94 protein-coding genes, 4 tRNA genes and 3 pseudogenes (1 of these 101 running past the window's edge) are annotated in these 114,668 nt (G+C 73.2%); 49 read left to right on the top strand and 52 right to left on the bottom strand.

What is annotated here, in order from left to right; all coding sequences use genetic code 11:
* From ABZ883_RS09805 to ABZ883_RS09790, 4 genes are all read right to left on the bottom strand, one after another.
* Window positions 1-304, bottom strand: partial view of a hypothetical protein gene (locus tag ABZ883_RS09805; RefSeq protein WP_360904387.1) — the 5' portion only. 767 nt of this gene lie to the left of the window's left edge; only the first 304 of its 1,071 coding nucleotides appear in the window; the start codon lies at window positions 302-304; its stop codon lies beyond the left edge, outside the window.
* Between the two features lie 162 nt (window positions 305-466).
* Window positions 467-1,318: a hypothetical protein gene (locus ABZ883_RS09800; RefSeq protein WP_360904384.1), complete on the bottom strand. Its 852-nt coding sequence runs from the start codon at window positions 1,316-1,318 to the stop codon at window positions 467-469.
* Window positions 1,319-1,482: 164 nt separating this feature from the next.
* The gene (locus ABZ883_RS09795; RefSeq protein WP_360904381.1) at window positions 1,483-2,520 is read right to left on the bottom strand and encodes a metallophosphoesterase; all 1,038 of its coding nucleotides are present in this window, start codon (window positions 2,518-2,520) and stop codon (window positions 1,483-1,485) included.
* Window positions 2,521-2,721: 201 nt separating this feature from the next.
* A complete protein-coding gene (locus tag ABZ883_RS09790) occupies window positions 2,722-3,822 on the bottom strand; it encodes a LacI family DNA-binding transcriptional regulator (protein WP_360904378.1) in 1,101 nt (366 codons plus the stop codon).
* 336 nt (window positions 3,823-4,158) lie between these two features.
* Here ABZ883_RS09790 and hisC point away from each other — a divergent pair, with 336 nt between their 5' ends.
* The 5 genes and pseudogenes from hisC to ABZ883_RS09765 all read left to right on the top strand — a co-directional run.
* Window positions 4,159-5,232, top strand: a complete 1,074-nt coding sequence (gene hisC / locus ABZ883_RS09785) for a histidinol-phosphate transaminase (protein WP_360904375.1) — start codon at window positions 4,159-4,161, stop codon at window positions 5,230-5,232.
* A gap of 171 nt (window positions 5,233-5,403) precedes the next feature.
* Window positions 5,404-6,909, top strand: coding sequence for a cytochrome ubiquinol oxidase subunit I (locus ABZ883_RS09780; protein WP_360904372.1), 1,506 nt, complete (start codon window positions 5,404-5,406; stop codon window positions 6,907-6,909).
* An 11-nt stretch (window positions 6,910-6,920) separates the two neighbouring features.
* Entirely contained in the window at window positions 6,921-7,922 is a 1,002-nt protein-coding gene (gene cydB / locus ABZ883_RS09775; protein WP_360904369.1) for a cytochrome d ubiquinol oxidase subunit II, read from the top strand.
* Window positions 7,923-7,944: 22 nt separating this feature from the next.
* The gene (cydD, locus tag ABZ883_RS09770; protein ID WP_360904366.1) at window positions 7,945-11,418 is read left to right on the top strand and encodes a thiol reductant ABC exporter subunit CydD; all 3,474 of its coding nucleotides are present in this window, start codon (window positions 7,945-7,947) and stop codon (window positions 11,416-11,418) included.
* Between the two features lie 66 nt (window positions 11,419-11,484).
* Window positions 11,485-12,570: pseudogene (locus ABZ883_RS09765) on the top strand (histidine kinase); the annotation flags it as partial.
* An 18-nt stretch (window positions 12,571-12,588) separates the two neighbouring features.
* Here the strand turns inward: ABZ883_RS09765 and ABZ883_RS09760 are convergent.
* Window positions 12,589-13,446, bottom strand: a complete 858-nt coding sequence (locus tag ABZ883_RS09760; RefSeq protein WP_360904363.1) for a Cof-type HAD-IIB family hydrolase — start codon at window positions 13,444-13,446, stop codon at window positions 12,589-12,591.
* Between the two features lie 110 nt (window positions 13,447-13,556).
* Between ABZ883_RS09760 and ABZ883_RS09755 the strand changes: the two are divergent.
* Window positions 13,557-13,874, top strand: a pseudogene (locus ABZ883_RS09755) (DUF6083 domain-containing protein); the annotation flags it as partial.
* Window positions 13,875-14,000: 126 nt separating this feature from the next.
* On the opposite strand, the gene ABZ883_RS09750 reads toward ABZ883_RS09755, so the two are convergent.
* Together ABZ883_RS09750 and ABZ883_RS09745 are read right to left on the bottom strand one after the other, a co-directional pair.
* Complete coding sequence (locus ABZ883_RS09750) at window positions 14,001-14,891, bottom strand: LLM class flavin-dependent oxidoreductase (protein WP_360904360.1); 891 nt, start codon at window positions 14,889-14,891, stop codon at window positions 14,001-14,003.
* Between the two features lie 23 nt (window positions 14,892-14,914).
* Entirely contained in the window at window positions 14,915-15,409 is a 495-nt protein-coding gene (locus ABZ883_RS09745; RefSeq protein WP_360904356.1) for a hypothetical protein, read from the bottom strand.
* A gap of 345 nt (window positions 15,410-15,754) precedes the next feature.
* Between ABZ883_RS09745 and ABZ883_RS09740 the strand changes: the two genes are divergently transcribed.
* On the top strand, window positions 15,755-16,411 hold the full coding sequence (locus tag ABZ883_RS09740) for a DUF6344 domain-containing protein (RefSeq protein ID WP_360904353.1): 657 nt from the start codon (window positions 15,755-15,757) through the stop codon (window positions 16,409-16,411).
* Between the two features lie 104 nt (window positions 16,412-16,515).
* Here the strand turns inward: ABZ883_RS09740 and ABZ883_RS09735 are convergent, their stop codons facing one another.
* A complete protein-coding gene (locus ABZ883_RS09735; RefSeq protein ID WP_360904350.1) occupies window positions 16,516-17,253 on the bottom strand; it encodes a DUF6159 family protein in 738 nt (245 codons plus the stop codon).
* Between the two features lie 266 nt (window positions 17,254-17,519).
* Here ABZ883_RS09735 and ABZ883_RS09730 point away from each other — a divergent pair, with 266 nt between their 5' ends.
* The 6 genes from ABZ883_RS09730 (at window position 17,520) to ABZ883_RS09705 (ending at window position 22,728) form a co-directional block, all read left to right on the top strand.
* A complete protein-coding gene (locus tag ABZ883_RS09730; protein WP_360904347.1) occupies window positions 17,520-18,434 on the top strand; it encodes an ABC transporter ATP-binding protein in 915 nt (304 codons plus the stop codon).
* Window positions 18,421-19,338: an ABC transporter permease gene (locus ABZ883_RS09725; protein ID WP_360904344.1), complete on the top strand. Its 918-nt coding sequence runs from the start codon at window positions 18,421-18,423 to the stop codon at window positions 19,336-19,338. The genes ABZ883_RS09730 and ABZ883_RS09725 overlap by 14 nt, the downstream gene beginning before the upstream one ends.
* Window positions 19,335-20,252 (top strand): ABC transporter ATP-binding protein, encoded by a 918-nt coding sequence (locus ABZ883_RS09720; protein WP_360904341.1) that lies wholly within the window; start codon window positions 19,335-19,337, stop codon window positions 20,250-20,252. The genes ABZ883_RS09725 and ABZ883_RS09720 overlap by 4 nt, the downstream gene beginning before the upstream one ends.
* Window positions 20,253-20,276: 24 nt before the next feature.
* The gene (locus ABZ883_RS09715; RefSeq protein ID WP_360905114.1) at window positions 20,277-20,996 is read left to right on the top strand and encodes an ABC transporter permease subunit; all 720 of its coding nucleotides are present in this window, start codon (window positions 20,277-20,279) and stop codon (window positions 20,994-20,996) included.
* Between the two features lie 357 nt (window positions 20,997-21,353).
* Window positions 21,354-21,962: a YceI family protein gene (locus tag ABZ883_RS09710; RefSeq protein ID WP_360904338.1), complete on the top strand. Its 609-nt coding sequence runs from the start codon at window positions 21,354-21,356 to the stop codon at window positions 21,960-21,962.
* Window positions 21,963-22,005: 43 nt separating this feature from the next.
* Entirely contained in the window at window positions 22,006-22,728 is a 723-nt protein-coding gene (locus ABZ883_RS09705; RefSeq protein ID WP_360904335.1) for a rhomboid-like protein, read from the top strand.
* Here the strand turns inward: ABZ883_RS09705 and ABZ883_RS09700 are convergent.
* From ABZ883_RS09700 to ABZ883_RS09665, 8 genes are all read right to left on the bottom strand, one after another.
* A complete protein-coding gene (locus tag ABZ883_RS09700) occupies window positions 22,664-23,476 on the bottom strand; it encodes a Cof-type HAD-IIB family hydrolase (RefSeq protein ID WP_360904332.1) in 813 nt (270 codons plus the stop codon). The two genes, ABZ883_RS09705 and ABZ883_RS09700, sit on opposite strands and share 65 nt — an antisense overlap.
* Entirely contained in the window at window positions 23,473-24,750 is a 1,278-nt protein-coding gene (gene serS, locus ABZ883_RS09695) for a serine--tRNA ligase (RefSeq protein WP_360904329.1), read from the bottom strand. The genes ABZ883_RS09700 and serS overlap by 4 nt, the downstream gene beginning before the upstream one ends.
* 586 nt (window positions 24,751-25,336) lie before the next feature.
* The gene (efeB, locus tag ABZ883_RS09690) at window positions 25,337-26,575 is read right to left on the bottom strand and encodes an iron uptake transporter deferrochelatase/peroxidase subunit (RefSeq protein WP_360904326.1); all 1,239 of its coding nucleotides are present in this window, start codon (window positions 26,573-26,575) and stop codon (window positions 25,337-25,339) included.
* On the bottom strand, window positions 26,572-28,479 hold the full coding sequence (locus ABZ883_RS09685) for a copper resistance protein CopC (RefSeq protein ID WP_360904322.1): 1,908 nt from the start codon (window positions 28,477-28,479) through the stop codon (window positions 26,572-26,574). The genes efeB and ABZ883_RS09685 overlap by 4 nt, the downstream gene beginning before the upstream one ends.
* Before the next feature lie 10 nt (window positions 28,480-28,489).
* Window positions 28,490-28,939 (bottom strand): copper chaperone PCu(A)C, encoded by a 450-nt coding sequence (locus tag ABZ883_RS09680; protein WP_360904319.1) that lies wholly within the window; start codon window positions 28,937-28,939, stop codon window positions 28,490-28,492.
* On the bottom strand, window positions 28,936-29,595 hold the full coding sequence (locus tag ABZ883_RS09675; RefSeq protein ID WP_360904316.1) for an SCO family protein: 660 nt from the start codon (window positions 29,593-29,595) through the stop codon (window positions 28,936-28,938). Before ABZ883_RS09675 ends, ABZ883_RS09680 begins: the two co-directional genes overlap by 4 nt.
* Window positions 29,596-29,678: 83 nt before the next feature.
* Window positions 29,679-30,470: a YcnI family protein gene (locus ABZ883_RS09670; RefSeq protein WP_360904311.1), complete on the bottom strand. Its 792-nt coding sequence runs from the start codon at window positions 30,468-30,470 to the stop codon at window positions 29,679-29,681.
* A gap of 96 nt (window positions 30,471-30,566) precedes the next feature.
* Window positions 30,567-31,340, bottom strand: a complete 774-nt coding sequence (locus ABZ883_RS09665) for a hypothetical protein (RefSeq protein ID WP_360904308.1) — start codon at window positions 31,338-31,340, stop codon at window positions 30,567-30,569.
* A gap of 212 nt (window positions 31,341-31,552) precedes the next feature.
* On the opposite strand from ABZ883_RS09665, the gene ABZ883_RS09660 reads away from it, so the two are divergent.
* The gene (locus ABZ883_RS09660) at window positions 31,553-31,999 is read left to right on the top strand and encodes an ATP-binding protein (RefSeq protein ID WP_319663428.1); all 447 of its coding nucleotides are present in this window, start codon (window positions 31,553-31,555) and stop codon (window positions 31,997-31,999) included.
* Between the two features lie 114 nt (window positions 32,000-32,113).
* On the opposite strand, the gene ABZ883_RS09655 is transcribed toward ABZ883_RS09660, so the two are convergent.
* Complete coding sequence (locus ABZ883_RS09655) at window positions 32,114-33,601, bottom strand: aminopeptidase P family protein (RefSeq protein ID WP_360904304.1); 1,488 nt, start codon at window positions 33,599-33,601, stop codon at window positions 32,114-32,116.
* 10 nt (window positions 33,602-33,611) lie between these two features.
* Window positions 33,612-34,985, bottom strand: a complete 1,374-nt coding sequence (locus tag ABZ883_RS09650) for a PP2C family protein-serine/threonine phosphatase (RefSeq protein ID WP_360904301.1) — start codon at window positions 34,983-34,985, stop codon at window positions 33,612-33,614.
* 589 nt (window positions 34,986-35,574) lie between these two features.
* Between ABZ883_RS09650 and ABZ883_RS09645 the strand changes: the two genes are divergently transcribed.
* Both ABZ883_RS09645 and ABZ883_RS09640 read left to right on the top strand, forming a co-directional pair.
* A complete protein-coding gene (locus ABZ883_RS09645; RefSeq protein ID WP_360904298.1) occupies window positions 35,575-36,219 on the top strand; it encodes a bifunctional DNA primase/polymerase in 645 nt (214 codons plus the stop codon).
* A gap of 102 nt (window positions 36,220-36,321) precedes the next feature.
* A complete protein-coding gene (locus tag ABZ883_RS09640) occupies window positions 36,322-36,849 on the top strand; it encodes a hypothetical protein (protein WP_360904295.1) in 528 nt (175 codons plus the stop codon).
* 182 nt (window positions 36,850-37,031) lie between these two features.
* On the opposite strand, the gene ABZ883_RS09635 is transcribed toward ABZ883_RS09640, so the two are convergent.
* The 3 genes from ABZ883_RS09635 to ABZ883_RS09625 all read right to left on the bottom strand — a co-directional run bounded on the left by ABZ883_RS09635 (window position 37,032) and on the right by ABZ883_RS09625 (window position 39,657).
* Window positions 37,032-38,006, bottom strand: coding sequence for a DUF5926 family protein (locus ABZ883_RS09635; protein WP_360904292.1), 975 nt, complete (start codon window positions 38,004-38,006; stop codon window positions 37,032-37,034).
* A 134-nt stretch (window positions 38,007-38,140) separates the two neighbouring features.
* Complete coding sequence (locus tag ABZ883_RS09630) at window positions 38,141-38,665, bottom strand: ATP-binding protein (RefSeq protein WP_360904289.1); 525 nt, start codon at window positions 38,663-38,665, stop codon at window positions 38,141-38,143.
* A gap of 182 nt (window positions 38,666-38,847) precedes the next feature.
* Window positions 38,848-39,657 (bottom strand): glycerophosphodiester phosphodiesterase, encoded by an 810-nt coding sequence (locus ABZ883_RS09625; protein WP_360904286.1) that lies wholly within the window; start codon window positions 39,655-39,657, stop codon window positions 38,848-38,850.
* Window positions 39,658-39,826: 169 nt separating this feature from the next.
* On the opposite strand from ABZ883_RS09625, the gene ABZ883_RS09620 reads away from it, so the two are divergent.
* The 3 genes from ABZ883_RS09620 (at window position 39,827) to ABZ883_RS09610 (ending at window position 43,043) form a co-directional block, all read left to right on the top strand.
* Entirely contained in the window at window positions 39,827-41,488 is a 1,662-nt protein-coding gene (locus ABZ883_RS09620; protein ID WP_360904283.1) for a trypsin-like peptidase domain-containing protein, read from the top strand.
* Between the two features lie 57 nt (window positions 41,489-41,545).
* Window positions 41,546-41,632 (top strand) — tRNA-Ser (locus ABZ883_RS09615).
* Between the two features lie 190 nt (window positions 41,633-41,822).
* Complete coding sequence (locus tag ABZ883_RS09610) at window positions 41,823-43,043, top strand: GNAT family N-acetyltransferase (RefSeq protein ID WP_360904280.1); 1,221 nt, start codon at window positions 41,823-41,825, stop codon at window positions 43,041-43,043.
* Between the two features lie 84 nt (window positions 43,044-43,127).
* Here the strand turns inward: ABZ883_RS09610 and ABZ883_RS09605 are convergent, their stop codons facing one another.
* The 3 genes from ABZ883_RS09605 to ABZ883_RS09595 form a co-directional block, all read right to left on the bottom strand.
* The gene (locus tag ABZ883_RS09605) at window positions 43,128-43,454 is read right to left on the bottom strand and encodes a hypothetical protein (RefSeq protein WP_360904277.1); all 327 of its coding nucleotides are present in this window, start codon (window positions 43,452-43,454) and stop codon (window positions 43,128-43,130) included.
* A 76-nt stretch (window positions 43,455-43,530) separates the two neighbouring features.
* The gene (locus ABZ883_RS09600; protein ID WP_360904274.1) at window positions 43,531-45,645 is read right to left on the bottom strand and encodes a SpoIIE family protein phosphatase; all 2,115 of its coding nucleotides are present in this window, start codon (window positions 45,643-45,645) and stop codon (window positions 43,531-43,533) included.
* A 35-nt stretch (window positions 45,646-45,680) separates the two neighbouring features.
* Entirely contained in the window at window positions 45,681-47,150 is a 1,470-nt protein-coding gene (locus ABZ883_RS09595) for a multicopper oxidase family protein (protein WP_360904271.1), read from the bottom strand.
* A 425-nt stretch (window positions 47,151-47,575) separates the two neighbouring features.
* Here ABZ883_RS09595 and ABZ883_RS09590 point away from each other — a divergent pair, with 425 nt between their 5' ends.
* The 4 genes from ABZ883_RS09590 to ABZ883_RS09575 all read left to right on the top strand — a co-directional run bounded on the left by ABZ883_RS09590 (window position 47,576) and on the right by ABZ883_RS09575 (window position 51,778).
* Window positions 47,576-47,881 carry a hypothetical protein gene (locus ABZ883_RS09590; protein WP_319663772.1) on the top strand — a complete coding sequence of 102 codons (306 nt, stop codon included), beginning with the start codon at window positions 47,576-47,578 and terminating at the stop codon, window positions 47,879-47,881.
* A gap of 473 nt (window positions 47,882-48,354) precedes the next feature.
* On the top strand, window positions 48,355-49,350 hold the full coding sequence (locus ABZ883_RS09585; RefSeq protein WP_360904267.1) for a DUF1906 domain-containing protein: 996 nt from the start codon (window positions 48,355-48,357) through the stop codon (window positions 49,348-49,350).
* Window positions 49,351-49,522: 172 nt separating this feature from the next.
* Window positions 49,523-50,050, top strand: coding sequence for a SigE family RNA polymerase sigma factor (locus ABZ883_RS09580; RefSeq protein WP_360904264.1), 528 nt, complete (start codon window positions 49,523-49,525; stop codon window positions 50,048-50,050).
* A gap of 78 nt (window positions 50,051-50,128) precedes the next feature.
* Window positions 50,129-51,778 carry a long-chain fatty acid--CoA ligase gene (locus ABZ883_RS09575; protein WP_360904261.1) on the top strand — a complete coding sequence of 550 codons (1,650 nt, stop codon included), beginning with the start codon at window positions 50,129-50,131 and terminating at the stop codon, window positions 51,776-51,778.
* 64 nt (window positions 51,779-51,842) lie between these two features.
* On the opposite strand, the gene ABZ883_RS09570 is transcribed toward ABZ883_RS09575, so the two are convergent.
* A complete protein-coding gene (locus ABZ883_RS09570) occupies window positions 51,843-55,277 on the bottom strand; it encodes a PAS domain-containing protein (RefSeq protein WP_360904258.1) in 3,435 nt (1,144 codons plus the stop codon).
* A 175-nt stretch (window positions 55,278-55,452) separates the two neighbouring features.
* Window positions 55,453-55,941 carry an SSI family serine proteinase inhibitor gene (locus tag ABZ883_RS09565; protein WP_360904255.1) on the bottom strand — a complete coding sequence of 163 codons (489 nt, stop codon included), beginning with the start codon at window positions 55,939-55,941 and terminating at the stop codon, window positions 55,453-55,455.
* 201 nt (window positions 55,942-56,142) lie between these two features.
* On the opposite strand from ABZ883_RS09565, the gene ABZ883_RS09560 reads away from it, so the two are divergent.
* The 3 genes from ABZ883_RS09560 to ABZ883_RS09550 all read left to right on the top strand — a co-directional run bounded on the left by ABZ883_RS09560 (window position 56,143) and on the right by ABZ883_RS09550 (window position 57,757).
* A tRNA-Ser gene (locus tag ABZ883_RS09560) sits at window positions 56,143-56,233 on the top strand.
* A 181-nt stretch (window positions 56,234-56,414) separates the two neighbouring features.
* Window positions 56,415-56,487: transfer RNA gene (locus tag ABZ883_RS09555), tRNA-Arg, on the top strand.
* 97 nt (window positions 56,488-56,584) lie between these two features.
* On the top strand, window positions 56,585-57,757 hold the full coding sequence (locus ABZ883_RS09550; RefSeq protein ID WP_360904252.1) for a hypothetical protein: 1,173 nt from the start codon (window positions 56,585-56,587) through the stop codon (window positions 57,755-57,757).
* Between the two features lie 21 nt (window positions 57,758-57,778).
* Here ABZ883_RS09550 and ABZ883_RS09545 read toward each other — a convergent pair whose 3' ends face one another.
* A complete protein-coding gene (locus ABZ883_RS09545) occupies window positions 57,779-59,479 on the bottom strand; it encodes a SpoIIE family protein phosphatase (protein WP_360904249.1) in 1,701 nt (566 codons plus the stop codon).
* Window positions 59,480-60,256: 777 nt separating this feature from the next.
* Between ABZ883_RS09545 and ABZ883_RS09540 the strand changes: the two genes are divergently transcribed.
* Window positions 60,257-61,132, top strand: a complete 876-nt coding sequence (locus ABZ883_RS09540) for an alpha/beta hydrolase (protein WP_360904246.1) — start codon at window positions 60,257-60,259, stop codon at window positions 61,130-61,132.
* Window positions 61,133-61,413: 281 nt separating this feature from the next.
* Entirely contained in the window at window positions 61,414-61,626 is a 213-nt protein-coding gene (locus ABZ883_RS09535) for an EF-hand domain-containing protein (RefSeq protein WP_360904243.1), read from the top strand.
* Between the two features lie 3 nt (window positions 61,627-61,629).
* On the opposite strand, the gene ABZ883_RS09530 is transcribed toward ABZ883_RS09535, so the two are convergent.
* Together ABZ883_RS09530 and ABZ883_RS09525 are read right to left on the bottom strand one after the other, a co-directional pair.
* The gene (locus ABZ883_RS09530; RefSeq protein WP_360904240.1) at window positions 61,630-62,481 is read right to left on the bottom strand and encodes an MEDS domain-containing protein; all 852 of its coding nucleotides are present in this window, start codon (window positions 62,479-62,481) and stop codon (window positions 61,630-61,632) included.
* A 110-nt stretch (window positions 62,482-62,591) separates the two neighbouring features.
* Window positions 62,592-63,476: an LLM class F420-dependent oxidoreductase gene (locus tag ABZ883_RS09525; protein ID WP_360904237.1), complete on the bottom strand. Its 885-nt coding sequence runs from the start codon at window positions 63,474-63,476 to the stop codon at window positions 62,592-62,594.
* Between the two features lie 199 nt (window positions 63,477-63,675).
* On the opposite strand from ABZ883_RS09525, the gene ABZ883_RS09520 reads away from it, so the two are divergent.
* The 4 genes from ABZ883_RS09520 to ABZ883_RS09505 are packed head-to-tail and all read left to right on the top strand — an operon-like array spanning window position 63,676 to window position 69,603.
* Entirely contained in the window at window positions 63,676-64,419 is a 744-nt protein-coding gene (locus ABZ883_RS09520) for a response regulator transcription factor (RefSeq protein WP_360904234.1), read from the top strand.
* Entirely contained in the window at window positions 64,416-65,972 is a 1,557-nt protein-coding gene (locus ABZ883_RS09515; protein ID WP_360904231.1) for a HAMP domain-containing sensor histidine kinase, read from the top strand. Before ABZ883_RS09520 ends, ABZ883_RS09515 begins: the two co-directional genes overlap by 4 nt.
* A gap of 26 nt (window positions 65,973-65,998) precedes the next feature.
* Window positions 65,999-67,417 carry a bifunctional glycosyltransferase family 2/GtrA family protein gene (locus tag ABZ883_RS09510; protein ID WP_360904228.1) on the top strand — a complete coding sequence of 473 codons (1,419 nt, stop codon included), beginning with the start codon at window positions 65,999-66,001 and terminating at the stop codon, window positions 67,415-67,417.
* The gene (locus ABZ883_RS09505; protein ID WP_360904225.1) at window positions 67,414-69,603 is read left to right on the top strand and encodes a glycosyltransferase family 39 protein; all 2,190 of its coding nucleotides are present in this window, start codon (window positions 67,414-67,416) and stop codon (window positions 69,601-69,603) included. The genes ABZ883_RS09510 and ABZ883_RS09505 overlap by 4 nt, the downstream gene beginning before the upstream one ends.
* Window positions 69,604-69,666: 63 nt before the next feature.
* Here ABZ883_RS09505 and ABZ883_RS09500 read toward each other — a convergent pair whose 3' ends face one another.
* The 5 genes from ABZ883_RS09500 to ABZ883_RS09480 form a co-directional block, all read right to left on the bottom strand.
* Window positions 69,667-70,137 (bottom strand): PPOX class F420-dependent oxidoreductase, encoded by a 471-nt coding sequence (locus tag ABZ883_RS09500; protein ID WP_360904222.1) that lies wholly within the window; start codon window positions 70,135-70,137, stop codon window positions 69,667-69,669.
* Between the two features lie 9 nt (window positions 70,138-70,146).
* A complete protein-coding gene (locus ABZ883_RS09495) occupies window positions 70,147-70,995 on the bottom strand; it encodes a YceI family protein (protein WP_360905112.1) in 849 nt (282 codons plus the stop codon).
* A 218-nt stretch (window positions 70,996-71,213) separates the two neighbouring features.
* Window positions 71,214-73,664 (bottom strand): MFS transporter, encoded by a 2,451-nt coding sequence (locus tag ABZ883_RS09490; protein WP_360904219.1) that lies wholly within the window; start codon window positions 73,662-73,664, stop codon window positions 71,214-71,216.
* An 11-nt stretch (window positions 73,665-73,675) separates the two neighbouring features.
* Window positions 73,676-74,134 (bottom strand): MarR family transcriptional regulator, encoded by a 459-nt coding sequence (locus tag ABZ883_RS09485; RefSeq protein WP_360904216.1) that lies wholly within the window; start codon window positions 74,132-74,134, stop codon window positions 73,676-73,678.
* A 149-nt stretch (window positions 74,135-74,283) separates the two neighbouring features.
* The gene (locus ABZ883_RS09480; protein WP_360904213.1) at window positions 74,284-75,216 is read right to left on the bottom strand and encodes an aldo/keto reductase; all 933 of its coding nucleotides are present in this window, start codon (window positions 75,214-75,216) and stop codon (window positions 74,284-74,286) included.
* Between the two features lie 106 nt (window positions 75,217-75,322).
* On the opposite strand from ABZ883_RS09480, the gene ABZ883_RS09475 reads away from it, so the two are divergent.
* Entirely contained in the window at window positions 75,323-75,502 is a 180-nt protein-coding gene (locus ABZ883_RS09475; RefSeq protein ID WP_360904210.1) for a hypothetical protein, read from the top strand.
* Window positions 75,503-75,626: 124 nt separating this feature from the next.
* On the opposite strand, the gene ABZ883_RS09470 is transcribed toward ABZ883_RS09475, so the two are convergent.
* The 5 genes from ABZ883_RS09470 to ABZ883_RS09450 all read right to left on the bottom strand — a co-directional run bounded on the left by ABZ883_RS09470 (window position 75,627) and on the right by ABZ883_RS09450 (window position 78,970).
* Window positions 75,627-76,157 (bottom strand): hypothetical protein, encoded by a 531-nt coding sequence (locus tag ABZ883_RS09470; RefSeq protein ID WP_360904207.1) that lies wholly within the window; start codon window positions 76,155-76,157, stop codon window positions 75,627-75,629.
* 77 nt (window positions 76,158-76,234) lie between these two features.
* Window positions 76,235-77,089 (bottom strand): RNA polymerase sigma factor SigF, encoded by an 855-nt coding sequence (locus tag ABZ883_RS09465; protein WP_360904204.1) that lies wholly within the window; start codon window positions 77,087-77,089, stop codon window positions 76,235-76,237.
* A 168-nt stretch (window positions 77,090-77,257) separates the two neighbouring features.
* A complete protein-coding gene (locus ABZ883_RS09460) occupies window positions 77,258-78,331 on the bottom strand; it encodes a SigB/SigF/SigG family RNA polymerase sigma factor (RefSeq protein ID WP_360904201.1) in 1,074 nt (357 codons plus the stop codon).
* A 149-nt stretch (window positions 78,332-78,480) separates the two neighbouring features.
* Window positions 78,481-78,777 (bottom strand): Dabb family protein, encoded by a 297-nt coding sequence (locus ABZ883_RS09455; RefSeq protein ID WP_360904198.1) that lies wholly within the window; start codon window positions 78,775-78,777, stop codon window positions 78,481-78,483.
* Between the two features lie 28 nt (window positions 78,778-78,805).
* On the bottom strand, window positions 78,806-78,970 hold the full coding sequence (locus tag ABZ883_RS09450) for a hypothetical protein (protein WP_319663804.1): 165 nt from the start codon (window positions 78,968-78,970) through the stop codon (window positions 78,806-78,808).
* A 421-nt stretch (window positions 78,971-79,391) separates the two neighbouring features.
* Between ABZ883_RS09450 and ABZ883_RS09445 the strand changes: the two genes are divergently transcribed.
* Window positions 79,392-81,437, top strand: a complete 2,046-nt coding sequence (locus ABZ883_RS09445) for a choice-of-anchor D domain-containing protein (RefSeq protein ID WP_360904194.1) — start codon at window positions 79,392-79,394, stop codon at window positions 81,435-81,437.
* 203 nt (window positions 81,438-81,640) lie between these two features.
* On the opposite strand, the gene ABZ883_RS09440 is transcribed toward ABZ883_RS09445, so the two are convergent.
* The 5 genes from ABZ883_RS09440 to ABZ883_RS09420 form a co-directional block, all read right to left on the bottom strand.
* Complete coding sequence (locus ABZ883_RS09440; protein ID WP_360904191.1) at window positions 81,641-82,168, bottom strand: hypothetical protein; 528 nt, start codon at window positions 82,166-82,168, stop codon at window positions 81,641-81,643.
* A 180-nt stretch (window positions 82,169-82,348) separates the two neighbouring features.
* Window positions 82,349-82,435, bottom strand: a tRNA-Ser gene (locus tag ABZ883_RS09435).
* Window positions 82,436-82,445: 10 nt separating this feature from the next.
* On the bottom strand, window positions 82,446-82,901 hold the full coding sequence (gene tadA, locus ABZ883_RS09430) for a tRNA adenosine(34) deaminase TadA (protein WP_360904188.1): 456 nt from the start codon (window positions 82,899-82,901) through the stop codon (window positions 82,446-82,448).
* 32 nt (window positions 82,902-82,933) lie between these two features.
* Complete coding sequence (locus ABZ883_RS09425) at window positions 82,934-83,476, bottom strand: hypothetical protein (RefSeq protein ID WP_360904185.1); 543 nt, start codon at window positions 83,474-83,476, stop codon at window positions 82,934-82,936.
* A gap of 221 nt (window positions 83,477-83,697) precedes the next feature.
* Window positions 83,698-83,898, bottom strand: a complete 201-nt coding sequence (locus ABZ883_RS09420) for a hypothetical protein (RefSeq protein WP_360904182.1) — start codon at window positions 83,896-83,898, stop codon at window positions 83,698-83,700.
* A 157-nt stretch (window positions 83,899-84,055) separates the two neighbouring features.
* Between ABZ883_RS09420 and upp the strand changes: the two genes are divergently transcribed.
* On the top strand, window positions 84,056-84,691 hold the full coding sequence (gene upp / locus ABZ883_RS09415; RefSeq protein WP_360904179.1) for a uracil phosphoribosyltransferase: 636 nt from the start codon (window positions 84,056-84,058) through the stop codon (window positions 84,689-84,691).
* Between the two features lie 80 nt (window positions 84,692-84,771).
* Here the strand turns inward: upp and ABZ883_RS09410 are convergent, their stop codons facing one another.
* A complete protein-coding gene (locus tag ABZ883_RS09410; protein ID WP_360904176.1) occupies window positions 84,772-85,449 on the bottom strand; it encodes a LytR C-terminal domain-containing protein in 678 nt (225 codons plus the stop codon).
* A 167-nt stretch (window positions 85,450-85,616) separates the two neighbouring features.
* The gene (locus ABZ883_RS09405; RefSeq protein ID WP_319134963.1) at window positions 85,617-85,913 is read right to left on the bottom strand and encodes a type II toxin-antitoxin system VapB family antitoxin; all 297 of its coding nucleotides are present in this window, start codon (window positions 85,911-85,913) and stop codon (window positions 85,617-85,619) included.
* 97 nt (window positions 85,914-86,010) lie between these two features.
* Between ABZ883_RS09405 and ABZ883_RS09400 the strand changes: the two genes are divergently transcribed.
* The gene (locus ABZ883_RS09400) at window positions 86,011-87,567 is read left to right on the top strand and encodes a helicase HerA-like domain-containing protein (RefSeq protein WP_360904173.1); all 1,557 of its coding nucleotides are present in this window, start codon (window positions 86,011-86,013) and stop codon (window positions 87,565-87,567) included.
* Here the strand turns inward: ABZ883_RS09400 and ABZ883_RS09395 are convergent.
* The gene (locus tag ABZ883_RS09395) at window positions 87,564-88,178 is read right to left on the bottom strand and encodes an HhH-GPD-type base excision DNA repair protein (RefSeq protein WP_360904170.1); all 615 of its coding nucleotides are present in this window, start codon (window positions 88,176-88,178) and stop codon (window positions 87,564-87,566) included. The genes ABZ883_RS09400 and ABZ883_RS09395 overlap by 4 nt on opposite strands.
* A gap of 129 nt (window positions 88,179-88,307) precedes the next feature.
* On the opposite strand from ABZ883_RS09395, the gene ABZ883_RS09390 reads away from it, so the two are divergent.
* From ABZ883_RS09390 to ABZ883_RS09370, 5 genes are all read left to right on the top strand, one after another.
* Window positions 88,308-88,793: a hypothetical protein gene (locus tag ABZ883_RS09390; RefSeq protein ID WP_360904167.1), complete on the top strand. Its 486-nt coding sequence runs from the start codon at window positions 88,308-88,310 to the stop codon at window positions 88,791-88,793.
* Window positions 88,794-88,951: 158 nt separating this feature from the next.
* Window positions 88,952-91,177, top strand: a complete 2,226-nt coding sequence (locus tag ABZ883_RS09385) for a terpene synthase family protein (protein ID WP_360904164.1) — start codon at window positions 88,952-88,954, stop codon at window positions 91,175-91,177.
* A gap of 287 nt (window positions 91,178-91,464) precedes the next feature.
* On the top strand, window positions 91,465-92,745 hold the full coding sequence (locus ABZ883_RS09380) for a hypothetical protein (protein WP_360904161.1): 1,281 nt from the start codon (window positions 91,465-91,467) through the stop codon (window positions 92,743-92,745).
* Window positions 92,746-92,793: 48 nt separating this feature from the next.
* Window positions 92,794-93,528 (top strand): siderophore-interacting protein, encoded by a 735-nt coding sequence (locus ABZ883_RS09375; protein ID WP_360904158.1) that lies wholly within the window; start codon window positions 92,794-92,796, stop codon window positions 93,526-93,528.
* 655 nt (window positions 93,529-94,183) lie between these two features.
* On the top strand, window positions 94,184-94,699 hold the full coding sequence (locus ABZ883_RS09370; RefSeq protein WP_360904155.1) for a PaaI family thioesterase: 516 nt from the start codon (window positions 94,184-94,186) through the stop codon (window positions 94,697-94,699).
* On the opposite strand, the gene ABZ883_RS09365 is transcribed toward ABZ883_RS09370, so the two are convergent.
* Genes ABZ883_RS09365 through ABZ883_RS09355 form a run of 3 tightly spaced genes read right to left on the bottom strand, consistent with a single transcriptional unit; the run spans window position 94,692 to window position 98,664 of the window.
* Window positions 94,692-96,551: a GMC family oxidoreductase gene (locus ABZ883_RS09365; RefSeq protein ID WP_360904152.1), complete on the bottom strand. Its 1,860-nt coding sequence runs from the start codon at window positions 96,549-96,551 to the stop codon at window positions 94,692-94,694. The two genes, ABZ883_RS09370 and ABZ883_RS09365, sit on opposite strands and share 8 nt — an antisense overlap.
* Window positions 96,548-97,969, bottom strand: coding sequence for a hypothetical protein (locus ABZ883_RS09360; RefSeq protein WP_360904149.1), 1,422 nt, complete (start codon window positions 97,967-97,969; stop codon window positions 96,548-96,550). The genes ABZ883_RS09365 and ABZ883_RS09360 overlap by 4 nt, the downstream gene beginning before the upstream one ends.
* Complete coding sequence (locus tag ABZ883_RS09355) at window positions 97,966-98,664, bottom strand: GntR family transcriptional regulator (RefSeq protein WP_360904146.1); 699 nt, start codon at window positions 98,662-98,664, stop codon at window positions 97,966-97,968. The genes ABZ883_RS09360 and ABZ883_RS09355 overlap by 4 nt, the downstream gene beginning before the upstream one ends.
* Before the next feature lie 238 nt (window positions 98,665-98,902).
* Here ABZ883_RS09355 and ABZ883_RS09350 point away from each other — a divergent pair, with 238 nt between their 5' ends.
* On the top strand, window positions 98,903-100,291 hold the full coding sequence (locus tag ABZ883_RS09350) for a serine hydrolase domain-containing protein (RefSeq protein ID WP_360904143.1): 1,389 nt from the start codon (window positions 98,903-98,905) through the stop codon (window positions 100,289-100,291).
* Window positions 100,292-100,378: 87 nt separating this feature from the next.
* Here ABZ883_RS09350 and ABZ883_RS09345 read toward each other — a convergent pair.
* Window positions 100,379-102,139, bottom strand: a pseudogene (locus ABZ883_RS09345) (amidase family protein); the annotation flags it as partial.
* Window positions 102,140-102,503: 364 nt separating this feature from the next.
* Window positions 102,504-103,478, bottom strand: coding sequence for a lysylphosphatidylglycerol synthase domain-containing protein (locus tag ABZ883_RS09340; RefSeq protein ID WP_360904140.1), 975 nt, complete (start codon window positions 103,476-103,478; stop codon window positions 102,504-102,506).
* A gap of 197 nt (window positions 103,479-103,675) precedes the next feature.
* Between ABZ883_RS09340 and ABZ883_RS09335 the strand changes: the two genes are divergently transcribed.
* From ABZ883_RS09335 to ABZ883_RS09305, 7 genes are all read left to right on the top strand, one after another.
* A complete protein-coding gene (locus ABZ883_RS09335; RefSeq protein ID WP_360904137.1) occupies window positions 103,676-105,151 on the top strand; it encodes a metallophosphoesterase family protein in 1,476 nt (491 codons plus the stop codon).
* Window positions 105,152-105,612: 461 nt separating this feature from the next.
* Window positions 105,613-106,287, top strand: a complete 675-nt coding sequence (locus ABZ883_RS09330; protein WP_360904134.1) for a YoaK family protein — start codon at window positions 105,613-105,615, stop codon at window positions 106,285-106,287.
* 244 nt (window positions 106,288-106,531) lie between these two features.
* The gene (locus tag ABZ883_RS09325) at window positions 106,532-107,731 is read left to right on the top strand and encodes a ferritin-like protein (protein ID WP_360904131.1); all 1,200 of its coding nucleotides are present in this window, start codon (window positions 106,532-106,534) and stop codon (window positions 107,729-107,731) included.
* 421 nt (window positions 107,732-108,152) lie between these two features.
* A complete protein-coding gene (locus ABZ883_RS09320; RefSeq protein ID WP_360904128.1) occupies window positions 108,153-109,442 on the top strand; it encodes a glycosyltransferase in 1,290 nt (429 codons plus the stop codon).
* Window positions 109,439-111,301, top strand: coding sequence for a right-handed parallel beta-helix repeat-containing protein (locus ABZ883_RS09315; RefSeq protein WP_360904125.1), 1,863 nt, complete (start codon window positions 109,439-109,441; stop codon window positions 111,299-111,301). The genes ABZ883_RS09320 and ABZ883_RS09315 overlap by 4 nt, the downstream gene beginning before the upstream one ends.
* Entirely contained in the window at window positions 111,298-112,461 is a 1,164-nt protein-coding gene (locus ABZ883_RS09310) for a right-handed parallel beta-helix repeat-containing protein (RefSeq protein ID WP_360904122.1), read from the top strand. Before ABZ883_RS09315 ends, ABZ883_RS09310 begins: the two co-directional genes overlap by 4 nt.
* 187 nt (window positions 112,462-112,648) lie before the next feature.
* On the top strand, window positions 112,649-114,028 hold the full coding sequence (locus ABZ883_RS09305; RefSeq protein ID WP_360904119.1) for a UDP-glucose/GDP-mannose dehydrogenase family protein: 1,380 nt from the start codon (window positions 112,649-112,651) through the stop codon (window positions 114,026-114,028).
* Window positions 114,029-114,668: the final 640 nt, after the last annotated feature.

Below are 114,668 nucleotides of genomic sequence, written 5' to 3'. Positions count from 1 at the left end.
TGTTGGCGACCTCGAAGGTGAGGTAGTGGGGGACCAGGTCCTGCAGCTCCTCGTCCACGCGCGCGCCCCGCATGTCCTCCTCCGAGCCCCGGACCAGACTCTTGACCGTGATCCTGACCTCGTACGACCGGTGCTTGGTGTCCGTGTGGACGACGTCCCGCGCGCCGGTCCGCACCGGCAGGTTCGTCCAGGAGGCGGGTCGCTCCACGGCCCCGCCCGCGTCCTGTTCCCCCGTGCACCCGGCGAGGAGGGGTATCGCTGCCGTGCACATGGCGGCCTTTCCGACGTAGCTGGACAGGCGCATGGATTCCCCTTGCCGCACGATGATCCGGATCCGCCGGAGGACTGACGCATCGTAGGACGTCTCAGCGCAGGCAGGTGGCGGGCCCGGCGCGCGACGCTCCGCACGGAGGCGCACGGCACGGCCCCCGGCCCCGGGGTGACTCGGGGGCGGGGGCCGTGGGGGTCAGTTGGGGGCGTGGTCGGGGCCGCCGTAGTCCGGACTGGAGTAGTCGGGGCTGGAGTAGTCGGGACTGGTGAACCGGTGCCCGGGTTCCGGGGAGGACTCCGGGCCGGGGCTGGAGAAGTCGGGGCGGGAGTAACCCAGGCGTGGCATGCGGTGGTTGCCGTCGCCATTGCGGCGGTCCGGCGGGGGCGGGGCGGAGTCCGCGGCCTTGGCCAGGGCCGCGTCGATGAAGGGCTGGAGGCCGCGTTCCAGAAGGGCCCGGCGCCAGATCTCGCGGGCCGCGGTGATCTCGGGCGGTTCGTCGGGTGGACGGTCGGCCCGGGCGGTGGAGCTGTTGCGCAGGGCCGTGAGGAGCAGCCCGATCATGCCGACGACGATGCCGCACGCGGCGACCGCCGCGAAGAGCCAGCCGGCCTGACGCAGGGGAGCGGCGATGTCCGGCTCGGAGTGGCCGAGCGCCAGGGCGTAGCCCAGGACCAGGAAGATCACGGCGGCGGTGCCGGCGAGGACGGGTGTGAGGACGGCGACGATCGCGAACAGCCCGGCGCCCGAACCGTCGGCGACCCCCGGTGCGGCCGCGGCGTAGCCGATGCCGGAGACGGCGGCGACCCGCTGTTCACGGCGTTGCTCGGACAGCGCCTCGCGGGCCTTGAGGTAACTCTCGTACTCCGGCGCCGCGCAGGCGGATATGGGCGCGGCGGCGCTGAGCGCCATGGTGCGCAACTGCTCGGTGTTGAGCGCGTTCCGGGCGTCCGCGAGGGCGGCCCGGGTGCCTTCCGAGTGCAGTGCCGCGTCGAGGACGCGCTCGAACTCCGGGCGGTCCTCGGTGAGCAGATGTGGAGCGCTGTTCATGTGCATCCCCCGATGCTCCGTCTCCGGTGCCGCCCCGGGGTCCGCACTGGATTTCCGGACCGGCTGGGCGGAAGCGGAGGAGAAGCTGCCTACGGATAACCCGATGGTAGAGCGCGGAGGTGACGGGGTGACAGAGTGTTTCCGGAAAATGGGGGTTTCGGCGGCTACAACGGCAGGCGTGCGACCAGGAGTTTGCCCTCCATCGTCACTCCGCCGTCCATGGCCACCGCGAGGTCGTCGGCGTAGACGTGCGGTCCCTCGACGACGGCGGTCCGGTCGGGGGAGTCCGCGGCGTGCTCGCCGCCGGCCTCGCCGAGCAGGTACGGGATGGGGCTGTGGCCGTGCACGACCCGGCGGCCGCCGTAGGTGCCGAGCAGTTCCCGGGCCGCCTGCGCCCCGTCCTCGCCGCGGAAGGCGAAGCGCCGGGTGAACTTGCGGAACAGCTCCCAGCACTCGTCGGCGTCGCCGCGCTGGAGGATGCCGGTGACCGCGTCGTTCATGGCGTCGATGGTCTCGCCGTACTCCAGGTAGGCGGTGGTGTCGGAGTGCAGCAGGAGGTGGTCGTCGGCGAGGGCGGCCGCGTCGAGCCGGGACATCCAGGCGATGTGGTGGTCCTCCAGCCGCTCCATGTCGCTGGTCTGGCCGCCGTTGAGGCGCCAGGCGGCCAGGAAGGTGGCGGTGCCGGCGGCGGAGTTGACCGGGGTGTCGCCGAAGCGGTGGGCGCCGTAGAGCAGCAGCTCGTGGTTGCCCATGAGGGCGCGGGTGTAGCCGCCTGCCGCGGCGGCCTCCGCGGACAGCTGCATGACCAGGTCGATGACGCCGACGCCGTCCGGGCCGCGGTCGGTGAAGTCGCCGAGGAACCACAGGCGGGCGTTGCCCGCCGCCCAGTGGCCTTCGGCGTCGATCAGCCCGATCGCGTAGAGGGCCTCGCAGAGCTCGCCGAGGTAGCCGTGGACGTCGCCGACGACGTAGAGCGGTCCGAGCGGCGGTTCGTCGGCGGCGCCGATGACCGGGAGATCGCGCTGGGTGGGTGTGTACTCCTCGGGGAGCGGCACCTCCTCGACGAGCGTGGGCTCGTAGCCGGTGCCGGACTGCGGGCCCGGAGGCGCCGGTGGCGCACTCTGGGCCGCGGCCTCCGCACCGTGCGGACGCCCGCCGGACCCCGTGCCGAGCATGGGTCCCTGACCTGCCCCCTGAGTCATCGAACCCTCCACCGTCGCGCCACCATCCGCCCATCATAGGAATGACGATGTCGCGGCGTGACACACCTGGTGATAGCGATTTCCTCCGGTCCGGACAAATCCCCCCGGGACGGGCTCATCGCGCCCCGGAGGATGCGCCTCCGCCCGGACGGGCTCGCGGGTCCGCCGCCGCGCTCCCGACCCGTCCGCTTTCCGTACCGCTCATCCCCGGGAGGGCCCGCGCGGCGGGTTCACCGTGGTGCTGGGGGAGCGCCGCTGCGAGGAGGTGCGGACGATGAGATCGGTCGGCATGACCTGCTGGACCGGCCGGCCGCCGTCCACGCCCTCGATGGCGTCGATGAGCAGTTGGACGACGGCGGTGCCGATGCGCCCGGGTTTGAGGGAGAGCGTGGTGATGGGCGGCTCGGTGGCCGCGTAGACCATGCTCTCGCTGCAGCACACCAGCAGCAGGTCCTCCGGGACGCGCAGCCCGTAGCGGCGGGCGGCGGCCAGCAGGTCGGTGCCGTTGGGGTCGAAGAGGCCGTAGACCGCGTCGGGCCGGTCGGGGCGGGCGAGCAGCCGGTCGGCGGCGACGGCTCCGGCGCAGGGGTCGTGGGCCGGGTAGGACTCGACCACCGGTTCCTGTCCGACGCGCTCGCACCAGCTCAGGTAGGCGCTGGTGGACAGCCGGGTGTAGGTGTCCGTGCTGGTGCCGGTGAGCAGGCCGATCCGGCGGGCGCCGGCGTCGGCGAGGTGCTCCAGGATGCCGAGCACGGCGGCCTCGTGGTCGTTGTCGACCCAGGCCTGGACGGGCAGGCTGCCGGCCGGGCGGCCGTCGCTGACCACGGGGATGCCCTGCCGGACCAGTTCGGTGACCATCGGGTCGTGGTCGGAGGGGTCGATCACGACGGTGCCGTCGAGCGCCACGTTGCTCCACACGTCGTGGCGGGACGAGGCGGGCAGGATGACGAGGGCGTAGCCGCGGGCGAGCGCGGCGGAGGTGGCGGCTCTGGCCATCTCGGCGAAGTAGGCGAACTCGGTGAAGGTGAAAGGTTCTTCCCCGTAGGTCGTCACGGTCAGCCCGATGAGCCCCGACCGGCCGGTCCGCAGCGTGCGGGCGGCGGCCGAGGGGCGGTAGCCCAGCCGGTCGGCGACCTCGCGGACATGTGCGCGGGTGGCGTCGGGCAGCCGGCCCTTGCCGTTGAGCGCGTCGGAGACAGTGGTGATCGAGACACCGGCCGCGGCGGCCACGTCCCTGATGCCCGCCCGCTCCAGCCGGCGTCCGACGGGCCGGTTCGCCTGGTGGTTCCCTGCTGCTGTCATGGCGTGGTGATAGTAGGGCTCGGGTGGTCCGTTCGCGGGGGGCCCGCGTGGCGCATTGACAGAGACGTTTCTGCGTTCCGAGGTCCGGCGCAGGGCCTTGAATGCGCAGGTCGCATCAGGTTTCGACCCGCGGATGCGCGACCGGCCGGCGGGATCGCGGGGGCATTGCCCCCTGGTCCGAAGCGGTATCAACTCACCCCTACGAGGGATGCGCGCCACCGCGCGCGCTACCGGCGCGCACCGCTTCGTCCAGCACGCCACCCGGGCCGGGCGCCCCTTGTTTCTCGCGTGCATCAGGGCCTCCCCAGAGCGCTGGGCCGCTCGTATGGTGTGGGCATGAACCCCCGACTGCGCCGCGAACTGGACGGTATCCCCACCTACAAGCCGGGTCGACCCCCGGCGGTGGAGGACGGCGTGACGGCTTACAAGCTGTCCTCCAACGAGAACCCCTACCCGCCGCTGCCCGGTGTCCTCGAGGCGGTCACGGCCGCCGCGGGGAGCTTCAACCGCTATCCCGACATGGCCTGCACCGCGCTCCAGACCGAGCTGGCGGCCCGTTTCGGCGTTCCCGTGGAGCACATCGCGACCGGTACCGGATCGGTCGGCGTGGCCCAGCAGTTGCTGCAGATCACCTCCGGCCCCGGCGACGAGGTCGTCTACGCCTGGCGGTCCTTCGAGGCCTATCCGATCATCACGCAGATCAGCGGGGCCTTCGCGGTGCCGGTCCCGCTGGACGCCGAGGAGCGGCACGACCTGGACGCGATGGCGGACGCGATCACCGACCGCACGCGGCTGATCTTCGTCTGCAACCCCAACAACCCCACCGGCACCGTCGTCCACCGTGCCGCGCTGGAGCGCTTCCTGGACCGCGTCCCCTCCGATGTGCTGGTCGTCCTGGACGAGGCGTACAAGGAGTTCATCCGCGACCCCGAGGTGCCCGACGGCGTCGAGGTCTACCGGGACCGCCCCAATGTCGCCGTGCTGCGCACCTTCTCCAAGGCCTACGGCCTGGCCGGCCTGCGGGTCGGCTTCGCGATCGCGCAGGAGCCGGTGGCGGAGGCGCTGCGCAAGACTGCCGTCCCCTTCGGTGTCAGCCAGCTCGCCCAGGACGCGGCGGTGGCCTCGCTGCGGGCCGAGGAGGCGCTGCTGGACCGGGTGGACGCGCTGGTCGCCGAGCGGGCCCGGGTGTACGAGGGGCTGACCGCGCAGGGCTGGACGGTCCCGGCGACGCAGGCCAACTTCGTCTGGCTGCGGCTGGCGGAGCACACGGCGGACTTCGCGGCCCGGTGCGAGAGCGCGGGGGTCACGGTGCGGCCGTTCGCCGGTGAGGGTGTGCGGATCACGATCGGCGAGACCGGTGCCAACGACGTGCTGCTGCGTACGGCCGAGGCCTTCCGCAAGGAGCTGTAGCGGCCTGCTGACGACCGTCACCGTGCCGGAGCCCGTTCCGCGGTCCTGACCTGCTGCTTCTCCCCTTTTGCCCCCTCCCACCCCCCGGTGTGAGGGGGCAAAAGTGTGTAGGTCATACTGAGCTTGTGAATGCGTTCACTTTCACAAGCGCACCAGAACAGGAGGCGTGACGTGGAGCTGGCACTCGACTCCGTGGCCGTCGCGCGATGGCAATTCGGCATCACCACCGTCTACCACTACCTCTTCGTCCCCCTGACGATCTCCCTCGCGGCCCTGACCGCCGGTCTGCAGACGGCATGGGTCCGCACCGGCAAGGAGAAGTACCTGGGAGCGACCAAGTTCTGGGGCAAGCTCTTCCTGATCAACATCGCCATGGGCGTGGCCACCGGCCTCGTCCAGGAGTTCCAGTTCGGGATGAACTGGTCGGACTACTCCCGCTTCGTCGGCGATGTCTTCGGAGCCCCGCTCGCCTTCGAGTCGCTCATCGCCTTCTTCTTCGAGTCCACCTTCATCGGCCTGTGGATCTTCGGCTGGGACAAGCTCCCCCAGAAGATCCACCTGGCCTGCATCTGGCTGGTCTCGCTCGGCACGATCCTGTCGGCGTACTTCATCCTCGCCGCCAACTCCTGGATGCAGCACCCGGTCGGCTACCGCTACAACAAGGCCACCGGCCGCGCCGAACTCACCGACTTCTGGGCCGTGCTCAGCCAGAACACCACCGTCGTGGTGGTCTTCCACACGCTGACCGCGGCCTTCCTGACCGGCGCCGCGTTCATGATCGGCATATCGGCCTACCACCTGGCCCGCAGGAAGCACGTCGCGGTCATGCGGACCTCGCTGCGCCTCGCCCTGGTCACCGCCGTCGTCGCGGGACTGCTCACCGCCCTCAGCGGGGACCGGCTGGGCAAGGTGATGTACCAGCAGCAGCCGATGAAGATGGCCGCCGCCGAGGCCCTGTGGGACGGGCAGTCCCCGGCCCCTTTCTCGATCTTCGCCTACGGCGACGTGGAGAAGGGCCACAACACCGTCGCCGTCGAGGTCCCGGGCGTGCTGTCCTTCCTCGCCCACGACGACTTCGACTCGTACGTGCCCGGCATCAACGACGTCAACAAGGCCGAACAGCGCAAGTACGGCCCCGGCGACTACCGCCCCAACATCCCCGTCGCCTACTGGGGCTTCCGCTGGATGATCGGCTTCGGCATGACGTCCTTCGCGGTCGGCCTCGCGGGACTCTGGCTCACCCGCCGCAGGTTCTGGCTCGCCGAGGACCGGCGCACCGCCGACGACGAGCCGCCGCACCTGATGCTCACCAGGAACACCGCCCTCTCCCCGAAGCTGTCGCGCTGGTACTGGCGGATCGGGCTGCTCACCATGGGCTTCCCCCTGATCGCCAACTCCTGGGGCTGGATCTTCACCGAGAACGGCCGCCAGCCGTGGGTGGTCTACGGACTGCTGCGCACCGAGGACGCGGTCTCCCCCGGCGTCTCCACCGCCGAGATGCTCACCTCGCTGATCGTCCTCACCTCGCTCTACGCCGTCCTCGCCGTCGTCGAGATCAGGCTCCTGGTCAAGTACGCCAAGGCCGGACCCCCCGAGCTCACCGAGACGGACCTGAATCCCCCCACCAAGATCGGCGGCGACAGCGACGCCGACCGCCCGATGGCCTTCTCGTACTAGGGAGAGACGGCATGCACCTCCACGACGTCTGGTTCGTCATCATCGCCGTCCTGTGGACCGGCTACTTCTTCCTCGAGGGCTTCGACTTCGGCATCGGCGTGCTCACCCGGCTGCTCGCCCGCGACCGCCCCGAGCGGCGCGTGCTGATCAACACCATCGGCCCGGTCTGGGACGGCAACGAGGTCTGGCTGATCACCGCCGCCGGCGCCACCTTCGCCGCCTTCCCCGAGTGGTACGCCACCCTCTTCTCCGGCTTCTACCTGCCGCTGCTGGCGATCCTGCTCTGCCTGATCATCCGCGTCGTCGCCTTCGAGTACCGCGCCAAGCGGACCGGCGAACGCTGGCAGAGCAGCTGGGAGTGGGCCATCTTCTGGACCTCCCTCGTCCCCGCGTTCCTGTGGGGCGTGGCGTTCGCCAACATCGCGCACGGGGTGGCCATCGACCGGTCCGGTGAGTACACCGGGCAGGTCTGGGACCTGCTCGGCCCGTACCCGCTGCTCGGCGGTCTGGTCACGCTCAGCCTCTTCACCTTCCACGGCGCGGTCTTCGCGGCGCTCAAGACCCTCGGCGACATCCGCGCGCGGGCCCGCCGCTTCGCCACCGGGGCCGGCGCGCTCACCGTGGTGCTCGCCGCGGCGTTCCTGGCCTGGACACAGGGCCACGGAGGAGACACCGCCAGCCTGGCCACCGTGATCATCGCGGTGCTCGCGCTGCTCGGGGCTCTCGGCGCCAACCTGCGCGGCCGGGAGGGCTGGGCGTTCGCACTGTCCGGGGTCACGGTCGTCGCCGTCGTGGCGACGCTCTTCCTGACGCTCTTCCCGGACGTCATGCCCTCCACGCTGGACCCGGCGTGGAGCCTGACGGTCGAGAACGCATCCTCGACCCCCTACACCCTGAAGATCATGACCTGGTGCGCCGGGATCGCGGCGCCGCTGGTCATGATCTACCAGGGCTGGACGTACTGGGTGTTCCGCAAGCGGATCGGCACCCAGCACATCGCCGAAGCGCACTGAGCGACCCGAGGGGCTGTTTCACGTGAAACCCGTCGACCCGCGGCTGCTGCGGTACGCCCGTGCCACCCGCGTCTTCCTCGCCGTCTCCGTCCTGTTGGGCCTCGCCGGCGCGGGGCTGGTCATCGCCCAGGCGATGCTGCTCGCGAAGATCGTGGTCGGCGGGTTCCAGGACGGCCTCGGCACCGGCGAGTTGCGCACCCCGCTGCTGCTGCTCGCCGCGGTCGCCGTCGGCCGCGCCCTGGTCTCCTGGCTCACCGAACTGTGCGCCCACCGGGCAGCGGCGGACGTGAAGTCCACCCTGCGGGGCCGGCTGATCGACCACGCCACCCTGCTCGGCCCGGCCCAGCTCACCGACCGCAGGACCGGCGAACTCACCACCCTCGCCACCCGCGGAATCGACGCCCTGGACGGCTACTTCGCCCGCTACCTGCCACAACTCGGGCTCGCCGTCGTCGTTCCCGCCGCCGTGCTCGCCCGGATCGTCACCGAGGACTGGGTGTCGGCGTTCACCATCGCCCTCACCCTGCCCCTCGTCCCGCTCTTCATGGCCCTCATCGGCTGGGCCACCCAGGCCCACATGGACCGCCAATGGCGGCTGCTCGCCCGGCTGTCCGGCCACTTCCTCGACGTCGTCGCCGGGCTGCCCACACTCAAGGTCTTCGGCCGCGCCAAGGCGCAGGCCGAGTCCATCCGCGCCGTCACCGCCGACTACCGGCGCGCCACGATGCGGACCCTGCGCATCTCCTTCCTCTCCTCCTTCGCCCTCGAACTGCTCTCCACCCTCTCCGTGGCCCTCGTCGCGGTCGGCGTCGGGATGCGCCTCGTCCACGGCGAACTCGACCTCTACACCGGGCTGGTCATCCTTATCCTCGCCCCCGAGGCCTATCTGCCGCTGCGGCAGGTCGGCACCCACTACCACGCGGCCGCCGAAGGACTGTCGGCCGCCGACGAGGTCTTCGCGCTCCTGGAGACCCCCGCCCCGCCCCGCGGCGACGCCGCCGCCCCCGACCCGCGCACCGCGGCCGTCGAGGCCGAGGGCCTGACCGTCGCCGGCCGCCTCGCCCCGGTGACGCTGCGGGTCTCCCCCGGCGAGACGGTCGCGATCACCGGGGCCAGCGGGGCCGGCAAGTCCACCCTCCTGAGCGTGCTCCTCGGCTTCACCCGGCCCACCGCCGGGCGCGTCCTGGTCGGCGGCACCGCCCTGGACGACCTCGAACTCGCCGACTGGCACCGGCACATCGCCTGGGTCCCGCAGCGCCCCCATCTCTTCGCCGGCACCCTCGCCGACAACGTCCGGCTCGCCCGGCCGGACGCCGACGACGCGACTGTGCGCGCCTCTCTCCGCGAGGCGGGCGCGCCGGAACTCGACCCCGCCCGCCGGGTCGGCGAGGCAGGCGCCGGACTCTCCGCGGGACAGCGCCAACGCGTCGCGCTCGCCCGGGCGTTCCTCGCCGACCGGCCCGTTCTGCTGCTGGACGAGCCCACGGCGGCACTGGACGGGGAGACGGAGGCAGCCGTGGTCGACGCGGTCCGGCGGCTCGCCGTCGGCCGCACCGTGGTGCTGGTCGTCCACCGGCCCGCGCTGCTGGCGATCGCGGACCGCGAGATCCGGCTCGGCGACGGGCCGGTGCGCGCGGACGTCCGCCCTCCGGTGCCGGCCGCCGCGCTCCCCACCCGTACGCCGGTGACCGCCGAACCCGCCAACCCTGCCGAACTTGCTGAACCCGTCCACACCGTCGCGACCCGGCCGGGGGAGGCCGGCGCGGCACGGCGGGTGCGGGCCGCGGCGTCCCCGCTGCGGCCGCGCTTCGCGCTCGCCGTGATGCTGGCCGCGCTCGCCCTGCTGAGCGCGGTGGGCCTGATGGCGACCTCCGCGTGGCTGATCGCCCGGGCCTCCCAACAGCCGCCGGTGCTCTACCTGATGGTCGCGGTGACGGCGACCCGCGCGTTCGGCATCGGACGGGCCGCGTTCCGCTACGCGGAGCGCCTGGTCTCGCACGACGCCACGTTCCGCGCGCTCGCCGACCTGCGGGTCGCGGTCTACCGCCGGCTGGAACGCCTCGCGCCGGCCGGGCTGCGGGACGTCCGCCGCGGTGACCTGCTCTCCCGCCTCGTCGCGGACGTGGACTCCCTCCAGGACTACTTCCTGCGCTGGCTGCTGCCCGCCTCCGCGGCCGCGGTCACCGGCGCGGTGGCGGCCGGGTTCACCGCCTGGCTGCTGCCGGAGGCCGGCGCCGCCCTCGCCGTGGGGCTGCTCGCGGCGGGAGCCGCCGTACCGGCGCTGTCCGCCGCCCTGTCGCGGCGGGCGGAGCGCGCCCTGGCCCCGGCACGCGGCGAACTGGCCGCCCAGGTCGTCGACGTGCTCACCGGCACCGCCGAGTCCACCGTTGCCGGGGCCCTGCCCGCACGACGCGCGAAGGCCGCGGACGCGGACCGCGCGCTGACCCGGATCGCGGCCCGCTCGGCCACCGGGGCGGCGCTCGGCACGGGCCTGGGCACCCTGCTGACCGGGCTGACCGTCGTCGCCTGCGCGGTCGCCGGGGTGCAGGCGGCCGCCGCCGGCCGGCTCGGCGGCCTCGCGCTCGCGGTGGTCGTGCTCACCCCGCTCGCCGCGTTCGAGGCGGTCACGAACCTGCCCGTCGCGGCCCAGCACCGCCGCCGCAGCCTGCGCGCCGCACAGCGCGTCCACGACGTCCTCGACACCCCCGAGCCGGTACGCGAGCCGGAGCACCCGGCCCGGCCGCCCCGGGCACCGCACCCCGTCGTGCTGCGTGCCCTGACCGCACGGCACCCCGGGCAGGCGGCACCCGCCCTCGACGGCGTGGACCTGGAGCTGACCCCCGGCCGCCGCGTCGCGGTCGTGGGCCCCTCCGGAGCGGGCAAGACGACCCTGGCCCACGTCCTGCTCCGCTTCCTGGACCCCGAGTCCGGCTCCTACACCCTCGCCGGGACCGACGCGACGACCCTGGACGGCGACGCCGTCCGCCGCATGGTGGGGCTGTGCGCGCAGGACGCGCACGCCTTCGACAGCACGGTCCGGGAGAACCTGCGGATGGCCCGCCCCGGGGCCGCGGACGCGGAACTGACCGGCGCCCTGGCCGCCGCCCGGCTGGACCTCGGCCTCGACACCCCCGTGGGCGAGCACGGCACCCGCCTGTCCGGCGGCCAGCGCCAGCGCCTCGCCCTGGCCCGCGCCCTGCTCGCCGGTTTCCCCGTCCTCGTCCTCGACGAGCCCGCCGAACACCTCGACCTGGCCACCGCCGACGCCCTCACCGCCGACCTGCTGGCCGCGACCACCGGGCGGACGACCGTCCTGATCACGCACCGCCTCACCGGACTGGCCGACGTCGACGAGATCGTCGTCCTCGACCGCGGACGGGTCGTGCAGCGCGGCACGTACGACGAGCTGGCCGTCACCGAGGGCCCCTTCCGCCGCACCCTGGAGCGCGAACGCGCAGCTGACGGGCGGACCGCGGCGCTTCCCGCACCGGCGTGAGGGCCGCTCGCGGCCTACGCTCGCCGTATGGCAGAACGACTCGCCAAGCTGCTCGACGCGGTCGGCGCCGTCACCACGGCACTGCTCGGCAACCCGGGGGCCGGGGCACTCGACGTCGTCGCCGAGCAGGCCCGTGCGCTGGTGGAGGCCGACGCGGGCCTCGTTCTGCTGCCGACCGCCGAGGGCGGCCTGGAGGTCGTCGCGGCCTCGGCCGACCACCCGGCCGGCCTGGTCGGCACTGTCCTGGAGGCCGACAGCCCGGCCGCGGCGCCCCTGCTGGCGGGGGAGCCGGTCCACATCGAGGACGCGGCGACCGACGACCGCATGGGCGCCACCATCACCCCCCGCTTCGGGCCCAGCATGATGCTGCCGCTGCTGAGCAGCGGGCACGTGATGGGGGCGCTGGCCCTGCCGCGGGTCCGCGGCGCCCCGGCCTTCACCGAGGACGACCACGTCTTCGCCGCCCAGTTCGCCGCGCAGGCCGCGCTCGCGCTGCTGCTCGCCGAGGCCCAGCGGGACCGCAACCGGCTGGCGGTGTACGAGGAGCGCGACCGCATCGCCCGCGACCTGCACGACCTGGTCATCCAGCGGCTCTTCGCCACCGGGCTGATGCTCCAGGGGGCCATCCGCAAGTCGGTGCCGCCCGAGGCCGAGGCGAGCATTGCGCACGCCGTCGACGAGCTGGACGCCACCATCCAGGAGGTGCGCACCGCGATCTTCGCCCTCCAGCAGGAGCCCGGTGACGACGCCCCGGCGGGCCTGCGCGCCCAGGTGCTGCGGGAGACCTCCGTGGTCGCCCGGGGCCTGGGGTTCCAGCCCTCCGTGCGCTTCGTGGGACCGGTCGACTCACGGGTCGGTGCGCTCAGCGCCCGCAACCTCATCGCCGCCCTCCGGGAGGCGTTGTCCAACGTGCTGCGGCACGCCGGCGCCACCCGGGTCGAGGTGATCGTGGACGCCACCGCCGTACTCGGTGAGGGCTTGGAGGGCGTCCGGCTCATCGTCTCCGACGACGGGGTCGGCATCCCGGAGACCGGGCGGCGCAGCGGCCTGCGCAACCTGGCGCGGCGCGCGGAGTCGCTGGGCGGCGAGTCCACCTTCGGGCCGGGCCCGGACGGCAAGGGCACCGTCCTGGCGTGGGAGGCGCCCCTGTGACGGTGCCCGGCCCGGCGGTCAGCGGTCGGCGAGGATCCGCTCGATGACCCGCGCGACGCCGTCGTCCTCGTTGGCCGCGGTGCGGTGCGTGGTGGCGGCCAGCACGTCCGGGTGGGCGTTGGCGACGGCGTAGGAGGTGCCCGCCCACGACAGCATCCCCAGGTCGTTGGGCATGTCGCCGAACGCGACCACCTCGTCGGCGCCGATCCCGAGCTGGGCGCAGCAGCGGGCCAGCGTGGTCGCCTTGCTGACCCCGGTGCCGCTGATCTCCAGCAGCGCGGAGGCGCTGGAGCGGGTGATCTCCGCGTACTGCCCGGCCGCGGCCAGCGCCGTGCGCAGGAAGACGTCCGGGTCCATCGAGGGGTGCTTGGCCAGCAGCTTCAGCACCGGCTGGCCGCCTCCGGCCGCCCCGAGCAGCTCCTCGACGGGTGCCACGAGCGCGTCGGGCACCGGCGAGTACGGCGGGTAGTCCGGCTCGTACGCGAAGCCGCCGGTCAGCTCCACCGCGAAGGTCGTCCCGGGCACGGTGGTGCGCAGGGCCGCGACGACGGAGAGCGCGTCGCGCGCGTCGAGCGGATAGCACGCGAGCAGCCGCCCCCGGTGCAGGTCGTAGACGGCGGCGCCGTTGGCGCAGATGGCCATGCCGTGGCCGGCGGTGTGCTCGGCGACGACGTCCATCCAGCGGGCCGGGCGGCCGGTGACGAAGAAGACCTCGACACCCGCCGCCTCCGCGTCCGCGAGGGCGGCGATCGTCCGCGCGGAGACGGTCTTGTCGTCGCGCAGCAGCGTGCCGTCCAGATCGGTGGCGATCAGCCGCGGTGCGGGGACCGCGCGGAGGGCGTCCGGGGACGGGGGATGCTGGGTGGCTGAGGTCACCGCCCCATGGTCGCTCATCCGGCCCGCGATGGCTGCAGCCGGGGGGCGGGTGCGATCACCGCCACATTCCGTGCCGCGGCATTGTCAGTGGCGGCTGCCACCATCGCGGCATGGCACTCATGACGCGTTGTGAGGAACAGCCCGACCGGGAGCCGGTGCTCCTGGCCGACGCCGTGGCGACCGTCCTGGACGGGATCGGCTTCGCCTCCCGCGGGGACATACCCGCCCCGGTCCCCGCCCCCGCCCCCGATCCGGCGGCCGGCACCGCCACGACCTGCGCCCGGTGCGGCCGCCCCGCCCTGTGGCACCGTACGACCGGCGGCCGCTGGATCATGATCGAGCCCGGCGAGCGGCCCACCGCCTCCGTCCCGGCGGGCCGCCGCCGGCGCGTCGCGGGCGACGGCACCGCGGTCGACCCGCGGTCCGCCGTGCCCTCCGACACCTGCCGGATCAGCCACCTCGACGTCTGCCCGGCCGGTCCCCCGCCGGTCCCCCGCCGGTCGCGTCGCCGGTGCTGCCGGCTCAATGGCGGCGGCGGGGGACCGGGCTCAGCCTCAGCTGAGCTGCGCGGGGGCCTCGGTGGCGATGCGCTCGAAGATCTTCTCGTCGGCCGCGTAGACCGAGTCCGGCACCGGCCAGTGCAGGACGATCTCGGTGATGCCGATCTCCGCGTACCGCCCGGCGAAGTCCACGAAGGCGTCCAGGGACTCCAGCGGGCGCTCCGCCGTGGACCCGGTGAGCAGCACCCGCTCCAGCTCGCCCGGATCGCGGTCGATCTCCGCGCACGCGATCTCCAGCTTGTCGAACTGCCGGGAGACCACGGCCGGGCAGTCCTCGACCGGCACGTCGGCCGGGCCCTTGGGGTCGCCGTAGGTCACCCACGCCTGTCCGTAGCGCGCCGTCAGCTGCATCCCGCGCGGCCCGGTGGCCGCCACGGCGAAGGGGATCCGCGGCCGCTGCACGCAGCCGGGGATGTTCCGCACCTCGCGCGCCGAGTAGAACTCCCCCTCGTAGTCCACGACCGGCTCGGTCAGCAGCCGGTCCAGCACCGGCACGAACTCCCCGAAGCGGTCCGCCCGCTCCCGGGGTGTCCACGCCTCCTGCCCCAGCGCCGTGGCGTCGAAGCCGGTCCCGCCGGCGCCGATGCCCAGCGTGAGGCGGCCGTCGCTGACGTCGTCCACGGTGATAAGTTCCTTCGCCAGCGTCACCGGGTGCCGGAAGTTGGGCGAGGTCACCAGCGTTCCCAGCCGCATTCGTTCGGTCGCCGCGGCCGCGGCCGTCAGCGTCGGCACCGCCCCGTACCAGGGCAGGTCCCGGAAGCTCCGCCACGACAGGTGGTCGTAGGTCCAGCCGGTGTGGAAGCCGAGTTGCTCGGCCCGCCGCCACACCTCCCGCCCCTCCGCGGCCCAACGGTAGATCGGCAGAATCACAGTGCTCAGACGCATAGGACGACCATACGGCCCGGGCGTCAGACGTCTCCCCGCAACCAGCTTTCGAACGGCGGCAGAGGGGCGAGCGCGGGCGCGACGGCCGCGATGGCGGTCGCGACGTCAGTGGCGAGCCGGACGCAGTCGTCCATCAGCTCGTCGGCTGCGCGCACCTCGACATCCGGTCGCGGCACCCAGGACGTCCGTGACACGCAACCGATGCGCACCCGCTCGCCGTCGGGCCGGAACGTCAAGGTGCGCTCCACGCCCTGCGGACAGAGGTCCAACTCCGTCTCCCGGCCCGCGCGCAGGCCGTCGATCAGCCCGGGCAGCTCCTCGACGAAGGCCGACATGTCGTAGCCCACATCGAAGTGCCAGTCGTCCCAGCCGAATCCGCCGATGTGGAAGGCGGCGTCCGTCCGGGCCAGGACCCCGCATCCGTACACGGTCAGGTCCTCGAGGGGTTCCGGCGGCGTCGCGCGAACGGGTGCGACCGCAGGCGCCGAAGGGCCCGTGAAGGAGAACCGGAAGGACACGGAGGCCAACGTATCCGGCGCGGGAACTGTCTCCCGGGCTTCGTCAGGGCGGGTGGTTCTCCGCGCCGGCGGCACGTCGAGCGGGTCGTGCGGGACGCCGTGGCCACGTCCCGCCCCAAGCGGGGCACGGGGACTACCGGGAAATAACACCGGCCTGCGGGGTCCGCAACTCGGGAGATTGTCAGGTGAGCGGGCCTCCGAACGGGGGCGATGGGACCCCGCTTGGGCCACCCGGGTGGTGTTGATCGGAATATCGCCACTCTCGAGGTGCGCTTCCGGGCATTTCGTGCTCACTTCCGCATCATCGGACTAGTCGCTCCCCGACTCACGAGGAAGTGAGAGGTCATGGCTGCCAACAATTTCGCCAAGGCGTTCTGGAACGTCTTCGTCACACTCCTGCTCAAGGTGATCGCCGGTCTCGGCTTCGCCGTCCCGGCCGGCCGTACCACGGCCGCCGGCGCCCCGCGACCGGAGGCCGCCCCGCTCTCCCTGGTGGAGGCGCTGCTCGCCGCGACCGGCAGGGAGGTGAACGCACCACCCACGGGCGCGGCAGCGGAACGCCGCGAACCCGTGCGCCCGCCCCGCGCGCGGTCCGCACGCCACCTCGTTCCCGCCGCCCGGCCACGGCCCGACCGCACGACACGGCAGGGCACGGCACATCGCGCCGCCCTCGCCCACCGCGCCGCGATGGCATCGGCACCAACAGGGTCGTCACCGGGGTCCACGTCGTCGCACGAGTCGTCCGCCGCGCACGTCCTCGCTCCGCGTATCGCCGACTGCCTGCGCGAACTGTCGCTGCCGCCCACGATGAAGCAGCGCATCCGCGCCGAGGCCCACGGCGCCTCCCCGGTGCCGCGCAGTGGTTCCCGCAGGGTCCGTGAGGGCGCTTCCAGCCAGGTGGTCGTCGCCGATTCCGCTGCCGACGAGTCCTCGTCCAGGACGGCGGCCGAGGCGCACGCCCGTGCCGCCGACCGCCGCAGCGACTTGGCGCTCTGCGCGTGAGTGTCGCGTACGCGCTGCCACGGACCGCGGGACCGGACGTCACGCCCGGAACCGGCAGCCCCGGCAGCCCAGGAAGTACCGACGGGTACGGCAGGACGCGCCGGTCAGGCCGGCCGACGTGCCACCGCCCGCTGGTAGAGCGCCATGCCGTGGATGCCGTGGATGTCGTAGGTGCCGGAAACGGTCGTGGAGAGCAGGCCCGTCGCGAGGAACAGCGCGACGACACAGCCCGCCGCGGCGACCATGACCGTCACGCTGTCCGTCTCGACCGCCAGGATGAGGACCACGATCGCGATGATCACCACCAGGACGGTTGTCAGGGCCAGGCGTATCCCGCCGGCCACCCGGTTGACCGGCTCCGCGCGGCCCGGTGCCACTGAGCGGCGCAGGCCGCTGACGAGGCCGGTGCCCTCGACGACGCTCACGGGCAGCACGAAGAAGGTCCACAACGACCAGGACGTGCCCGCCGGTTCGAAGACCCGGGACACCCCCGCGGTCGGTTTCCCCGGGCTGCTGTCCGGCAGGCACCACGCCGGCAGTGCCGGCAGTCGCCGCAGCGCCGCACGCGGCGGGACGCGCACGGCCGGGCGCAGGCCCTGCCCCAGCGCGTGCACGGACTGCAGCAGTGCCGTGTTGACGTACGTGGTGGTGCAGGTCAGCAGGAAGAACCACACCAGGAGTGCCATGAACTGCCCCGTGGTGCGGGACCGGTCGAGCCGCGCGCGCTCCCGGATGCCCCGCAGCGGCTGAAGCCACGCGATGAGCAGGAGGATCCCGAGGACCCCCGCGTTCAGCGCCGGAACACGCCGGAAACGCAGCAGCGCCGGTCTGCGGCGCAGCACACCCAGGACCGTCCCGACGACGCCCCGTTGCCCGCTCCTCCCAGGACGCCCCGGACCCCGCGAGTCCGCCGGACCTCCCGGCTCTCCCCGCCCGCGACGTTCCCGACGCTCCGCACGCCCGTTCACGCCCCTCTCGCACGAGATGCCCGCCGACCGCAACGTATCCGGTGATCACCCGTCCCCTACGGGAACATCCGCCCCAAGGACTAGGGACGACTACCCCCGAGGCTGACGACGGGTGTGGTTCGCACCACTAGGTTCGTGGTGTGACTGTGATCGCTGCTGAAAGCCTGACGAAGCGGTACCCGAGGGTGACCGCTCTGGACCGGCTCACCGTGGACATCGAACCCGGGGTGACCGGGTTGGTGGGTGCGAACGGGGCCGGCAAGTCGACCCTGATCAAGATCCTGCTCGGGTTGTCGCCGGCCACCGAGGGCCGCGCCGCCGTGCTGGGCATGGACGTGGCGACCCAGGGTGCGGACATCCGTGCCGCCGTGGGGTACATGCCGGAGCACGACTGCCTGCCGCCGGACGTCTCCGCGACGGAGTTCGTCGTGCACATGGCCCGTATGTCCGGGCTGCCGCCGACGGCCGCGCGTGAGCGGACCGCCGACACGCTGCGCCATGTCGGGCTGTACGAGGAGCGCTACCGCCCCATGGGCGGCTATTCGACGGGCATGAAGCAGCGCGTGAAGCTGGCCCAGGCCCTGGTGCACGACCCGCGACTGGTGCTGCTCGACGAGCCGACGAACGGGCTGGACCCCGTCGGCCGCGACGACATGCTCGGGCTGATCCGGCGTGTCCACACCGAGTTCGGCATCTCCGTCCTCGTCACCTCGCACCTGCTCGGCGAGCTGGAGCGCACCAGCGACCACATCGTCGTGATCGACGGCGGACAGCTGCTGCGCGCCTCCTCCACCAGTGACTTCACGCAGGCCACCGCCTCCCTCGCGGTCGAGGTGACCGACCACGAGGAGGAGTTGCTGAGCAAGCTCACCGCCGCGGGGCTGAACGCCCACGCCGAAGGCCATCTGCTGCACGTCGACATAGACGGCGACGAGACCTACGACACCGTGCGCGACGCCGTGGCGGAACTGGGCTCCGGCCTGGTCCGGATGGAGCAGCGCCGCCACCGCATCGCCGAGATCTTCCGGGGAGGGGACGACCGTGACGCAGCTTGAGGGACGCGGGCCGGCTGCCGGCGGCGCCCAGGACGTCATTCACGACATCGGGTACCGGCACTACGACGGGCCGCGGCTGGGCCGCGCGTACGCCAGGCGCTCGCTGTACACGCAGAGTCTGCGCGGTGCCTACGGACTGGGCCGGTCGGTGAAGTCCAAGGTGCTGCCGATGATGCTGTTCGCGGTGATGTGCGCGCCCGCCGCGATCATCGTGGCCGTCGCGATCGGCACGAAAATGACCGAGCTGCCGATCGAGTACACGCGGTACGCGATCATCATGCAGGCGGTGATCGGCCTCTTCCTGGCGGCGCAGGCGCCCCAGGCGGTCTCGCTGGACCTGCGCTTCAAGGTGACGCCGCTGTACTTCTCCCGCCCGATCGAGGCGGTCGACTACGTCGCGGCGAAGTTCGCTGCGCTCACCACGGCGATCTTCATCCTCACCGCGACCCCCGTGCTGATCCTCTACATCGGCGCGCTGCTGGGGAAGTTCGACTTCTCCGACCAGACCTCGGGCTTCGCCAAGGCCCTGCTGGCCGAGCTGCTGCTGTCGATGCTCTACGCGGGCGTCGGCTTGGTGATCGCGGCGCTCACCCCGCGCCGGGGCTTCGGTGTCGCGGCGATCATCGCCGCGTTCACGCTGCCGTACGGCGCGGTCTCCAGTGTCCAGGCGGTCGCCTCCGTGCAGGGCGACAAGGACGTGATCGGCTGGCTGGGGCTGTTCTCGCCGATCACGCTGATCGACGGGGCGCAGACCTGGGTGCTGGGTGCCTCGTCCTCCTTCGTCGACGCCGCGGGTCCGCCGAACGCGATGGCCGGCGTGGCCTACGTGGTTGTCCTGCTCGCCGCGATCGCCGGCTCCTTCGGCCTGCTGATGCGCCGCTACCGAAAGGCCGTCCTGTCGTGACCACCTTGTCCATCGACCATGTGTCCCGCTGGTTCGGCAATGTCGTCGCCGTCAACGACGTGACGATGACGATCGGCCCCGGCGTCACCGGTCTGCTCGGCCCCAACGGCGCGGGCAAGTCCACCCTGATCAACATGATGGGCGGCTTCCTGGCCCCCTCGGTCGGCAGCGTGACCCTCGACGGTGCGGTGATCTGGCGCAACGAGCAGGTCTACCGGCACATCGGCGTCGTGCCCGAGCGGGAGGCGATGTACGACTTCCTGACCGCGCGGGAGTTCGTCGTCGCCAACGCGGAACTGCACGGCCTGCCTGACCCGGGCGCCGCGGCCGCGCGGGCGCTGGCCACCGTCGAGATGGAGTTCGCGCAGGACCGCAAGATCGCCACGTACAGCAAGGGCATGCGGCAGCGCGCGAAGATGGCCTCCGCGCTGGTGCACGACCCGTCGGTGCTGCTGCTGGACGAGCCGTTCAACGGCATGGACCCGCGCCAGCGGCTGCAGTTGATGGAGCTGCTGCGGCGGATGGGCGACGAGGGCCGCACGGTGCTGTTCTCCTCGCACATCCTGGAGGAGGTCGAGCAGCTGGCCAGCCACATCGAGGTGGTCGTCGCCGGCCGGCACGCCGCCTCCGGCGACTTCCGCAAGATCCGCCGGCTGATGACGGACCGGCCGCACCGCTATCTGGTGCGGTCCAGCGACGACCGGGCGCTGGCCGCCGCGCTGATCGCGGACGGTTCCACGGCCGCCATCGAGCTGGACTGGAAGGAGCGGGCGCTGCGGATCCAGGCGATCGACTTCGCCGGCTTCACCGAACTTCTCCCGCGGGTCGCCCGCGAGCGCGGCATCCGGCTCTTCACGGTCTCGCCCTCCGACGAGTCCCTGGAGAGCGTGTTCTCCTATCTGGTCACGGCATAGGACGAGGAGCTTCCTGTGTTCCCACTGTTCAATCCCACCGTGGCCCGGCTGACCTACCGGGGTCTGCTCGGCCGGCGCCGGGCCCTGGTCCTGTTCGCCCTGCCCGCGCTGCTGATCCTCATCTCGGCGGCGGTGCGCGGGCTGACCGGTGCCGACGACTCCACCGCCACGTCGGTCCTGGGCGGTTTCGCCCTGGCGACGATGGTCCCGCTGGTCGGCGTCTTCGCCGGCACGGGCGCCGTCGGGCCGGAGATCGACGACGGGTCGATCGTCTACCTGCTGGCCAAGCCCGTCCCGCGGCCGACGATCATCATCACCAAGCTGCTGGTCGCGATCGGTGTCTCGGTGGTCTTCTCCGCCGTGCCGACGCTGATCGCCGGGTTCATCCTCAACGGCAACAGCCAGGGCATCGCGGTGGCCTTCACCGTGGCCGCGGCCGTCGCCTCGGTGACCTACGCGGCGCTCTTCCTGCTGCTGGGGGTCGTGACCCGGCAGGCCGTGGTCTTCGGCCTGGTGTACGCGCTGATCTGGGAGTCGCTCATCGGCTCGCTGGTGCCGGGCGCGCGCACGCTGAGCGTGCAGCAGTGGGCGCTGGCGCTGGCGCAGCGGATCGCGGGCGAGGGGCAGATCACGTCGGACGTGGGGCTGCCGCTGGCGGTGGTGCTGCTGATCGGCGTCACCGTGCTCGCCACCGGCTACGCCGCGCAGCGGATGCGCGCCCTGACGCTGGCCGGCGAGGAGTAGCCCCGCCGTACCGCGGACTGCGCCGCCCGGGTGGTTCTCACCGCCCGGGCGGCCTTGTTTCCTCGCGCCGCCGCGCATCGGATTGTCTGATGTGCTGAGTGACGTCCGAGACTCCGCTGCTCTGTGCCGTCGGTGTGTTCCTGGTCGCACTGGGGCTGCTCGTCGCCCTCTTCCGCCCGGAGCTCGCCCGGCGCATCGACCTGCGCCTCGCCGCCCGTGGCCGGCGTCGGAGGCGGTTCCTGGTGTTCCCCCGAAAGTGGGCTCCGTCACACTCCTCCTTGAGAATTCAAGGGAATGGCGCTACGGTGCAAGAGGTTGAAACATAAACCAACCACCCCCGACGAGGAGTAAGCCATCATGGGCCTGTTCAGCCGCAAGACCGACGCCGAGACCACGGGCACCGCGAACGCCGTGGCCACCGCCGACCTGGCGAACCTGACCGGCGAGTACACGATCGACCCGACCCACAGCGAGATCGGGTTCTCCGTCCGCCACGCCATGGTCACCACCGTGCGCGGCCAGTTCACGGAGTACGAGGGCTCGCTGAAGCTCGACGGCACCAAGCCGGCCAACTCCTCCGCCGAGCTGAAGATCAAGGTCGTCAGCATCGACACCAACCAGGCCCAGCGCGACGAGCACCTGCGCACCGGCGACTTCTTCGACGCCGCCGCCCACCCGGAGATCACCTTCCGCAGCAGCTCCGCCGAGCAGGTCGACGCCGAGACCTACCGCATGCACGGTGACCTCACCATCAAGGACACCACCAAGCCGGTCTCCATCGACTTCACCTTCAACGGCTCGGCCACCGACCCGTACGGCAACCTGCGCGTCGGCTTCGAGGGCGCGACCACCGTCAACCGCGCCGACTGGGGCCTGACCTACAACGCGGCCCTCGAGGGCGGCGGCGTCCTGATCAGCGACAAGGTCAAGCTCACCTTCGACGTCTCGGCGATCAAGGCGGCCTGAACCGGCTGAGTGCCTCGGCCGTCCCTGCCCCAAGATGGTGGGGATGGCATCGAACGAGCCGGCGCACGACGCCGGCGGCAGGCGACGCCGTGTCGCTCCGGGCGACACGGCGCGTCTGCTGTTCGCGCAGGCCCGCGCCTGGGTGCGCGCCACCCCCGGCACCCACACCTGGCTGCTCGTCCTGGCGGTGACCAGCGGTGTCCTGGAGGCGGTCCCGCCGCACATCCGCGGTTTCCTGCTGCACCACAACAGCACCAACCTGGAAGAGCTGGGCAGCCACCCGGTCCGCGTACTGATCGTCAGCGCGCTGTGGATCGAGTCCCCGCCGGCCTTCCTGGTGTACTTCCTCTTCTACGAGATCGTGCACGCCCCCGCCGAGCGCCGGCTCGGCACCCGCCGCTGGCTCGCCGTCGTCGCCCTCGCGCACGTCGGCGCGACCCTCATCAGCCAGCAGGCCGTCTTCCTGGGCATCCACGCCGACCGGCTGTCGCCGTCGCTGGCGCACACCGTCGACATCGGGGTGAGCTACGGGCTCGCCGGGGTGGCGGGCGTGCTCACGTACCTGCTGCGTCCCCCGTGGCGCTGGGCGTACCTCGCGGCCGTCGCCGGCTGCCTCGCCTACCCGCTGTTGCAGCCCGGACGGACGTACACCGACCTCGGGCACGTCACCGCGCTGCTGATCGGACTCGCCTGCCGCGGGCTCACGCGGCCGGGAAGAGCCGCTCCAGAACCACGGCGATGCCGTCCTCGGCGTTGGAGACCGTGACCTCGTCGGCGACGGACTTCAGCGACGCGTGGGCGTTGCCCATGGCGACGCCGTACCCGGCCCATTCGAGCATCGGCAGGTCGTTGGGCATGTCGCCGAAGGCGATGGTGTCCGGGGCGGTCAGCCCCAGCCGCCGGGCGGCCAGCGACAGGCCCCTGGCCTTGGACAGCCCCAGCGGCAGCAGCTCGACGATGCCTGCTCCCGACATCACGACCCCGACCAGGCCGCCGGCGGCCGTCACGGCCGCCTCGGCGAGTTCGTCGTCGCTCAGCTGCGGGTGCTGGATGTACAGCTTGCTGATCGGCGCCGTCCACAGCTCGTCCAGCGCGTCGGCCTGGCCCACCGGCAGCTCCGACTCGAAGAGCTCGTAGCCGGGGCCGAGGACGATGTCGCCGTCCATGCCGTCGAGGGCGGCGGCGACGGCCAGCCGGCCGGTCGCCGCCTCGATCTTCTCCAGCGCCTGCCGCGCCGTCTGCCGGTCCAGGGTGACCGAGGTCAGCAGCCGCCGCTCGCCGGCGTGGTAGACCTGCGCGCCCTGCATGCACACCGCGAGGCCCTCGTAGCCCAGCGACTCCAGCACGTGCCGGGTGCGGGCGACCGGGCGCCCGGTGACGACGACGTGCGCGGCCCCCGCCGCGACGGCCGCGGCGAGCGCCCGGCGCGAACGCTCGGAGACGGTGTGGTCGGGGCCGAGCAGCGTGCCGTCGAGATCGGTCGCGACCAGGCGGTAGGGGAGCGGAGGAGTCACTTGGCCACCGGCTCCAGCACCTCACGGCCACCCAGGTACGGGCGGAGCACCTCGGGGACCCGGATCGAGCCGTCGGCCTGCTGGTGGTTCTCAAGGATGGCGACGATCGTGCGCGGGATGGCGCACAGGGTGCCGTTGAGGGTGGCCAGGGCGCGCGTGCCGTTCTCGTCGCGCATCCGGACGGACAGCCGGCGGGCCTGGAACTCGGTGGTGTTCGAGGTCGAGGTCAGCTCGCGGTACTTGCCCTGGGTCGGGATCCACGCCTCGCAGTCGAACTTCCGCGCCGCGGAGGAGCCGAGGTCACCGGAGGCCAGCTCGATCACCCGGAACGGCAGCTCCAGCGAGGTCAGCCACTGCTTCTCCCACTCCAGCAGGCGCTCGTGCTCGGCCTCGGCGTCCTCGGGGCGGGTGAAGACGAACATCTCCACCTTGTCGAACTGGTGCACCCGGATGATGCCGCGGGTGTCCTTGCCGTACGAGCCGGCCTCGCGCCGGTAGCAGGGGGAGAAGCCGGCGTAGCGCAGCGGCAGCTTGGCCGCGTCGATGATCTCGTCCATGTGGTACGCGGCGAGCGGGACCTCGGAGGTGCCGACCAGGTACAGGCCGTCCTTCTCCAGGTAGTACACGTCGTCCTCGACCTGGCCGAGGTAGCCGGTGCCGGCCATGGCCTCGGGCTTGACCAGCGTCGGGGTCAGCATCGGGGTGAAGCCGGCCGCGGTCGCCTGGGCGACGGCCGCGTTGACCAGGGCCAGCTCCAGCAGGGCGCCGACGCCGGTCAGGTAGTAGAAGCGCGAGCCGGACACCTTGGCGCCGCGGTCGACGTCGATGGCGCCGAGCAGTTCGCCGAGGTCGATGTGGTCCTTGGGCTCGAAGCCCTCGGCGGCGAAGTCGCGCGGGGTGCCGAGCACCTCCTTGACGACGAAGTCCTCCTCGCCGCCGATCGGGGCGTCGGGGTGGACGATGTTGCCCAGCTGGAGCAGCAGGCGCTGCGCCTCCTCGGCGGCCTCGTGCTGCTCGGCGTCGGCGGTCCTGACCGCGGCCTTCAGCTGCTCGGCCCGCTTGAGGAGCTCCGCCCGCTCGTCCCCCTGCGCCTTGGGGACGAGCTTGCCGAGCGTCTTCTGCTCGGCGCGCAGCTCGTCGAAGCGGGTACTGGACGACCTGCGCCGCTCGTCGGCGGAGAGCAGGGCGTCGACGATGCCGACGTCCTCTCCACGGGCGCGCTGGGAGGCGCGCACACGGTCGGGGTCCTCACGAAGCAGGCGAAGGTCAATCACGGGGACAGGCTACCGGTGCGACGGGCCCGAACGCGACAAGTTAAGTGCTTTATGTAGCGTTATGTCCGATTTGAAAGGCGGGGCCCCGGAAATGCGCGGCAGCCGAAAATGACGTTAAAGTGTCCGTCAACCGAATTCCGCACGTCCCTCCCCCGAGGGCATGTGCCCTGTGGACAACGGCAGTTGGAGCAGGTCCGGCGGGACGGGTTATCCACAGGGGGCCGGGTATTCCACCGGCTTGTCCACAGCGGGTGTGGATGAACTGTGGACGGTGGAGTCGATCATTCCGTCGGCCGGTCGCGGGCCCATGGATTCCCCGGCCAAACCCCACTCACACTCCCTTTCGAGTGAGAATTCTTCCCTCTATCGAGTTGTTCGAAGGTATTGGGCTGACGAATACCGACCTGGGGGTCTGTGTGCCGGGATGGCGCCCCTGTGCCGATTTGTCGATCTGGTCCCTACTCGCCATCACAGACGTGTCGACTTATCCCCAGGTTGCTCCCAGGGCCTGTGGATAACGCGGTGGACAACCGAAGGGCCCACCGGTTGTTCACCGGAGGGCCCCTGGGAGGTGCGGCCGCGCGCCCTACGCCTCCAGCAGCCGCTGCCCCACGTATTCGCCGGGCCCCGCACCGCCCGGCACCGCGAACAGCCCGCTCGCCTCGTGCCGCAGGAAGCGGGAGAGCCCGTCGCCCCGGTCGAGCTTGCGCTGCACGGGGACGAAGCCCGTCAGCGGATCGGACTGCCAGGCCACGAAGAGCAGCCCGGCGTCAGGGGCGCCGTCCTCGCGGAAACCGTCGTGGTACGAGAAGCCGCGCCGCAGCATCGCCGCGCCGCCGTTGGACTCCGGGGCGGCCACCCGGACGTGGGCGTCGGCGGCGATGGCGAAGGTCCGGCCGTCCGCCTCGATCCTGTTCAGATCCGGCTTTGCGGCCTCGCCGCCCCCGGACAGCGGGGCACCGTCGGACTTGCGGCGCCCGATGACCCGTTCCTGCCGCTCCACGGAGAGGTGGTCCCAGGAGTCGAGCAGCATCCGGATCCGCCGCACCACCGCGTACGAGCCGCCGGCCATCCACTCCGGCGCGCCGGAGGAGGGCACGAAGACCCGCTGCCCGAAGTCGGGGTCGGACGGCTTCGGGTTGTTGGTGCCGTCGATCTGGCCCATCAGATTGCGCGTCGTGCGGGGGACGGCGGTGGCGCCGGGCGCGCGGTTGAAGCCGGTCATCTGCCAGCGCAGTGCCGCCGTTCCCGCGGCCTGCTTCTGCAGCACGCGCAGGGCGTGGAAGGCGACCAGCGGGTCGTCCGCCCCGATCTGGATCCACAGGTCGCCCTCGCCGCGCCGTGGGTCGAGCGCGTCGGCGGAGAACGGCGGCAGCGGGGCCAGCGCCTCGGGTGCCTGCGCCCGCAGCCCCGTCCGGCCGAAGAAGGAGCGGCCGAAGCCGAAGGTGACGGTCAGCGCGGCCGGTCCGGCGTCCAGGGCGATCTGGTCGTCGCCGGCGGGCACCCGGCCCGCCGTCATCGCCTCGGCCGCCGCCGACCAGCGGCGCAGCAGCGCGGCGGCGCCCGTGCGCCCGGCGTCCGCGGTCAGGTCGAAGGCGGTGAGGTGGCCGTGCGCCTGCGCCGCGGTCACGATGCCGGCCTGGTGGACGCCGTGGAAGGGCACGCGTGCGGCGCCCACCGAGGCGAGCGCGGCCGGTTCGCCGCGGGCCGCGTTCGCCGCGACAGCGGAGCCGCCGCCCACGACCAGCCCCGCGGCGCCGGCCGCACCGGCGGTGCCGAGCAGGCGGCGCCGCGAGATCGGCCGGCGGACCGGGTCGTTCGTCACTTGATCTTCACTGTCTCGGTGCGGGTGACCTGGTCGATGTCCGAGGTCCGTACGGTGACCGCGAGCGTCCACTGCCCGGCGATCGGGATCTGGACGTTCTCCGCGCTCCAGTGGCCGGTGTCGACCTTGCCCAGGGTGACCGGGATCGGGCCGATCTTCTGGGCCGGGAGCGTGAAGGAGACCTTCACCTCGGGGACGTCGCGGGCCTGGCCGTCGGGGGCGGTGATCAGCAGGTGCAGCTCGTTCTCGGCGGTGCTGCCGGGGTCGAGCGTCACCTCCGCCTCGCCCTTGCCGTCCGGGCCGCCCGTGTCGAACGGGATCCGCACGTCCAGCGGTTCGGGGACCGAGGTCACCGGGGCGGTCGCCCCCGCCGCCGCGCTGCTCTCCTCGGCGGCCCGGCCCGGCTGCGTCCCGGTCAGCAGGGTGGTGACGCCCAGGATCACGACCGCGACGGCGGCCTCGGCCAGTACGGACTTGCGCAGGCCCGTGCGCTCCGGGTCGGCGTCGCGTGCCTTGCGCTCCCGCTCCTTGGCGAGCGCCGCCTCCTGCCGGGCCAGCTGCGCGGTACGGACGGCCGGCTCGCCGCCCCGCCCCGCGGCCACCGGCTGGGCGACGGCGGTCGCGGCCTTGGAGGCCTTCGCGGTCCGTACGGGCTGCACGGCCTTCGCCTTCTCGGCGAGCCGCCCGGTCCAGCGCCGGGAGAGCCAGGCCAGTTCCAGCAGCAGCACGACCAGGCCGATCTTCACCAGCAGCAGCTGCCCGTACCCGGTGGAGACCAGGGCGTCCCAGGAGCCGAGCTGACGCCACGACTGGTAGACGCCGGTGGCGACCAGGGCCGCCACGGCCCAGAAGGCGATGCGCGAGAACCGCCGCACCGCCGACCGCTCCACCGGCAGCCCGCGCCACAGCGCGACGAGCAGCGTCGCCAGGCCGCCCAGCCAGACGGCCATGGCCAGCAGGTGCACGATGTCGACCGGCATGGCCACCGAGGACTGGATGCCGACCGAGGCGTGCTCGGCCATCGCCCATGTCGCGGCGAGGCCCACGGCCACGACCCCGCCGCCGATCGACAGACCCCAGGCGAGGTCCTGGCGCTCGACCGGGTCCTCCCGCTTGGCGTAGCTGCCGAAGAGCACGGCGATGAAGACCGCGGAGGCGGCGAGCAGCAGCAGCCGCGACAGCAGCGCGGCGCCCGGCCGGGTGTCCAGGACGTCGCTCACGGCGCCGAGGTCGAGGACGTCGCCGAGCGAGCCGCCGCCCGCGTACGGGGCGCGCAGCAGCAGCAGCGCTATCGTCGCGCCGACCATGCCCGCCCAGCCGCCGGCGACCAGCCGGCGCAGCGGCCGGAGCTGCGCGCCGCCCGGCCAGCACACGCCGAGGAAGAACGCGGAGCCGACCATCAGGGCGAACCCGAGATAGGCCGCGTAGCGTCCGACGTCGTACAGCGCCCCGACCGCACCGCCGCCCGCCTCCTGGGTGGGCAGGCTGACCGTGGTCTTCGAGGGTGCGCCGATGGAGAAGACGAAGGCCCCCGCCACCGGGTGGCTGTCGGCGGAGACCGCCTTCCAGGCCACGGTGTACGTGCCGTTGCCCAGCCCCGGCCGCAGCGCGACGACCGCTGTGTCGCTGCCCTCGCCGCCGTTGCTCGCGGCGCCGGTGTCGGCGCGGCGGCCGTCCGGCCCGAGGACGCGGACGGCGTCGGAGGCCAGCAGCACGCCCTCGGAGAAGGTCAGCCGCACCTGCTGCGGCGCGGTCTTGACCACCGAGCCCTGCGTGGGGTCGGTCCGCACCAGCGCGGCGTGCGCGGAGGCGGGCGCGGCGCCGCCGAGCAGCAGGCCGAGCACGGTCAGCGGGACGGCCAGCAGTCGCAGCCCGGCCCGTGCCAGCTCCTTGATGTCCTTCATGGCGCCCTCCTCAGTCCCCCGGGCGATAGCCCGCCGGCTTGACCGGGACCCGTACGTCGATGGCCTCGGCGTCGTCGAAGTGCAGTTCGACGGACACCTCCTCACCGGCCACGGGCTTGTGCGTGAGCTTTTCCAGCATCAGGTGGTTCCCGCCGAGCCCGAGGGTCAGCCGTCCGCCCGCCGGGACGGTGAACGCGTCGACCCGGCGCATGGCGTTGCCCGTGGTGGAGTGCAGGGTCACTTCGCCGGCCAGGTCGCTGGTGACCGAGGTCAGCCGGGCGTCCTGGTCACCGCTGTTGGTCACGGTGAAGTAGCCGGCCGCCATGTCCCCGAGCGCGGGCTGCGGTATGTAGGCGCCGCTGACCCGGAGTTCGGGTCCGTCCGGTGCGGAGCCGCAGGCCGCGGCGCCGAGCGCGAGGGCCAGCAGGGCGGCGGCCGCGGGCGCCACCGGGCGCCTCACGGGGTCCGGCCCTGGATGATCTTCGGCAGGTCGGCGGCGAACTGCTGCGAGGTGGTGCCCGACATGTAGAGCGCGTGCGCCTTGTCGTCCTTCGGCGAGTACGCCATGACCTCGGCGCCGTGCGTGACGGTGATGCTGCCGTCCTTCTCCTTGACGGGCTTCTCCACCGCGATGCCGAGCGAGCGGGCGCCCGCCTGGATCGTGGCGAAGTCGCCGGTCAGGCCGACGAAGGACGGGTCCATGGCGCCCAGCCAGGCGCCCAGCCGCGACGGGGTGTCGCGCTCGGGGTCGGTGCTGACGAAGACCACGGTGAGCGCGGCCTGTTCGGCCTTGGGCAGCTTGGACTTGGCGATGGCGATGTCGCTCATCGTCGTCGGGCAGACGTCGGGGCAGTGGGTGTAGCCGAAGAAGAGCAGCGTCGGCCTGCCCGCGGTCTCCTTGACCAGGTCGTACTTCGTGCCGTGCGTGTCCGTGAGGATCATGTCCGGCTTGTCGAAGGGCGTGTCGAGGACGGTCGCGGCCTTCTGTGTCGCGTCGGTGGACACCAGGGGGGCGTCGGCGGCGTCCGCCGGGCCGTCCGAGCCGCCGCAGGCGGCCAGGGTGAGGGCGAGCGCGACGGCGGCCGCCGCGGCGACCGCCCGGGTGGTGGTACGCATCAGGTTTCCCCAGGAAGTTCGGTACGACGCCGGGTGACCGCCGCCGCCGCGCGGGGCGGCGGCGGTCACCCGGCGATACTGCGTCAGACGGCGGGGGTGCCGCCACCGGCGCCGCGGCGGCGGCCGGCGAGCACGCCGAAGCCGACGCCCAGCACGCCGACGACGATGCCGACGACGCCCAGCACGCGGGCGGTGGTGTCACTGGAGTCGGCGGACGCGGTCTTCACCGTGGTGGCGCTCTTGGCGTCACCATCGGCCTGGGTGTCGGCGGCGGGGGAGGCGGACGCGGCGGCGCCGTGGCCGTGGCCGCCCGACGCGCCCTCGGAGTCGTCCGACAGCGTCAGCACGGGCGCCGGGTGCTCCGGCTCCTCCTGGCCCTCCTGCTGCTCCTCGATCCAGCGGACGACGTCCTTGTTGTCGTACGTCTGGATCGCCTTGAAGACCAGTTGGTCGGCGTCGTCCGGCAGCGGGCCGAGCGAGACCGGGAACTGCTGGAACTCACCCGGGGCGATCTTCCCGCCGGTCCAGGTGATCTTGGTGACGGCCTCGGTGATGCTGCCGTCGTCGCTCGTGATCGGCTTGGCGAGCTTGCTCTTGACGACCTGTGCCGTCCAGCCGGGGACGGGCTGGAGGGAGACCGACGCGATCGGGTGGTCGGCCGGCAGGTTGACCTCGACCTTGATGGTCGACGCCTTGTCCTCCTCGTTGGGGACCTTGAAGGACACCGTGCTGTAGCCGCCCTTGACGGCGGAGTTCGGCTGGACGGAGACGTGCGCGAAGGCGGGCACGGCGGCGGCGAGGACGGCCGCTCCACTGAGTCCGGCGACGGCGACGGCGCGACGCACGGCGGTGCTCTTGGAGTTCAGGGCGTTCATGGGTGCAGACACTCCACGGGTGAAGGTGTGAGGGTGACGGATGGCACGCGTGCGGCACGCGACTCCGTCTCCCTACGTCCGTGGAGCGGGTCGCGTTCAGGCCGCGAGGGCGTACGCCGGAGGTCCGCGACGGGCGAGGCTGTGCCGGAGCAGGACGGTGTGCGGCGGCCCGGAGTCGGCGACGCGGCGGCGCGGGCCGGCCGCGGCGGAGGGCGCGTCGGGCGCCCCCGCGACCAGGGCGCGCACCAGCGCGACGGCGTGCCGCAGGGCGGCGCCGGTGAGTTCGGCCAGACCCCGTGCGCCGAGGGCGATCATCCGCCACAGCGCGGCCTCGCCACGGCGCAGCAGCCAGCCCGCGGCGAGCGCGGCGAGCAGGTGGCCGAGCAGCATCGGCAGGCTGTAGGCGAGCATCGTGCTCCCGGCGTGAGCGTGCGTCATGCCGCCCGCACCGCCCATGCCGCCCATGGCAGCCATGTCGCCCATGCTGCCCATGCCGCTCATATGACTCATGCCGCTCACACCGGAGAGCGGCTGGGCCCGCGGGCCGCAGATCAGCCGTGCGATCTCCAGGATTCCGCCGGTCCGGGGGGCGCCGCCCGGGGCGCACACCCCGCCCGCGTTGAACAGCACGTGCAGGGCGAGCTGTCCGCCGGCCAGGCCCGCCGAGATCCCCGGGAGCGAGCGCTCCCGTCCCGCGAGCGGCGCCGCCACGGCGAAGACCGCCATCCAGCCGGCCACCAGCGACCAGCCGGGCACCGCATGGCCCGAGGCGAGGGAGTGCGCGACCGCGGACAGCGTGACGCAGACCGCGGTGAACACCGCGGCCCGCAGCAGTCGCAGATCGGCGCCGACGCGCACAGGAGAGGCCATGACGGGCGTCATCATCTCACCGTACCCCCCGTTCGTATGCAGTGGGTCCCGCATCCCGGCGGGGTGTGCTATGAGGTCCGGCCGCCCGCGTACACCCGTGTGCCGGGACCGGGCATCGGCCGTATGGGCGTCATCACGTCAACACCACGCTTACCGACCGTGTTTCGGGGCAATACGTATCGGTATGTCGAGCCGCAGCCAGGAGGCTGAGCATGAGCATCTGGTGGTCCCTCCATTTGCGGCGCGAGGCTGCGAGCGTTCCGCTCGCCCGTCGGCTCCTGCTGGGGACGATGGAGACCGCCGGGGTGGACCCCGACATCTCGTACGACTTGTCCGTGGCCCTCAGCGAGGCCTGTGCCAACGCTGTTGAGCACGCGAGTCACGGCGAGTACCGGGTGACGGCCCGTATCGAGGGCGACCGCTGCCGCATCGAGGTGGCCGACTCCGGACCGGGCTTCGCCCCGGACCTGCGCCGCACGCACCACGCCGTACGACCGCTGTCGAAGAAGGACCAGCACGCCGAGCACGGCCGCGGGCTGTTCCTGATCGAGGCGCTGGTGGACCATGTCCACTTCCACAACCGGCCCGGTCACGGGGCGGTGGTCAGTTTCGACAAGATCCTCAAGTGGCGGGACGACGCGCTGCTCAGGGTGTCCTGAGCCGGTCGGTCCCGGTCCGGCGTCAACCGCCCGTCCGCGGGCGGTCCTTGCGCCGGTGCGGGCGGCCCCCCGTCCCGTGGGGACGGAACGGGGGCACCGTCCGCGCGCGGTGACTCAGCCGCGCAGGCCGGCCATCCAGCGCTCGACCTCGTCGGAGCTGCGCGGCAGGCCCGCGCTGAGGTTCCGGTTGCCGTCGGCGGTGACGAGGATGTCGTCCTCGATGCGCACGCCGATCCCCCGGTACTCCTCCGGGACCGTCAGGTCGTCGGCCTGGAAGTACAGACCGGGCTCGACGGTGAGGACCACGCCGGGCTCCAGCGTGCCGTCGACATAGGTCTCGGTACGGGCCGCGGCGCAGTCGTGCACGTCGAGGCCGAGCATGTGACCGGTGCCGTGCAGGGTCCAGCGGCGCTGGAGGCCGAGCTCCAGCACGCGGTCGACGGGACCCTCGACCAGGCCCCACTCGACGAGCCGTTCCGTCAGCACGCGCTGGGCGGCGTCGTGGAAGTCGCGGTAGGCGGCGCCGGGGCGGACGGCGGCGATGCCGGCCTCCTGGGCGTCGTACACGGCGTCGTAGACCTTGCGCTGGATATCGCTGTACGTGCCGTTCACCGGCAGCGTGCGGGTGACGTCGGCGGTGTAGAGGGAGTGGGTCTCCACACCGGCGTCGAGCAGCAGCAGGTCGCCGGAGTTCACCGGGCCGTCGTTGCGGACCCAGTGCAGCGTGCAGGCGTGCGGGCCGGCGGCGCAGATGGAGCCGTAGCCGATGTCGTTGCCCTCGACGCGGGCGCGCAGGAAGAACGTTCCCTCGATGTAGCGCTCGGACGTCGCCTCGGCCTTGTCCAGGACGCGGACGACGTCCTCGAAGCCGCGGGCGGTGGAGTCGCAGGCCTTCTGCAGCTCGCCGATCTCCCACTCGTCCTTGACCAGCCGCAGCTCGGACAGGAACTCCTTCAGCTCGGCGTCGCGCTCCGCGGTGACCTTGTCGGTCAGCGCGGCCTCGATGCCGGCGTCGTAGCCGCGGACGACCCGCACCGGGCCGGTCGCCTCGCGCAGCGCGTCGGCGGCCTTGCGCACGTCGGCGCACGGCACCCCGAGCAGCACCTGGGCCTCCGCCAGGCTGTGCCGGCGGCCGGTCCACAGCTCGCCCTGGCCGTCGAGCCAGAACTCGCCGTTCTCCCGCGAGGACCGGGGGAGCAGGTAGGCGGTCGCATCGTGACCGGCGTCACCGTTGGGCTCCATGACCAGGACGGCGTCCTGGGTCTGGTCGCCGGTCAGGTGCACGTACTCGGTGCCGGCACGGAAGGGGTAGTCCGTGTCGTTCGCGCGGGTCCGCAGGTTGCCGGCGGGGACGACCAGTCGCTCGCCCGGGAAGCGGGCGGACAGGGCGGCCCGCCGCTTGGCGGCGTACGCGGCCTGCTCCATGGGCTGCAGGTCACGCAGTTCCGTGTCGGCCCAGCCCGACTTCATCACCTGGGTGAGCTCGTCGGAGACGGCCGGGTACAGGCCGTTCTTCCGCTGCTTGATGGGCTCGTCGCCTTCCGGGTTCTCCGGAGCGCGGTCCTCGGCCACGTCATGCCTCCTCGCTGTAGACCCACCCATCGTAAGTGGGTCAGTCGAAGCGGGCGGCCAGCAGGACGAGGTCCTCGCTGCTGTCCTGGTCACCGCGGCCGTCGGGCAGCAGTGTGCGCAGGATGTGGTCGGCCAGCAGGGCCGGGTCCTCCCGGACGGCGCGCGGGGCGCCCGCGGCCGCGGCGTGCAGCCGTGCGACGGCCCGGTCGGTGGCGTCGCCGGTGCGGTGCAGCAGCCCGTCGGTGTAGAGCAGCAGCGTCTCGCCGGGCAGTGCCCGCAGCTCGGCGCCGGGCGCCTCCCAGCAGCTGAGCATGCCCAGCGGCGCCGACAGCGAGGTCTCCACGAACTCCACCCGGCGCTCGCCGACGACCAGCGGCGGGCAGTGCCCGGCCCCGGCCAGCGCGATCCGGCGGGTGGCGGGGTCGACGTAGGCGTACAGCGCGGTCGCCGAGCGCGCGGGCTCGGTCAGCCGCAGCAGCAGCTCCAGGTCGGAGAGCACCGCGACCGGGTCCTCGCCCTCCATCACCGCGTACGCCCGCAGGGCCGCCCGCAGCCGTCCCATCGCGCCGACGGTGCCCGTGCCGGAGCCGGTGACCCCGCCGACGGACAGCCCGAGGGCGCCCTCCGGCAGTGCCATCGCGTCGTACCAGTCGCCCCCGCCGCCGGGCGCCGCGACGTGCGTCACGGCCAGCCGGACCCCGGGGATCCGGGGCAGGCGGGTGGGCAGCAGCTGTGCGCGCAGGGCGGCCGTGGTGGCCCTCAGGTGGTCCAGCTCGACCAGCCGGGCCAGGTGCTCGGTGGCGTGGCGGCAGTACAGGCCGATGAGGCGGCGCAGCCGCTCGCCCGGTTCGGCGGGCTCGTCGTAGAACCACACCGCCGACCCGAGCCGCCCGGCGCTGTCCGTGGCCAGCCGCACCGCGTAGCTGGCGCCGAGGCCGAGCCGTACGGCGACCTCGCGGTGGCGCGGGTCGAGGCCCGGCTCGTGGCACAGGTCGGGGTGGATCTCCTCGGCCGGCACGGTCCCGGGGGAGGCGGGCAGCGGGACGGTCTCCAGCGCGCCGAGCTCCGCGGGGCAGAGCCCGAGCCCGGTGACGGTGGCCGGGCCCACGCCGGCCAGCCCGCGCCGGGCGCCGGTCAAGGTGCCGCCCGCGCGGAGCACTTCGCGCAGCGCGTCCTCGACGCAGGAGGTGCGGGCGAGGCGTTCGGACAGCTCGTGCAGCGTCGTCAGGTCCTCGGCCCATGACGCCAAGCCGTCCTGCGCCGGACCGGGTTGACCGGCCGGTTCGTCGGTCCCGGCCTGCCCGGGCAGCTGGTCCGGGTGGGATTGCTGTTCGACCGCGGGAGCGGCAGTGTGCGCGGATGTCGGAATGGGTGGGTTGATTCCGGCCACTTTCGGAAGGCCCGCCGCACTCATGGTCGCCGGCTTTCGCGACCTTTGACGCGATACGGCGGCGGCTCCGCAGAGCAGCGCATTTGTGTCAATAGCATCGCAAACCCCCAAGTCGTTCTGCGCCGCTATCAATGCATTACCTTCTACCGCCTCCTCAGGGGTGTGTCCAGGATTGCCCAGGTAGGTGCGGTGGTGTCGATGCGCCGTAAGGGTTGCGCGACTATGGCTGGAAAAGGGCGCCCCGTGCCACAATTAGTTGTCGACTGGGGGGGTTCGACAGTGCGTCATATCCACAGCAGTGGGTACGTACGGGATGGGAGTCGGCGGCCTCAGGAACCCGGCGCCCGGCCCGAGCGTCTTAGACGGCGACGGCCGACCCTCCCCCCACGGCGGGGTGTTGCACAGCCAGCGGGACCGCACGCGGAGCACCACCGAAACCACGGAATCGCAGTACGCAGCACACCCTGGACGGACAAGCGCCATGTGTGCGCCACCCCCCGCCACGTTCCACGCTCGGCTCGAGACGTGATGCGCTGCCTCGTAAGCGGTGTGTTCCAGATTACGTTGTGTCATGGGCAGATCCCTGAGCGCCAACGGAAAGGAACGAGCGCGGATGCGTGAGATCCTCGGAAAGCGACGCAAGAGCAGTCCGGAGCTGCTGCGCGCGGCGCTCACCTGCGCCGAGCAGTGGCAATGGCCCGTGGTGCCCGGAGCCGGGACGGACGGGCGGGGCGGCTGCGCCTGCCTGCGCCCCGACTGCCCGGTGCCCGGCGCCCATCCGCACGACCCCGGACTCCTGGCGGCCACCCGTGACCCGCGGATGGTGCGCTGGTGGTGGACGAACCACCCCGGTCAGCCCCTTGTCCTCGCCACCGGCGGGCCCGTCTCCGCGGTCAGCCTGCCGGCCGTCGCGGGGGCGCGGGCGCTCGGCGTGCTCGCCAAGCGGGGGGTGCGCACCGGTCCGGTGGTGGCCACCCCGACCCGCGTAGTGGTCCTGGTGGAGCCGTACTCCCTGGAGGAACTGGGGGAGTTGCTCGACCGGCACGAGTGGGTGCCGACCTCCCTGCGCTTCCACGGCCAGGGCGGCTACACGGTGCTGCCGCCCTCGCCCGTCGGGGCCGGCGGGGCGCGCTGGGAGCGGCGGCCGGTCGTGGACCCCGGGCAGCGGGCGCCGTGGCTGCCGCAGGTGCGGGTGATCGTCGACACGCTGGTGCAGGCGGGACGTACGGCGCCGGACGGCAGCCGGCTCTCGTACTGAGACCCCTGCGCCATCACTCTTTCGGGTAGGAGCCGGGCCACGGGGCGGCCAACTGCCCGTGGCCCGGGGTATAGCGCCCTTTTTTCCCGCTATGTTCGGCGCATGATGCGCGCGTCGAACCTTCGGATGCTGGCCCTCGTCTGTGTCGTCGCGGCGGCCGCACTCATCGTCCCGGCCGCCGCCGGCACGGGCTCCTTCGTCCCCGTCGAACCGGTGTCCGCCGACAGCGAGGGCGGGTTGCTGTCCAGCGGTTCCGAACTGCTGGACGGGCTCTCCAAGTCGGCCGAAACCGAACGCCAGACCGCATCCTGCGGTCCGAAGTCCGTGTCCCCGCAAGGGCTGCGGGCGCAGACCTGCACCGTCGCCGCCGAGGGCGACACCTGGGCGCGCACGTACTGGGACAACACCACGGGCAAGCGGCTGGACGGCGTGCTGACCCTGCTGCTCCCCGACGGCCGTTCGGTACAGGCACGCTGTGCCATCGACGCGGCACTGGGCAGCGGGAGTTGCGAGACGCCGAGGGAGCGGACGGTGCCGGTGCCCGAGGGTGCGGAGCCGTACATGGCGGTGGCGGAGATCGCCGTGGAGAACGCGGAACGTCCGCTGCTGCGCACCGGGTCCGCACAATGAAACGTCCGGTCGCTGGCGACGGGGGATGCACCAGCGACCGGACTGTTCAAACGGTAACAAGACTTCGCCCGAACGCAAATCCGGGTGCGCGGGTTCCGGCCCCTGTTTCACCCCTGAACGGGGTGGCTGTGACCAGGATCACCACGACGATCTTCACACTGTCACACTGCTGTCACTGAGTGTCAACTCAGCGTGATCTGCCGGTTCGTGAGGCCGCTGCGCGCCCGGCGCTCGTCCGCCGTCAGCGGGGTGTCCAGCTCCAGCACCTCGGCCAGCCGCTCGCCGAACGCCGCCGCCGGCTTCTCCACTTCCTCCGCGGTCACGCCCACCGGCAGGTCCCACACCGGGACCACCAGACCGTGCGCCCGGAACGAGCCGACCAGCCGCGTGCCCTCGCCCAGCGACGAGACACCGGCCGCGTGCAGCCGCGCGAGCGCGTCCAGCAGCCGCTCCTCCGGGTGCGGCATGACCCAGCGCAGGTGGTTCTTCTCCGGGGTCTGGCACCAGTACGCGGCGTCCACGCCGGTCAGCCGCACGGTCGGGATCACGGCCGCGTTCGCCCGCTCCAGAGAGGCGGCGACCTCGCCGGTGGCGGCGTCCGCGTTCTCCAGCCAGAACTCGAACCCGGTGTGCACCACCGGCTCGAACGGCGCGTCCAGGTCCAGCACGTCCTGCAGCCGCGGCCCGGACGGCGCCGGCCGGATCCCGTCCACCGGGTGGCCCGGCTCCGCCGTCAGCGCGCGCAGCAGCGTCTCCGCGAGGTCACGGCTGATGTCCCCGGAGGCCGTCTCGTTCTGCAGGCCCAGCAGCACCTGGCCGGTGTCCCGGCGCAACCCCGGCCAGGCCATGGGCAGTACGGTCGCCAGCGTCACCATGGGCACGCCCTCGGGCAGCCCGTCCTTCAGCTTCAGCTCCGCCGTCGCCGCGGGCACCAGCTCGCGGAGCGCCACCCAGTCGCACTCGCCCGGCAGTCCCTCGAACGGCCGCCGCACCAGCTCCGCCACCGCGTGCGACGCCTCCCGTCCGTGGCAGGCCTTGTAGCGCCGCCCGGAACCGCAGGGGCAGGGCTCCCGGGCACCGACGACGGGGATCTCCCCGTCGGCGAGCTGCGCGGGGCGGGCGGGGGCCTTCGTGTTCGTCGGGCGCTTCTTCGCCATGGCTCGATCTCTCCCGGTAACGGCGGTGTTCCGGCCGTGAGCCTAGCGCCACGTGCCCTTCCGTCAGCGGAGGTCGCGACCGGGGCGGGGTCCGGAGCCGCTCGGCCGGGGGCCGCGGCGGGGTCGGACCGTTGTCAGGGAAGGTCCTCGAAGGCGTCCGCGAATCCGACCGGGATGTCGATCTGCGGCGCCAGGCCGTCGCGCCGCGCGTGCCGGCTGCGCACCGCGAGCATCGCCCAGACCGTGACCTCGCCGGGCGCGTCCCGCACCCCCCAGCGCAGCGACAGACTGCGGACGATGCCCAGTCCCCGGCCGCCGCGCGCGGTGAGCGAGGGACTGGCCGGAAGCGGGCGGGTCGGACCGCCGCCGTCGGTCACCTCGACCGTCAGCAGCCCGTCCTCGTCGATGCGCCACGCGGCGCGGATACCGCTGCCGCCGGCCGCCGAAGGCTCGTCCTCGCCCAGCGGACGGGCGTGCCGGCAGGAGTTGCTGAGCAACTCCGAGAGGATCAGCACCGCGTCGTCCACGACCGGCTCCGGAACCTCGTACGCACACAGTTCCTTGCGCAGCCTGCGCCGCGCCTCGGCGACACCCGTCGGACCATGCGGCAGGGCCATGGTCGAGGACGTCGGCACCTCCTGGGCCACCACCAACGCCACCCCCGAGACCTCCTTCACCCCACGCCACCGGATGGATGCCCTCTCGTTTCACGCCGGAAACCGGCCAACAGCGATCTCTTGGTGCACAGACAGCGATCGAACGGGCACCGAACGCGCCGGTGCGCGCCGAGTTCAGGAACCCGCGAGGACCCGAACGGAGCGGTGGGCTCCACCGCCCTTGCCTAGCGGCCGAGTTGGGCCAGCACCTGCTTGGGACGATTGGTGATGACGGCCTCGACGCCGAGCCGCGCGCACAGTTCGACGTCCTCCGGCTCGTTGACCGTCCACACGTGCACGCGGTGCCCGGCCCGGTGCAGCCGCTCCACGTATCCCGGATGCGACCGCAGGATGCGGATGCTCGGCCCCGCGATCCCCACCCCCGCCGGCAGTCGGCCGTCGCGGTGCCGGGGCAGCACGTACTGCATGAGGAAGACGGTCGGCAGCTCGGGCGCGGCCAGCCGGACCCGGCGCAGCGAACGGGAGGAGAAGCTCATCACCCGCACCCGCGGCGGCTCGTCGGCCGGCGGGCGCAGCATGCCGAAACGGTCCAGCAGGTGCAGCAGCCGGTCCTCGACCTGGCCCGCCCAGCGGGTCGGGTGCTTGGTCTCCACCGCGAGCTCGATCCGCCGGCCGGTGTCCGCGATCAGCTCCAGCAGCCGCTCCAGGGTCAGCACCCGGCTCGCCTCGTCCTGGTCGGCGTCGAAGCGGTCCGGCACCTCGGCGTCGGTGTGCTGCCCCTTCCACGACCCGAAGTCCAGCGCCCGCAGATCGGCGAGCTCCATGGCCGAGACGGCGCCCCGCCCGTTGGAGGTGCGGTTCACCCGGCGGTCGTGGACGCAGACCAGCACGCCGTCGGCGGTGAGACGCACGTCGCACTCCAGGGCGTCCGCGCCGTCCTCGATCGCCTTCCGGTACGCGGCGAGTGTGTGCTCCGGGACATCCTCGGAGGCACCGCGATGGGCGACGACCTGGATCGCGCGGTCTTGGGTCACCGGGCTATCGTGCCATCCGCCCGGTCGTACCACGGACGCCGCTCGCGACTGTTTACGGTGGTCTGACAACCGGTGGGCAAAGCTGACCCCATCCTGTCGGCCGTCGTACGTCTCCGTGACCGCAACCGTACGCACGGCATACAACGCATATCCCGGAGGAGATACAGCCGTGAGCACCGAGAACGAGGTCGGTCCGGTCCCGGCAACGCAGCCGGCGCAGCCGCCCGTCGACGCTGAGCCCGCCGCTCCCGCTGCACCTCCCGCGCCGCCGCAGGCCGCGCCCGCGCCGCCTGCGGCGCCCGCCGCGCTCGCCGCTCCCCCGGCGCCCGCTGCGGCCGAGGCGCCCGACGGTCCCCCCGCCGACGCGGCTCCGGCCGCGGCCCCGGAGGCGAAGCCTGTCGGCGCGGCTCCGGCCGAGGCCGCTGTGCCCCCCGCGCAGACGCCCGCGCAGCCCCCGGCGGCGCAGCCCGCGCCGGCGCCGCATGCCGCCCCGCACCACGCGGCTCCGCACCACGCCGCCCCGCATGCCCCCGCCCCGCACCACCACGCCGCCCCGCCGCACGCCGTCGCGCACCACGCGGCGCCGCACGCCGGCCCGTACGCCGGGCACCCGGCCGCGCCGCCCGCGGTTCCGCCGACCCAGCCCTTCGGCGCGCCCGCGGGTCCCGGCGGCCCCGGCGGCCCGGTCTGGGGCGCGCCCGTTCCGGCGGCCCCCGAGGCGCCGCGCAAGCGCGGCAACGGCGGACTGATCGCGGCCGTCCTCGTCGCCGCGCTGGTCGCCGGAGGCATCGGCGGCGGCATCGGCTTCTGGGCCGCCGACCGCAACGACAGCGGGTCCACCACGATCTCCGTCGCGGGCAACCCCAAGGACCTCAGCCGGGCCGCCGACTCCGTCGCCGGCATCGCCCGGCAGTCCCTTCCCAGCGTCGTCACCATCGAGGCCTCCGGCAGCCAGGAGAGCGGCACCGGCACCGGCTTCGTCTACGACAAGGAAGGCCACATCCTCACCAACAACCACGTGGTCGCCCCCGCGGCGGACGGCGGCAAGCTCACCGCCACGTTCTCCAACGGCAAGAAGTACGACGCCGAGGTCGTCGGCCGCGCCCAGGGCTACGACGTCGCCGTCATCAAGCTCACGGGGGTCAGCCCCGACCAGCTCACCCCGCTCGCCGTCGGCGACTCCGAGAAGGTCGCGGTCGGCGACTCGACCATCGCCATCGGCGCCCCGTTCGGCCTCTCCGGCACCGTCACCACCGGCATCGTCAGCGCGCTGCACCGCCCCATCGCCTCCAGCGACGGCGAAGGCTCCAACGCGTCCTACATGAGCGCCATACAGACCGACGCCTCCATCAACCCCGGCAACTCCGGCGGCCCCCTCCTCAACTCCGAGGGCGCCGTCATCGGCATCAACTCCGCGATCCAGTCGACCGGCAGCAACGACGGCACCTCCCAGGCGGGCAGCGTCGGCCTGGGCTTCGCGATCCCGATCGACCAGGCCCGCCGTGTCGCGGAGGACCTGATCAAGACCGGCCAGCCGATCTACCCGGTCATCGGTGTGAGCGTCGACTCCAGCTACAACGGCGAGGGCGCCAAGATCGCCACCGGTCCCAGCGCGGTCACCGCGGGCGGCCCCGCCGAGAAGGCCGGACTGCGCTCCGGCGACGTCATCACGAAGTTCGACGACACCGTGGTCGACTCCTCCCCCACCCTCATCGGCGAGATCTGGCAGCACCAGCCGGGCGAGAAGGTCGACGTCACCTACACCCGCGACGGCCGGACCCGCACCGCCACCCTCACCCTCGGCGAGCGCAAGGGCGACAGCAGCAGCTGACCCGACCCGTTAGGCTGTCCCCGCGCCGACGCCCCACCTCCGGGGCACGCGGCGCGGGGAGAGTTGCCCGAGCGGCCTAAGGGAACGGTCTTGAAAACCGTCGTGGCAGCGATGTCACCGTGGGTTCAAATCCCACACTCTCCGCCCGTGAACGGCCCCCGACCAACGGTTCTGGTCGGGGGCTCGTTGCTGTCCGGACGGCCGGACCGCCGCCCACTGTTGCCGTCATCGGCTGCGGGCGGCCCTAATTCGCTTGACCCACCCACGGCTCGACGTTGCACTGTGGCGGGCGCCATGAGCGTGGTGCCGGCATCCCGGGGAGGCAGCGGCAGCAATGAAGATCCGTCCCACGACCGACCAGGACCGCGACGTTTTCGTCGACACACTCCATGCCGCGTTCGGCCGCTTCCCGGAAACCCCGACGGAGGACGGCGGCGGAGTCTGGTGGGCGGCGCTCGAAATGGACCGCAACCTGCTGGCCACGACGGCGGACGGGCGGCCCGTCGGGACCGCGGGTGCGTACTCCTTCGAGCTCACCCTGCCCGGTGAGGTCATCGTCCCGGCCGCAGGGGTGAGCGCCGTCGGTGTGCTGCCCTCACACCGACGCCAAGGCGTCCTCAGCGCCATGATGCGGCATCAGCTCACAGAGCTTCGGGACCGAGGGGAGTTCCTGTCCGTACTGCTGGCCTCCGAAGCCCCGATCTACGGCAGGTTCGGCTACGGACCGGCGACCTACACGGGGCGGCTGACAGTGCCGCGCCACAAGGCCGCCCTCGCCGTACCGCCTGCGCGCGGATCGGCCGATGTCACGGCGACCGGCTCAGTCGAGCTGCTGCGGCGAGCCGAGTGCGGCGAGATCCTGGAAGAGATCTACGACCGGTACCGCCGCGCACAGCCCGGTGCGCTGTCCCGGCCGCACCGCTGGTGGACCCTGGGCGCGGGGCAGCCCCCTGTCGCCCCGGCACCGCGCCACGTTGCCGTCCACCGCGACACCGACGGCGTCCCGGACGGGTACGCCAGCTACTCCCTCAGCGAGTCCGACACCTTGACGGTCGACGAGACCGTCGCCACCACCGACACCGCCTTCACGGCCCTGGCTCGGTTCGTGCTCGGCCACGACCTGGTCACTGAGGTCGTGTTCAAGCACGTCACGCCCGATCACCCGTTGCGCTGGCAGTTTGTGGATTTCCGGGCCGGCCAGGCAACCCACACCGACTGGCTCTGGGTGCGGTTGCTGGACGTCCCGCGTGCACTGACCGCGCGCGGCTGGTTCACGGACGGCGAGCTCGTCCTTGATGTCGACGACCCGTTCCTCGGCGAGCACGGCCGGTACCTGCTGACCGTCCGGGACGGCAAGGCCGACTGCGTCCCCACGGACCAGGAGCCCGACCTGTCCATGGACATGTGCCACTTGGGCTCGGTCTACCTCGGCGGCACCTCCCCGAGCACCCTCGTGCGCCGCGGGCACCTTCGGGCCCACCGCCCCGGTGCGGCCACCCTTGCCGACGCCCTCTTCCGCGCCGAGCGCCCCCCGCACTGCCTGCACTGGTTCTGACCGTACCTCGCGACGACTCTTTCGCCGTCCGGCAGGCGGCCCGGGGTACCGGGCCGCGCGCCGCCAACCCGTCGCGGTCGTGGGCTACTTGCCGGCGTAGTCCGGGCCGTACGCCGCCTTTCGTACCGCACGCGCCACCTTGTGGGCGCCGAACTCCGACTCGAGCCCGGACTCCTCGATCCCTGCCCGGAGTTCCGCGGCGACCGCCCGCCACACGTCCATCAGCCGGTCGCTCTCGGCCCTTGTGCCCTGGTCCCACTCCAGCACCGGGCGTTGCGTGCCCTGCTGATGCACGCGGATCGCCTCCCGCGCCTCGTCGTACGAACGTTGCAGGTCAGCCAGGGTTTCCGGGACGGCGATGGGCTTGTCGGACCTGGGATCCTCGGGATCGGGAACTGAGATGACGGTCATGCGGCGGACCCTGGCCGCGGCCACTGACACCCGAAGGGTTCGTCACCGACAGGCGCTGGGACCTCCCTCGCGCCGGTCAGGACGGGCGGCCGGGCGGCAGGGACTGCTCCGTCCAGATCGTCTTGCCGTCGGCGTCGTAGCGGGTGCCCCAGGCCTGGGCGAGCTGGGCGGTGATGAACAGACCGCGGCCGCCCTCGTCGACGGTGCGGGCGTGGCGCAGGCGCGGGGCGGCGGGGCCGGCGTCGCGGACCTCGCAGGTGAGGGTGCGGTCGTTGATGAGGCGCAGGGCGAGCGGTGGTGCGCCGTGGCGGATGGCGTTGGTGACGAGCTCGCTCACGATCAGCTCGGTGTTGAAGACGATGTCGCCCTCGATGCCCCAGGCCGCGAGCTGCTCGCCGGCGTGGTGGCGCGCGGCGGAGACGGCGGCGGGGTCGGGTTCGAGGTGCCAGGAGGCGACCCGGTCGGCGGGGAAGGGCCGGGTGCGGGTGAGCAGCAGGGCCCCGGCCCGGCCGGCCAGGCCCTCGGGGAGGGAGTACAGGAGGTCGTCGCAGAGGTCCGCGAGGGGCCGGCCGGTGTGCCTGCCCGTGTCCGGGCTCCCCGTCTCCGGCCGGCGGCCGAGCAGCCCGGGGTGGCCGGCGAGATGGGCGGCAACGACGGGTGAGCTGGACAGGGCCAGAATGCTGCCCTCCTCCAGCACGATGTCGCTGGTGGTGAACGGCGCGCCGCTGGTGACGCCCAGCGGCGGCCCGGCCGGGATGTCGGGGATCTCGGCGGTGCCGTCCGGGCGCACGACGACCGGGGCGAGATGGCCGGAGCGGGCGATGGTGCACATCCGGGTCAGCGGGTCGTAGACGGCGTACACGCACGCGGCGGTCAGTGCCTCGCGGTGCAGCGGGTCGCCGGTCGGCAGGGACGCCCGCTCGGCGGCCAGCAGCGTCGCGGTGTCGTTGAGGCGGGCGAGGAGCTCGTCCGGGGGCTGTTCGAAGGCGGCCAGCGAGCGGATGACGGTGCGGAGCTGGCCCATGGTCGCGGTGGCGTGGATGCCGTGCCCGGCGACGTTGCCGATGACCATGGCGGTGCGCGCGCCGGACAGCGGGATGGTGTCGTACCAGGAACCGGCGCCGTTCGTGGCGGTCGGTACGTACGCCGTCTCCAGGGCGGTGTGCGAGGCCGGGCGGTGCGGCATCAGGTGGCGCTGGACGGTGGAGGCGATCGTGTGCTCGCGGGTGAAGCGCCGTCCGTTGTCGATGCACAGGGCGGTGTGGTCGGCCAGCTGGAGGGCGAGTTCGATGTCGTCCTCGTCGTACGGCTCCAGGTACCGGCCGCGGTAGAGGCTGACGAGGCCGAGAATGCTGCCGCGCAGGGCCAGCGGGACGACCATGAGCGAGCACGCCCCGGACGCGAGGATCGCCTCCGCCCGGACCGGGTCGGTGGACATCCACGGCGGATCGGCGTCCAGGGCGATCACCCGGGGCCGCAGGTCGGACAGCGCCTGCGTGAAGGGGGTCGGCCCGGGCAGGCTGAGCACGGCGCCCACCGGGTGCGCCTGCGGCTGGTCGGGCCCGCGGCTGTTGCGGAAGGCGGCCCGCAGCAGGGGCACGCCCTTGGGGAGCGGGGAGAGCGGGGGGTCGTCGCCGCGGAGCACGGCGTCCACCAGTTCCACCACGGCCCCCTCGGCGTAGCCCGGGACCAGGGTGCCGACCAGTTCGTCGCAGGTCACCACGGAGTCCATCGTGCGGCCCACCCTGTCGCGGACCATGTCCAGGACCCGCAGCCGTTCGAGCGCCCGTTCCCGGGGGGTGACGTCGACGACCGACAGGGCGAGCCCCAGCACCTCGCCCCTGGGGTTGTCGAGGCGGAACACCGACATCGCGTAGTACCCGGGCGGCGCCGTGCCGCCCTTGCGGCGCGCCCGCACCAGGCGCTCGCGCAGCGGCACGCCGGTCTCCAGCACCGCGCGGACCGCCGCCTCGTGCCGGTCGCCGTCGATGATGTCGTAGGCGTCGGCGAAGCGGTGGCCGATCAGGGACTCGGGCGTCACGCCCCGCATGGCACTGGTCGCGGTGTTGATCCGCACCACGCGCAGATCGGTGTCGAGCAGGTGCAGGCCCACCGGCGACTGGGTGAAGAGGGCGTCGACCATCGCCGCTTCCGCCTCGCCGATCGGCGGGGCCGGGTCGCCGGGTGCCACGTGGTCGTCCTTCCCGCCGGAGCCGGGGCCGGGCACTACTTGCCCCGCGTCTCGTCCCGGCTCCGGCCGGTGGGACGGACGATGTCGAGGACGGCCATCATGCCCATGTCCTCATGGTTCAGGATGTGGCAGTGCAGGACGGTTCGCCCGGTGAAGTCCCGGAACGGGATCCGCAGGACGACCTGGCCGCGGGCGGGCACGTTCACCGTGTCGAACCAGCGGCGGGACGCCGGGTGCGGCCTGCCGTTGGTGCTCATCAGCTGGAACTGGTTGGTGTGGACGTGGAACGAGTGCTCCTCGTCGCTGTCGTTGCGCACCGTCCACTCCTCGACGGTGCCGAGCACGGAGGTGAAGTCGTTGCGCTTCACGTCGTAGACGCGCCCGTTGACGTAGAAGACGGTGCCCGCCGCGTTCTCCGTGAAGACCACGGTCTTGCGGTCGGCGATCCTGGCCTTCGACAGGTCCTCGTTCGGGGCGAAGGCGCCCGGGATCGCGGCCGGCCGGACGGGGGTCCCGGCGGTGACGAGGGTGGCGAGGTCGGCGCGGGGGAACTGGTTCCCGGCCTTGCCGGTGTCGTACGGCAGGGTCTCCAGGCGCGTGGTGCCGGGGGAGCCGCCCTGGACCAGGACGTCGTAGCGGGCCCCGGCGGCGACGACCAGGGAGTCCGCCGACCACACGCGCCGGACGGGGTAGCCGTCCTGGGCGATCACGTGGAAGCGGTGCCCGGGCAGGTGCAGCTTGTAGTAGATGTTGGCGCCGATGTTGGCCAGCCGCCACAGCTGGGTCTCGCCGGGCCGGATGCCGATGACGGGGTTCGCCTGGCCGTTCACGGTGCGGTTGGTGGCGGCGCCGATGCTCAGCGGGTGGGTCCTGATGGCGTCGCCCTCGACCTGGAAGTCCTTGAGCGCGACGACGTGCTCGGTGATGCCGCGCAGGGACGCGGGCAGGTACTGCCGCAGGCCGTCGACGACGATGACGCCGGACTCGCCGCCGGCGACCTGGGCGGCGGACATCATGTCGGCGTGGGAGTGGTACCAGTACGTGCCGGGGGTGATACCGCGCGGCAGCCGGTAGGTGTAGTGGTACGAGGCCCCGTACTTGATGGCGACGAAGATGTCGTCCGACGGGCTGCGCGGCGAGACGTGCAGCCCGTGGACGTGCAGGTTGGTGTCCTCGTCGACCTTGTTGATGAGGGTCAGGTCGATGGTGTCGCCGGGCCGCACGCGCAGCGTGGGGGGCATGTACATGCCGTTGTAGGTGGTCGCCCACAGCCGGCGGTCGCCGACCCGGACCTTGCGCCGCTCCACGACGACGGTGGTCCGCAGGAGCCCGTCGTGGCTCACCAGTTCGGGCGGATCCTGGAGGCGCGGCCCCGCGGCGGCCGGTGAGGCGGGGCCGTCCTGCGGACTGGGAGCGGGGAGGCCGTGGCCGCATCCTGCGAGCCAGACGAGGACGAGCGCCAGGCCGGCGGCGAGCCGGGCCGCGGCGGAACGGGGCCGAGTCACACATCTCTCCCTACGGGAAGCCGTGCGGCGGAGCGGGTCGATCCACGATCGCCGGACGAGCCTATGGAGACCGGTGGCCGGCTCCCCGGCGCGCCACGCCCCGTGGCGCGCTATCCGCCCCAACGGCAGCACTCGCGGAACCCGCGGACCCGGGCCCGGTCGCAGGTTGGCCGAAAGCCGTGCCTGAACGTTTTGCCGCCTGCCGCGCCTGGGCGGTGTGCCCCGGCGTACGGCCGATCCGGTGAATTGAGGTGACCTTGGAGGTTTGTCGACAGATCGTCACGCTTGCGAGCGAAATGGGCCGGAGGGCCTGGTTGGCGGCCCGGGTGCTGGGCAACTCTGGTTGCGGCGACGTCGCACAGTCGGCGGAGCGGTCGGCCAACCGCCCCGCACACCCCCGTATCCAGTCCTCTGGAGGGAAAGACATGGCAAGCACCCGTACCGCCCGAGTCCTGGCCGCTATGGCCTCGCTGCCGCTGGCCGCGGCACTGTTCGCCGGGACGGCAGTGGCCGACAACGGCGCCCTGTCGGGCGGTGGTTCCAACGCGACCGTGGTGAGCAACAGCGGTGGCAGCGTGGGACGTGACAACTTCGGGAGCGTGACCACGACGCAGCAGGCCGCCACCGGGGCAGGCGCGTCCAACCAGAACAACAACGCCAGCGTGGTCGGCTCGGCGTTCACCGAGATCCACCAGTCGAACGTGAACATCCACTTCGGTCCGCTGTGGTGACCGGGGCCCCTGGGGCTCGCTGACAAGGGGCGACTGCGCGACGGCAACCTCACTGCCGTCGCGCAGTCGCGTTTGTGCGTCCACAGCCTGTGGACAGTGCGGCGGCGCCTTGCCCCCGGCGCGCCCCTCCTCGACACCGTACCGGCCGGAGCGGGGGTGAGGAGCCGGGTCGGCATCTACCGGTGAACCCCCGCGGCGGCCAGCCCGGGCGGCCGGACCGCACGCGGTGCACGGCGGCGCGAACGGACTGCGCGGAGGCCGGGGCAGTCGCGCCGATCAGAGGCCCGGCGTACGGAACGCGCTGCTCAGGGCGGGTGCAGAGGACCCCGTCACCGGGTCGCCCCGCGGCGCCGCGGACCGGCCCGGCGGCCCCGCGGAACCGTCGAAGATCACGACGTCCGCGTTGCTGCGTCCGGCTGACTCCCGGGCGTGGCGAACCCTCCGGCGGGCCCTCGCGCCCTTTCACTCGACCCATGCACGAACACAAGCCGATCATCCGATTTGCGGCGATCGTCGGGCTGGCGCTCGCCTGTCTGGTGACCGGACCGGTCTCCGCGGCAGGCGCCGTCCCCCGGCTCGCCGCTGCCCGCCCCGCCGCGCTCGCGCCCGTTCCGGCGTCGGCCATGGCGCCGCGCGGCGACACGGATCCCGGCGACCCACTGAGCGGGTACGACCTCGGCCCGGACCTGTCCGGACTGCTCATGCCGTACGACGCCTACGGCGGCGAGGAGACCGAGGACGGCGCCACGCCCGAGCGGCGCAACTTCAAGGGCTACGGCTTCGACACCTGCCGCGCCCCGTCCCTGGCCACCATGCGCGCCTGGCTGAAGTCCAAGTACCGCGCCATCGGCGTGTACTTCGGCGGCCGCGCCCGCGCCTGCAGCCAGCGCAACCTCAATCGCGACTGGGTCCAGTCCGTGCACAGGATGGGCTGGCGCATCATGCCGATCTACGTCGGCTCGCAGTCGCCCTGTGTGCGCGGCAAGCACCTGCGCAACTACCGCATCGACCCGGACAACGCCTGGGGCCAGGGCGAGAGCGAGGGCTATGACGCGGTCCAGAGCGCGGCCGACCTCGGCTTCGAACCCGGCAGCGCGCTCTACCTCGACATGGAGGCGTACCACGCCGGCAAGTCCCGCTGCGCCGACCAGACCCTGGACTTCATCCGGGCCTGGGACCGCCAGGTCAGCGACAACGGCTACCTGCCCGGCCTGTACAGCAGCTCCGAGTCCGGCATCCGGCACATCGAGCGGGCCCGCCAGCAGGGCGTCGACGACCTGCCCGAGGCCGTCTGGTTCGCCCGCTGGAAGGGCAGGCCGGCGGTGCGCAGCGAACCGGTGCTCAGCGACGACGCCTGGAACGGCGGTCGGATCCACCAGTACTCGGGCGCCGTCCGCGAGAAGCACGGCGGCAAGCGGCTGTCGATCGACCGCAACCGCCTGGACGGTCCCGTGGCCGTCGTCAACTGACGCCACGCGCACGACGCGCGCGGCCGCCCCTGCGGGTGACCCCGTAGGGGCGGCCGGGCCGTTCTCCGCCCTGCGGAGGTGGGGCACACCCCCCTCGTACGACTTCAGGGTGACCCCGCTTCGGCACCTTTGGCGGATCCCCGGGCCGGGCCCGCGCTCCTAGCGTGGAGCCATGACCACGCCCGTGTGCACCAGCGCCTCGCAGGCACAGTTCACCAGCTACGTGCGGGCCAAGGGCCCGGCGCTGCTGCGGACCGCGCGTTCGCTCACCGCCAACCCGAGCGACGCCGAGGACCTGCTGCAGACCGCCCTGGTCAAGACCTACCTGGCGTGGGAGCGGATCGACGACCACCGGGCGGTCGACGGCTACGTCCGCCGCACGCTGGTCAACACCCGTACCTCCCAGTGGCGCAAGCGCCGCGTCGAGGAGTACGCCACCGACGAAGTGCCCGAGCCGTACGGCCCGGCGGCCCTGACAGGCCCCGACGAGGCCGAGCAGCAGGCCCAGCGCGACTCCGTGCTGCGCGCGATATCCCGTCTCCCGGCACGTCAGCGGGCCATGGTCGTGCTGCGGTACTACGAGGACATGAGCGAGGCCCAGACCGCCGAGGCGCTGGGCGTCTCGGTCGGCACCGTCAAGAGCGCCGTCTCCCGGGCGTTGGGCAAGCTGCGCGAGGACCCCGAATTGTTCCCGGGGTAGTGACATACCGAGCGGTATGACACCAGAATCACAGCACCCACCTACCTTTGCGTAGCCGCTTCGACGAGGAGGCGCCCGGTGCTGAGCACAATGCAGGACGTGCCCTTGCTGGTCTCACGGATCCTGACCCACGGCACGGCCGTGCACGGCAGGTCGCAGGTCACCACCTGGACCGGCGAGGGCGAACCGCACCGCCGCTCGTTCGCCGAGATAGGAGCACGCGCCGCCCGCCTGGCCCGGGCCCTGCGCGACGAGCTCGGGGTGGAACGCGACGACCGGGTCGCCACTTTGATGTGGAACAACGCCGAGCATGTCGAGGCCTACCTCGCCATCCCCTCCATGGGCGCGATCCTGCACACGCTCAACCTGCGCCTGCCCGCGGACCAGTTGGTCTTCATCGCCAACCACGCCGCGGACCGCGTCGTCCTCGTCAACGGCACCCTGATCCCGCTGCTGGCCCCGCTGCTCCCGGCGATGGAGTCGGTCGAGCACGTCGTGGTGGTCGGCCCCGGCGACACCGCGCCCCTGGAGGGCTGCCGCCCCGCCCTGCACACGTACGAGTCCCTCCTCGAGGGCCGTCCCGACACCTACGATTGGCCGGAGCTGGACGAGCGTTCGGCCGCGGCCATGTGCTACACCTCCGGCACCACCGGCGACCCCAAGGGCGTCCTGTTCTCGCACCGCTCGATCTACCTGCACTCCATGCAGGTCAACATGACCGAGTCGATGGGCCTGACCGACCGCGACACCACCCTGGTCGTCGTGCCGCAGTTCCACGTCAACGCCTGGGGCCTGCCGCACGCCACCTTCATGACGGGCATCAACATGCTGATGCCCGACCGTTTCCTGCAGCCCGGCCCGCTCGCCGAGATGATCGCCGCCGAGCGCCCCACCCACGCGGCCGCCGTACCCACCATCTGGCAGGGCCTGCTGGCCGAACTCGCCGCCAACCCGCGCGACATCAGCTGCATGCGGCAGGTCACCATCGGCGGCTCCGCCTGCCCGCCCTCCCTCATGGAGGCGTACGACAAGCTGGGCGTGCGGCTCCGCCACGCCTGGGGCATGACCGAGACCTCCCCGCTGGGCACCATGGCCCACCCGCCGGCCGGCCTCACCGAGGAGGAGGAGTGGCCGTACCGCATCACCCAGGGCCGCTTCCCCGCCTCCGTCGAGGCGCGCCTGGTCGGCCCCTCCGGGGAGGTCCTGGCCTGGGACGGGGAGTCCGCGGGCGAGCTGGAGGTGCGCGGGCCGTGGGTCGCCGCGGCGTACTACGGCGGCGCCGGGGCCGAACCGATGCGCCCCGAGGACAAGTTCAGCGAGGACGGCTGGCTGCGCACCGGTGACGTCGGCACGATCACCCACGACGGCTACCTGACCCTCACCGACCGCGCCAAGGACGTCATCAAGTCCGGCGGCGAGTGGATCTCCTCCGTCGAGCTGGAGAACGCGCTCATGGCGCACCCCGCCGTCGCGGAGGCGGCCGTCGTCGCGGTCCCCGACGACCGGTGGGGCGAGCGCCCGCTGGCCACCGTCGTGCTCAAGGACGGCTTCCGGATCGGCTACGAGGAACTGCGCGACTTCCTCGGCGAGCACATCGCGCGCTGGCAGCTGCCGGAGCGGTGGGCGGTCATCTCGGCCGTGCCGAAGACCTCGGTCGGCAAGTTCGACAAGAAGGTGCTGCGACGGCAGTACGCGAGCGGCGAGCTGGACGTCACCCGGCTCGGCTGACGGACCCCGCACACGAGGCGGCCCCCGGGAATCCCCCCGGGGGCCGCCTTGTGCGTACGGGCCGTCAGGAACCGATCTTGCCGAGCAGGTCGACGATGCGGGACTGAACGTCCGTGGTCGTGGAGCGCTCCGCGAGGAAGAGCACCGTCTCGCCGGAGGCCAGGCGCGGCAGCTCCGCAGGGTCGATGTCCACGGCGGTGTAGACGACCAGCGGAGTGCGCTCCATGCGCCCGTTGGCGTGCAGCCAGTCGACGATGCCCTGCCGCCGCCGGCGCACCAGCATGAGGTCCATGACCACCAGGTTCGGGTGGAACTGCCCGGCCAGGTTCATCGCGTCGGCCTCCGAGGACGCGTGCGCCACCTGCATGCCGCGCCGCTCCAGCGTGCCGGCGAAGGCCTGGGCGATCGGCAGGTGCTCCTCGATCAGCAGCACGCGCGGCGGGTGCTGGTCGCTGTCGCGCGGCGCGAGCGCCTTCAGCAGCACCGCCGGGTCCGCGCCGTACGCGGCCTCCCGGGTCGCCTGGCCCAGGCCCGCGGTGACCAGCACCGGCACCTCCGCCTGGGCGGCGGCCTGGCGCAGCGACTGGAGCGCGGTACGGGTGATGGGCCCGGTGAGCGGGTCCACGAAGAGCGCGGCGGGCGGCTCGGCGACCTGCGCGTCGACCTCCTCGCGGGAGCGCACGATGACCGGCCGGTAGCCGCGGTCGGTCAGCGCCTGGTGGGTCGAGACGTCGGGCTCCGGCCACACCAGCAGGCGGCGCGGCTCGTCGAACGCGGCCTCCGGCTCGTGGGGCCCCTCGTCGGTGACGTCGACCGCGCCGTTCGGGCCGTCGAGCGGTTCGGGGCCCTCGGTGTCCTCCGTGGGGGCGCCTATGGCGTACGCGCGGCCGGGGGTGTCCGCGCCCTTCGGGGCGCTCTGGCCGTTCGGGGACGGCACGGCTGCGGGCGCGGGCGTCGCTGCCGGCGCCGCGGGGGTCGCGCCGCGGGCGTCGGTGTCACCGGGGTTGGCCAGCTTGCGCCGGCGGCCGGTCGGCGTCACCGGCTGCGCGGTCTGCTCGCTGATCTGCTGGGCGAAGGGCACGCCCTGGCCGAGGGTGCGCACGCTGATGGCGCGGCCCTGGGTCGTCGACGACTGGGGCTGCACCGGCGGCTGGACCAGGGCGGGGGCGGGGGCCGGCGGTTCCGGCTGCGGGGCGGGCGGCTCGGGGCTGCGCTGCGCCTGCTCCGGGATCACCGGCGCGGGGGGTTCGGGCGCCGGGGCCGGTGTCGGCTCGGGCGCCGGCAGCAGGACCGGGGCGGGTGCCGGGGTGGGGGCGGGCAGCCGGCGCGGGTCGACGATGGCGGACGGCCGCGGGGTGCTCTCGATGATCCCGCGCGACCGGGGCGCCGAGCCCACGGCCTCCGGCCACTCGGGGGCAGGGGTTCCGTTCCCGTTGCCGTTCGCGTTCGGTGCCGGGGACGGGGCGGGCGGAAGGGCGGGAAGCAGATCGGGCTGCGGCTGCTGCGGGGCGGGAGCCGCGGCGCGCCGGGCCCGGCGGCCCGTGGGCTGCTCCGCGACCTGCTGCTGGACCTGCTGTGGCACCTGCTGGGGCGGCACCGGCACCGGCGCGGGGGCCAGGGGCGCGGGCGCCGGGACGGGGATCTGCGGGACGGGCGCGGCGGCGGGAATCTGCGGCGCGGGGATCTGCGGAGCCGGGACCTGCGGGACCGGGATCTGCGGCGCCGGGATCTGTGGCGCCTGGGCCGGGACGGGGATCGCGACGGGACGGGCCTCCTGCGCCGGCTCCGCGTCGGGACGCCGCAGCGCCCGGCGGCGGCCGGTCGGCGTCGGGGAGTCCGTGCTGGGCACGGCGGGCAGCGCCGGCACGGAACCGCCCGCGGGCGGCAGCGCGGGCAGCGCGGTGGCACCGGCCGGCCGCGGCGGTGCCAGGGCCGGGGGGTCCACCGCCGGGAGGGCGGGAGCCGCCTGCGCGGTCCCGCGCGCCGGTTCCGTCGGCACCGGCATGACGGTCGTCTCGGACTCCCGCTTGGGCTCGTTCGCCGCCGCCTTGCCGCGGGCCGTGCCCACCGGCACCTCGACCACGTACGCACTGCCCTGCCCGGGCACGTCGTGCGTCTGCAGCACCCCGCCGTGGCGCTCGACGATGCCGCGCGCGATCGGCAGGTGCACCGGGTTGGCGCCGGCGTGCGGCCCGCGCACCTCGATGCGCACGGAGTCGCCGCGCTGCGCCGCCGCGACCACGATCGTCGAGTCGCCGCTGTTCGCCACGACCGGCACGTTGCCGGCCGCGTCCACCCCCGCCACGTCCGCGATCAGGTGCGACAGCGCCTGCGACATGCGCTCGGGGTCCACCGTCGCCTCGATCGGCGGGGCATGCACCGCGTACTGGGCCCGGCCGGGGCCGATCAGCTCGATGGCCGCCTCGACGCCGGACGCGACGACCTTGTCCATGGACGTGGTCTCGCGCTGGAGCTTGTCCTCGCCGCGGTCCAGCCGCTGGAAGGTGAGCACGCTGTCGATCAGCGTGGTGATCCGCGCGTAGCCCGCCGTCAGGTGGTGCAGGATCTGGTTGGCCTCCGGCCACAGCTGCCCGGCCGGGTCGTTGGCCAGCCCGGCGAGCTCGCCGCGCAGCTCGTCCAGCGGGCCGCGCAGCGTGTCGGCGAGCAGCGACCGCAACTGCTCGTTGCGGGCGGCGACGGCGTCGAAGCGCGAGCGGTCGGTGAAGGTCATCACCGCGCCGACGAGCTGGTCGCCCTCCCGCACCGGCGCCGTGATCAGGTCCACCGGCACCGAGCGCCCGTCCTTGCGCCACAGCACCTGGCCCCGCGCGCGGTGCTTCAGCCCCGAGCGCAGGGTGCCGGCGAGCGGGGTCTCCTCGTACGGCAGCGGCGTGCCGTCCGGGCGGGAGTGGTGGACCAGGGGGTGCATCTCCTGGCCGCCGAGGTCGGTGGCGCGGAAGCCCAGGATCTGCGCGGCCGAGGGATTCACCAGGACGATCTTGCCGTCGGTGTCGACGCCGATCACGCCCTCGCTCGCCGCGCGGAGGATCATCTCGGTCTGGCGCTGCTGACGGGCGAGTTCGGCCTCGGTGTCCAGGGTGCCGGTCAGATCGCGGACGACCAGCATCAGCAGCTCGTCGCCGGTGTAGCTGTAGGTCTCCGCGAAGGGTGTGCGCGCGTCGTCGAGGTTGGCGCTCGTGACCTCCACCGGAATTTCACTGCCGTCGGTCCGGCGGGCGATCATCCGGGTGGGTTTCGTACGGCCCGCGTCGTCCTCGTCGGGGCGCATGGAGCCGGGGATACGGCGCGCGTCGAAGGTCGGCAGCAGATCCAGCAGACCGCGGCCCACCAGCGCCGTCCCGGGCGACTCGAAGGTCTCCAGGGCGATGGAATTCGCGTTGACGACGGTGCCGTTGGCATTGACCAGCAGCAACGCGTCCGGGAGCGCGTCGAGTATTGCCGCGAGGCGAGCAGCGCCTCGGGATGGCCTGCTGCTCACGAGACGCGTCCCTCCTGGAAACCGCATTTGCCGCCGCGCCACCACCCACTGAGGGGCTTCTACCGGTGACGGCCCATCTTGCCGCCGACCGGGAGGCATGTCACTAGAGCGAGTGTACGGGCAGCCGTTGGACGGGAGGCTCCGGATGCCCATGTCCCGTACGTACGGGTATGGTTCACCGTTGCCCGGCTTCGATGTGGTCTCCGTCACGCCCGCCCGCCGCGACGTGGTGGTTCGGTGACGGTGCTGTGCCGCCGCCGGGCGACACGCCTGGCGTCGCCGGGAGCACCGGGGCCATCCGCCGCCAGCGGTCGGCCTCGCAGCCGTTCGTGCGGTCGTAGCGGTCGTCCACCGGGCGGCCGTCCCAGGTGCCGCGCACCCGCGCCCGCTGCGGGCCGCTGTAGATCATCGTGCACAGCGTGCCCTCCGGGGCCGGCCCCACCGGGCCGCCCAGCCGCCGCAGCCGCGTACAGGCCCCCCGCGCGTCGGGGTGCGTCCCCGAGCCGCCGCCCGGGCCGCAGCGCAGGTCGTACGAAGACAGGCCGCCGTTCCCGTCGTCCACGATCACCGTCAGCCGGTCCCCCGACCGGTCCGGCGGGCAGGCGACGGCCGGCACGGCCGCGGTCAGCGACAGGCCGAGCGCGAGCACGGCGGTCAGGGACATCCGAGCCATTCGCATGCCTCGTCCCTACCGCCCCGCCCCCACCGCGGCCCGGCAACCCACCCGATCGTGGGCGCGCCGCGGCCACACCCGCCGCAACGCCTTTGCCCTGCCCATGGGCGGCCTAGTAATCTGGTCAGCGATTGGTCCCAGCCCAGTGGGCTGTGTCATCATCTGCGTGCACCCGCTCGCGCGGGGACACCTGGAGGCGTCGCCTAGTCCGGTCTATGGCGCCGCACTGCTAATGCGGTTTGGGCTTTACCGTCCATCGAGGGTTCAAATCCCTCCGCCTCCGCTCCCCGGAAGCCCCGGCCACTCGGCCGGGGCTTCTGCCGTTCCCGGGCCCCTTCCTGACCCTCCGCTGGGGCGTTTCCGCAGCTCACGCCGGGTGCGGCTAATGGATTTCACCTCACGGCGCAGGTCATGTAATGTTGTTCCCGCAACGCCGACCGGCAAGAAAACGCCGGGAAGCACAAGCACTCGTAGCTCAACGGATAGAGCATCTGACTACGGATCAGAAGGTTGCAGGTTCGAATCCTGCCGAGTGCACAGCAGACCAGAGGCCCCCGGGATCACCCGGGGGCCTTTGACGTTGGGGCGTACAGCAGGCAGATGGTGCGCGGCAAGCCGCTACTACGATCGGGTCATGTCCATTCGGAAGCACGCCGCGCCGCCGAGGCCGCTTGCCGTCGGTGATGTGGTCGCCGCTCCTTCACAGCACCTGGGTGAGTGGACGGCCGCGCAGATCGTCCGGCTCGATGCCGATGCGCAGACGGCGGCCGTGCTCGAGCTGAACTGGTCCGGTCCCGAACCGTCGTCCCTGGACGACCTGGGCGACGTCGCCCCGCTCAGGCTCACCCACCACGCGTGGAACGGAGGCCTGTCCTTCTGCAACCAGGAATGGGTCCTGCCCCGGAGCCACAAGGTCGTCGGAGTGCTTGCCCTGCTCCACGACGGGCCGGCGAACTGCTACACCTCCGGATGGCACCTGGGGGACCAACTCGCCCGGCAGCGGCGGTGGGACAACGGCGTCAGCGAAGACCCGGTCGTCGCCTGGAATGCGGAGTACACCGGAGAGACGGTCAATGAACTCCTCAGCCGGTCGACCGCTCCGAGACCCGAGGTCACGCAGCTGACGATCAGGGACATCGACTCCCTCGACTGCGGTCGGCTCGTCCAGCGCTTCCCCGAGGTGGCACGGCTGCGGCTGTACGGACGCCTGGGGGTGCTCTCCGGCGCGGGCGAGCTGAACCGGCTGCGTGGTCTCCGGCGCATCGACATCGTCGACCTGTTCGGGATGACGGGGGAGGACGGTCTTCAACCGCGGTGCGTTCCCGAGCTGGAGTCGCTGGACCTGTACAGCGTCCCCTCCGCGTACGCCTCGGCCATGGGCAGCACCTGGCGGCGCGAGATCCCGGCAGGCACCTACGTGTCGATCCTCCAACCCCGCGAGCCCGGATGGGTCGAGGAGAATCGCAGCAATCCCTTGCGTGACTGGGACGGCCGCGAACAGATCAGCGCCTCCACCTACAGGAGGGCCGTCACCCAGTACCGGACGACACGGAAGGCGATCCTCCACGTGTTCGCCGACGAAGCGGCGGACGTCCACTCGGCACGCATGGAAGAGATCGGGCGTGCCTACGGTGAGGCGTTCAACGAGCTGGACCTCCGGTCGGGCTTCATCGAGACCGTCGAGCGCGAAGAGCTCTTCGACGCCCTCGACCACATCGTGAACGAGGCCGAGGCACTTCACGGCCTCGTCCTGGCAGACGCCCGCGACAGCCTCAACTCCGGTGTGGACTCCGTCCGGGACTGGTAGCCAGGTGCGCCGGGACGACGGTCATGCTGTCGGGTCCGGCGGTGGGGTGGGGAACTCGATCCACACGGTTTTCCCGCGTCCGTTGGGGGAACTGCCCCAGGAGCCCGAGATGTTCTCGACGATGACCATCCCGCGCCCGTTCTCCGCTTTCGACCTGCCCTCCTCGGACATGGAGAACGAGGAGGGAATGGGTGGCGCGGAGTCCGAGTCCCTGACTTCGAGCCGCACGCGGTCGGGGTACCGGTAGAGACGCATGTCCACGTCGCTCCCCGCGTGGATCAGCGCATTGGTGACGATCTCGGAGACGATGATCTCCAAGTCGTCGGAGATCTCGTTCAGTTGCCATGTGCGGAGGCTGTTCCGGGCGAACTTGCGGGCCGTGGAGACGGTCCTCAGGTCGCGGGGCTGGATCTCCAGGCGGGCCATCTCGAACGTGGTGCGATCCGCCGTCGTGTCGGCCTTGACCAGCAGCAGGGCCGCGTCGTCGTACCGCTGGGAGGGGTCGGGGACTCCGGAGATCAGCCGGTCGGCCACCTCCTCCACGTTGTCCTGCCCGTCCGCCGCGCATTCCGCGAACAGGCGGAGCGCGAACTCCTCGGTGTCGCACTGCCGGTTCTGGATCAGACCGTCGGAGTACAGGAGGAGCATGCTGCCGGGGGACAGGGGGAACTCGTAGGATTTCGGCTGCGGCTGCAGGCAGGGGACGCCCAGGGGGATCCCCGGTGGGGTGTCCAGCTTGCCGATGCTTCCGTCCTTGTCCCTGACCAGGGGCGCCAGATGGCCGGCGGACGCCACCTCCAGGACGCCGTTCGCGACATCGACGCTCACGATGCAGCAGGTGGCCAGCAGGTCGGAGCCGAAGGTCAGGAACAGTTTGCTCGTCCGCTCGATGATCGCCGAGGGGCCGTGCCCCTCGGAGGCGAAGGCGAAGACCGCGCTGCGTACCTGTCCCATGACGGCCGCGCTGTCGATGCCGTGTCCCTCGACGTCGCCGATGGCCAGCACGACCCGGCCGTTCGAGGCGGCGATCACGTCGTACCAGTCCCCGCCCACCTCCGACGAGGAGGAAGCCGGAACGTAGCGGGCGGCGCTGACCATTCCGGCGACATCGGGAAGTGACCGGGGAAGCATTTTTCTCTGCACGCTGGAGGCGAGTTCGAGTTTCCCCTCGGTGAGCTGCAGGCGTTCCAGTGTCGATCCCAGCAGATTGGCCATCATGATGAGCAGGGATTTCTCCTCGGGCGCGAACCGCCTTTCGTCGGGGAAACCGAGGTGGCAGACGCCGGCGATCCCGTTGCTGCCGAGGAGGGGGAGGTAGACCTCGGCCTCCCCGGAAGGCAGGGCGGGGTCGGGAGGGAATGCGTAGAAGGTGGTCCCGTTCTCGAGGAAGAGCGGCTTTCCGCTCATCGCCTCCGCCAGAGGGCCGCGTGACTGGATGCTCGCCCCGTGGAACATCCTCACCATGTCGCGGGAGGCGCCGTTGTGGCCGACCACCCAGGTCCGCCCCTCGACGAATCTGGACAGGATCACCGCACGGCAGCCGAAGGGCACGGAAATACGGCGGTGGGCGGCCGCGATGACGTCCTTCATTCCCGTGGCGGAATTCAGCTCGCTGGAGAGGCGCCGGAGCTGGTACATGCACGTCATCCCCACGGAGGCGGAGACCTCGGGGATGCCCCAGCGCGACGGCGTGGGCTCGCAGGGTTCCGCCGAATCGCTCACGGGGACGATCACGGGGGTCGGCCCCGTACACATTTCGGACTCCGAGAATTTCGACAGCTCGTTGGCGAGCCGCGTTCCGACGTCCGCGAGCCGGCTCACCATACGGGCTTCTTCTTCTTTGTCCGGAATGGGATCGCGAAGGATCGTGACGGTTCCCAGTGAACGGCCTCGGGAAATCAGTGGGGCGGAGGCCGCGGTGTAGGGGAACATGCTGATGTGCCGGTACTGCTGGAAGATGTCGGCGGGGTCCTCGCCTTCCGTCAAAGCCGTCGATTGTGTGCGGAACGCGCGTGCCGATATGTAGGGCGAGTCCACCGGGATAAGTTCCGGAATGGCGAACACCGCCGGCTGGCGCCCGCCTATCATCGAGGCTCGCAAGTGGCTTCCGTCTGCCTCGGCCAGGTACACCGTCGCAGCTACCGCTTCGAATGTCTTCACGGCATTGCGAACGGTTGCGAGCAGCAATGTAGTGAATTCGTTCACAGATTTGCCGTTCGAGGATTTGGTGTTTGTTGGCTACCAGGATAACCCCGACCCCGCAACCCCACCACTGCTGGCTATTCGCGCGACCGTCGAATTACCGGCGGAATTACGGGTCCGTGGGAATTCCTGCCCGCATGGAGCGCCTGTCGGTCGTGGGTTCGATTTGAGTGGTGGATCTCGTTGCCCACGGCCCGGGGTCGGGCTAGCGTAAGGATGGATAGAACGTTCTATCTACCAGGCCCGGGACGTGCCACCGTCCCGTGCCGGCCCCGCCAACCCGCCAGGAGACACCAGGTGTTCCAGCACCGTCGAACCCACAACCGCCGCATCCGCCTCGCCGTCGTCGGCGCCGCGGGCCTCGCCCTCGCCGCCGGTCTCGCCGCGACCGCCACGGCCGCCCCCGGTGACCGGCACGGCACCGCCGGGCCCGCCGCCGCCAAGCCGACCGTTGTCCTGGTCCACGGCGCCTGGGCCGACTCGGCCGGCTGGAACGGCGTGATCAAGCGCCTCCAGGCCGACGGCTATCCGGTCGCCGCCCCGGCCAACCCGCTGCGGGGCGTGGCCAGTGACTCCGCCTACCTGAAGGACTACCTCAAGACCATCCACGGCCCCGTCGTCCTGGTCGGCCACTCCTACGGCGGCAGCGTCATCACCAACGCCGCCACCGGCAACCCCGAGGTGAAGGCGCTCGTCTACATCGCCGCCTTCGCGCCCGACAAGGGCGAGAGCCTCGGGTCCATCAGCGCCCGGTTCCCCGGCAGCCACCTCAGCGACGACCCCGCCGCCCCGGTGCCCACCGCGCTCGACGCCGTGCCGTTCACCCAGCCCGACGGCGGCACCGGCGTCGACCTCTACATCAAGCCCGACAAGTACCGCGACGTCTTCCTCAGCAACCGGCTCAACCGCGCCGCCGCCGCGCAACTGGCGGCCGGCCAGCGACCGATCGCCGCGCAGGCCTTCGGTGAGCCCTCGGGCACTCCGGCCTGGAAGACCATCCCGTCCTGGTACCTCGTCGCCACGGCGGACCATGCCATCCCGCCGGCCGCCGAGCGGTTCATGGCCTCGCGCGCGCACGCCCGCACCGTCGAGGTCAACGCCCCGCACGCCGCCCCGCTGACCGACGCGGGCGCCGTGACGCGCCTCGTCGAGCAGGCGGCCACCGCCCGCTGACCGGGCGCGGTCAGGGCCGCGCGGATGTGCTGCCCTGACCGCGGCGTGCCGGTGGAAGGTGCTGCGCGCGGCTTCCGCCTCCGTCATGACCCGGTCCCACCGTGGCCGGCAGCAGTGTCCGTGCCTCGGACCGGGGACCGACCCGGCGCGGGCACACCTCTCGCTTCGGACGCACCGGCGCGTGCGACCGGGAGGGCCGGAAGCACCCCTGGCCGGGCAGGGGCCCGGGACGGCTAGGGTGTGGCCCGACGGACCGACACATACATGGAGGGGTGGTCACGATGGCCGACATCGAGGCGTGCAAGCGAGCGTTCACGCGGTACGACATCGACGGGGACGGTCTCATCACGGCGAGCGAGTACAAGAGCGTGATGGCTCAGCTGGGTGACTTCAACGTGACCGAGACGGTGGCCCAGTCCGTGATCAGCAGGGTCGACACCAACGGCGACGGCAAGATCTCCTGGGACGAGTTCTGGGCGGCCCAGCAGGTCTGACCCTCAGTCCCCCTCGCCGGGGACGAGCAGGACGAGTCGGGGGACCTCGGCCGCGCCGCACAGGCGCAGCGTCCGGGCGTGCAGCCGCGGGCAGCGGACGGTGACGCGACCGGCGGGGCCGAGGGACGCCGCGTGGCGGATGAGGACGGCGGCGCAGTGGGCGTCGATGAAGCCGAGCCCGGTCAGGTCGACGACGCGCGGCGGACCGGCAGGTGAGCCGAAGGCATGGCGCAGGCCGACCTCGAAGTCGGTGCGCGTGGCGAGGTCGGCGTCACCGCTGAGGACGAGTGTGCCGCCGTGCCGCTCGACATGGAGGGCGCCGGACGGCGCCCGCAGCCACACCGGATGCGCGGCACGCACCCGCGCCAGCAGCGTGGCGTGGAAGCGCCGCTGGTCGTACTCGCAGACGGCGGTGAGCCCGAGGCCCGCCAGCACCTGGGTCATGGCGGCCTCGTGGCCGACGAGCCGGTCCCGGTCGAGGCCCGGCCGCAGGGCCCAGGACATGTCGCCCGCCGCCCGCAGCCCGCGGTAGCCGAGGCGGTGGGCGGTGTCGGTGAGGGCGGACCAGGCGGCGGCGGAGTCGTAGCCGGGGACGAGCGGGGTGATGACGAGTGCCCCGCGGCGCACCGCCTCGGCGGCGCGGACGCCGAGCGCGGTGAGCCGGCCGACGGCCTCGGCCGGGGGTGTGCCGCGCCCGCTGAAGAGCAGCACGCGCTCCCCCCGGGCCAGGCCGATGGCGGTGAAGGCGGCGCGGACCTCCCAGCGGGCGTCCTCGTCCGCGAAGCCGAGACAGGCGTGGTCGCCCGACGCCATGCGGTCGACCGGGACGGTTCGGGGCACGGTGCCGCTGTCCATGGGCCGAACATACGCCCGGCCCCGCCGCCCGGCCGGGTGCTGAACGGCTTTGAGCGGAGCCTTCCGTTCCTGATGAGCGGCTGTCCCCGACTGCCCTTTCGCTGACGGACTCAGAGCCCGAGCGCCACTGCGAGCCGCCGCCACTCCTCGCGCGGCAGACCGCTGCGGTCCCCGTCGGCGGTCAGCACCTGGACGGCGACGTGGTCGGCGCCCGCGTCGAGGAAGGCGTCGATGCGCTCGCGCAGCCGCTGCTCGTCGCCCCAGCCGATGAGCGCGTCCACGAGGCGGTCGCTGCCGCCGTTCGCCAGGTCGTCCTCGGTGAAGCCCAGACGCAGCCAGCTGTTGGTGTAGTTGGGCAGCGTGAGATAGAGGGAGAGCATCGCGCGGGCGGTCGCCCGGGCCCGCGCGGGATCGGTGTCCAGCACGACCGTGAACTCCGGGGCGAGCAGCGGGCCCCGGCCGAGGATCTCACGGGCCTGCGCGGTGTGCTCGGGGGTGACCAGGTACGGGTGGGCGCCCGCGGCGCGGTCGCGGGAGAGCTCCATCATCCTCGGGCCGAGTGCGGCCAGTACACGGCGGCCGGCCGGGACCCCGGCGGCGTCCAGCGCGTCGAGCCAGCCGGTCATCGCGGCGTAGGGGCGCTCGTACTGCGCGGCGAGCTTCGCGTGGCTGACGCCGAGGCCGAGCAGGAAGCGGCCCGGGTGCGAGGCCTCCAGGGCGGACCAGCGGGCGGCGACGTCCACGGCCTCGTACTGCCAGATGCTGAGGATGCCCGTCGCGACGGTGATGGACGAGGTCGCCTCGATCAGCGGGATCGCGTGCTCCACGCCCGCGCTGCCGCCGAGCCAGAGGGCGCCGTAGCCGAGTTCCTCCAACTCGGCGGCGGTCTCGGCCAGTTCCCCGGCGCGGGACGGGTCGGGGTCGCGCAGGCCGCTGTTCCACAGTCCGTACCGGCCGATCGCCCGTGCCGTCGCGCCGTTGTCGCTGAAACCCATGGGCCGTCTCCCACCGTCAGGTCGACTGAAGTCCGATGTCCGTCGTACCAAACGCGGCCCGGTGATCGGGGCATTCCCCGCGGGGCGGCGTGTTCGCCCCCGCCCCTGGCGGGCCGTCACCCGTCACGACGGCGTTCTTCTCAGACAATTCACAGACACCGCCAAGGGTGTTCTCAGCGGCGGCTCACAGGATTCCCCCATGACCGCGTCTCCTTCCTCCGCCGCCGCCGACCTCGCGCGTCCGGACGGCTCCCCCGTGCGGGTCCTCGTCGTGGACGACGAGACCGCCCTGGCCGACCTGCTCTCCATGGCCCTGCGTTACGAGGGCTGGGACGTCCACACCGAGGGCACGGGCGCCGACGCCCTGCGCGCCGCCCGTGAACGGCATCCGGACGCCGTGGTCCTGGACATGATGCTGCCCGACATGGACGGCCTGGAGGTCCTTTCCCGGCTGCGCCGCGACCTGCCCGATGTGCCCGTGCTGTTCCTCACCGCCAGGGACGCCGTCGAGGACCGCATCGCCGGACTCACCGCGGGCGGCGACGACTACGTCACCAAACCCTTCAGCCTGGAGGAGGTCGTCGCCCGGCTGCGCGGCCTGCTGCGCCGGGCCGGCGCGGCCGCCGCCCGCCAGGAGTCGCTGCTGGTCGTCGGGGACCTCGTGCTGAACGAGGACAGCCACGAGGTCAGCCGCGACGGCGTCGGCATCCACCTCACCGCCACCGAGTTCGAGCTGCTGCGCTACCTGATGCGCAATCCGCGCCGGGTGCTCAGCAAGGCGCAGATCCTCGACCGCGTCTGGTCGTACGACTTCGGCGGCCAGGCCAACGTGGTCGAGCTCTACATCTCCTACCTGCGCAAGAAGATCGACGCGGGCCGGACGCCGATGATCCACACCCGGCGGGGCGCCGGATACCTCATCAAGCCGGGCGAGCCGGCGTGAGCCGCGGCGCGCCGGGAGCGCGCCGAGCCCGGACCCGGCGCCGCTGGTCGCTGCGGACCCGGCTGGTGGTCTCCTCGGTCGCGCTCATCGCGGTCGTCTGCGCGGTCATCGGCACCGTCACGGCACTCGCGCTGCAGTCCTTCCTCTACGCCCAGCTGGACGGCCAGGTCGCCGAGGTCGCCAAGCCGGTCCGCATGGGTCCGGGTGACCAGCGGGACCGGCTGCCCGAGGACCGCCGGGGCACCGGTGGCGGCTCCCCCCTGGCCGTCATCACCCGCCCCGGCGTCCCGCCGGGCACCGTCGGGGCACAGGTCGACCGCTCCGGCGAGGTTGTTGCGGCAGGGGTGAGTTCCCGGCCCAGCAGCACCACCGACGACCAGCTCGCCGTCGAACCGCTCACCGCCCAGCAGGCCGCCGTCTTCGCGGACGTCCCGCCGGACGGCGCCCCGCACACCCTGGACGTCCCGGGACTCGGCGCCTTCCGGGTGGTGAGGTCGCAGACCGACGCGTTCGGGCAGGCCTGGATCGTCGGACTGCCCACCGCGAGCGTCCGGGACACCATCGGCACCCTGGTCGTGGTCGAGGTCTGCGTCACCGCGGCGGGCCTGGCCGCCGCGGGTCTGGCCGGCTTCGCCATGATCCGGCTCAATCTGCGGCCGCTGCGCCGGGTCGCCGCCACCGCGACCCGGGTCTCCGAACTGACCCTGCACCACGGCGAGGTGGCGCTCCACGAACGGATGCCCGACGCCGACACCGACCCCCGCACCGAGGTCGGCCAGGTCGGGGCCGCGCTCAACCGCATGCTCGACCACGTCGGCAGCGCCCTGCACGCCCGGCAGGAGAGCGAGGCGCGGGTGCGGCAGTTCGTCGCCGACGCCAGCCACGAACTGCGCACCCCGCTGACGTCGATCCGCGGCTACGCCGAGCTGACCCGGCGCGGGCGCGAGGCCATCGGGCCCGACACCCGCCACGCGCTCGGCCGCATCGAGTCGGAGGCGGCCCGGATGACCACCCTCGTCGAGGACCTGCTGCTGCTCGCCCGGCTCGACGCGGGCCGGCCGCTCAGCCTGGCCGGCACCGACCTGTCGCCGCTGGTCGTCGACGCGGTCGGCGACGCCCGCGCCGCCGGCCGCGACCACCGCTGGCGACTGGAACTGCCCGACGACCCGGCGGTCGTGCGGGGCGACCCGCAGCGGCTGCACCAGGTGCTCACCAATCTGCTGGCCAACGCCCGCACGCACACCCCGCCCGGCACCACCGTGGTGGCCCGCGTCGTGCCGCACGGCCCGGAGGTCCGGGTCGAGGTCGCCGACAACGGCCCCGGCATCCCGCCCGCCCTGCTGCCGCACGTCTTCGAGCGCTTCGCGCGCGGCGACGCCTCCCGCTCCCGGGCGGCCGGCAGCACCGGCCTCGGACTGGCCATCGTGCAGGCGGTGGTGGCCGCGCACGGCGGACGGGTGTCCATCGACAGCCGGCCCGGGGCCACCGTCTTCCGCGTCCACCTGCCCGCCGCGCACTCACAGGCACCGCTCAGGGCGGCCACACCGTCATGACAGCGTGCCCCGGGAGGGTCGTCGGCATGCGAACCCAACAGCTCCCGCCGGCCGGCCAGGAGCAGCGGAGCCCGGGGAGCCTCCCCGCCCGCGAGCACCTGGCCGTCCCCCAGACCGAACCGGTGCTGGACGTCGTGATCCCCGTCTTCAACGAGGAGAAAGACCTCGAAGGCTGCGTTCGCAGACTCCACGCCCACCTGGAGCGGACCTTCCCCTACCCCTTCCGGATCACCGTCGCCGACAACGCCAGCACCGACCGCACGGCGGTGATCGCCGAAACGCTGGCGGCCGCGATACCGGCCGTCACCGCCGTCCACCTGGAGCGCAAGGGCCGCGGGCGCGCCCTGCGCGCGGTGTGGTCCGCCTCCGACGCGCCCGTGCTGGCGTACATGGACGCCGACCTGTCCACCGACCTCAACGCGCTGCTGCCACTGGTCGCCCCCCTCATCTCCGGCCACTCCGACCTGGCGATCGGCTCGCGGCTGGCCCGCAGTTCGCGTGTCGTGCGGGGCGCCAAGAGGGAGTTCGTCTCCCGCTCCTACAACCTCCTGCTGCGGACCTCGCTGGCCGCCCGCTTCTCCGACGCTCAGTGCGGCTTCAAGGCGATCCGCAAGGACGTCGCCGACCGGCTGCTGCCGCTGGTGGAGGACACCGGCTGGTTCTTCGACACCGAGATGCTGGTGCTGGCCGAACGGGCCGGGCTGCGCATCCACGAAGTGCCGGTCGACTGGGTGGACGACCCCCACTCCACCGTGGACCTCGTCCGCACCGCGGCCGACGACCTGCGGGGCCTGTGGCGGATCGGACGGGGTCTCGCCACGGGTGTGCTGCCGCTCGACCGGTTGCGCCGGCCCTTCGGCGACGACCCGCGCGACCGCGACATCGCCGGCGTGCCCGCCGGGCTCGCACGCCAACTGGCCGGATTCTGCGTCGTGGGCGGCCTGAGCACCGTCGTGTACCTGCTGCTCTTCGCGCTCCTGCGCGGCACGGCCGGGGCCCAGCCGGCCAACGCGCTGGCCCTGCTGGTGTCGGCGGTCGGCAACACCGCCGCCAACCGGCGGCTGACCTTCGGTGTGCGCGGCCGGGACCAGGCCCTGCGCCACCAGGCGCAGGGCCTGGTCGTGTTCGGCATCGGCCTGGCGCTCACCAGCGGCTCACTGGCCGCCCTGCACAGCGCGAACGGCAGCCCCTCGCGTGGCACCGAGATCGCCGTCCTCGTCGCGGCCAACCTGGCCGCGACCGTTCTGCGCTTCCTGCTGCTCCGCGCCTGGGTCTTCCCGGACCGCGCGGGCCCCGGTGCCGTATTGCGCGTATCGCCCGCATCGACCGTGCCGGTCCGGCCGGGCGCCCCGCACGCCCTCCCGACGCCCCTCGTCCCGCACGATGCCGCGGCGCCCGTGACGACCGCGGACCACGAGGCACACGACCCCGGGAGCCACCGATGACCACGTCGCACCACGCGCCGGAGGGGAACCCGCCCACTATCCCTCCACTTCCGGGGCACATCCCCGCGGCCGTCCACCGCTCCCCGGTCCCGGCCGACGCGCCACCGCCAGGGGCCACGGGGCGCAGCCCGGTCCCGCAGGGCGCGCCCCCGCCCTCCCCGCGCCCTCGCGGAACCGCCGGACCGGTCGCCCGTCTGTGGCGCGGACAACCGGAGGACCCCCGCTGGGCCCGGCCGGCCCTCCTCGCGCTGCTCGTCCTCACGGCCGTCGTCTACTTGTGGGACCTGGGCGCCTCGGGATGGGCGAACTCCTTCTACTCGGCCGCCGTCCAGGCGGGCGCCGAGAGCTGGAAGGCGTTCTTCTTCGGCTCCTCGGACGCCGGCAACTCCATCACCGTCGACAAGCCCCCGGCCGCGCTCTGGCCGATGGCGCTGTCGGTGCGGCTCTTCGGGCTGAACTCCTGGGCGATCCTGGTGCCCGAGGCGCTGATGGGCGTGGCCGCGGTGGGCGTGCTGCACGCCACCGTGCGGCGGCGTTCCGGCGCGGCCGCGGGGCTGATCGCGGGGCTCGCGTTCGCCCTCACGCCGGTCGCCGCGCTGATGTTCCGCTTCAACAACCCGGACGCCCTGCTGTGCCTGCTGATGGTGGTGGCGGTGCACTGCGTGCTGCGCGCCCTGGAGGACGCCCGGACGAAGTGGCTGCTGCTCGCGGGCGTCGCCTTCGGCCTCGCCTTCCTGACCAAGACGCTGCAGGCGTGGCTGATCCTGCCGCCGTTGGCGGTCGTGTATGCGGTGTGCGCGCCCACGCGCGTCCGGCGGCGGTTCGCGCAACTCGGCCTCGCGGGGCTGGCCGCCGTGCTCTCCGGGGGCTGGTGGGTCGCGGTCGTCGAGCTGTGGCCGGCGTCCTCGCGCCCGTACATCGGCGGCTCGCAGGACAACAGCTTCCTGTCGCTGACCTTCGGCTACAACGGCCTCGGCCGGATCACCGGCGACGAGACCGGATCCGTCGGCGGTGGCGGTGGCGGCGGCGCGGGCGGCGGCCAGTGGGGCGCGACCGGCTGGAGCCGGCTGTTCGGCACCGACATGGGCGGTCAGATCGCGTGGCTGCTGCCCGCCGCGTTCGTGCTGCTCGTGGCGGGCCTGTGGCTGACCCGGCGGGCGCCCCGCACCGACACCACGCGCGCGGCTCTCCTGGTGTGGGGCGGGGCGCTGGTCTTCACCTTCCTGACCTTCAGTTTCATGTCCGGGATCTTCCACCAGTACTACAACATCGCCCTGGCGCCCTACATCGCGGCGACGGCCGGCACGGGCGTCGTGCCGCTGTGGGAGCGGCGCCGGCACCCGGCCGCGTCGGCGCTGCTCGCGGGCACGGCCGCCGTGACGGCCGTGTGGTCGTGGGCCCTGCTGGGGCGCTCGGCGGACTGGTTCCCGTGGGTGCGGTACGCGGTGCTCGCCGCCGGGATCGCCGCGGCCCTCGGGTTGCTGCTGACGGCACGGCTGGGCCGGCACCTCGCCCTGGCCGCGGCAGGGTTGGGCCTCGCGGCGGCGCTCGGCGGGCCGCTGGCGTACACGCTGCAGACGGCCGGCACCGCGCACACGGGCTCCATCGTGACGGCCGGACCCGCGGTGCGCGGCGGCATGGGCGGGCCGGGCGGCATGCGCCGCGGTGCCGGGGGCTTCCCCGGCGGCGGGCAGGGGCCGCAGGGCCGGGCCCCGCAGGGCTTCCCCGGTGCTGGGCAGGGCTTCCCCGGCGCCCCCCGCGGCAATGGCGGCGCCACCGGACGCGGCGGCACGGGCGGCCTCGGCGGCCTGCTGAACGGGGCGGCCGTGAGCGACGCCGCCAAGAAGGCGCTGCTCGCCGACGCCGGCACGTACACCTGGGTGGCCGCCGCGATCGGCTCGCAGAACGCGGCGAGCTACCAACTGGCCACCGGAAAGCCCGTGATGGCCATCGGCGGCTTCAACGGCAGTGACCCCTCGCCCACGCTCGACCGGTTCAAGGCCTGGGTGGCACAGGGGCGGATCCACTGGTTCATCGCCTCCGGCGGCACGGGAGGCATGGGCGGCGGCGGCCGGGGCAGCAGCGACCGGGGTACCGCCGCACAGATCAGCTCATGGGTGGAGGAGAACTTCGGCTCCATGACCCTGGGCGGAGTGACCGTCTACGACCTGACCGACCCGAGCTGACCCAGGTCGTGGACGCGGGAAGGGCGGCGGCCGGTCGGCCGCCGCCCTTCCCCTGCCCGCGGTTCAGTCCTCGGAGGGCGCCAGCCGGGCCGGGAAGCCGCCCGTCGCGATGGGCCCCCACCGCTCGGGGGTCACCCGGACCAGCGACTTGCCCTGCTTGAGCATCGCGGCACGGTACTCGTCCCAGTCCGGGTGCTCGCCGGCGATGTTGCGGTAGTACTCCACGAGCGGCTCGACCGACTCCGGCGGGTCGATGACCTCGGCGGTGCCGTCGATCTGGACCCAGGGCCCGTCCCACTCGTCGGAGAGCACGATCACGCTCGCCCGCGGGTCGCGGCGCGCGTTGCGGGTCTTGGCCCGTTCGGGGTACGTGGAGATCACCAGCCGCCCGGAGTCGTCGACGCCGCAGGTGACGGGGGAGCCCTGGGGGCGTCCGTCCGCGCGGGTGGTCAGCAGCAGGGCGTGGTGGCGCGGGCGGACGAACTCCAGCAACTGATCGAGCTGCACGGAGGTGTTGGTCGCGATGTAGGCCATGACAGCAGCCTATGCCGCCGGTGGCTGCGGGGCAGGGAGGGCGGTGCCCTGCACGGCCTGGATGTCGAGCTCGACCTTCACGGTGGTGCCGACGGCGACGATGCCGGCCTGGACGACCTGGTTGTAGTGCATGGCGAAGTCCTCCCGCCGCAGTTGCGCCGTCGCGCGGAAGGCGGCGCGCATCCCGCCCCACTGGTCCGGGCCGGTGCCCAGGTAGGCCAGGTCGAGGTCGACCGGGCGGGTCACGCCGCGCATCGCCAGCTCGCCGTGCACGGTCCAGCGGTCCTCGGCGGACTGCTCCAGGGAGGTGCTGCGGTAGGTGACGCTGGGGTGCGCCGCCACGTCCAGGAAGTCGGGGGAGCGCAGGTGCGCGTCGCGGGTGCCGTTGCCGGTGTCGATGGACGCGGCGTCGATGACGGCCTGCACGGTGGAGCCCAGCGGCTGCTCGGCGATCTCGATGCTCGCCGCGAAGCCCTTGAACCGGCCGTGCACGCTGGACAGCCCGAGGTGCTGGGCGACGGCGCGGATCTCGGAGTGGGCGGGGTCGACGGTCCACACGCCGGGCGGGGGCAGTTCGACGCCGCCGGCGCGGGCGAGTGTCACGGTGCCGACGTCGGCCGATCCCGAGGCGGTGACCAGGGCCGTCGCCGCCGCGGGGCGGTAGCCGACGGCCGTCACGATGACCGTGTACGCGCCCTGGGCCAGCGCGGCGGTGCGCAGCGCGCCCTCGGCGTCCGCGGTCTCGCGGGCGACCTGCTGACCCGTCATGTCGGTGACCGTCAGCACGGCGTGCGGCACTGCCCAGCCGTCCTTGGTCCGCACCCGCCCCCGCAGGCCCGTCTTCCCGGTCGTGGTCATGCTCATCGCTCGCCTTCCGTTGCGTGTGTGTCCCCCCGGGGACCGGGGCCCGGGGCATTCCCCGGGCCCCTGCGGGAGCCACCTGGTGCGGTCCCTCCCGGACGGTGCGCGGCCGTCCCCTGCCGGCGCCGTCCGGACCTGGACCAGGTGCCCCCCGGGGCAGCCGGTTCGTGCGTCTCCGCAGGCACACGAGCCGGCCGTTCTGGAGCGGGTCCCGCTCACCCCTCGGGGTGGCTGAGCTCCACGTCGACGTCCTTGGCGCTCTCGTCCCCGACCCGGATCGTGGTCGCGACCGGCGGGTAGCCGCTGGCTATGAGCGAGTACTCGCCCGCGTCCAGGTCGCCGAAGGCGTACGCGCCGTCGCCGCCGGTCGTGGAGGTGGCCACGACGTTCCCTGCGCCGTCCACGAGGGTGACGCGCGCCTCGGGCAGCGGCATCCTGCTCGCGCCGCCGAGGACGGTGCCCTGGACGCTGCCGCCGAGCCGCAGCGCGACGTCGACGTGGGTCGGGGCGGTGCCGGCGACCTCGACGGGCAGGGCGACCGGCCGGAAACCGGTGGCGTTGACCGCGAGGGTGAAGTCGCCGGCCGGGAGGGCGCCGAAGCCGAAGCCGCCGTCCTGCCCGGTGCCGCCGCTGGCCAGCACCTCGCCAAGGACGTCGGTGACGACGACCACGGCGCCGTGCACCGGGAAGCCGTCGGCCTCGGAGGTGACGGTGCCGGTGAGGCCGCCGGTGCCGGACAGGACGACGTCGTAGGGGACCGGGTCCTCGCCGGCCACGACCGTGGAGGCCTGCGGCTGGTGGCCGTCGGCCGCCGCGATCAGCACGTACGAGCCGGCGCCGGGCGTGGTGAGCACGTAGCCGCCGTCGGGGCCGGTGGCGGCCCGGCCGAGCTGCGTGCCGGTGAGCGAGATCAGGGTGAGCGTGGCGTGTGCGACGCCGGTGCCCTCGGAGTTGCGGACCTGGCCGTGGATCATGGGGCCCTCCTGGACGGGTACGGGCGCTGGTGCGGGTTCGGGCGCGGGCGCGGGGACGGGTGCGGACACGGGCAGCGGGGCGGCCGCGGCCGCGGGCGCCGGCTCTTGGTGCGCGGGCACGCCGGCGGCCTGCTGCAGACCGCTGGAGGTCCGCAGCGGCACCTCCTTGATGAAGAGCACCACCAGCAGCGCGAGGAACGCCACGGGGGCCGCCACCAGGAACACGTCGCCCGCGCCGTGGCCGTACGCGGTCTCCACGACGTTGCGGATCGGCGCCGGGAGCGACGCGAGGTCCGGGATGCCGCCGCCGGAGGAGCCGGTGGAGTCCACGCCGAGCGCGGACAGGCCGTCCGTGGTGTAGCGGGTGACCCGGTTGGCGAGCACGGCGCCCAGTGCGGAGACGCCGACCGCGCCGCCGAGGGTGCGGAAGAAGGTGACCATGGAGCTCGCCGCGCCGAGGTCGGCGGCGCCCACCTGGTTCTGCACGGCGAGGACCAGGTTCTGCATCATCATGCCGAGGCCCAGGCCCAGCAGCGCCATGAAGATCGCCAGGTGCCAGTAGACGCTGTCGTACCGCAGCGAGCCGAGCAGGCCCAGCCCCGCGGTGAGCAGCACGCCGCCGGAGACCAGGATCGCCTTCCAGCGGCCGGTCCGGGTGATGATCTGGCCGGAGACGGTGGAGGAGACGAACAGGCCCGCGATCAACGGGATGGTCAGGACGCCGGACATGGTCGGCGACTTGCCCCGCGCCAGCTGGAAGTACTGGCTCAGGAAGACGGTGCCGCTGTACACCCCCACGCCCACGAAGAGCGAGGCGACCGAGGTCAGGCTGATGGTCTTGTTGCGGAACAGCCGCAGCGGCATGATCGGCTCGCGCGCGCGGGACTCGATCAGCACGAAGACCAGGGCCAGCAGCACCGCGCCGCCGGTCATGGTCCAGGTCTGCCAGGAGATCCACGCGTACTTGTCGCCGGCGAAGGTGACCCAGACGAGCAGCAGGCTGACGGCGGCGGTGACGAACGTGGCGCCCGCCCAGTCGACCTTGGCCTGGCGCTTCACGACCGGCAGGTTCAGGGTCTTCTGCAGCACGATCAGCGCGAGGACCGCGAAGGGCACGCCGACGTAGAAGCACCAGCGCCAGCCGAGCCAGTCGGTGTCGACGATGACGCCGCCGAGCAGCGGGCCGCCGACGGTGCCGACCGCGAAGGCCGCGCCGAGGTAGCCGCTGTAGCGGCCGCGCTCCCGCGGCGAGATCATCGAGGCCATGATGACCTGGGTCAGCGCGATCAGGCCGCCGACGCCGACGCCCTGGACGACGCGGCAGGCGATCAGCTCGCTCGTGTTCTGCGAGACGCCCGCGACGAGCGAGCCGATCACGTAGATCACCAGCGCCAGCTGGACCAGCAGCTTCTTGCTGAACAGGTCGGACAGCTTGCCCCAGAGCGGGGTGGTGGCGGTGGTGGTGAGCAGGGCGGCGGTGATGACCCAGGTGTAGGCGCTCTGACCACCGTGCAGATCGGAGATGATCCTCGGCAGGGCGTTGGAGACGATCGTGGACGACAGGATCGCCACGAACAAGCCGAGGATCAGCCCGGTCAGGGCCTCCATGATCTGCCGGTGCGACATGGGGGCCGCGTGTCCCGCGTGGGCCTCGGCCCCCCGCACACCGGCCGGTGATGCGGTTGTTGCCATCGTCATCCTCTTCACGTCGTGATCGTTTGCGTACGGGGGCGGCAGTCGGCCGTGAAGGCCGTGCGCAGCCGTTCCAGCAGCCCGCAGAGGACCATCACGTCCTCGTCGGGCCAGTCCCGCAGGTGGTGGGCGAGCGAGGCGGCGACCCCGTCGAGTGCGGCGTGGAGCACGTCCTTGCCGCCGGGGGTCAGCCGCAGCAGGCGCGACCGTCTGTCGTGCGGATCGGGCAGCCGGTCGATCCAGCCGCGTTCCGCGAGGTGGGCGACATGGCGGCTGGTGACCGACATGTCGATGTCGAGCAGTTCCGCCAGGCGGCTCATGCGCAGCTCGTCGTGGCGGCCCACCGCCGCGAGCACGCCGAGCGAGGCGGGCGGGCAGTCCTGCGGGCACGAGCGGCTGAGCTCGCGGGCCACGGCGGGGATGGCGCGCAGCTGGTGTGCCAGCTCCCCGTACAGCTCCTGCGATGCCATGGGACCGTCGCCTTCCCTTCGGACTATTGGTTGCCTTGAGCAACCGTAAGATTGTTTGGTTGCTGCAGGCAAATTCTTTCGGGTAAAAAAAGTCCAAAAGGAACGGCCCGCCTCCGGTCAAGAAGGCGGGCCGGGCGGTAAAGCGCAGGTCAGGCGGATGCCTCGGTGAGCAGCTCCAGCTCCTCGGCGGTCAGCTCCAGCTCCGCCGAGGCCAGCAGCGCGGGCAGCTGCTCGGGCGTCCGGGCGCTGGCGATCGGTGCCACGACCGTCGGCCGGGACCGCACCCAGGCCAGCGCCACGCTCGCCGGCTCGGCGCCGTGCGCGGCGGCCACCTCGTCCAGCGCGGCCAGCACGCGCGGGCCGCGTGCGGACTCCAGGTAGGCACCTGCCGCGCCCGCGCGGGGGCTGTCCACCGCGACGCCGGGCCGGTACTTGCCGGTGAGGAAGCCGCGGGCCAGGCCGAAGTACGGGACCGAGGCCAGCCCGTGCGCCCGCACCACCTCGCGCAGCGCCCCCTCGTACTCCCGCTCCACCAGGTTGTAGTGCTGCTGGAGCGCCACGTACTTCGCCAGGCCCTCCCGGTCGGAGAACTCCAGCGAGGCCGTCAGCCGCTCCGGGCTGATGTTGGACGCGGCGATGTACCGCACCTTGCCCTCGCGGACCAGCGCGTCCATCGCGCCGACGATCTCCTCCACCGGCGTCTCGACGTCGTCGAAGTGCGTGTAGTAGAGGTCGATGTGGTCCGTGCCGAGCCGGCGCAGCGACTCCTCCGCCGCGGACTTGATCGTCTCGGCCTTCAGCCCCTTGAAGTCCGGGTGCGAGCCGACCTTGGTGGCGACGATCACGTCGTCGCGCCGCCCGCGCCCGGCCAGCCATGCGCCGATCAGGCGCTCGGACTCGCCGCCGCTGTGCCCGGGGACCCAGGCCGAGTAGGCGTCCGCGGTGTCGACGAAGTTGCCGCCGGCCGCGGTGTACGCGTCCAGGACGGCGAAGGAGGTCTCCTTGTCGGCCGTCCAGCCGAAGACGTTGCCGCCGAGGGAGAGGGGGAAGACATCGAGATCAGAACTGCCGATGAGTGCCATGGAACGTGCGACACCGTTTCGACGGGCGGTATTCCCGCACCCGTTCCCCGGTTGTCCGGGCCCCAGGGGTGACCGGCCCGACAGGACTTCGCTAGGGTCCTGCACCATGACTACCCCTGACAACAATTACGACCCGGCCGGCAACACCCAGATGTTCCGCGCCTTCGTCGACGAGGAGCCCGCGCAGGCCCAGGCCTCGGGCGGCGGCAACCGGACGGGACTGATCGTCGGCATCATCGCGGCCGTCGTGGTCGTGGCCGCCGTCGCCTGGTTCGCCCTGTCCTGACCCGTCACCGGTGCCCGGGCCGCCCGGTCACCGGAACAGTGCCGCCGGTTCGAGGCGGGAGTGTGCGCCCGGCCTGCTGAAGGTGCGCGCCCCGCCGGGCGCCCGGCCCACCGCGTTCGCGCGCTCACGGGACCCGGACGGAGACGTCCCGGGTCTCGGCGTGCATGCCCGGGGGGACGCGCCAGGCGTCGACGCACACCGTCCACGTGCGCATGGACCGCGCCCCGCCCGCGAGAGGCACCGGCACCGGGTCGCTGCTCCCGATCGTGGCCCAGTCGATGCCGAGCGGGCCGATGATGTGGGTGCCGAACAGCAGCGTGCCCGAAGTGGCCGGGCTGTCACCGGTGTTGGCCAGTGTCACCGTGACGTTCTCGCACCAGCGGTCCCCGGTGGCGGTACGGACCACCGCGCCCACCGCCAGGTGGGCGGCTCCGTCCGGCGAACCGGGCGGTGTCGCCGAGGGCACCGGGGACGGCGCGGTGGCCGTGGGCATGTTCATCGCGGCACTGCCCGCGGGGCCGGGGGCGCCGAGCGCGACCCGGCCCGCTCCCGCGCTCTCGCAGTCCGGGCCCAGGGCGGCGAAGGTGCCGAGGCAGACGACGGCGGCCGAGGCCGCGGCGAGTGCGCCCCGCCGACCGGTCGGTATGTGCGCCATCGCACCAGTGTAATGACGAACCGTCAGTACCGAGGGCCCGAACCGGCGCATCCGTCACGGCCGGTCCGGGCAACGGCTCAGTGCTCCGCGGTGAGTCCCTCGCGCAGCTGCGCCAACGTGCGGGTCAGCAGCCGGGAGACGTGCATCTGGGAGATGCCGACCTCCTCGCCGATCTGCGACTGGGTCATGTTGGCGAAGAAGCGGAGCATGATGATCCGCCTTTCGCGCGGCGGGAGTTGGGCGAGCAGCGGCTTGAGCGACTCGCGGTACTCCACGCCCTCCAGCGCGGCGTCCTCGTAGCCCAGCCGGTCGGCGAGCGAGCCCTCGCCGCCGTCGTCCTCCGGCGGCGGGGAGTCCAGCGAGCTGGCGGTGTAGGCGTTGCCGACCGCGAGGCCGTCGACCACGTCCTCCTCCGACACGCCCAGCGCGACGGCGAGTTCGGCGACGGTCGGCGAGCGGTCCAGCTTCTGCGCGAGCTCGTCGCTGGTCTTGGTCAGCGCCAGCCGCAGCTCCTGGAGCCGGCGCGGTACCCGCACCGACCACGAGGTGTCGCGGAAGAAGCGCTTGACCTCGCCGACGATGGTGGGCATCGCGAAGGTCGGGAACTCCACACCGCGGTTGCAGTCGAAGCGGTCGATGGCCTTGATGAGACCGATCGTGCCGACCTGGACGATGTCCTCCATCGGCTCGTTGCGGCTGCGGAAGCGCGCCGCCGCGTACCGCACGAGCGGGAGGTTGAGTTCGATGAGCGTGTCCCGCACATAGGCCCGCTCGGGGCTGTCGTCCGTCAGCTCGGAGAGCCGCAGGAACAGCGAGCGGGACAGCGTACGGGTGTCGACGACGGCGGGACCGGCGATGTCGAGGCTGTCGACAGGAGCATCGTGCGGCGCCTCGGTGTTCAGCACCTTCGGACTGCCCACTTCTACGGACATGCCACCCCCTTGAGGTCGCGGACGGGTGTCGCGGGCGACGGTTCGTTCCTCCACTGGAATACCGGAGGCCGGACCGCGACAAACGCTGTTCCCGCAGAATGTCACATGTCGGCAACACGCTGTAGCGCCATGTCGACTTATTTCCGCAGGGAGGGTCGCCCGCAAAGGTTACGATTCGAGCTGATTTGCGGATCGCAGCCGAGCGAAGCTCCGGGACAGCAAACGCGACACATGCATCTGCGAAACCCCCAGTTCCGCACTGATCTGGGACTGGGTCAGATTGCCGAAGTAGCGCAGCAGGAGGATCCGCCGCTCGCGCTCGGGCAGCTGCACCAGCAGATGCCGTACGAGGTCGCGGTGCTCGACCCCGGTCAGCGCCGGGTCCTCGTAACCGAGCCGGTCCAGCAGCCCCGGCGACCCCTCCCCGCCCTCCTGCGCCGCCTCCAGCGAGGTCGCGTGGTAGGCCCGCCCTGCCTCCAGGCAGGCCAGCACCTCGTCCTCGGACAGCTTCAGCCGCTCGGCGATCTCGGCGGTGGTGGGGGTCCGCCCGTGGGCCACCGTCAGGTCCTCGATGGCGCCGCTGACCTGCACCCACAGCTCGTGCAGCCGGCGGGGTACGTGGACGGTGCGGACGTTGTCCCTGAAGTAACGTTTGATCTCGCCGACCACGGTCGGCATCGCGAAGGTCGGGAACTGCACACCGCGCTCCGGGTCGAACCGGTCGATCGCGTTGATCAGCCCGATCGTGCCGACCTGGACGACGTCCTCCATCGGCTCGTTGCGGCTGCGGAAGCGCGCCGCCGCGTACCGCACCAGCGGAAGGTTGACCTCGATCAGGGCGGCCCGCACGCGCGCGTGGTCCGGGGTCCCCGGCTCCAGCCCGGTCAGCTGCTCGAACAGCACCTGGGTCAGGGCCCGTGCCTCGATCGCGTTGGTGTTGGTGGTCCCGGAGCGGGTCCCGCCGGGCCGGCCGACCGGGCGGCCCGTGCCGTCGGGACCGGATCCGCCCTCCTGGGACTCCCCGGCCTCCGGAGCGGCGTGACCGTCCTGGGCGTCGGGGACCGCCGTGTCCTTCGCGTCACCGGCGGGCTCCCGCCCGTCGTGGCCGTCCGCGGCCTCCCGGGCACTGTGGATCCGCCGGCCGTCCCGGCCGCTCCCTCCCTCGCCCCGGGCGTCCTCCGTACCGGTCCCGCTGTCGTCGCCGGGAATTGCTGGTGACGCCGTACGGGCCGACACGGGCATGCCACTCCTCATCGGTCCACTCATCCGGCAAAAGCGGTCATAGCATCACAATTCATGTGCACTGTGTGCAAGCGAGGCGCGGTGCTAGACGAAAAAGCCCTCCGCCCGGCGGGCGAAGGGCTGTTCGGGACCGGGGTCGGCCGGGGCCGTCACTCGACGACGTAGTCGGCGACCACCCATGTGGCGAATTCCTGCCACTGCGCCACTCCTGCCTGGTGGGCGGGGTGCCACAGATAGGCGGCGAGGTCGCTCTCGTCGGCGACCGAGGCGTTGAGGGCGAAGTCGTAGGCGATGGGGCGCGGCGAGATGTTCCAGCCGAGCTCCCAGGAGAGGAGTTCCGGGATCAGGCCGTCGAGCTGCTCAAAGGCCCGCACGCCCGCCACCACGCGCGGGTCGTCGCGTTCGACGCCCTCGTTGAGCTTGAACAGGACCAGGTGGCGAATCATGGCGCCGGCTCCTCGAGGTCGTGGCCGATCAGTTGATCAGCGCGGTCATGAACTCACCGACGCCCTTGGCGGCGTCCGATATGCCCTGGAAGCCCACCTGTACAAGATCAGCGGCACGTCCGGGCGACGTGATGATCGTATAGAGCACGAAGACCACGAGGACGTACATGGTGACTTTCTTCGCCTGCGCCATGGCTGGAGTGTATCCACCGGATGGGCTAATCAGGCGGTCTCATGTGGCGTCACCTCAGGCTCTTCGCAGGTGCTCCCGAGAGGTGGCCGCGGCGCCTCGCGGGCGGGCCCGCAACGCCCCCGCGGCCTGCCCGGACGGCCGTGCGCGGGGCCGTGCGCGGGGTCGTGCCGCGCCGCCCGGCGCGGGGCCGACGGGGCGTCAGCGGGCCCGGCTCCCGTGCCGCCTTCCGGGCCGTCAGTTCCCGCGTCCGCGGAGCGGCCCGCCCGGTGATCACCCGGATGCGGACGCCCGGTGGCAGGGGCATTCCCCCGCCCCTACGGTGCGTAATTGACTGATCACCATACGGAAAACGCGCTGCGTCCCCCCACGACCGCGCCACTTTGCGGAGGTTTCCTTGACCGTGCGTCAGATATCCCGACGCTTGTCCCTCCCCCGTGTCGCGGCCGCCGTCGTCGCCCCGGCACTGCTCGCGCTCGGGCTGCCCGCCGTCCTGCCGGCCGCGGCCGCCGGGACCGGCACCCCCGTGTCCCCGCTGACGCTGCAGCGGACCGTGACGACGGCGGGCGACGGCTTCGCCCACGCCGGCGGCGCGGGCGGCACCGGCGCACGGCTCGCGGCGGAGCCCCCGAAGGGCAGCACGCTCGACGCCGGTGTCGTGTTCTTCTCCTCCGACAGCGCTCCCGCCGACCCGGCGGGCGTCGCCAGTGCCTACCACTTCGGCGACGGCACGACGTCCGTGACCCTGCCGGACGCCGCCGTCACCACCACGACCGTCGGCGGCCGCACCATCGCCATGGCACAGGTGCCGGCCGACTTCACCGGCCGGGCCGCCGACGCCACCTTCACCGGCACCGTCGACGGGGGCACCGCGACCCGCTGGCGGCTCGCCGCCACCTACACCGGGGGCGCCGCCAAGGGCGCGGTCCCCAAGCGCGTGGTGCTCGTCGCCGGTCCCGCCGCCCTGGTCGAGGACGGCGACACCCCGCGTGCCGCGGTCCCGCAGATCGCGGCCGCGGCGGCACGGACGGTACGGGTCGGCGGTCTGCTCGACGACGCCGTCGGCGCCGCGGCCTCCCCGGTCGGGGTCCGCGTCGACAGCGGGGCGACCCAGGGGTCACCGGTGACCATCGGCGCCGGGGAGTTCGCCGCCGTCGGCGACAGCGCCTGGCAGCCGGGGGCGACCACCGCGGACGGCAGGTTCACCGGCGGCCGCGGCACCGCGGGCGTCGCCCTGGCGTACGGCTTCAGCTACCCCCAGGCCGCCCAGCCCGAGTTCAGGACGTCGAGCATCACCGACGTCGACGGCGGCGGCCTCGCCCCCGGGGACGCCGTCGCCGTCTCGCGCTCCGTGGTGAACACCGGCGACGCCCCCGCCACGGGCGTCGTCCTCACCGACACCCTCACCAATCTCACCGGCGTGACGAACGTCCGGGTCGACGGTGCCACGCCGCCGCCGGACACCGTCACCGTCACCGCGACGTCGGTCACCGCGCGGCTCGGCACCGGCGCGGGTGCCGCGTCCGGCGGCACCCTGGCCGCCGGAGGGACGGTGACCCTCTCCTACACGGCACGGGTGGCCGCCGCCCCCTCCGGCCCGACCGCGACCTCCTCGGCCACGGTGGCCTTCGGCAACGGGGTGGCCGGACCCAGCGACCTGAACCTGGGCATCGCCACGCCCGACATCGCGCTGAGCCCGGCGAGCCTGGACTTCGGCAGCGCACCGCTGAACACCACCGGCGCGGCACGGACGTTCACGCTCACCAACCGCGGCACCACGCCCCGGACCGTGAACGGCGTGACCCTGTCCGGCGCGGACACCGCGGACTTCGCGCTCGGCACCGGCACCTGCGCGGGCACCCTCGCCCCGCGGGCGCACTGCACGATCGCCGTGACCTTCCGGCCCACGGCGGCCGGGCCGCGCACCGCCGCGCTGACCGTGGACACCACCGCGGGCGTCCGCAGCGCGGCGCTGTCCGGCACGGGTCTCGCGGCCACGGGCGGCACCGCCGATGTGCAGATCACCCTCAGCGCGCCCGAGGGGGTCGGGCCGCGCGGCCCGATGACGTACACCGTGCGGGTGGTCAACAACGGCCCGGACACCGCCACCGGCGTGGCCGCCACGCTGGAGCTCCTCGGCCGCGGACGCCCCTTTGAGGACGATCCGGGCCCGGGCCCCGAGGACGGCCCCGTCCCCGACATCACCTGGTGGGGGGCGAGCACCCGCGCCGCCTCCGGCGGTGTGCGGTTCCTCAGCGGCGGCGGCCCGCACCCGTCGATCCAGCGGGTCGTGTGGACCATCGGCGATCTGGCGCCCGGGCGTACGGCGACCTTCGAGGTCGACCTGACCGCTCCGTCCCGCCTCGGTCCGGTCATCTCGACGGCCCGTGCCGTCACCGGCACGCCTGACCCCGACCCGGAGAACAACGTCGCGACCGTCACCACCCGGGTGACGCGCGACGAGGACTGATCCGCGGCGCGGGCGGCAGGCCCGGCAGCTCCGGCTGCCGGGCCTCCGGCGATCGGTGATGTCGCGCCCGGGCGTACGGCGACCTTCGAGGTCGACCTGATCGCGCCGTCCGGCTTCGGGCCGGTCACCGTCGTCACCTGGGTGACGGCGCGGGCGGCAGGCCGGCGACGACGCGGGGCCCGGCAACTGCGGCTGCCGGGTCGTCAGCCGATCGGACGCACGCTCGCGCCGATCTGCTTCATGCACGCGTCGTCGTACGCCAGCAGGGTGACGATCCCCTTCATGCTGCCGCTGTACTCCGCGACCATGGTCCAGCCGCGCTGCTGGAGGATCACGCGGATGTCGTAGATCCCACCGGTTCTGTCCTTGTGCCGCACGGGCTCCTGCCGCTGCCGCCAGTCACGTTCGCGCAGCTCGCGCACGAGCGCGTCGTAGCGCTCGGTGGCGATCGCGGTCTGCCGGCCGACGGCCTTGTAGCCGAGGCCGCACGACCGCGGCGTGCCCGCCGGGGCGTCCTCGTTCAGCCCCGAGTACTCCGGTTCGCTCGCCGGTACCTCCGCGTCCGCCGCGGCGGTGTCGAGGTCCGCCCGTACGACCTGCCTCGTCAGCGGTCCCGTGCCCGTGGGCCGCGGTGACAGCGGGGCGGCAGCCGCTCCGGTGCCGGTGTCGCAGCCCGCGGCTCCGAGCGCGATGACCGCTGCCGCGGCGGCAGCCCACTTCGTCCTGCGCACAGCTGAACCCCTCCCAGGTCCGCGGGGCCGTGTGCCCCCCCATGATCAAGAGAGGAGTCTGTCACTCGCGGGAGTACGGGGCCGAGCGATTTCCGGGCCGTGGGGGTTCCGCGGCGGTTGCCAAAGCCGAAGGGCGGCGACCAGGAAACTTCCTGGTCGCCGCCCTTCACCTGCTCAGAGCGGTAGCGGTGGGATTTGAACCCACGGAGGAGTTGCCCCCTCACACGCTTTCGAGGCGTGCTCCTTAGGCCGCTCGGACACGCTACCGAGGGAGAGCTTAGCGGACGTCCGGGTGTGCTCCGAAATCGTTTGTGCGAAAGAAGCGCGTGAGCAGCTCACCGCACTCCTCCGCGAGCACCCCGGAGATCACTTCCGGGCGGTGGTTCAGGCGCCGGTCGCGCACCAGGTCCCAGAGCGAACCGGCCGCGCCGGCCTTCTCGTCGAGGGCGCCGTAGACCACACGGTCCAGCCGGGACAGGACCACGGCGCCCGCGCACATGGTGCACGGCTCCAGGGTCACGACCAGCGTGCAGCCGCCCAGCCGCCAGGAACCGGCCGTCCTGGCGGCCTCGCGGATCGCCAGGACCTCAGCGTGGGCGGTCGGGTCGCCGGCCGCCTCCCGTTCGTTGCGGCCCCGGCCGATGACCGTGCCGTCCGCGGACAGCACGACCGCGCCCACCGGCACGTCGCCGGTGCGCGGGGCGAGGGTCGCTTCGTGGAGGGCGAGCCGCATGGGCTCGGCCCAGGGGTCGCGGAGCGGGTCGGTCAGCGGACCGCCTCCAGAACGTCCGCGCAGCCCAGCGAGTCGGCGATCTCGCCGAGGGCCTCGCCCGTCAGCGCGCCGTCGCCGCTGAGCGCGAGCAGCTCCTTGTCGTCCATCCCCAGGTCCTTGAGGAGCTCGGCGTCGCCGAGGGGGCCCACGGGGACGTGTACCTCCTTCGGCCCCGGCACCACGTCGTCGTCGAGTTCCTCGCTGTCACCCTCCTCGGTGCCGTCGAGGTCGACGATCTCGTCCAGGTCCTCGGGGTCGCGCCCGAGCAGCTCGTCGGTGAGCAGGATCTCGCCGTAGGAGCTGCGGGCCGCCGCCGCGGCGTCGGACACGTAGATCCGGGGGTCCTCCTCACCGTCGACGCGGACGACGCCGAACCAGGCGTCCTCCTGCTCGATGAAGACCAGGACCGTATCCTCCTCGGTCGAGGCGGCGCGGGCCACCTCGGTCAGGTCGCCGAGGGTTTCCACATCGTCGAGATCGGTCTCGCGCGCTTCCCAACCGTCCTCGGTGCGCGCGAGCAGTGCGGCGAAATACACCGTGACTCTCCCACAGGTCTCAGGCCGTCCGGACTTTCGGGCGGGAGCCGGATGATCAGCTCGGGGTCCCCGCCCACACTCGGCATCGTGGCAGAAACCTCGGCTTTGCGAAGGGTCTTCCGCGCGTGCCGCGTGCCAGGGCTTCCGGCTTTTTCCCTGCGGCGGCCTGCGCGGACCCGCCGGAACAGCTCCGGCGGGGGTGGTTCGCCCGTCCCGGTGGCCTACCAGCGGAAGGTGCGCATCCGCATCTGCTGGCGCGCCCGCGCCGCGCGCGCCCTGCGCGGCTGCACGCGGTCGCGGAGTTCCTTGGCCTCGTTCAGCTCCCGCAGGAACATCGCGCGCCGCCTTCTGCGTTCCGCGTCGCGCTCCTGCTGGGTACGGGCGTCGCTCTCGTCGGCGCCACCGTCGTCGTGCTCCCCCATGGGGCACCACCTCTAGTGATCCGCGGGGCCCGGGCGGGACGGTCCGGGCGCAATGGCTCGTCTTCCCCCTTCAGTGTGGTTTCAATGCGGCCCTTTGCACAGGCGCTCCGGGCGGCCGTTTCTGCCCGGCGCGGGCCACGCCGTTAAAGTCGTGGGCATGCGGATCCATGTCGTCGACCACCCTCTGGTGGCGCACAAACTCACCACGCTGCGCGACGAGCGCACCGACTCGCCGACCTTCCGGCGGCTGGCCGACGAGCTGGTCACCCTGCTCGCCTACGAGGCCACCCGTGACGTGCGCACCGAGCAGGTCGACATCACGACGCCGGTGGCGCGGACCACGGGCGTACGGCTCTCCCACCCGCGGCCGCTGGTCGTGCCGATCCTGCGCGCCGGCCTCGGCATGCTGGAGGGTCTGGTGCGCCTGCTGCCGACCGCGGAGGTCGGCTTCCTCGGGATGATCCGCGACGAGGAGACGCTGGAGGCCAAGACCTACGCCACGCGCATGCCGGAGGACCTGTCCGGCCGGCAGGTGTACGTGCTGGACCCGATGCTGGCCACCGGCGGCACCCTGATCGCCGCGATCGACCTGCTGATCGAGCGCGGCGCGGACGACGTGACGGCCGTGGTGCTGCTCGCCTCCCCGGAGGGCGTCGAGGCCATGGAGCGGGCCCTGGCGGGCAAGCCGGTCACCGTCGTCACCGCCGCCGTCGACAGCCACCTCAACGAGAGCGGCTACATCGTCCCGGGCCTCGGCGACGCGGGCGACCGCCTCTACGGCACCGCGGGCTAGCGGGCCGCCTGCGCGGATGTCAGGGCGGTACCGGGGCCGGTACCGCCCTGACGTTGTTGCGGGGGGCGGGTGCCCCCGCCCTAGCAGCCGGCGGGCCGGGGGGCCGTGCTCGGCTTGGCGAGGACGACGAGGTTCTGCTTGACGACCCTTTCGGCGGCGAGCGTGGTGAAGCCCTTGCCGATCATCAGGTCGACGGTGTTGGCCGCGTGCTTGCTCTTCGGGCCGGCGGGCTTGAGGGTGGTGGTGCCCTTGAACTGGGCGCCGACCAGCTTCATGGCCGCCTCGGCCTTCGTGCCGGAGCCGCCGAGCAGCAGGGCGGCGGCGGTGACCTTGCGGTCGTACGTGGGGTCGGCGTTGCCGAAGGTGCCGATCTTGAAGCCCCGGGCGGCGAGCTGGTCGGCGGTCTTCTTGGCGAGGCCGCTCTTGGGGGTCGCGTTGTAGACGTTGACCGTGAGCTGCCCGGGCTCGGGGAAGGCGGTGGGTTTGGCGCCGGACGTACTGGGCGCGGGGGCGGCGGCCTTGCAGGCCCGCTCCTTGGAGGCGTTGGCCGCCTGCGCGGTCCTGCCCTTGGCCGCGGCGTCGCCGTCGAAGACATCGACCAGCTGCAGCGTGCCCCAGCCGGCGAGGCCGAGCACGGCGACGGTCGTGACCAGTACCGTCACGATCCTGAACCGGCTCCGCGGACGGCGCATTCGTGGGTACTGGTTCCCGGTGACACGGTACTTCCCGCCCATGCCAGGGGGCGTCAGCATGCTCATGTGCGCAGCGTAGTGCGGGATTCCGACTTGGCCTACTAAACGATCAACCAATCGCGGCCAATCGGGACGACTTGAACCCGAAAGGGTCAACAATCGGCTGAACGGATGTCAGGACCGGCCCGAAAGTGCCGCCTCACCGGTCCGGGCCGATGCGGACCGGACCGGCGTCAGTCCATCTCCAGCACGCGCGCGTGCAGCACCTGGCGCTGTTGGAGCGCCGCGCGCACGGCGCGGTGCAGCCCGTCCTCCAGGTACAGGTCGCCCTGCCACTTCACCACGTGGGCGAACAGGTCCCCGTAGAACGTCGAGTCCTCGGCGAGCAGGGTCTCCAGGTCGAGTTGCCCCTTCGTGGTGACCAACTGGTCGAGGCGTACCGGACGTGGGGCGACGTCCGCCCATTCACGGGTGCTTTTCCGGCCGTGGTCGGGATACGGCCGCCCGTTTCCGATGCGCTTGAAGATCACACGGAAAGCCTACCGGGCAAGGGCGTACGGGCGCAGCAATGGCGCAGGAGTGCGATGGTGGGCAAATACGGTGATAGCGGGAGCAGCGGAGCAGCCCATGACCACGCCGACGACGCCCGACGCCGCCCGGGCCATCGCCCAGGGGTACGCGTTCACCGGACCGGCGCTCGATCTCGGGGCGCTCCTGTGGGACGGACGATGCCTTCCGGACGCCCCCGTCCGCGTCCCGCTGGGCATGCTCAGCCGGCACGGGCTCGTCGCCGGCGCGACCGGCACCGGCAAGACCAAGACGCTCCAGCTGATCGCGGAGCAGCTGTCGGCCCAGGGCGTCCCCGTCTTCCTCGCCGATGTGAAGGGCGACGTCTCCGGTGTCTGCGCGCCCGGGACGGCGGGGGACCGCGTGGCGCGGCGCGCCGCCGAGACCGGCCAGGAGTGGTCGCCGCAGGGCTGCCCCGCCGAGTTCTACGCCCTCGGCGGCATCGGCCCCGGCATTCCGGTGCGGGCCACGGTGACGAGCTTCGGCCCGGTGCTGTTCTCCAAGGTGCTCGGGCTCAACACGACGCAGGAGCAGTCCCTCGGCCTGATCTTCCACTACGCGGACAGCAAGGGCCTGGAGCTGGTCGACCTCAAGGACCTGCGGGCCGTGGTCGCCTTCCTCACCTCGGACGAGGGCAAGGGCGAGCTCAGGGGGATCGGCGGGATCTCGCCGGCGACCGCCGGGGTCATCCTGCGCTCGCTGACGGCCTTCGAGGCGGAGGGCGCCGGCCCCTTCTTCGGGGAGCCGGAGTTCGACACGGCCGAGCTGCTGCGGACGGCGGAGGGGGACGGACGCGGAATCGTGTCCGTACTGGAACTCGCGGCCGTGCAGGACCGGCCGCGGCTGTTCTCGACGTTCCTGATGTGGCTGCTGGCGGACCTCTTCGAGGAACTGCCCGAGGCCGGCGACCTGGAGCGGCCGAAACTCGTCTTCTTCTTCGACGAGGCGCACCTGCTCTTCAACGGGGCGAGCAAGGCCTTCCTGGAGGCGATCACGCAGACGGTGCGGCTGATCCGCTCCAAGGGCGTGGGGATTTTTCTGGTGACGCAGACGCCGAAGGACGTGCCCGCCGAGGTGCTGGGCCAGCTCGGCAACCGGGTCCAGCACGCGCTGCGCGCCTTCACCCCGGAGGACGCCAAGGCGCTCAAGGCGACGGTCCGCACCTTCCCGGTCTCCCCCTACGACCTGGAGGAACTGCTCACCGGTCTCGGCACCGGCGAGGCGGTGGTCACGGTGCTCGGCGAGAACGGCGCCCCCACCCCGGTCGCCGCCACCCGGCTGCGGCCGCCGCGGTCGCTGATGGGACCGGTCGCCCCCGAGGCGCTGGACGCGGCGGTCAAGGGCTCGGCGCTGTACCCGCGCTACGCCCAGGCGGTGGACCGGGAGTCGGCGTACGAGCGCCTGAGCGAACGGGCCGCGGCGCAGGCGGCTCCTCCTCCGTCCGCGTCCCGGGAACCCGGGGAACGCGAGCGGGGGCCGAAGGAGGAACCGGGCGTCGTGGAGCAGGTGATGGGCAGCGGCGTCTTCCAGTCGCTGGCCCGCTCCGTCGGCACGCAGATCGGGCGCGAGATCACCCGGTCCCTCTTCGGCACGTCCAAGCGGCGGCGGCGCCGCTAGCCCTTCTTCTGGGGTTTCGCGGGTTTCTCGGGCTGGGCCGCCTTCGCCGCGCGCTTGGCCTCCTGCTTGAAGGCGCGCACCTTGTCCAGGGACTCCGGGCCGGTGATGTCGGCCACGGAGCGGAACGAGCCCTGGTCGCCGTAGGAGCCGGCGGCCTCGCGCCAGCCCTCGGGGGTGACGCCGAGCTGCTTGCCGAGCAGGGCCAGGAAGATCTGCGCCTTCTGCTTGCCGTAGCCGGGCAGGTCGCCCAGCCGGCGCAGCAGCTCCTTGCCGTCGCGTACGCCGCGCCAGACCGCCTCGGCGTCGCCGTCGTAGTGCTCGACGAGGTACTGGCACAGCTGCTGGACGCGCTTGGCCATCGAGCCCGGGTACCGGTGCACGGCCGGCTTCTCGGAGAACAGGGCGACGAAGGCCTCGGGGTCGTACGCCGCGATCTCGTGGGCGTCCAGGTCGTCGCGGCCCATGCGCGTGGCGAGGGTCCAGGGGCCGGTGAAGGCCCATTCCATCGGGATCTGCTGGTCGAGGAGCATGCCGACGAGGGCGGCGAGCGGGCTGCGGCCGAGCAGCGCGTCGGCCTCGGGCTGCTGGGACAGCCGGAGTGTGGTTGCCATGGACCGATCATCCCGCGGGCGGGGCGGCGCCGCTCCCGCGTCACCCGGACGGCTCAGCGCGGATGGCCGAACGGCCGGCACGGGCGGACCGTGTGAGGAGTCAGCCACCGACGCGATGGGAGCGTTGTGATGAGCCAGCAGACGCAGTCGGTCAAGCAACCGCACCACCACTCGGGCTGGGCGACCGGCGGGACCGTGTTCGCGGGCGTCCTGATGATGGTCTCCGGTGTCTGGGCCATCCTCGAGGGCATCTCCGCCATCGCCAAGGACGACGTCTGGGTCCGGCTGGGCCACTACATCTTCAAGTGGAACCTGACGGCCTGGGGCTGGATCCACCTCGTGCTGGGAGTCCTCGTCCTCATCGTCGGCACGGCGCTGCTCTCCAGCGCGCCGAAATGGGCACGGGTCGCGGGTGTGGCGCTGATCGCGTTCAACATCCTGGTCAACTTCGCCTGGCTGCCCTACACGCCGTTCTGGGCCTTCCTGATGATCGCGATCGACATCTTCATCATCTGGGCCCTGTGCCGCGGGTGGGGCGACCACCCCGACCACTTCGACCACCACGGCGGGGACGGCCACCACGGCAGGGACGACAAGCTGGGCCACCCGGCCTGACCGGTCGGCGGCCGGCCCTGCCGTGCACGAGCACGCCGCGGCCCCGGAGGCGTCCCGAACGCCACCCGGGTCGCGGCGTCATGTTCGGTTCATCACCCCTTCGTGTGACATGACGGTTCTGCCGGATAGCCCCCACCCGCCTGGGTAGCGCTGAACGAGTGACGCAGCCATTTGAACTGCCCGACTTCTACCTGCCGTACCCGGCGCGACTGAACCCCCATCTGGAGGAGGCGCGGGAGCACTCCCGTACCTGGGCGCGGGACATGGGGATGCTGGAGGGCTCGGGCATCTGGGACACCGCCGACCTCGACGCGCACGACTACGCGCTGCTGTGCGCCTACACGCACCCCGACTGCCCGGGACCGGAACTCTCCCTGGTGACGGACTGGTACGTGTGGGTCTTCTTCTTCGACGACCACTTCCTGGAGACGTTCAAGCGCTCCCAGGACCGTCGCGGGGGCAAGGCCTACCTCGACCGGCTGCCCGCCTTCATGCCGATGGACCTGGCGCAGGACGTGCCGGAGCCGGTCAACCCGGTCGAGGCGGGGCTCGCCGACCTGTGGCGGCGCACCGTGCCCGCCATGTCGCCGGACTGGCGGCGGAGGTTCGCGGAGAGCACCGAGCACCTGCTCAACGAGTCGCTGTGGGAGCTGTCCAACATCAATGCGGGCCGGGTGCCCAACCCGGTGGAGTACATCGAGATGCGGCGCAAGGTCGGCGGCGCGCCGTGGTCCGCGGGCCTGGTGGAGTACGCGGCCGGGGCCGAGGTGCCCGCCGCGATCGCCGGGTCGCGGCCGATGCTCGTGCTGCGGGACGCCTTCTCCGACGCGGTCCATCTGCGCAATGACCTGTTCTCGTACCAGCGCGAGACCGAGGAGGAGGGCGAGCTCAGCAACGGTGTGCTCGTCCTGGAGACCTTCCTGGGCTGCACGACCCAGGAGGCGGCGGACTCCGTCAACGACCTGCTCACCTCCCGGCTGCACCAGTTCGAGAACACCGCGGTGACCGAACTGCCGCCGCTGTGCGCCGAGCACGGACTCGACGCGGCGCAGGGCGCCGCCGTGCTCGCGTACATCAAGGGCCTCCAGGACTGGCAGGCCGGCGGCCACGAGTGGCACATGCGGTCCAGCCGCTACATGAACGGCGGCGGCGCGGGAGCCCCCGCCCGCCCGGGCTGGTCGCCCTTCGCGCTGCCCGGCGGGATCGGGCTGTCGGCCGGCACGGTGGGGACCACCGGGCGCGCCGAGGCCGCCCGCGCGCGGGCCTTCACCCACCGGCCGCGGCGGGCCGGGCCGCTCCCGCTGCCCGACTTCCCCATGCCGTTCCCTGCCGGGCTCAGCCCGCACCTGGACGCGGCGCGGCGCCATGTCGTCGACTGGGCGCACCGGATGGGCATGCTGGAGCCGCAGCCCGGGGTTCCCCGCTCCTTCGTGTGGGACGAGCGCAAACTCGTCGCGTTCGACTTCGCGCTGTGCGCCGCGGGCATCCATCCCGACGCGTCCCCGGAGGACCTGGAGCTCAGCTCCGACTGGCTCACCTGGGGCACCTACGCCGACGACTGGTTCCCCGCCGTCTTCGGCCGCACCCGCGACCTGGCCGGCGCCCGTGCCGCCCACGACCGCCTCTCGGCGCTCATGCCGGTCGACGGCACGCCCGCTCCCGCCCCGCTCGACGCACTGGAGCGCGGGCTCGCCGACCTGTGGACGCGGACGTCCGGGCCGATGGCGCCCGAGGCGCGGCGGCGCCTCCGGGCCGCCGTCGTGAGCATGACCGCCAGTTGGCTGTGGGAGCTGGCCAACCAGGCGCAGAACCGCATCCCCGATCCCGTCGACTACCTGGAGATGCGCCGCCGCACGTTCGGGTCCGAGCTGACGATGAGCCTGTGCCGGCTGGGGCACGGTGAGGTACTGCCGGACGAGGTCCACCGCAGCGGGACGATGCGGTCGCTGGAGAACTCCGCCGCCGACTACGCCGGTCTGCTGAACGACGTCTTCTCGTACCGGAAGGAGATCGAGTTCGAGGGCGAGCTCCACAACGCCCTGCTGGTGGTGCAGAACTTCTTCGACTGCGACGAGAAGGCCTCGCTCGCCGTCGTCCACGACCTGATGGCCGGGCGCATGCGGGAGTTCCAGCACGTGGCGGCGAACGAACTGCCCGTGCTCTGCGACGACTTCGCCCTCGGCCCGGAGGCCCGCGCGGCCGTGGACCGCCATGTGCGCGAGCTGGAGAACTGGCTCGCGGGCATCCTCGCCTGGCACCGCGGCTGCCACCGCTACGACGAGGAGGAACTGCGCCGCCCGCCCGGCATCTCCCAGGCCCCCGCCGGACCGCGGGGACTGGGCACGTCGGCGGCCCGGCTCGCCGCGGCGCTCGGGGCGCGGTAGCGCGGGGACGGCTGCACGAGGGGGGCGGCCCGGGCGGGCCCCCCCTCCGCACCGGCCGGGCGGCCGCCGTCGCGGCGTGAATTCGGTTGCCCCGCCGGGGAGATGCCGGGGATGATCCGGCACATGACCGCCCCCACCTCCGACCGGAAGGGCGCGCGCCGCCCCGCTCGGTGAACCCCGAGGCCCCGGCCGTGCCGCCGGACATCCTCGTTCCCGGTCCCTCCCCTCCTGCCACGGGTCCGCCCCCGCCCGCCCTGTCGTGCCCGGACCCCTGGAGGAACTGACCCGTGAACCACGAAACGACCGACATCCGCCGCCTCATCGACGCCGGTGACACCGGCGGCGCGCTGCGCGCCCTGCGCGACCGGGCCGACACCGCCGACCCGGCCGCCCTCGCCCCGCTCGTCGAGGCCCTCGCCCGCCGGGCCGGCACCGGCGACCTGGCCGCGGCGGCCGCCGCGCTGTCCGCCGCACCGGACGGCGTGGCCGAGCTCTACGCGTACGGCTACGCCTGCGTGGAGGAGGGCGCCGCGTACCTGGCCGTGCCCGCCCTGCGCGCCGCGCTGCGCCGGACCCCGGACTCCCGCCGCGTCCTGGTCGAGCTGGTCGCCGCTCTGGAGCACGACGACCGCCACCGTGAGGCGCTGGAGCTGCTGAAGCAGCGTGCGACCGCCCTGGCCGACTGGCCCGAGCGCTATCTGCTGGCCCACAACGCGGTGATGGCGGGCGAGTTGGCGCTCGCCCGCGAGACCGCCGCCCGGCTTCCGGTGCCCGCGGGCGACGACGAGAAGTGGCTGCCCGCCGACGCCCGGCTGCGCCGTCTGCTCGCAAGGGCCGACGCCGTGGCCGGGGCCGCCGCCCTGGACGGGCAGGACCTGCGCGGCTGGCACTACGTGCTGACCGGGGGCGTGCTGGCGTCCCTGTCCCCGTACGGGTACGAGAGCATGACGGGGCGGTACGCCTACGTCCAGGACCGTCCGGACCTGTGCCGGGCCGCCCTGGACCGGCTCCGGCTGGCGCTCGCCGCGACCGGCACGGCACCCCGCGCGGTGGCGGCACTGCCCGACCGCTCCAGCCGGATCATGGGCCTGGCCGCCGCCCGCGTCCTCGAACTGCCCGTCGAGCCCTTCGCGCCGGGCCGCCCGGGCACCGTCGTCGTCGCCTACGACCTGGCCGGGGCCGACCCCCAGCTCCTGCGCGGCCTCCTGGACCCGGCCCCGGGGCAGGTGCTGTACGAGCACGCGACGTGCTGGACCCGGCCGCCCGCCGTGTCCGCCGACGTCAGCGGCCTGCTCGCGCAGCACTGCGTGGCACCCTGGGGCGAACGGCTGCGGCTCTCACCCGACGGCTCCCCCGGTGCCGTCCCGCCCGACGACCGCTCCGAGGACGAACTCGCGCAGGAGATCGTGGCCGCCGACCCGATGCCCGACCCGGGCGACGGCGGCACCCCGTCCGACCCGGACACCGGTTTCAGCGCCTTCGCGGCGCGGCTCGCCGGGCGGTGGCCGGACGGACGGCGCGAACGGTCGCCCGGCGCGGGGCCGGTGGCCGGCGCACGCTTCGCCTGACCTACGGTGGACCCGCATCTGCGGCCCCGCGGCGAGGAGTTCCCCCGAATGAACGCGATCAGCAGCCAACGCACCCCCCTGCGCGACCGGTTGCTCGACCGGTTCCTGCTGCACGGCACGGTGGTGTCCGTGGAGCGCGTGGCCGCCCGCATGCGGCGGCTGCGGATCGAGGGGCCGGGCATGGGCGAGGCGGCCTGCCGGCCGGGGCAGCAGGTGCGGGTGCACGTGGACGGGCTGACCCGGCGGACGTACTCGGTGTGGCACCACGACCCGGCGGGGGCGATCGAGGTGTGCGTACTGGAGCACCCGGAGCCGGGGCCCGGCGCCCGCTGGGGCGCGGCGGCGGAGGTGGGCACGCGGGTGCGGCTGGGCCGGCCGGAAGGGTCGTTCGTGCTCCGCCCGGAGGCCCGGCACCACGTCTTTGTGGGGGAGGAGACGGCGATGCCGGCGCTGGGCGCCATGCTCGCCGCGCTCCCCGGCGACGCGTCCGTGCACGGCTGCGTGGAGACGGCGACCGCTGAGGACCGGCTGCCCCTGGCGCACGCCGGCCGGCTCACCTGGCGGCTGCGGGGCGCGGCCTCCGCGGCCGCCTCCGAAGCACTCGCCGAGGCCGTCCGCACGCTGGACCTGCCGGACGACCCGGCGGGCGGCGTCGCCTACGTCGCGGGCGAGGCCCGCACGGTGCAGCTTGTGCGCAATGTGCTGGTCCGCGAACGCGGCTGGGAACGCCGGTCGGTGCTGACCAAGCCGTTCTGGAGCCCCGGCAAGCGCGGCATGGAGTGAGCGTCGGCACTTCGGTGCGAGCCGCGCGGCGGTGCGCGGCTGTGCGGGGTCGGCTGCCGTTGGCGTATGGCGGTCGGCTCACCCGGCGGCTGCGGGATGAGGCCTGCTGGCCGGCGGCGGCGCCCACGTCGCGGGCGAGGCCCGCACGGTACAACTCGTGGGCGATGTGGGGGTCCGCGAACGCGGTGGGGAGCGGCGATCGGTGCCGGCCGAGCCGTTCTGGGCTGCTGGCAGACGCTGCATGGTGTGAGCGTCGGCGCGTGGGCTGGGTGCCGTGCTTGCGGCGGTGCGCGGCTGTGCGGGGTCGGCTGCCATGGGCACACATCGGCCGGCTTACCCGGCGGTTGGGCGGCGCGGCTTCCGCAGGGGTCGGTGCCGACCAAGCCGTTCTGGAGTCCTGTCAGGCGCGGCATGGAGTGAGCGGCGGCGCAAGGGTTGGGCCGCGTTGCCTGGTGGTGCTTCGGCGCGCGGCTGTGCGGGGGCGGCCGGGTCACCTGGCGGTTCTGCGGCGTGGCCTGCGGCGTCGCCCACGTCGCGGGTGAGGCCCGCACCGTGCGACCGGTCCGCGCAGTCGTCCGCGCGGTGTCGGAAACGGTATCGAGGCCGCCGGGAGCGGCACTCCCGGTGGGGCGCGGTGGCGCCTAGGTTCGACGGCATGACGACGTACGAAGCCGCCACGACGACCCGTTCGCGCACGCACACCTGGCAGGCCCGGCCCGAGCCGACGGCCGCGGTCCTGGGCATGACCGGCCGCGAGATCCTCCAGGGCGCGCTGGACGGGCGGTTCCCCGCCTCCTCGATCATGAGCACGCTCGGCTTCCGGCTCGTCGGGGTCGGCGACGGGCACGCGGTCTTCGAGGGCGACCCCGGGGACCATCTGATCAACCCCATGGGCACCGTGCACGGCGGGTTCCTCGCCACCCTGCTGGACTCGGCGCTCGGGTCCGCCGTGATGACCCGGCTGCCGGCCGGGTCGACGTACACCACCGTTCAGTTGGGGGTGCACATGATCCGGCCGGTGCTCGCCGGGACGCCCACGCTGCGCTGCGAGGGCACCGCCCTGCACGTCGGCCGGACGACGGCCACCGCCGAGGCGCGCGTCACCGGCACGCACGACGGCAAGCTGTACGCGCACGGCACGACGACCTGCGCGGTGCTCCGGCTCAGCTGACCCGGGCCACCGCCGCCTCCGCCACGGCCAGCGCCATCGCCATGATGCTGAGCTGCGGATTCACCTCCGGGCAGCTGGGCAGCGCGGAGGCGTCGGCGATGTGGACGCCCGCCACGCCGCGCAGGCGGCCGTCCGGTCCGGCGGGCGCGGTCCGCGGGTCGGCGCCCATGGCCACGGTGCCGGTGGGGTGGAACGCCGACAGATGCAACTGACGTACCGTCACACGTGTCAGGACGTGGTGGAGTTCGGCGGGGCTGCGGACTCTTGGCGCGGCCGGGATGCCCGTGAGGACCTCCTGTGCGCCCGCGGCGAACAGCAGGTCGCCCATCGCGCGCACCGCGCGCAGCAGACGGCGGCCGTCGCGCGGGTCGACGTCGTAGCGCAGCAGCGGGCGCCCGCGGCCCAGCACACGGCCGCCCGGCCGGTCCGCGATCATCGCGCCGAACGTGGCCAGCCGGCCCGAGTCCTCCAGCTCCGCCCGCAACTCCCGTCCGACACCCGGCAGGACGAAGGAGCCCATGCCCGGCGGTGGGGCGGTGGCCTCGATGAGGATGCCGTCCGCGTGCAGTTCCTCCACGCCCGCGCTCTGCAGCACCGCGGGGCCGCCGTCCGCGACGGGCTCGGCGAAGCGCCCGGCCACGCTCGTCGCCGGGTGCACGGCGAGGTTGCGGCCGGTCCGCGGATGGTGTCCGAGGCCGGAGCGGCGCAGCAGCGGCGGGGTCTCCAGGGCCCCGGCGGCGACGACTACCAGCGGGGCCAGGATCTCCAGCGTGCTGCCGTCGGCGCGCCGGACCACCACCCCGCGGGCCCGCGGGCCGCCGGGCCGGTCCGGGTCGGTCAGCACCCGGCGCACCGACGCGCCGGTGACGATGCGCGCCCCGGCGGCGCACGCCTGCGGCAGCACCGACAGTTGCACGCTCTGCTTCGCCCCGGCCGGGCAGCCCACCACGCACTGGCACGAGCCGCGGCAGCCGGGCGCGTTGCGCCGCAGCGGGCCGGCCCGCCAGCCGAGTTCGCGGGCGCCGAGCAGGGCGAGCGTGCCGTTGCGGCCGAGGACGTCGAGCGGCTGGGTGGCCACGCGCAGGGTGCGTTCGACCTCGTCCAGGTGGGCGCCGAAGCGCTCCGCGTCCGCGAGGGCGCCGAGCCCGTGCCGCTCGCGCCAGCGGGCCAGCACGTGGTCCGGGGTGCGGTAGCAGGTACCGGAGTTGACGACGGTCGTGCCGCCGACGGCACGTCCGGTGGGTAGGACGAGCGGTGGGCTGCCCAGGGCGACGGTCGCGCCGCCGTCCCGGTACAGCTCGGCGAAGCGGTCCAGCGGCGCCCGGCGCCCGAACTCCGCGGTGGTGTGCCGGCGGCCCTCCTCCAGGACCAGGACCCGCAACCCGGCCCGCGCCAGGGTCCTGGCCGCCATGGCGCCGCCCGCGCCGGAGCCGATCACGACGGCGTCCGCGGTCGAGCGGTCCGGCCAGTGCGCGGCGGGCACGCAGTCGAGCGGCGGGTCCTGCGGGGCGGCCGGCACGGCGGCCGGTGCGCCCGTGCGCAGCATCCGCTCGGTCCCGGCCGCCAGCAGGACCGGCACCTTCACCACGTCGAGCAGTGGCAGCAGCGCGGGCCGGGCCGCGAGCCCGGTCAGCACCGCCTCCCGCCGGTCGGGCGTCAGCCGCTCCAGCCCGTGCCCGGTCCGGGTCCTGGCGTATCCGTCGACCGCGGCTGCCGCCGCCCGGAATCCGTGCCGCGCCGGTGCGGGCATCGCCGCGAGCAGACCCTCCAGCCGCCGGGCCACCCCGGCGGTCCAGTCGTCCCCGCCCTCGGCCGCCAGCAGGGCTGCCACCAGTCCCCGCACCGCGCTCACCGGTCGCCGACCTCCGCGTGGGCGGTGCCGTCCAGGGTCCATTCGGCCTCGGTGTGCCAGCGGCCCGACGCGCGGCGTTCGAGCAGGACATGGGCGTCGGCGGTCTCGCTGTTGCGGCAGACGGCGGCGGCGCCGTCGGGGTCGGCGTAGTCCAGGGCGAGGGTGCGCTCGGGGTGCTGGACGACCCGTACGGTGATGCGCCGCCGGCCGGCGCGGCCGGCGACGGTCCACTGCGGGAGGCCGATCGCGGCGGTGAAGCGCCGCAGTCCCGCGCGGCCGAGGGCGGGGCGCAGTCCGCCGCGCGGCCAGTCGCGGCCGTCCTTGCGCAACCGCAGGAAGACCAGCGGGGGAAGCCGGTCGAGCCCGGGCCGGGTGGAGACGGCGGCCACGATCTCCAGGACGTCGCCGCCCCCGAGGTCCGCGTGCAGCCACGCCCAGCGGCGCGCGTTGCCGTGCCCGTAGATGCGTGCGGTCGCGCCGGGCGCCCGGCGCAGGTCCAGTGCGCCGGAGCCGTGGCGGACACGGCCGGTGTAGTGGGCGTGCGGCGCCGGCACGATCTGCGCCGCCGGGAGCAGCGGCCGCCGCCACGACCAGCGGGGGAAGGTCCACAGCGGTTCGGCGTCCCCGGGGTCCTCGGCGAGGTCCCAGGACAGGGCGCCCGCGGTGCCGCGCAGCCGCCCCGGCACGGCCTCGACGCCGCCGGCCGCGAAGCCCTCCGGCACCCCGTCGGCGGCCGTCCACGGCACCGGCCCGAAGCGGGCGTGCTCGACGGGCTCCGCGCCCTTGGCGGGGAAGACGGCCGCCCAGCCGTGCGCGTGGGCCGCGCCGCCGTCGGACGGGGTGACGATCTCGTGGTGCAGCCACAGCCCGGCGCCGGTGGCGGGGTCGGTGGCGGTGGTGTACCAGACCTCGGTGCGGCCCGCGGCGGCGCCGGAGCGGGGCGCCCACTGCGCGCGGACCTCGTCGCGGACCGGGAAGCGGAAGCTCGCGAGGAACGGCCCGAGGGCGGAGGCGGTGCGGAAGCGCAGCGTCCCGGTGCCGGCCGGTTCCGGGGAGCCGTCCCGGGTGAGCGTGAACGGCAGGACGGTCATCGACCGCAGCGGGTGCCGCGGGGTGACCGACTTCCAGCCGTCGAGGACGCAACCGCGCCCGTCGAGGGTGAACTCCAGCCGGTAGTGGATGCGCCGCCGGGCCAGCGGCGAGATCTCCAGGGTGCCGGTGACCGCGGGGTCGTCGGCGCGGCCCGCGATGCGCAGCCGCCCGGTGACCCGGGCGGGCGTGGTGCGGTGGGGGAGCAGCAACCGGTCGCTGCGGACGGTGAGTTCCATGCGCACCGGCAGGTCGCGGTCCTCGCCGGACAGCCGGACGGTGCCGGTCATCGTCTCGGCGAAGACGGTGCCGCGGGAGCCGCCGCTCACCGGGCCGCCGCCTTCAGCCCGGCGCGCATGATGCGTTCGGTGGCGGTCAGATAGGCCTCGGCGGCCTCGCGGGCCACCGCCGCGTCGCCCGCCTCGACGGCGGCGACGACCGGTTCGAGCCGCGCGTGCGCCTCCTCCGCGTCCTGGAACGGACCGGACAGGTGACGCCGCATCGGCAGGTAGGCGTTGAAGAGGGTGTTGGTGAGCAGCACGTAGACGCGGTTGCCGGTCGCGCGGGCCAGCGCGCGGTGCACCTCGGCGTCGGCCAGCTGCACCGCGTCCGGGTCGGAGGCCTCGCGGACGGCCTCGATCCGTGTCCGCAGCCGGGTCCGGTGGGCGGCGGTGGCGCGCGAGGCGGCAGTGCCGGCGATCAACGTGCCCACGCCGTGCCGCACTTCGAAGATCTCGCCGAGCCAGCGCGCGTCGTGCCGGACGAGCATCGGCAGCAGGTCGGCGCCGCCGAGCCGCTCGTAGTCGCGCACGCGGGTGCCGATGCCGTGCCGGGTCTCCAGCAGACCGGCCTGCACGAGCCGTCCGAAGGCGTGCTTGAGCGTGGTGCGGGTGACGCCGTACCCCTCGGCGAGCTGCCGTTCGGGCGGCAGGAGCGTGCCGGCGGGGTGGCGGCCGGCGAGGATCTCCTCGCGCAGCCGGTCCTCCAGGACGTCCACGATCGACTCACGCGGCAGCGCTTCCATCTCACCCTCCAGTGGCTCAGTGGCTCATCCACTCAACCCAATCATCCGACGCCCCGTCAAGACCCGGGTGGCGAACGGTCCTCACCCGCACGGCCGTGCCCGGCCGCTCTCCGGTCGCCGTTCCCCGGTGAGCGGCTTACGTTCGCGATGGCGCGCCCTCGTCCTCAGCCCCCCGGTCGAAAGGCACAGAACCGATATGACGCCCACGTGCGCACGTCCGCCCCGGAACCGCAGCACCGTGAGCCGGGCGATCGCGGTCGCGCTGGCCGCCGCGGCCCTTCCCACGGCCCTGGCCTGCGGCGGCCCCGCCCGCACCGACCGGCACGGTGCCACGGCCCCCGCCGCGGCGTCCTCGTCCCCCGCCGCCGGGGACACCGACGGCACGGCGGCGCCCGGCAGCGCGTCCTTCCCCGAACTGAGCGGCGACACCGCGAAGCGGCTCGACTCGGCGATCCAGGACGTGCTGAAGGAGACGGGCGTACCCGGCGTGATCGCCGGGGTGTGGGCGAACGGCAAGGGCTCCTACGTGCGCGCCTTCGGGGTGGCCGACAAGCAGGCGAACGCCAAGATGACGTCCGACCTGTACATGCGCATCGGCAGCGTCACCAAGACCTTCACCGTCACCGGGCTGCTCCGCCTCGTCGACCAGGGCAAGGTGAAGCTGGACGACCCGGTCGGCAAGTACGTGGACGGCGTGCCCGGCGGCGACAAGATCACCCTGCGCCAACTGGCCGACATGCGCAGCGGACTGTTCAACTACTCCGAGGACCAAGGCTTCGACAAGGCGCTGAAGGAGAACCCCGAGCGCGAGTTCCTCCCCGCGGAGCTGCTGGCCTACGCCTTCCAGCACCCCTCGAACTCCGCGCCGGGCAAGCGGTTCCAGTACTCCAACACCAACACGGTGCTGCTCGGCATGGTGATCGAGAAGGTCGGCGGGCAGCCGCTCGCGAACTACCTGCGGCGCAACGTCGTCCTGCCCTCCCGGCTGGGGCACACCTCCTTCCCCAAGGGCGCGTCCCTGCCGAACCCGCACGCCCACGGCTACACCACGGACACCCCGAACGGGCAGGAGGCCGACGCCACCGGCTGGAACCCCTCATGGGCCTGGGCCGCCGGCGCGATGGTCTCCGACCTGCGGGACATGCGCACCTGGGCGCACACCCTGGCCACCGGGACGATCCTCTCCCCCGCGAGCCAGAAGGAACGCCTGGACTTCCAGGGGACCGGGATCCCCGGCATCGGCTACGGCCTCGGCGTCTTCGACAACCACGGCTGGATCGGGCACAACGGCTCCCTGCCGGGCTACCAGACCGTGGTGGTGTACCTCCCCGACGCGGAGGCGACGCTCGTCGTGCTGCTCAACTCGGACACCGCCCACCAGGGCAGCGAGCCCAGCACCCTGTTCGCCCAGGCCATCACGAAGATCGTGTCGCCCGGCCACGTCTACACGCTGCCCGCGATGGCCAGTACCCCGCCGACCCCCGTCCCCAGCGGCTCACCCCGGACGGCCTCGCCCACCGCCCCCGGCGCCTCCCCCGCGCAGCCCACTCCCGGGCAGACCACTCCCGCCGAGCCCACCTCCGGTCCCACCGTCCCCGTCGTACCGCCCACCCCGGGCACGACCTGACGGCATCCGGCCGACGGCGTACGGCGGCCGGCGGTCCCGCCACGGAACGGCCTGCTCCAGCTGGGCGGCCACGCCGAGCAGCAGGTCCTCCCGGCCCTGCGCGGCGACCAGTTGCACCCCGACCGGCAGTCCCTCGCGGCTCAGGCCCAGGGGCAGGCTGACCGCCGGGTTGCCGGAGACGTTGAACGCCGCCGTGAACGGGCCGTACGCGAACAGCCGCCGCAGCCACGACCGCACGGTGTGGCGCGGGTCGTCCTGGTCGAGGGTGCCGTGCGGGGCGGGCAGGGTGCCCAGCGTCGGGGTGAGGAGCAGGTCGTACGCGGTGAAGAAGCGGCCGACCGCGCGCGTCACCCGGTGCTGGGCGTCGACCGCCGCCAGCAACTCCAGCGCCGTGCACGCCTCGGTCTCCGCGAGCACCGCGCGCGACACCGCCTCCAGCCGCGACCGGTCCAGCCGGGGCGCCGCGCGCAGCACCGCCCCGCCGCTCGCCAGCGCGACCAGCACCGCCGCCTCCACCAGGGACTCGCCGTCCACGGCGGGGGACGCCTCGGTCACCCGGTGCCCGATCCACTCCAGCACCTTGCCCGAGTCCACGGTGACGGAGGCGACCTGCGGGTCGACCGGGTCGCCGGTCCAGGCCGCGGTCGTCACCGCGATCCGCAGCCGGCCCGGGTCCGCGCGCACCACGTCGGCGTACGGGCGCGGGACGGGCGGCAGGGTCACCTTGTCCCCGGGCACGGGCGCGCCGACCGCGTCGAGGAGCGCGGCGGCGTCCCGCACCGTCCGGGTCAGGGCGAACTCGGCCTGCTGCCCGAAGGCCGCCTCGCCGGCGAGCGGCCCCGACGGCGTACGGCCCCGCGACGGCTTCAGCCCGACCAGGCCGCAGCAGGAGGCGGGGATGCGGATCGAGCCGCCCGCGTCGTTGGCGTGCGCCACCGGCACCGCGCCCGCGGCCACGAGGGCGGCCGCGCCGCCGCTGGACCCGCCGACGCCGCGCGCCGGGTCCCAGGGATTGCGGACCGGCCCGTACCGCAGCGGCTCGGTGGCGAAGCTCAGCCCGAACTCGGGCGCGGTGCTCTGGCCGAGCGCGACCAGCCCGGCCTCCCGGAAGCGGACCATCAGGTCGTGGTCGGCGTCCGCGACGGCGCCCCGCACGGCCCGGCTGCCCAGGGTGAAGGGGACGCCCTTGACGAACGGGCCGCCGTCCTTGACCACGAACGGCACGCCCGCGAGCGGCCCGTCGGCCGCGTGGGCGGGCGCCGGGTCGAACAGCGGCAGCGTGAGCGCGTTGAGTTCGGCCCCGGCCTCGGCCAGGGCACGTCGCGCGGCCGCCTCCACCTCGGCCGCGGTCACCTCGCCCGCGCGGATCAGCTCCCGCAGACCGACGGCGTCCCGCTCCGCGTACTCGTGCGGCTCCAGCGCCCCCACGTCCCCACTCCTCGCTCCTCCGGCTCGTCCCCGGCGGTCAGAGTGGCACGCGGCGACCGGTCCCACCACGGGGTTTCCGCGTGCCCCGGAGGGTGAGGGCCGCGGCGCGGCGCACCATGGCCCGGTCGTCCAGGGGCTCGGTCCGCTTCCGGGGCGCCCGAGCCGCTGCCTTCGGCGCACTCGCCGTGACGCCGGGGCGATCCGCCGGGCGGCGCGGCCTGCCGATGCGCCGATGGGCCTCGTTCGCGACGGCCCCGGGGCGGGGCGTCCAAGAGGGGGCGACGCGCGTGCGCGAGACGGCCTTCCGGCGTATGAGTGCGCCCGGGATGAGCGGCAGTCGGGCACGACGGAGGCCCGGCGGGGTGCGGGTGCCCAAGAGGCCTTGCGGCGGCGCTGGTGTCGCGGCTTGTTCGGGGACATCACTAGTCCCGCGCGGGACGGCGCCGCCTGCCAACGTGCCGAGGGGCCAGGTTCACGACGGCCCGGCAGGCGTCACAGAGGGCATGCGACGCGCGGGCGTCGGGCGGCCTTCCGGTGCACGAGTGCACCGAGCGTCCGTGCGCCGGGGATGAGCGGCAGCCAGGCCGTGACGATGCGGAAGCCGGCCACGACGGAGACCTGGAAACGGGCCCCGCCGCCTGGCCGGTTCGGGGACATCACTGGTCCCACGCCGGGCGGCGCGGCCCACCGATCTGCCGACGGCCCAGGACGACGGAGGCCCGCCGCCGCCTCCGGGGCGGCGGCAGGGCGCGAGCAGCGGCCCCCGGTTCGCGGAGCGCGTGCGTCAGACGACCTTCCAGCGTACGAGCGCGCCGAGCGTCAGTGCGCCCGGGATGAGCGGCAGCCAGACCGTGACGATGCGGAAGCCGAGGACGACGGAGGTGGCCGCCGCGACGGAGGCACCGGAGGCGACGAGGGCGAAGACGAGCGCGGCATCGACGGAGCCGAGGCCGCCCGGGGTGGGGAGGGCGGCGGCCGCGATGCTCGCCGCGACGTACGCCACCGCGACGTGGCCGATCGGCACCGGCATCGCGAGGGCCATCGACACCGCGACCAGGCCGGCCGCCTGGAGGGCGGGGAAGGCAAGGGCCCCGGCCCACAGGGCCAGTGCCCGCGACGGCCGGGCGTGCAGGGTGCGGGCGTCGGTGAGCGCGGTGGCCAGGAAGGAGCGGATGGCGGTGCGCACCTTCCGTACGGCCAGCAGGCCGGTCACCGCCGCCGCGCAGACGGCGGCGATCACGGCGGCGGTCGTGCCCATCGAGAAGGAGATGCCGTTCGGCAGCAGGCCGTGCAGCCGCAGCGCGTGCGGGAAGACGGCGATCAGCAGCACCAGGAGCGCGCCGCGTCCCACGCACTCGGCCAGGAAGTACAGGGCGATGGCCGCCGCCGACCGGGCCGGGGGCAGGCCGCAGGCCCGCATGAAGCGGAGGTTGACGGCGCTCGCGCCGATCCCGGCGGGCAGCAGGTGGTTGGCGGCGCCCGCGGCGAACTGCGTGGCCAGCAGGCGTCCGGCGGGGAGCCGTTCGAGGACGACGCCCTGCCGCATCAGGGAGACCGCGACCCAGCCGAGCCCGGTGGCGACCATCGCGGCGACCAGCCAGACGCGGTTGGCGTCGAGGAGCTGCCGCCCGCCGGAGGCGATGAGCGGCCAGTGCAGGACGACCCAGTAGCCGACCAGCACGATGGGTGCCGTGCAGGCGATCTGCCGGGCGGGTATGCGCCGCAGGAGGGCTCGGATGTGCTGGATGGTTTTGGCCATGATCTCTTTAGCCCCCGCGCCTCACGCGCCTGTCCGCAGGTACTGTCGTCCCTTCTTGCCCTGCTGACACGACGTCCGGGTGTCCTCCCGCTGACGTACGGCCGCTGTGCGGATGGCGGAAAGGCGATGCGGGGTGCGGGGCCCGTGCGGCTGCCGGGGCTGCGGCGCCGCGCGTACGCCGCCCCGACCCGGCGCCGATGCCGCCGGCACCGCCGCCGTTCACCCCCCGCGGGCACGCCGGAGGTATGCGCTGCTGCCTGACCGCCGCCCCGGCCCTGCTGACGGCCGCCGCATCCGCGTCGCTGCGGCGGCGGACGGCCTCGTGGCGCCCTCCGCACCCGGACGCCGTGGCGGCCGTCCACCTGGAACTGGTCACGCTCACCGAGGACTCGGCCGTCATCACCTGGTACACGGGTGTGCCCGGGACCGACGACGGCACCGGCGCGATGCTGCCCGCGCCGACGGAGGGGGAGGTCGACTGGGGCACGCACCCGGCGCGCCTGGACCGCACCGCGTACGGGGACGACGGGCCTACCGCCCACCACCATGTCGAGCTGACCGGCCTGGAGCCGGGGCGCACCTACTGGTACCGGGCCCGCTCGCGGGGCGCGGCGGCGGCGCCGACACCGCTGCACCTGGTGGGCGGGAACGCCGTGGGCACGTCCCCGTACGGACTGGGCGACGGCGGCCCGTACGCCTTCACCACGCCGCAACCGCCGCCGGGGAGCTTCCTGCTGGCGGTCGCGCTCTGCAACGACCTGCACCTGGGCGAGGTCAGGGCCGGGCTGGTCGCGGGCGTCCCGCTGCTGCGCGGGGTCGGGCAGGACGCGGGCCTGGCACCGTACCCGCAGATCATGAGCCGGGCACTGGCCGAGGACGCCCGCTTGCGCGGGGCCGACTACCTGCTGGCGGCCGGTGACCTCACCGCGGGCGGCTCGGCCGCCGACCTGGACGAGGCCAAGGGCATCCTGGACGGCTTCGGCCGGCGGGGCGAGGACTGGTTCGCGGTGCGCGGCAACCACGACCGCGCGGCGGCCCCCGGCGCGGGGCCGTTCGCCGACGGCCCGGGGTGGTTCGACCACGACCTGCACGGACTGCGCGTCATCGGCCTGCACACCTACGACAAACCGGGCAACGGAGGTGACGCGGGCGGCCTCTCGCCCGAGCAGATGTCCTGGCTGCGCGCCCGGCTGCGGGACCACGCCGACCAGCCGACGGTCGTGTTCGGCCACCACCCGCCGGCCGTGCCGGACTCCCCGTTCCCCGTCACCGGCGGGCAGCGGCTCGACCGGCGCCAGGCGCGCGCCCTGCTCGACGGCTACGCGGCGGCCCCCGGCGTCTTCCTGCACCACGCCGGGCACACCCACCGCAACAAGCGCACGGTCCTGCCCGCCGCCCCGGGCGTCACCTTCCAGGAGGTCGGGGCCGTGAAGGAGTACCCCGGCGGCTTCTGCCTGCTGCGCGTGCACACCGGCGGCTACGCCCTGAACTTCTACAAGACCCGCGGTGCGGCCGCCCGGCGCTGGAGCGAGCGCAGCCGCCGGGTCGCGGCGGGGTTGTGGCCGCAGTTCGCGTTCGGCCGCGGGGTCGCGGACCGCAACAGCGTCACCGCGCGCGACCTGTCCGGCATACGGGCGCCGGGCCGCCGGCGGGCGGCCGCCGTGACTGCCTGAACCCCCGTTCAGCCGCGGACGGCTGTGGGGGAGCCGACCCCCGCCCGGACGGGGGATGCGGTCCATCGAGTGGGACGTGGACTCCAGCAGGCACCGGGAGCGACGATCGCGGCCAGGACGCGCACCGGGAGAAGGAGTTCGGTCACGGCGGCGGTCCTCGGCTCCCGGCCGGGACGGGCCCACGGCGCGCCGGCGACACCGCGGCGCTCGTGGGCGGGCAACCGCTCCATGGCAGGCGCGACGCGTGGGCCGAGCTCCCGCTCCGGCAGGTACGGGCCGAGCCCGAGCCCGGAGTGACCCCGGCCTCGGCCGTGCGGGCGTCGACGGCCTTCAACCCCGGCGTTCCACAGCGGTGGGCGGGTGGCGCGCCGGTCCTGCGGAGGCTGCCGGTGCCGTGACCGGAACTCCCCGGCGCGTGCCCGGTGGTGGCGTCCTGCCGCCGGTGCGGTCAGGCTGCGGCCATGGAGTCGACGCTCGGCCGGGCCGCCGCCCGCCTCTTCCCCGGCACGCCCGGCCATCACGGGGTGCTGCCGCCGCTGCTGGTCGTCCTGACCTTCGTCACGGGGGTGGTGGACGCGGTCAGCTACCTGGGGCTGGGCCGGGTCTTCGTGGCCAACATGACCGGCAACGTGGTCTTCCTGGGATTCGCCCTGGCCGGGGACCGCGCGCTGTCGGCCGCGGCGTCCCTGACCGCGGGGGCGGCGTTCTTCGCGGGGGCGGCCGCGGGCGGGCGGCTGGTGTCGCGGGTCGCGCACCCCGTACGGCTGTTCACGCGGCTGGTGGCCGCGCACGCGGTGCTGGTGGCCGCCGCGACGGCGGCCTGCGGCGCGGACGCCCCGCGCTATGTGCCGATCGTGCTGCTCGCGCTGGGGATGGGCCTGCAGAACGCCGTGGTCCGCAAGCTCGCCGTGCCCGACCTGACCACCACCGTGCTCACCCTCACCGTGACCGGGCTCGCGGCGGACCGCCCGGGGTCGGCCACCGCGCGCCGGGTGCTGTCGGTCGCGGCCATGTTCGCGGGTGCCCTCGTCGGAGGTGTGCTGCAGATCCGCTGCGGCAATGCCGTCGCGCTCGCCCCGGCGCTGCTGCTGCTCGCCGCCGTCGCCCTGGCGGCCGTGCCCGCCTCCCAGGAGTGAGCCGGACGCCGGGCCGGGGGAAACCCGGCGCCCAGGGCTCTTTCCTCACACCCGCGGCTGTTCCGCCGCACACGTCGGCTGCCCCGGATCCGGCGTTCCACACCGCGCCCGCGGAGATCGCGCGCCGCCGTTGCGCCGCACGGGCGGAGCCGCCGCCACGCCGGGTGCAGCGCCCCGGGCGCGCCCGCGGCGGCTGGTAGCTTCGCCAGCCTCCGCAGACGGCTCCTCGGGGACGGAGAACAGGGTGACTCAGCGCCGCGACGACACCTGCAGCGGACCGAGCGGACCGGGCGATGCGCACGACGCCGCCGGGGCCCTGGACAGGCGGGGGTTCGTCGCCACGGCCGCGCTGGCCGCCGCGGGGCCCGCCGTCCTCGCCGGAACCGCCCAGGCCGCGGCGCGGGCGCCGCAGCGCGGCACGGTCGCCCGGCTGCTGGACGTCCCCGCGCCGGGCCGCGACGTGCGCTGGATCCGGCAGGCGCTGCAGATCGCGGTGCAGCTGGAGCTGTCGACCATCCCGCCCTACCTGTGCGCCTGGTGGTCGGTGAAGGACCGCCGCGGCGAGGCGGCCCGCAGGCTGCGGAGCATCGTCGTGGACGAGATGTTCCACATGGGCCTGGTCTGCAACATGCTCACCGCCGTCGGCGGCCGCCCCTGGATCGCGGGCGCTGTGCCGGCGTACCCGGGGCCGCTGCCGGGCGGGGTCCGCAGCGAGCTGACGGTGTACCTGTCCGGGCTCACCAAGGAGTACGTCCACGACGTGATGATGGGCATCGAGATGCCCGAGAACCCGCTGCTGCGCGCGCTCGGCGGGCCGCCCACCATCGGCGACTTCTACGACGGGCTGCTGGACGCCTTCCGCGACGTCCGGCCCGCGCTGACCGCGCGTGGTCAGATGACCGAGCGGATCGGCGGCGACGGGCTGCGGCCGATCACCTCACCGGGGGACGTCGAATGGGCGATCGAGATCATCAAGGAACAGGGCGAGGGCACGTCCACCTCGCCGCAGGCGCACCTGGCCCATGACGCGATCGGCCACTACTACGCCTTCGCCGAGATCTACCACGGCCGCGCCCTGCGCCGGGTCGGCCCGCTGTGGCAGTTCACCGGCGACCCCGTCCCGTTCCCCGAGGTCCGCCCCATGGGCGTCGTACCGGCCGGCGGCTGGCCCCGCCCGGCGCGGGAACCGGGCCGCCTGCTCCAGCAGTTCGACCTCAGGTTCAGCGACATGCTGCGCAACCTCCAGGCCGCGTGGGGCACGGGGGACGCCCACGCGCTGGACAGGGCGGTCAAGGTGATGACGCAACTGCAGGAGCCCGCCGTGGCCCTCATGGACATCCCGCTCCCCGACGGGAGCGGCCGCACCTACGGTCCCCAGTTCCATGTCGTCCATCCCGCGGGCGGCCGGCCCGCCCCGGCCGGCGGTGTTCCGCGGGCCCACTGACCGCCGGACGAAGCGGACAATCGCGGCGTTCCGGAGGAGCGTTCATCGCGCGTTCACCAGGGTGGATGTGACGATGTGACATCCGCCACACAGGTCACGGAGTGTCAGCACGCGCCTGTTGGGGGGCCGGGTGTCCCGGCGCGGGTGCCGTGGTGGAACCTGTGAGGGTCCCGGCCTGATAGGGGGCGGGTGGCGGCCTCCGGTCCCGTTGACCAGGGCAGTCAATTTCGGCCATTGATCGATACGTTCCGGTTCACCGAGAGCACTTCCCCTCGCGAAGGGACGTTCGTGACCAAAGTGAAGTTTGTGTTACCCGCGTGAAGGCGTTGTGTCTGATGCCTTAGATTCCTCCGTACCTGAGTCGCTTGCGTCGCTTTTTTGGTCAATCCCGATTGACCCGGTTCGTGTGGGGGCCTTTTTCATGTCGAGTTTCTTGGACTCGTCCTGGTCATGGCTGGTGGAGGCGGTCGGCGAGACGTCCTGGCGGGACGCGATGCCGCTGGGCCTTGCCGGCATCTTCGTGTGGGGACTCTGGCTCTACCGGGCCGTGCTGTCCCGCTTCGCGAGACCCGTGGTGAACAACTTCCGCACCACCACGTCCGTCGTCGTGCCCGCCTACCGGGAGGACCCCGACATCCTCCTGGACTGCCTGGACACCTGGCTGGCGCAGAACCCGACGGAGGTGATCATCGTTCCCGACGTGGAGGACCACGAGGTGCTCCGCCGGCTGTCGCTGGTGACCGACCCGCGGGTCCGCGTGATCGCCTTCGAGCACCGCGGCAAGCGCTCCGCCCTCGGCGTCGGCATACGCGCGGCGAGCGGTGAGGTCGTCGTCCTGGTGGACTCCGACACCCGCTGGGAGCCGGGCCTGCTGGACGCGGTGCAGATGCCGTTCGTCGACCCCGCGGTCGGCGGCGTCGGCACCCAGCAGAACGTGTACCTGCGCGGCTCCAGCGTCTGGCGCCGCATAGCCGACTGGCTGGTCAACCTCCGGTACTACGACTACGTCCCCGCGATGGGCCGGGCCGGAGCCGTCGCCTGCCTCTCCGGGCGCACCGCGGCCTACCGCCGCGCGGCGATCACGCCCGTGCTGACCAACCTCGAGGACGAGTTCTTCCTCGGCCGCCGCTGCATAGCCGGCGACGACGGGCGGCTCACCTGGCTGGTGCTGGCCTCCGGCTACAAGACGGTCCACCAGTCCTCGGCCCGCGCGATATCGATGTTCCCCTCGTCCTTCCGGGCGTTCGTCAAGCAGCGGGTGCGCTGGAGCCGCAACTCCTACCGCTGCTACCTGACCGCCGTGTACAAGGGCTGGCTGTGGCGCCAGCCGCTGGTCACCAAGATCACGGTGCTGCAGATCCTGCTCACCCCCGTCACCATGGGCATGGCCGTCGGCTACCTGCTCTTCAGCCGTCTCGAACTGACCGCCCAGGGCATCACGCTGGCCCTCATCTGGCTGCTCGTCGGCCGCGGCGTCCGCGGCTACTCGCACCTGCGCCGGCACCCCCAGGAAGTGCTACTGCTGCCGCTGCTGGCCCTGGTGGTCATCATGATCTCGCTTCCGATCAAGCTCTACGCGTTCGTCACCATGAACAAGCAGGGCTGGCTCACCCGCAGCAGTGACACCATCGGCGGCGAGGGCCAGGACTCCGCATCGCTCGGCACGACGCAGACGACCGCCAATTCCGGCATGGGGGCCCTCCAGTCATGAAACGCCCGACACCCTCGCGGCGCACCCGACTCGCGCTGCGCCTCGCGGCGGCGCTGCCCCTCACGGCGCTGCTGCTCGCCCCGGCCGTGCCCGCGCTCGCCGACGACGCCGGGGACACGAGCCCGCAGTACACCGCGGACGAGTCCGAGACCCAGACCGCGCTGGTCGCGGGTGAGGACCACCGCCTCGACCAGATCCGCGCGATCTCCTCGATCGCGCCGCTGAAGGACCCGAAGTACTCCAAGCCGTACCGGCTCGGGAACGTCGGCGGCTACACCCTCGTCCTGACCCGGCGCAGCCAGGTGTACACCGTCGCCGACCTGCTGAAGCTCGCGCCGCAGACCTTCGTGCGCAAGCCCGACGGCTCGTACCTGCTGACCGAGAACATCTATCTGAACTCCGGCGCCAAGCTGCAGCTGGCCAACCCCGGCGGGCTGAACCTGCACCTGGCCAGCAGCCGGCTGGGCTTCGTCTCCATCGTCTCCTTCGGCGGCCGGATCACGTTCGACGGCGCTCCGCAGGCGCACGTCAAGGTCACCAGCTGGGACCCCCAGAAGAACAAGCCGGACACCGACCCCCGGGACGGCCGGGCCTATGTGCGCGCCATCGGCGGCCAGTTCTCCATGAGCTACGCCGACATCTCCGACCTCGGCTTCTGGAGCGGCCGCACCGGCGGGCTCAGCCTCACCGGAACCGACCGCCCCAACACCGGCAGTCTCGACGGCCCGGACTCCACCGACGAGGAGGACACCGGGCAGCTCAGCAGCAGCGGCGTGCTGGCCGGCCCCGCGGGCAAGCTGACCACGCCGGACAGCCGCTTCAACGTGCCCAAGCTGTCGTACGTGTCGGCGGACATCAGCCACTCCACCGTGACGGGCAACGCCTACGGGCTCTTCGCCTCCGGCTCCACCGGCGTCACCATCGCCACCACCGTCATCCGCAAGAGCCTGCAGGACGGGCTGGTGCTGCACCGCTACGTCACCAACGCGGTCGTGGAGAAGACCGAGTCCCGGGACAACGGCGGCGACGGCTTCGTCATGGCCCGCGCCACCCAGCAGGTCCGCGTGACCGGCTCCAAGGCGATCGGCAACGGCGGCAACGGATTCACGATCAGTGGCCAGGCGCTGGCCCACGGGCCCTCCGCCTCCGGCCAGTCCGTCAGCAACTACGGCTCCAACTCCGTGTCCAGCAGCACCGCCAAGGACAACGGCCACTACGGCATCGAGGTCCTCGGCGGCAGCGACGTCGGCGTGCAGGACAACACCGTCAACGGCGGCGACATGGGCATCGTGGTCCGCAAGGACGCGGAGAAGGTCGCCGTCACCGGCAACCACCTGGTCGGCCAGTCCCGGCAGGGCATCTCGGTGCGCGACGGGGTGACCGGCGCCAAGGTCACCGGCAACATCGTCGAGGACGCAGACACCGCCGTGTACGTGCGGGACTCCGTCGCCGAGGTGCGCGGCAACACCGTGGAGAACGCCGGCAACCACGGCGTCTCGCTGGTCGGGGACATCGGCGGATCCACCATCTCCTACAACGTGATCGCCGGCGTCGGGCCGAGCGCCATCGACAGGACGCGGTCCAGCGGAGACGTCACCCTCAAGCAGAACCAGACCTTCGCCTGGTACGACACCAGCTCGTTCTGGGTGAAGTTCCGCCACTACGCGAGCCCGATGACCCTGCTGTGGGCGGGCATCCTGCTGCTGATCCTCTTCTCCGCGCTGCTCGGCCAGCGCGGCCGCCGCACCCGCGGACAGCTCGGCCGCCACCCGTACCTGGACAAGCGCCCGCTGCCCAAGGACAACGTCCGCGAGATCCGCCTCGCCGGCCAGGACCGGGTTCCGGTGATGGCCGAATGAAGCAGGGAACCCGGTCCATGTGGGTCTCCGGGGCCGCCCTCGTCATCGCCGTCGTGGCGCTGATCGTGGTGCTGGTCTCCGGCGGCGGCGACAAGTCGCCCGCGGACGCCACGGCGGACACCACGCACCGCGCCTCGACGTCCGCCCCGAAGGAGCCGGCCGAGGAGCCGTCGGCGCCCGTCACCGGGCCGCTCGGCGGACCGACGCCGACGCCGACGTCGTCCTCGACACAGGCCGCCGACCCGGTCAAGGCCTCCGCCGACGCGGTCACCTGCCCGGAGCCCACCGTCCAGGTGGGCGACGCCCGCTCCCTGGGCGAAGCCCTGGAGAACGCCATGCCCGGCGACGTCATCGGGCTCGCCGACGGCACGTACAAGGACAAGTTCACCGCCGAGACCGCGGGCACCGCCGACCGGCCGATCTGGGTCTGCGGCGGCCCCGGCGCGGTGATCGACGCGGGCGACGTCGAGGGCGGCTACGCCTTCCATCTCGACGGCGCCAGCTACTGGCGGCTGATCGGCTTCACCGTGCGCAACGGACAGAAGGGCGTGATGGCCGACAAGGTCCAGCACGCCGTCATCCAGGGCCTGACCGTGGAGCACATCGGCGACGAGGCCATCCACCTGCGGAACTTCAGCACCGACAACGTCGTCCGCGACAACACCGTCCGCGACACCGGGCTGCGCAAGCCCAAGTTCGGCGAGGGCGTCTACATCGGCAGCGCCGAGTCCAACTGGTGCACGGTCAGCGCGTGCAAGCCGGACAACAGCGACCGCAACGTGGTCGCCGGCAACCGCATCAGCGCCACCACCGCCGAGGCGATCGACATCAAGGAAGGCACCACCGGGGGGACCGTCACCCGCAACACCTTCGACGGCTCCGCCCTGTCCGGTGACCACAACGACTCGTGGGTCGACGTCAAGGGCAACAACTGGACGATCTCCTTCAACACCGGCAGCCACGCGTCCGCGGACGGCTTCCAGACACACGAGATCCTCAAGGGCTGGGGCCGCGGCAACACCTTCAAGGGCAACGTCGCGCACGTGGACGGCCCGGGCTACGGCTTCAACCTCACACCCGTCAACGGCAACAAGGTGACCTGCGACAACAAGGTCACCGGCGCGGGGAAGGGCCTGACCAACACCGACTGCGCCGCCTGACACGGCGCGCCGGGCCCGCCCCGCCGCACCCCCCGCCCCACCGTCGCGCGGGGCCCGTCCTGGCGACGGGCCGCCGCGGCGGCCCGTCATGCCCGCAACCCGTCCCGAAACGTCCCGGGGCACCGTGATCCACGGCGTCCCGCACCACCCCCGACCCGCGAAGACACCGAGAAACCCTGGAGCGATCATGGCAGCCATCACCCTCGCGGAGGACGTCGCCGGCGCCAGAACCGTCGAAGCCGACGGTACGGCCCCCCGCCTCACCGTCATCGGCACCGGGTACCTCGGCGCCACGCACGCCATCTGCATGGCCGTGCTCGGCTTCGACGTGCTGGGCGTGGACGTCGACCCGGTCAAGATCGAGCGGCTCGCCGGGGGCGAGGTGCCGTTCTTCGAGCCCGGCCTGCCCGAACTGCTCGCCAAGGCCCTGGACTCCGGGCGGCTGCGCTTCACGACCAGCTTCGAGGAGGCCGCCGAGTTCGGCGACGTCCACTTCATCTGCGTGGGCACCCCGCAGCAGAAGGGCTCCGACGCGGCCGACATGACCTACGTCGACGGCGCCGTGACCGAGCTCGCCCGCCACCTGCGCCGGCGCGCGCTGGTCGTCGGCAAGTCCACCGTCCCCGTGGGCACCGCGGCCCGGCTCACCGAACTGGTGCGGAACACCGCGCCGGCCGGCTCCGAGGTCGAACTCGCCTGGAACCCCGAGTTCCTGCGCGAGGGCTACGCCGTGGACGACACCCTGCGCCCGGACCGCCTGGTCTTCGGCATCGCCTCCCCCTGGGCCGAGGAGCAGCTGCGCGCCGCCTTCGCCCCGGTGATCGCCCGCGACACCCCGGTCGTCGTCACCGACCTCACCACGGCCGAACTGGTCAAGGTCGCCGCCAACTCCTTCCTCGCCACCAAGATCTCGTACATCAACGCCATGGCCGAGGTCTGCGAGGCCACCGGCGGCGACGTCACCGGCCTCGCCGAGGCGCTGGCGTACGACGACCGGATCGGCGGGCGGTTCCTCAAGCCCGGCCTCGGCTTCGGCGGTGGCTGCCTCCCCAAGGACATCCGGGCCTTCGCGCACCGCGCCGAGGAGCTCGGCGTCGGCCAGGCCGTCGCCTTCCTCCGTGAGGTGGACGGCATCAACAAGCGCCGCCGCGCCCGCACCGTCGACCTCGTGCGCGAGATGGCGGGCGGCGACCTCACCGGGGTGCGGGTGACCGCCCTCGGCGCCGCCTTCAAGCCCAACTCCGACGACATCCGCGACGCCCCCGCCCTGGACGTCGCGAGCACCCTGCACCAGCTCGGCGCCCACGTCACCGTCGTCGACCCGGCCGCCACCGAGAACGCCCGGCGCAGCCACCCGGAGCTGTCCTACGGCGCCGACGCCCTGTCCGCGGCGGCCGGAGCCGACGTCGTGGTCCTGCTCACCGAGTGGACCGAGTTCCGGCAGATCGACCCCGAGGCGATGGGCGCCGTCGTCGCCTCCCGCCGCATCGTGGACGGCCGGCACGCCCTGGACCCGGTCCAGTGGCGCGCCGCGGGCTGGGAGTACCGCGCCCTCGGCCGCCCCTGACGTCCCGTCACGCCGGGCCCCGACCCGGGGCCCGGCGGAGCGACCGCGCATCGCGGTTCCCACCCCGAGGCTGCCGCCGTCGTGGCGGCCTACCAGGTCGACGTGCTCCTGCCGTCCGCGACCCCGTGCGTGCGTGACGCGGCCGACCGCGAGGTCGTGCACGCCGAAGTACGGCCCGCCGGGGCCGACATCTCCCCCTCGGACGGCGAGGAGGAGGCCCGGCCGACCTGCCGGAGCCGGGGCAAGGACGTCAAGGCCCCGCGTCAGCACGTCCGTTCGGTCCCGGCACGGCCGCCGGGGGAGGCGGGGCCTCCGAGACCTTCGCCCGGCTCGTCTGCCTCACCGGCGCCCCGCGTGGGCCGCGTCGAGCGGCTGGATCCCGGGGCCGGCGGCGCTGTCCGTCGCGACCCCGGGCCCGGCGGCCCGATCCCGGGCGAGGCCGTCAAGACCGGCCGCTGGCACTGTCATTCGGTTCTTGTCCGGCCCGCCGCCGTGGTCGGCGGGGTCTCCGGGATCTTCGGCCGGCTTGCCTGGGTCACCGGCGGCCCGCGTGGGCCGCGTCGAGCGGCTGGATCCCGGGGCCGGCGGCGCTGTCCGTCGCGACCCCGGGCCCGGCGGCCCGATCCCGGGCGAGGCCGTC

It is taken from the genome of Streptomyces sp. NPDC046977 (assembly GCF_040644455.1).
Lineage (GTDB): Bacteria > Actinomycetota > Actinomycetes > Streptomycetales > Streptomycetaceae > Actinacidiphila.
Note: the sequence above shows the minus strand (reverse complement) of the source record. Positions and strands in the feature narration are given on the sequence as shown.

Bases quoted from the DNA above. Each gene is read 5' to 3' on its own strand.
- ABZ883_RS09410 (WP_360904176.1), bottom strand. From the start codon at position 85,449: ATGAGCATGCTGACGCCCCCTGGCATGGGCGGGAAGTACCGTGTCACC.
- ABZ883_RS09320 (WP_360904128.1), top strand. From the start codon at position 108,153: ATGTCGAGTTTCTTGGACTCGTCCTGGTCATGGCTGGTGGAGGCGGTC.
- ABZ883_RS09390 (WP_360904167.1), top strand. From the start codon at position 88,308: ATGAGCCAGCAGACGCAGTCGGTCAAGCAACCGCACCACCACTCGGGC.
- ABZ883_RS09480 (WP_360904213.1), bottom strand. From the start codon at position 75,216: ATGGCACTCATCGGCAGTTCTGATCTCGATGTCTTCCCCCTCTCCCTC.
- ABZ883_RS09550 (WP_360904252.1), top strand. From the start codon at position 56,585: ATGTCCATTCGGAAGCACGCCGCGCCGCCGAGGCCGCTTGCCGTCGGT.
- ABZ883_RS09500 (WP_360904222.1), bottom strand. From the start codon at position 70,137: ATGGCCTACATCGCGACCAACACCTCCGTGCAGCTCGATCAGTTGCTG.
- ABZ883_RS09335 (WP_360904137.1), top strand. From the start codon at position 103,676: ATGCCGCCGGCACCGCCGCCGTTCACCCCCCGCGGGCACGCCGGAGGT.
- ABZ883_RS09470 (WP_360904207.1), bottom strand. From the start codon at position 76,157: ATGGCGCACATACCGACCGGTCGGCGGGGCGCACTCGCCGCGGCCTCG.
- ABZ883_RS09670 (WP_360904311.1), bottom strand. From the start codon at position 30,470: ATGAACGCCCTGAACTCCAAGAGCACCGCCGTGCGTCGCGCCGTCGCC.
- ABZ883_RS09650 (WP_360904301.1), bottom strand. From the start codon at position 34,985: ATGAGTGCGGCGGGCCTTCCGAAAGTGGCCGGAATCAACCCACCCATT.
- ABZ883_RS09315 (WP_360904125.1), top strand. From the start codon at position 109,439: ATGAAACGCCCGACACCCTCGCGGCGCACCCGACTCGCGCTGCGCCTC.
- ABZ883_RS09590 (WP_319663772.1), top strand. From the start codon at position 47,576: ATGGCAAGCACCCGTACCGCCCGAGTCCTGGCCGCTATGGCCTCGCTG.
- ABZ883_RS09450 (WP_319663804.1), bottom strand. From the start codon at position 78,970: ATGGCGCAGGCGAAGAAAGTCACCATGTACGTCCTCGTGGTCTTCGTG.
- ABZ883_RS09585 (WP_360904267.1), top strand. From the start codon at position 48,355: ATGCACGAACACAAGCCGATCATCCGATTTGCGGCGATCGTCGGGCTG.
- ABZ883_RS09305 (WP_360904119.1), top strand. From the start codon at position 112,649: ATGGCAGCCATCACCCTCGCGGAGGACGTCGCCGGCGCCAGAACCGTC.
- ABZ883_RS09400 (WP_360904173.1), top strand. From the start codon at position 86,011: ATGACCACGCCGACGACGCCCGACGCCGCCCGGGCCATCGCCCAGGGG.
- ABZ883_RS09535 (WP_360904243.1), top strand. From the start codon at position 61,414: ATGGCCGACATCGAGGCGTGCAAGCGAGCGTTCACGCGGTACGACATC.
- ABZ883_RS09740 (WP_360904353.1), top strand. From the start codon at position 15,755: ATGGCTGCCAACAATTTCGCCAAGGCGTTCTGGAACGTCTTCGTCACA.
- hisC (WP_360904375.1), top strand. From the start codon at position 4,159: ATGAACCCCCGACTGCGCCGCGAACTGGACGGTATCCCCACCTACAAG.
- ABZ883_RS09510 (WP_360904228.1), top strand. From the start codon at position 65,999: ATGCGAACCCAACAGCTCCCGCCGGCCGGCCAGGAGCAGCGGAGCCCG.
- ABZ883_RS09710 (WP_360904338.1), top strand. From the start codon at position 21,354: ATGGGCCTGTTCAGCCGCAAGACCGACGCCGAGACCACGGGCACCGCG.
- ABZ883_RS09490 (WP_360904219.1), bottom strand. From the start codon at position 73,664: ATGGCAACAACCGCATCACCGGCCGGTGTGCGGGGGGCCGAGGCCCAC.
- ABZ883_RS09420 (WP_360904182.1), bottom strand. From the start codon at position 83,898: ATGGGGGAGCACGACGACGGTGGCGCCGACGAGAGCGACGCCCGTACC.
- ABZ883_RS09395 (WP_360904170.1), bottom strand. From the start codon at position 88,178: ATGGCAACCACACTCCGGCTGTCCCAGCAGCCCGAGGCCGACGCGCTG.
- ABZ883_RS09665 (WP_360904308.1), bottom strand. From the start codon at position 31,340: ATGGCCTCTCCTGTGCGCGTCGGCGCCGATCTGCGACTGCTGCGGGCC.
- ABZ883_RS09580 (WP_360904264.1), top strand. From the start codon at position 49,523: ATGACCACGCCCGTGTGCACCAGCGCCTCGCAGGCACAGTTCACCAGC.
- ABZ883_RS09800 (WP_360904384.1), bottom strand. From the start codon at position 1,318: ATGAACAGCGCTCCACATCTGCTCACCGAGGACCGCCCGGAGTTCGAG.
- ABZ883_RS09750 (WP_360904360.1), bottom strand. From the start codon at position 14,891: ATGCGTCTGAGCACTGTGATTCTGCCGATCTACCGTTGGGCCGCGGAG.
- ABZ883_RS09375 (WP_360904158.1), top strand. From the start codon at position 92,794: ATGAACGCGATCAGCAGCCAACGCACCCCCCTGCGCGACCGGTTGCTC.
- ABZ883_RS09525 (WP_360904237.1), bottom strand. From the start codon at position 63,476: ATGGGTTTCAGCGACAACGGCGCGACGGCACGGGCGATCGGCCGGTAC.
- cydB (WP_360904369.1), top strand. From the start codon at position 6,921: ATGCACCTCCACGACGTCTGGTTCGTCATCATCGCCGTCCTGTGGACC.
- ABZ883_RS09605 (WP_360904277.1), bottom strand. From the start codon at position 43,454: ATGACCGTCATCTCAGTTCCCGATCCCGAGGATCCCAGGTCCGACAAG.
- ABZ883_RS09340 (WP_360904140.1), bottom strand. From the start codon at position 103,478: ATGGCCAAAACCATCCAGCACATCCGAGCCCTCCTGCGGCGCATACCC.
- ABZ883_RS09790 (WP_360904378.1), bottom strand. From the start codon at position 3,822: ATGACAGCAGCAGGGAACCACCAGGCGAACCGGCCCGTCGGACGCCGG.
- ABZ883_RS09310 (WP_360904122.1), top strand. From the start codon at position 111,298: ATGAAGCAGGGAACCCGGTCCATGTGGGTCTCCGGGGCCGCCCTCGTC.
- tadA (WP_360904188.1), bottom strand. From the start codon at position 82,901: ATGCGGCTCGCCCTCCACGAAGCGACCCTCGCCCCGCGCACCGGCGAC.
- ABZ883_RS09520 (WP_360904234.1), top strand. From the start codon at position 63,676: ATGACCGCGTCTCCTTCCTCCGCCGCCGCCGACCTCGCGCGTCCGGAC.
- ABZ883_RS09465 (WP_360904204.1), bottom strand. From the start codon at position 77,089: ATGTCCGTAGAAGTGGGCAGTCCGAAGGTGCTGAACACCGAGGCGCCG.
- ABZ883_RS09610 (WP_360904280.1), top strand. From the start codon at position 41,823: ATGAAGATCCGTCCCACGACCGACCAGGACCGCGACGTTTTCGTCGAC.
- ABZ883_RS09655 (WP_360904304.1), bottom strand. From the start codon at position 33,601: ATGGGTGGGTCTACAGCGAGGAGGCATGACGTGGCCGAGGACCGCGCT.
- ABZ883_RS09495 (WP_360905112.1), bottom strand. From the start codon at position 70,995: ATGACCACGACCGGGAAGACGGGCCTGCGGGGGCGGGTGCGGACCAAG.
- ABZ883_RS09660 (WP_319663428.1), top strand. From the start codon at position 31,553: ATGAGCATCTGGTGGTCCCTCCATTTGCGGCGCGAGGCTGCGAGCGTT.
- ABZ883_RS09565 (WP_360904255.1), bottom strand. From the start codon at position 55,941: ATGTCCCTGACCGCCGTGCTCGCGCTCGGCCTGTCGCTGACCGCGGCC.
- ABZ883_RS09645 (WP_360904298.1), top strand. From the start codon at position 35,575: ATGCGTGAGATCCTCGGAAAGCGACGCAAGAGCAGTCCGGAGCTGCTG.
- ABZ883_RS09485 (WP_360904216.1), bottom strand. From the start codon at position 74,134: ATGGCATCGCAGGAGCTGTACGGGGAGCTGGCACACCAGCTGCGCGCC.
- ABZ883_RS09685 (WP_360904322.1), bottom strand. From the start codon at position 28,479: ATGAAGGACATCAAGGAGCTGGCACGGGCCGGGCTGCGACTGCTGGCC.
- ABZ883_RS09475 (WP_360904210.1), top strand. From the start codon at position 75,323: ATGACTACCCCTGACAACAATTACGACCCGGCCGGCAACACCCAGATG.
- ABZ883_RS09675 (WP_360904316.1), bottom strand. From the start codon at position 29,595: ATGCGTACCACCACCCGGGCGGTCGCCGCGGCGGCCGCCGTCGCGCTC.
- ABZ883_RS09635 (WP_360904292.1), bottom strand. From the start codon at position 38,006: ATGGCGAAGAAGCGCCCGACGAACACGAAGGCCCCCGCCCGCCCCGCG.
- ABZ883_RS09330 (WP_360904134.1), top strand. From the start codon at position 105,613: ATGGAGTCGACGCTCGGCCGGGCCGCCGCCCGCCTCTTCCCCGGCACG.
- ABZ883_RS09370 (WP_360904155.1), top strand. From the start codon at position 94,184: ATGACGACGTACGAAGCCGCCACGACGACCCGTTCGCGCACGCACACC.
- ABZ883_RS09705 (WP_360904335.1), top strand. From the start codon at position 22,006: ATGGCATCGAACGAGCCGGCGCACGACGCCGGCGGCAGGCGACGCCGT.
- ABZ883_RS09640 (WP_360904295.1), top strand. From the start codon at position 36,322: ATGATGCGCGCGTCGAACCTTCGGATGCTGGCCCTCGTCTGTGTCGTC.
- ABZ883_RS09530 (WP_360904240.1), bottom strand. From the start codon at position 62,481: ATGGACAGCGGCACCGTGCCCCGAACCGTCCCGGTCGACCGCATGGCG.
- ABZ883_RS09795 (WP_360904381.1), bottom strand. From the start codon at position 2,520: ATGACTCAGGGGGCAGGTCAGGGACCCATGCTCGGCACGGGGTCCGGC.
- ABZ883_RS09505 (WP_360904225.1), top strand. From the start codon at position 67,414: ATGACCACGTCGCACCACGCGCCGGAGGGGAACCCGCCCACTATCCCT.
- ABZ883_RS09455 (WP_360904198.1), bottom strand. From the start codon at position 78,777: ATGATTCGCCACCTGGTCCTGTTCAAGCTCAACGAGGGCGTCGAACGC.
- ABZ883_RS09460 (WP_360904201.1), bottom strand. From the start codon at position 78,331: ATGCCCGTGTCGGCCCGTACGGCGTCACCAGCAATTCCCGGCGACGAC.
- ABZ883_RS09355 (WP_360904146.1), bottom strand. From the start codon at position 98,664: ATGGAAGCGCTGCCGCGTGAGTCGATCGTGGACGTCCTGGAGGACCGG.
- upp (WP_360904179.1), top strand. From the start codon at position 84,056: ATGCGGATCCATGTCGTCGACCACCCTCTGGTGGCGCACAAACTCACC.